The 115,343-nt window shown below is 70.5% G+C and carries 94 protein-coding genes and 1 pseudogene (2 of these 95 running past the window's edge); 48 read left to right on the top strand and 47 right to left on the bottom strand.

What is annotated here, in order from left to right:
* Positions 1-1,155 carry the 5' portion of a bifunctional polysaccharide deacetylase/glycosyltransferase family 2 protein gene (locus ABZ906_RS02085; protein WP_361376280.1) on the bottom strand. 942 nt of this gene lie to the left of the window's left edge, so 1,155 of the gene's 2,097 nt are visible here — the first part of the coding sequence; it begins with the start codon at positions 1,153-1,155; the stop codon falls past the left edge of the window.
* Positions 1,152-1,481, bottom strand: a complete 330-nt coding sequence (locus tag ABZ906_RS02080; RefSeq protein ID WP_361376277.1) for a hypothetical protein — start codon at positions 1,479-1,481, stop codon at positions 1,152-1,154. Before ABZ906_RS02080 ends, ABZ906_RS02085 begins: the two co-directional genes overlap by 4 nt.
* A 786-nt stretch (positions 1,482-2,267) precedes the next feature.
* Between ABZ906_RS02080 and ABZ906_RS02075 the strand changes: the two genes are divergently transcribed.
* The 9 genes from ABZ906_RS02075 to ABZ906_RS02035 all read left to right on the top strand — a co-directional run bounded on the left by ABZ906_RS02075 (position 2,268) and on the right by ABZ906_RS02035 (position 12,651).
* On the top strand, positions 2,268-3,515 hold the full coding sequence (locus ABZ906_RS02075; protein WP_361378004.1) for a phytase: 1,248 nt from the start codon (positions 2,268-2,270) through the stop codon (positions 3,513-3,515).
* 754 nt (positions 3,516-4,269) lie between these two features.
* Positions 4,270-5,796 carry an aminotransferase class V-fold PLP-dependent enzyme gene (locus ABZ906_RS02070; RefSeq protein WP_361376274.1) on the top strand — a complete coding sequence of 509 codons (1,527 nt, stop codon included), beginning with the start codon at positions 4,270-4,272 and terminating at the stop codon, positions 5,794-5,796.
* A gap of 210 nt (positions 5,797-6,006) precedes the next feature.
* On the top strand, positions 6,007-7,383 hold the full coding sequence (locus tag ABZ906_RS02065; RefSeq protein ID WP_361376271.1) for a hypothetical protein: 1,377 nt from the start codon (positions 6,007-6,009) through the stop codon (positions 7,381-7,383).
* A gap of 20 nt (positions 7,384-7,403) precedes the next feature.
* On the top strand, positions 7,404-7,910 hold the full coding sequence (locus ABZ906_RS02060; RefSeq protein WP_361376268.1) for a hypothetical protein: 507 nt from the start codon (positions 7,404-7,406) through the stop codon (positions 7,908-7,910).
* Between the two features lie 57 nt (positions 7,911-7,967).
* On the top strand, positions 7,968-8,783 hold the full coding sequence (locus ABZ906_RS02055; protein WP_361192935.1) for a hypothetical protein: 816 nt from the start codon (positions 7,968-7,970) through the stop codon (positions 8,781-8,783).
* A 33-nt stretch (positions 8,784-8,816) separates the two neighbouring features.
* On the top strand, positions 8,817-9,251 hold the full coding sequence (locus ABZ906_RS02050; protein WP_361192932.1) for a hypothetical protein: 435 nt from the start codon (positions 8,817-8,819) through the stop codon (positions 9,249-9,251).
* Positions 9,252-9,285: 34 nt separating this feature from the next.
* Positions 9,286-9,852, top strand: coding sequence for a hypothetical protein (locus ABZ906_RS02045; RefSeq protein ID WP_361192930.1), 567 nt, complete (start codon positions 9,286-9,288; stop codon positions 9,850-9,852).
* Between the two features lie 94 nt (positions 9,853-9,946).
* Entirely contained in the window at positions 9,947-11,689 is a 1,743-nt protein-coding gene (locus ABZ906_RS02040; RefSeq protein ID WP_361376265.1) for a CotH kinase family protein, read from the top strand.
* A complete protein-coding gene (locus ABZ906_RS02035; RefSeq protein WP_361376262.1) occupies positions 11,686-12,651 on the top strand; it encodes a hypothetical protein in 966 nt (321 codons plus the stop codon). Before ABZ906_RS02040 ends, ABZ906_RS02035 begins: the two co-directional genes overlap by 4 nt.
* A 1-nt stretch (position 12,652) precedes the next feature.
* On the opposite strand, the gene ABZ906_RS02030 is transcribed toward ABZ906_RS02035, so the two are convergent.
* From ABZ906_RS02030 to ABZ906_RS02005, 6 genes are all read right to left on the bottom strand, one after another.
* A complete protein-coding gene (locus tag ABZ906_RS02030) occupies positions 12,653-13,360 on the bottom strand; it encodes a GntR family transcriptional regulator (RefSeq protein WP_361192923.1) in 708 nt (235 codons plus the stop codon).
* 75 nt (positions 13,361-13,435) lie between these two features.
* A complete protein-coding gene (locus ABZ906_RS02025; protein WP_361376259.1) occupies positions 13,436-14,437 on the bottom strand; it encodes a proline racemase family protein in 1,002 nt (333 codons plus the stop codon).
* Positions 14,438-14,487: 50 nt separating this feature from the next.
* Positions 14,488-15,390: a dihydrodipicolinate synthase family protein gene (locus ABZ906_RS02020; RefSeq protein WP_361376256.1), complete on the bottom strand. Its 903-nt coding sequence runs from the start codon at positions 15,388-15,390 to the stop codon at positions 14,488-14,490.
* Between the two features lie 49 nt (positions 15,391-15,439).
* The gene (locus ABZ906_RS02015; RefSeq protein ID WP_361376253.1) at positions 15,440-16,909 is read right to left on the bottom strand and encodes an FAD-dependent oxidoreductase; all 1,470 of its coding nucleotides are present in this window, start codon (positions 16,907-16,909) and stop codon (positions 15,440-15,442) included.
* Positions 16,906-17,235 (bottom strand): (2Fe-2S)-binding protein, encoded by a 330-nt coding sequence (locus tag ABZ906_RS02010; protein ID WP_361376250.1) that lies wholly within the window; start codon positions 17,233-17,235, stop codon positions 16,906-16,908. Before ABZ906_RS02010 ends, ABZ906_RS02015 begins: the two co-directional genes overlap by 4 nt.
* On the bottom strand, positions 17,232-18,410 hold the full coding sequence (locus tag ABZ906_RS02005) for an FAD-binding oxidoreductase (protein WP_361376247.1): 1,179 nt from the start codon (positions 18,408-18,410) through the stop codon (positions 17,232-17,234). Before ABZ906_RS02005 ends, ABZ906_RS02010 begins: the two co-directional genes overlap by 4 nt.
* A gap of 110 nt (positions 18,411-18,520) precedes the next feature.
* Here ABZ906_RS02005 and ABZ906_RS02000 point away from each other — a divergent pair, with 110 nt between their 5' ends.
* The 3 genes from ABZ906_RS02000 (at position 18,521) to ABZ906_RS01990 (ending at position 21,352) form a co-directional block, all read left to right on the top strand.
* Complete coding sequence (locus ABZ906_RS02000; protein WP_361376244.1) at positions 18,521-19,963, top strand: aminopeptidase P family protein; 1,443 nt, start codon at positions 18,521-18,523, stop codon at positions 19,961-19,963.
* 111 nt (positions 19,964-20,074) lie between these two features.
* Entirely contained in the window at positions 20,075-20,857 is a 783-nt protein-coding gene (locus ABZ906_RS01995) for a polysaccharide deacetylase family protein (RefSeq protein ID WP_361378001.1), read from the top strand.
* A gap of 39 nt (positions 20,858-20,896) precedes the next feature.
* Complete coding sequence (locus ABZ906_RS01990) at positions 20,897-21,352, top strand: SRPBCC family protein (protein ID WP_361376241.1); 456 nt, start codon at positions 20,897-20,899, stop codon at positions 21,350-21,352.
* Here the strand turns inward: ABZ906_RS01990 and ABZ906_RS01985 are convergent.
* From ABZ906_RS01985 to ABZ906_RS01960, 6 genes are all read right to left on the bottom strand, one after another.
* Complete coding sequence (locus ABZ906_RS01985) at positions 21,343-22,569, bottom strand: FAD-dependent monooxygenase (RefSeq protein ID WP_361376238.1); 1,227 nt, start codon at positions 22,567-22,569, stop codon at positions 21,343-21,345. The genes ABZ906_RS01990 and ABZ906_RS01985 overlap by 10 nt on opposite strands.
* 49 nt (positions 22,570-22,618) lie before the next feature.
* The gene (locus tag ABZ906_RS01980) at positions 22,619-23,776 is read right to left on the bottom strand and encodes an XdhC/CoxI family protein (RefSeq protein WP_361376235.1); all 1,158 of its coding nucleotides are present in this window, start codon (positions 23,774-23,776) and stop codon (positions 22,619-22,621) included.
* 37 nt (positions 23,777-23,813) lie between these two features.
* Positions 23,814-25,292 carry an NCS2 family permease gene (locus ABZ906_RS01975; protein ID WP_361192900.1) on the bottom strand — a complete coding sequence of 493 codons (1,479 nt, stop codon included), beginning with the start codon at positions 25,290-25,292 and terminating at the stop codon, positions 23,814-23,816.
* A 289-nt stretch (positions 25,293-25,581) separates the two neighbouring features.
* Positions 25,582-27,972, bottom strand: a complete 2,391-nt coding sequence (locus ABZ906_RS01970) for a molybdopterin cofactor-binding domain-containing protein (RefSeq protein WP_361376232.1) — start codon at positions 27,970-27,972, stop codon at positions 25,582-25,584.
* 2 nt (positions 27,973-27,974) lie between these two features.
* Positions 27,975-28,568 carry a (2Fe-2S)-binding protein gene (locus ABZ906_RS01965; RefSeq protein ID WP_361376229.1) on the bottom strand — a complete coding sequence of 198 codons (594 nt, stop codon included), beginning with the start codon at positions 28,566-28,568 and terminating at the stop codon, positions 27,975-27,977.
* Positions 28,568-29,458, bottom strand: a complete 891-nt coding sequence (locus ABZ906_RS01960; RefSeq protein WP_361376226.1) for an FAD binding domain-containing protein — start codon at positions 29,456-29,458, stop codon at positions 28,568-28,570. The genes ABZ906_RS01965 and ABZ906_RS01960 overlap by 1 nt, the downstream gene beginning before the upstream one ends.
* 345 nt (positions 29,459-29,803) lie before the next feature.
* On the opposite strand from ABZ906_RS01960, the gene ABZ906_RS01955 reads away from it, so the two are divergent.
* Positions 29,804-31,504 carry a PucR family transcriptional regulator ligand-binding domain-containing protein gene (locus ABZ906_RS01955; RefSeq protein ID WP_361192891.1) on the top strand — a complete coding sequence of 567 codons (1,701 nt, stop codon included), beginning with the start codon at positions 29,804-29,806 and terminating at the stop codon, positions 31,502-31,504.
* A 154-nt stretch (positions 31,505-31,658) separates the two neighbouring features.
* Complete coding sequence (locus ABZ906_RS01950; RefSeq protein ID WP_361192888.1) at positions 31,659-32,429, top strand: hypothetical protein; 771 nt, start codon at positions 31,659-31,661, stop codon at positions 32,427-32,429.
* A 253-nt stretch (positions 32,430-32,682) separates the two neighbouring features.
* Here ABZ906_RS01950 and ABZ906_RS01945 read toward each other — a convergent pair whose 3' ends face one another.
* Positions 32,683-33,495: a GntR family transcriptional regulator gene (locus ABZ906_RS01945; RefSeq protein WP_361376223.1), complete on the bottom strand. Its 813-nt coding sequence runs from the start codon at positions 33,493-33,495 to the stop codon at positions 32,683-32,685.
* 135 nt (positions 33,496-33,630) lie between these two features.
* Between ABZ906_RS01945 and ABZ906_RS01940 the strand changes: the two genes are divergently transcribed.
* Positions 33,631-34,482 (top strand): (2Fe-2S)-binding protein, encoded by an 852-nt coding sequence (locus tag ABZ906_RS01940; RefSeq protein WP_361376220.1) that lies wholly within the window; start codon positions 33,631-33,633, stop codon positions 34,480-34,482.
* Positions 34,483-34,714: 232 nt separating this feature from the next.
* Positions 34,715-35,773: a DUF2637 domain-containing protein gene (locus tag ABZ906_RS01935; protein ID WP_361200805.1), complete on the top strand. Its 1,059-nt coding sequence runs from the start codon at positions 34,715-34,717 to the stop codon at positions 35,771-35,773.
* 39 nt (positions 35,774-35,812) lie between these two features.
* On the opposite strand, the gene ABZ906_RS01930 is transcribed toward ABZ906_RS01935, so the two are convergent.
* Positions 35,813-36,298: an ATP-binding protein gene (locus ABZ906_RS01930; RefSeq protein ID WP_361200803.1), complete on the bottom strand. Its 486-nt coding sequence runs from the start codon at positions 36,296-36,298 to the stop codon at positions 35,813-35,815.
* Positions 36,299-36,473: 175 nt separating this feature from the next.
* Between ABZ906_RS01930 and ABZ906_RS01925 the strand changes: the two genes are divergently transcribed.
* Entirely contained in the window at positions 36,474-39,530 is a 3,057-nt protein-coding gene (locus ABZ906_RS01925; protein WP_361376217.1) for a glycoside hydrolase family 38 C-terminal domain-containing protein, read from the top strand.
* A 16-nt stretch (positions 39,531-39,546) separates the two neighbouring features.
* Here ABZ906_RS01925 and ABZ906_RS01920 read toward each other — a convergent pair whose 3' ends face one another.
* The 3 genes from ABZ906_RS01920 to ABZ906_RS01910 all read right to left on the bottom strand — a co-directional run bounded on the left by ABZ906_RS01920 (position 39,547) and on the right by ABZ906_RS01910 (position 47,146).
* Positions 39,547-41,289 (bottom strand): pyruvate dehydrogenase, encoded by a 1,743-nt coding sequence (locus tag ABZ906_RS01920; protein WP_361200799.1) that lies wholly within the window; start codon positions 41,287-41,289, stop codon positions 39,547-39,549.
* A 62-nt stretch (positions 41,290-41,351) separates the two neighbouring features.
* A complete protein-coding gene (locus ABZ906_RS01915; protein ID WP_361376214.1) occupies positions 41,352-43,259 on the bottom strand; it encodes a protein phosphatase 2C domain-containing protein in 1,908 nt (635 codons plus the stop codon).
* Positions 43,260-43,390: 131 nt separating this feature from the next.
* Positions 43,391-47,146 (bottom strand): S8 family serine peptidase, encoded by a 3,756-nt coding sequence (locus ABZ906_RS01910; protein ID WP_361376211.1) that lies wholly within the window; start codon positions 47,144-47,146, stop codon positions 43,391-43,393.
* A 255-nt stretch (positions 47,147-47,401) separates the two neighbouring features.
* Here ABZ906_RS01910 and ABZ906_RS01905 point away from each other — a divergent pair, with 255 nt between their 5' ends.
* Complete coding sequence (locus tag ABZ906_RS01905; protein ID WP_361376208.1) at positions 47,402-48,385, top strand: helix-turn-helix transcriptional regulator; 984 nt, start codon at positions 47,402-47,404, stop codon at positions 48,383-48,385.
* A gap of 601 nt (positions 48,386-48,986) precedes the next feature.
* Here ABZ906_RS01905 and ABZ906_RS01900 read toward each other — a convergent pair.
* Entirely contained in the window at positions 48,987-49,469 is a 483-nt protein-coding gene (locus ABZ906_RS01900) for a DUF456 domain-containing protein (RefSeq protein WP_361376205.1), read from the bottom strand.
* A 143-nt stretch (positions 49,470-49,612) separates the two neighbouring features.
* On the opposite strand from ABZ906_RS01900, the gene ABZ906_RS01895 reads away from it, so the two are divergent.
* Positions 49,613-49,981, top strand: a complete 369-nt coding sequence (locus tag ABZ906_RS01895; protein WP_361200789.1) for a PPOX class F420-dependent oxidoreductase — start codon at positions 49,613-49,615, stop codon at positions 49,979-49,981.
* A gap of 152 nt (positions 49,982-50,133) precedes the next feature.
* On the opposite strand, the gene ABZ906_RS01890 is transcribed toward ABZ906_RS01895, so the two are convergent.
* From ABZ906_RS01890 to ABZ906_RS01860, 7 genes are all read right to left on the bottom strand, one after another.
* Complete coding sequence (locus ABZ906_RS01890; protein ID WP_361376202.1) at positions 50,134-51,489, bottom strand: AlkA N-terminal domain-containing protein; 1,356 nt, start codon at positions 51,487-51,489, stop codon at positions 50,134-50,136.
* A gap of 106 nt (positions 51,490-51,595) precedes the next feature.
* Positions 51,596-52,714, bottom strand: a complete 1,119-nt coding sequence (rsgA, locus tag ABZ906_RS01885) for a ribosome small subunit-dependent GTPase A (protein ID WP_361200787.1) — start codon at positions 52,712-52,714, stop codon at positions 51,596-51,598.
* A gap of 247 nt (positions 52,715-52,961) precedes the next feature.
* Positions 52,962-53,717, bottom strand: coding sequence for an NUDIX hydrolase (locus tag ABZ906_RS01880; protein WP_361200785.1), 756 nt, complete (start codon positions 53,715-53,717; stop codon positions 52,962-52,964).
* 61 nt (positions 53,718-53,778) lie between these two features.
* A complete protein-coding gene (locus tag ABZ906_RS01875) occupies positions 53,779-56,505 on the bottom strand; it encodes a CHAT domain-containing protein (RefSeq protein WP_361376199.1) in 2,727 nt (908 codons plus the stop codon).
* 24 nt (positions 56,506-56,529) lie between these two features.
* Positions 56,530-58,062: a CATRA conflict system CASPASE/TPR repeat-associated protein gene (locus ABZ906_RS01870; protein ID WP_361200781.1), complete on the bottom strand. Its 1,533-nt coding sequence runs from the start codon at positions 58,060-58,062 to the stop codon at positions 56,530-56,532.
* 43 nt (positions 58,063-58,105) lie between these two features.
* Entirely contained in the window at positions 58,106-58,444 is a 339-nt protein-coding gene (locus ABZ906_RS01865; RefSeq protein ID WP_361200779.1) for a CATRA system-associated protein, read from the bottom strand.
* Positions 58,445-58,529: 85 nt separating this feature from the next.
* The gene (locus ABZ906_RS01860) at positions 58,530-60,104 is read right to left on the bottom strand and encodes an NAD(P)/FAD-dependent oxidoreductase (RefSeq protein ID WP_361376197.1); all 1,575 of its coding nucleotides are present in this window, start codon (positions 60,102-60,104) and stop codon (positions 58,530-58,532) included.
* A gap of 69 nt (positions 60,105-60,173) precedes the next feature.
* Between ABZ906_RS01860 and ABZ906_RS01855 the strand changes: the two genes are divergently transcribed.
* The 3 genes from ABZ906_RS01855 to ABZ906_RS01845 all read left to right on the top strand — a co-directional run bounded on the left by ABZ906_RS01855 (position 60,174) and on the right by ABZ906_RS01845 (position 62,757).
* Positions 60,174-61,202: an AraC family transcriptional regulator gene (locus ABZ906_RS01855; RefSeq protein WP_361376196.1), complete on the top strand. Its 1,029-nt coding sequence runs from the start codon at positions 60,174-60,176 to the stop codon at positions 61,200-61,202.
* A 94-nt stretch (positions 61,203-61,296) separates the two neighbouring features.
* A complete protein-coding gene (locus ABZ906_RS01850) occupies positions 61,297-62,553 on the top strand; it encodes a cytochrome P450 (RefSeq protein WP_361376193.1) in 1,257 nt (418 codons plus the stop codon).
* A gap of 9 nt (positions 62,554-62,562) precedes the next feature.
* Positions 62,563-62,757: a ferredoxin gene (locus ABZ906_RS01845; RefSeq protein ID WP_361200771.1), complete on the top strand. Its 195-nt coding sequence runs from the start codon at positions 62,563-62,565 to the stop codon at positions 62,755-62,757.
* A 27-nt stretch (positions 62,758-62,784) separates the two neighbouring features.
* On the opposite strand, the gene ABZ906_RS01840 is transcribed toward ABZ906_RS01845, so the two are convergent.
* Positions 62,785-65,331, bottom strand: a complete 2,547-nt coding sequence (locus tag ABZ906_RS01840) for a polysaccharide lyase family 8 super-sandwich domain-containing protein (protein ID WP_361376190.1) — start codon at positions 65,329-65,331, stop codon at positions 62,785-62,787.
* A gap of 159 nt (positions 65,332-65,490) precedes the next feature.
* On the opposite strand from ABZ906_RS01840, the gene ABZ906_RS01835 reads away from it, so the two are divergent.
* The 4 genes from ABZ906_RS01835 (at position 65,491) to ABZ906_RS01820 (ending at position 72,038) form a co-directional block, all read left to right on the top strand.
* Positions 65,491-66,090, top strand: coding sequence for a chemotaxis protein CheB (locus ABZ906_RS01835; protein ID WP_361376187.1), 600 nt, complete (start codon positions 65,491-65,493; stop codon positions 66,088-66,090).
* A gap of 104 nt (positions 66,091-66,194) precedes the next feature.
* Positions 66,195-68,144, top strand: a complete 1,950-nt coding sequence (locus tag ABZ906_RS01830) for a CheR family methyltransferase (protein WP_361376184.1) — start codon at positions 66,195-66,197, stop codon at positions 68,142-68,144.
* Positions 68,145-68,153: 9 nt separating this feature from the next.
* Positions 68,154-69,017, top strand: coding sequence for a GAF and ANTAR domain-containing protein (locus ABZ906_RS01825; protein WP_361200763.1), 864 nt, complete (start codon positions 68,154-68,156; stop codon positions 69,015-69,017).
* A 138-nt stretch (positions 69,018-69,155) separates the two neighbouring features.
* On the top strand, positions 69,156-72,038 hold the full coding sequence (locus ABZ906_RS01820) for a glycoside hydrolase family 2 TIM barrel-domain containing protein (RefSeq protein WP_361376181.1): 2,883 nt from the start codon (positions 69,156-69,158) through the stop codon (positions 72,036-72,038).
* A gap of 12 nt (positions 72,039-72,050) precedes the next feature.
* On the opposite strand, the gene ABZ906_RS01815 is transcribed toward ABZ906_RS01820, so the two are convergent.
* Positions 72,051-72,728, bottom strand: a complete 678-nt coding sequence (locus ABZ906_RS01815; protein ID WP_361376178.1) for a DUF4389 domain-containing protein — start codon at positions 72,726-72,728, stop codon at positions 72,051-72,053.
* A 134-nt stretch (positions 72,729-72,862) separates the two neighbouring features.
* On the opposite strand from ABZ906_RS01815, the gene ABZ906_RS01810 reads away from it, so the two are divergent.
* Complete coding sequence (locus tag ABZ906_RS01810) at positions 72,863-73,282, top strand: VOC family protein (RefSeq protein ID WP_361200757.1); 420 nt, start codon at positions 72,863-72,865, stop codon at positions 73,280-73,282.
* On the opposite strand, the gene ABZ906_RS01805 is transcribed toward ABZ906_RS01810, so the two are convergent.
* Together ABZ906_RS01805 and ABZ906_RS01800 are read right to left on the bottom strand one after the other, a co-directional pair.
* Positions 73,263-73,982 carry a helix-turn-helix transcriptional regulator gene (locus ABZ906_RS01805; protein WP_361376175.1) on the bottom strand — a complete coding sequence of 240 codons (720 nt, stop codon included), beginning with the start codon at positions 73,980-73,982 and terminating at the stop codon, positions 73,263-73,265. The genes ABZ906_RS01810 and ABZ906_RS01805 overlap by 20 nt on opposite strands.
* Before the next feature lie 26 nt (positions 73,983-74,008).
* Complete coding sequence (locus ABZ906_RS01800) at positions 74,009-74,944, bottom strand: AraC family transcriptional regulator (RefSeq protein ID WP_361376172.1); 936 nt, start codon at positions 74,942-74,944, stop codon at positions 74,009-74,011.
* Positions 74,945-75,025: 81 nt separating this feature from the next.
* On the opposite strand from ABZ906_RS01800, the gene ABZ906_RS01795 reads away from it, so the two are divergent.
* Positions 75,026-75,874, top strand: coding sequence for an NAD(P)H-binding protein (locus ABZ906_RS01795; RefSeq protein WP_361376168.1), 849 nt, complete (start codon positions 75,026-75,028; stop codon positions 75,872-75,874).
* A 178-nt stretch (positions 75,875-76,052) separates the two neighbouring features.
* On the opposite strand, the gene ABZ906_RS01790 is transcribed toward ABZ906_RS01795, so the two are convergent.
* The gene (locus tag ABZ906_RS01790) at positions 76,053-77,207 is read right to left on the bottom strand and encodes a YihY/virulence factor BrkB family protein (RefSeq protein WP_361194714.1); all 1,155 of its coding nucleotides are present in this window, start codon (positions 77,205-77,207) and stop codon (positions 76,053-76,055) included.
* Between the two features lie 17 nt (positions 77,208-77,224).
* On the opposite strand from ABZ906_RS01790, the gene ABZ906_RS01785 reads away from it, so the two are divergent.
* The 16 genes from ABZ906_RS01785 (at position 77,225) to ABZ906_RS01710 (ending at position 92,135) form a co-directional block, all read left to right on the top strand.
* Positions 77,225-78,862, top strand: coding sequence for an acyl-CoA dehydrogenase family protein (locus ABZ906_RS01785; protein WP_361376166.1), 1,638 nt, complete (start codon positions 77,225-77,227; stop codon positions 78,860-78,862).
* 240 nt (positions 78,863-79,102) lie between these two features.
* Positions 79,103-80,395: a GAF domain-containing protein gene (locus ABZ906_RS01780; protein ID WP_361376163.1), complete on the top strand. Its 1,293-nt coding sequence runs from the start codon at positions 79,103-79,105 to the stop codon at positions 80,393-80,395.
* 86 nt (positions 80,396-80,481) lie between these two features.
* Positions 80,482-81,045: a GNAT family N-acetyltransferase gene (locus ABZ906_RS01775; protein ID WP_361194720.1), complete on the top strand. Its 564-nt coding sequence runs from the start codon at positions 80,482-80,484 to the stop codon at positions 81,043-81,045.
* Positions 81,046-81,155: 110 nt separating this feature from the next.
* A complete protein-coding gene (locus tag ABZ906_RS01770) occupies positions 81,156-81,239 on the top strand; it encodes a putative leader peptide (protein ID WP_323178717.1) in 84 nt (27 codons plus the stop codon).
* 116 nt (positions 81,240-81,355) lie between these two features.
* Positions 81,356-83,053 (top strand): nitrite/sulfite reductase, encoded by a 1,698-nt coding sequence (locus ABZ906_RS01765; RefSeq protein ID WP_361194721.1) that lies wholly within the window; start codon positions 81,356-81,358, stop codon positions 83,051-83,053.
* Positions 83,050-83,229: a hypothetical protein gene (locus ABZ906_RS01760; protein ID WP_361194723.1), complete on the top strand. Its 180-nt coding sequence runs from the start codon at positions 83,050-83,052 to the stop codon at positions 83,227-83,229. Before ABZ906_RS01765 ends, ABZ906_RS01760 begins: the two co-directional genes overlap by 4 nt.
* On the top strand, positions 83,226-83,939 hold the full coding sequence (locus ABZ906_RS01755; protein WP_361376160.1) for a phosphoadenylyl-sulfate reductase: 714 nt from the start codon (positions 83,226-83,228) through the stop codon (positions 83,937-83,939). The genes ABZ906_RS01760 and ABZ906_RS01755 overlap by 4 nt, the downstream gene beginning before the upstream one ends.
* Positions 83,939-84,526 carry an adenylyl-sulfate kinase gene (gene cysC / locus ABZ906_RS01750; protein ID WP_361194727.1) on the top strand — a complete coding sequence of 196 codons (588 nt, stop codon included), beginning with the start codon at positions 83,939-83,941 and terminating at the stop codon, positions 84,524-84,526. The genes ABZ906_RS01755 and cysC overlap by 1 nt, the downstream gene beginning before the upstream one ends.
* Positions 84,523-85,461, top strand: coding sequence for a sulfate adenylyltransferase subunit CysD (gene cysD, locus ABZ906_RS01745; protein WP_361376157.1), 939 nt, complete (start codon positions 84,523-84,525; stop codon positions 85,459-85,461). The genes cysC and cysD overlap by 4 nt, the downstream gene beginning before the upstream one ends.
* A gap of 2 nt (positions 85,462-85,463) precedes the next feature.
* The gene (locus ABZ906_RS01740; protein ID WP_361376154.1) at positions 85,464-86,837 is read left to right on the top strand and encodes a GTP-binding protein; all 1,374 of its coding nucleotides are present in this window, start codon (positions 85,464-85,466) and stop codon (positions 86,835-86,837) included.
* Positions 86,838-87,065: 228 nt separating this feature from the next.
* Positions 87,066-88,196 (top strand): aliphatic sulfonate ABC transporter substrate-binding protein, encoded by a 1,131-nt coding sequence (locus ABZ906_RS01735; RefSeq protein ID WP_361194732.1) that lies wholly within the window; start codon positions 87,066-87,068, stop codon positions 88,194-88,196.
* A gap of 36 nt (positions 88,197-88,232) precedes the next feature.
* Positions 88,233-89,024 (top strand): ABC transporter ATP-binding protein, encoded by a 792-nt coding sequence (locus ABZ906_RS01730; RefSeq protein WP_361194734.1) that lies wholly within the window; start codon positions 88,233-88,235, stop codon positions 89,022-89,024.
* Positions 89,011-89,943 carry an ABC transporter permease gene (locus ABZ906_RS01725; protein ID WP_361376151.1) on the top strand — a complete coding sequence of 311 codons (933 nt, stop codon included), beginning with the start codon at positions 89,011-89,013 and terminating at the stop codon, positions 89,941-89,943. The genes ABZ906_RS01730 and ABZ906_RS01725 overlap by 14 nt, the downstream gene beginning before the upstream one ends.
* Positions 89,944-89,948: 5 nt before the next feature.
* Entirely contained in the window at positions 89,949-90,710 is a 762-nt protein-coding gene (locus tag ABZ906_RS01720; RefSeq protein ID WP_361376148.1) for a sirohydrochlorin chelatase, read from the top strand.
* An 11-nt stretch (positions 90,711-90,721) separates the two neighbouring features.
* Positions 90,722-91,579 (top strand): hypothetical protein, encoded by an 858-nt coding sequence (locus ABZ906_RS01715; RefSeq protein ID WP_361194739.1) that lies wholly within the window; start codon positions 90,722-90,724, stop codon positions 91,577-91,579.
* Positions 91,580-91,625: 46 nt separating this feature from the next.
* Positions 91,626-92,135, top strand: coding sequence for a GNAT family N-acetyltransferase (locus ABZ906_RS01710; RefSeq protein ID WP_361194741.1), 510 nt, complete (start codon positions 91,626-91,628; stop codon positions 92,133-92,135).
* Here the strand turns inward: ABZ906_RS01710 and ABZ906_RS01705 are convergent.
* The 5 genes from ABZ906_RS01705 to ABZ906_RS01685 all read right to left on the bottom strand — a co-directional run bounded on the left by ABZ906_RS01705 (position 92,128) and on the right by ABZ906_RS01685 (position 96,161).
* The gene (locus ABZ906_RS01705; RefSeq protein WP_361376145.1) at positions 92,128-92,778 is read right to left on the bottom strand and encodes a DsbA family protein; all 651 of its coding nucleotides are present in this window, start codon (positions 92,776-92,778) and stop codon (positions 92,128-92,130) included. The two genes, ABZ906_RS01710 and ABZ906_RS01705, sit on opposite strands and share 8 nt — an antisense overlap.
* A gap of 96 nt (positions 92,779-92,874) precedes the next feature.
* Positions 92,875-93,897 (bottom strand): 2-dehydropantoate 2-reductase N-terminal domain-containing protein, encoded by a 1,023-nt coding sequence (locus ABZ906_RS01700; RefSeq protein WP_361376142.1) that lies wholly within the window; start codon positions 93,895-93,897, stop codon positions 92,875-92,877.
* Positions 93,898-93,930: 33 nt separating this feature from the next.
* On the bottom strand, positions 93,931-94,314 hold the full coding sequence (locus ABZ906_RS01695; protein WP_361194747.1) for a DUF4440 domain-containing protein: 384 nt from the start codon (positions 94,312-94,314) through the stop codon (positions 93,931-93,933).
* Complete coding sequence (locus tag ABZ906_RS01690; protein ID WP_361376139.1) at positions 94,307-94,870, bottom strand: DUF1697 domain-containing protein; 564 nt, start codon at positions 94,868-94,870, stop codon at positions 94,307-94,309. Before ABZ906_RS01690 ends, ABZ906_RS01695 begins: the two co-directional genes overlap by 8 nt.
* Before the next feature lie 82 nt (positions 94,871-94,952).
* Positions 94,953-96,161 carry a S8 family peptidase gene (locus ABZ906_RS01685; RefSeq protein WP_361194751.1) on the bottom strand — a complete coding sequence of 403 codons (1,209 nt, stop codon included), beginning with the start codon at positions 96,159-96,161 and terminating at the stop codon, positions 94,953-94,955.
* Between the two features lie 371 nt (positions 96,162-96,532).
* Here ABZ906_RS01685 and ABZ906_RS01680 point away from each other — a divergent pair, with 371 nt between their 5' ends.
* Positions 96,533-98,791: an MMPL family transporter gene (locus tag ABZ906_RS01680; RefSeq protein WP_361376136.1), complete on the top strand. Its 2,259-nt coding sequence runs from the start codon at positions 96,533-96,535 to the stop codon at positions 98,789-98,791.
* A 70-nt stretch (positions 98,792-98,861) separates the two neighbouring features.
* Here ABZ906_RS01680 and ABZ906_RS01675 read toward each other — a convergent pair whose 3' ends face one another.
* The 5 genes and pseudogenes from ABZ906_RS01675 to ABZ906_RS01655 form a co-directional block, all read right to left on the bottom strand.
* Positions 98,862-99,839 (bottom strand): CDP-alcohol phosphatidyltransferase family protein, encoded by a 978-nt coding sequence (locus ABZ906_RS01675; RefSeq protein ID WP_361194755.1) that lies wholly within the window; start codon positions 99,837-99,839, stop codon positions 98,862-98,864.
* A 284-nt stretch (positions 99,840-100,123) separates the two neighbouring features.
* Positions 100,124-101,408: pseudogene (gene mgt, locus ABZ906_RS01670) on the bottom strand (macrolide-inactivating glycosyltransferase).
* A gap of 51 nt (positions 101,409-101,459) precedes the next feature.
* The gene (locus ABZ906_RS01665; RefSeq protein WP_361376133.1) at positions 101,460-102,755 is read right to left on the bottom strand and encodes a sugar ABC transporter substrate-binding protein; all 1,296 of its coding nucleotides are present in this window, start codon (positions 102,753-102,755) and stop codon (positions 101,460-101,462) included.
* Positions 102,755-103,588, bottom strand: a complete 834-nt coding sequence (locus ABZ906_RS01660; protein ID WP_361195023.1) for a carbohydrate ABC transporter permease — start codon at positions 103,586-103,588, stop codon at positions 102,755-102,757. The genes ABZ906_RS01665 and ABZ906_RS01660 overlap by 1 nt, the downstream gene beginning before the upstream one ends.
* Complete coding sequence (locus ABZ906_RS01655; RefSeq protein ID WP_361194758.1) at positions 103,588-104,511, bottom strand: sugar ABC transporter permease; 924 nt, start codon at positions 104,509-104,511, stop codon at positions 103,588-103,590. The genes ABZ906_RS01660 and ABZ906_RS01655 overlap by 1 nt, the downstream gene beginning before the upstream one ends.
* A 172-nt stretch (positions 104,512-104,683) precedes the next feature.
* On the opposite strand from ABZ906_RS01655, the gene ABZ906_RS01650 reads away from it, so the two are divergent.
* Complete coding sequence (locus ABZ906_RS01650) at positions 104,684-105,538, top strand: aminoglycoside phosphotransferase family protein (protein ID WP_361376130.1); 855 nt, start codon at positions 104,684-104,686, stop codon at positions 105,536-105,538.
* A gap of 40 nt (positions 105,539-105,578) precedes the next feature.
* On the opposite strand, the gene ABZ906_RS01645 is transcribed toward ABZ906_RS01650, so the two are convergent.
* The 4 genes from ABZ906_RS01645 to ABZ906_RS01630 form a co-directional block, all read right to left on the bottom strand.
* On the bottom strand, positions 105,579-106,310 hold the full coding sequence (locus tag ABZ906_RS01645; RefSeq protein WP_361376127.1) for a 3'-5' exonuclease: 732 nt from the start codon (positions 106,308-106,310) through the stop codon (positions 105,579-105,581).
* 125 nt (positions 106,311-106,435) lie between these two features.
* Positions 106,436-107,677 (bottom strand): SAV2148 family HEPN domain-containing protein, encoded by a 1,242-nt coding sequence (locus ABZ906_RS01640; RefSeq protein WP_361194764.1) that lies wholly within the window; start codon positions 107,675-107,677, stop codon positions 106,436-106,438.
* Positions 107,678-107,784: 107 nt separating this feature from the next.
* On the bottom strand, positions 107,785-109,113 hold the full coding sequence (locus ABZ906_RS01635) for a copper amine oxidase (RefSeq protein WP_361376124.1): 1,329 nt from the start codon (positions 109,111-109,113) through the stop codon (positions 107,785-107,787).
* 54 nt (positions 109,114-109,167) lie between these two features.
* Positions 109,168-109,911, bottom strand: coding sequence for a Tat pathway signal sequence domain protein (locus tag ABZ906_RS01630; RefSeq protein ID WP_361194768.1), 744 nt, complete (start codon positions 109,909-109,911; stop codon positions 109,168-109,170).
* Between the two features lie 215 nt (positions 109,912-110,126).
* On the opposite strand from ABZ906_RS01630, the gene glgX reads away from it, so the two are divergent.
* A complete protein-coding gene (glgX, locus tag ABZ906_RS01625) occupies positions 110,127-112,235 on the top strand; it encodes a glycogen debranching protein GlgX (protein ID WP_361194769.1) in 2,109 nt (702 codons plus the stop codon).
* Here glgX and ABZ906_RS01620 read toward each other — a convergent pair.
* Complete coding sequence (locus ABZ906_RS01620) at positions 112,210-113,505, bottom strand: MFS transporter (protein WP_361376116.1); 1,296 nt, start codon at positions 113,503-113,505, stop codon at positions 112,210-112,212. The two genes, glgX and ABZ906_RS01620, sit on opposite strands and share 26 nt — an antisense overlap.
* Before the next feature lie 81 nt (positions 113,506-113,586).
* On the opposite strand from ABZ906_RS01620, the gene treY reads away from it, so the two are divergent.
* Positions 113,587-115,343, top strand: the 5' portion of a protein-coding gene (treY, locus tag ABZ906_RS01615; RefSeq protein WP_361376113.1) for a malto-oligosyltrehalose synthase. The gene runs 700 nt beyond the window's last position; 1,757 of the gene's 2,457 nt are visible here — the first part of the coding sequence; the start codon lies at positions 113,587-113,589; its stop codon lies off the right edge, out of view.

Here is a 115,343-nt window from a genome sequence, read left to right as displayed (position 1 = left end):
GATCACCGTCACCCGCGGGTCGTCGATGTCCTCGGCGATGTCGGCGGTGGTGTCGGTCGAGCCGTCGTCGATCACGATGATCTGGAAGTGCGGGTGGGTGGAGGCGAGCAGCGAGTGCACGGTGGAGGCGATGCCCGCCTCCTCGTTGTACGCGGGGACCAGGACCGTCACCGGGTCGCGCACTTCCCGCAGCCGTGGCGCGCCGGGCCGGTACCGGTGCAGCCTGCGCACGTGCAGCCGGGCGAACAGCATGAACAGGAGCATCCGCAGGACGCCGAGCACGCCCGCGAGCGTCAGCGTCCACACCATCACGGTGAGGAAGGCGCGCCCGAGCTTCTGCGACCAGATCAGCCCCTCGCCCTTGATCTCCTGCGCGACCGGGACCGCGTGGACGAAGGAGGGACGGCCGAGGCCGCCGCTGACCGTGGTGAACGACTTCACCCTGCGGTCCTTCAGGAGGTCCTCGGCCTCGCGGTAGCCGAGGTCGGTCTGGCTGTGCTGCGACACCAGGCCGCGCCACGGCTTGCGGTCCTTGTAGTCCGACGCGACCACGAGGTACCCCTGCGCCGCCGCTCGCCGCGCGGCCGTCCACTCGGGGCCGCAGAGCGTGTCGGCGGCCGTGGTGTGCGGCAGCCGCAGCAGGGTGGTGTTGACGCCGGCCGCGCCCGCGAAGGCGGACTGCGTGAGGGACAGTTCGAGGCGTGCCCGCAGCGGTGAGGCGACACCCAGGTCGCCGCCGCTGAAGGTGTACGAGCCGACCTCGTGGCCCTCGCGCACGATCCGCCGCATCAGCTTCGGATGCCGGGCCGCGTCCTTCCCGTAGACGAAGAAGGTCGCCCGTGCGTGGTGTCTGCGCAGCAGGTCGAGCACGCGCGGCGTCCACTCCGGGTCGGGCCCGCCGTCGAAGGTGATCGCGACGGTCCCCGGCGGCATGGCCGTGGTGTCGACCCCCTTCGGGCCGAACCTGAGGATGGGCTGCCCGTCGTCCGCCTCGCGCGGGATCGGGCGGGTGCACGGCGGCTTGGTGCGTGCCGAGTCGATCTGGTGGGTGGTCCAGCCCTCGAAGAGGAGGGCGACGGTGACGACCAGAAGGACAAGGAGGAGGACGAGCCAGTGTCCGCGCGGCGGGCGGTGGACAGCGGCCTGCCGGCTCACTGCCCCTGGCCCCCGGCCGGCGGGGCGCTTCTGCCGGCGGGCGGGCGGCGGTCGTGGCGGTCCGCGCGGTCCGCCGTGTTCGAGGACCCTTCGGTGCGGTCCGCCGTGTTCGAGGAACGGCCCGCCCGGGCCCCGGTCTGCGATCCGTCGGTGCCGGCTCTGGCCGGTGTTCCGGAACCGCGCCGCGCGTCGCCGGTGTCCTGGCCGGTGGGCGCCGGTGCGTTCGTGCTCGGCGGCTGCGTGCCGACGGGTTGCAGAAGTCCGCCGACCAGCGTGCCGACGAACAGCAGATATCCGAGGCAGGCGCCGCCGGTGATCAGGGCCATGCCTTGCAGCGTCCGCTTGCGCAGGCCCGACTGGTCGATGAATACGGGGTCTTGGGGCGCGACGGGCCGGGGACGCCGCCTCTCGGGCGCGCCCGGTGGCTCCGGCGCCCGGCCCGGTGGGCCCGGCGTACGGGGATGCGCGGACGACCATCGCCCGTCGTGCGGTGTGCTGGCTATGTGGGGGGTGCCCTGCACTGGTGCTCCTGATCTGTGGCCGCGCACGCGCGACTCTTTATGTGGGGGGACGGACCCGGAGGCCCGCTGTACCGCACGTGAGACGTCAGAGCCGCACCCGAAGCCCGGCCGCGCACGGGTGGGCTCCCGTACGCGCGCGCATGCCCCGCGTCCTCTCCGGGAGGGGCCGGAGAGCCGCGTACGCATGTGCCCCGACAAGGGCCGGGAGGCCGAGGTGCAGCCGTCAGCCGTCACGCAGCCCCCGACCCTACTCGGGCGAACCGGGTCGGGCACCCCCGAACGGACGGTGGCGGCGGTCACTCCGGGGTGCGGCAACACACCGTTTACCGGTCAGCAACGCGGCCCGCTCACCGCTGGGCGGACAGCTGGAGGCGACGACATCGCCCGTTCACCTCGCGGTTCGCTGTCCGACGCCCTATCTGCCGGGCCGACTTCACGACAAGATCACATAGTGCTCCTGTCATTAAATGCCCATGACAGACAGGATGCCCTTTCATGGCCAAGTCCCGTACAGAACAGCCTCGCAGGAACCAGTCCGGCAGACGTCGGTCCTCATACGGCCGCCTCGCTCTCGTCACCGCCGTCGCCGCCATGGCCGCGACCGTGCCGCTGAACTCCGGCGCCTTCGCCGCCACGGCCCTGCCCGCCGTCGAGCCGCGCGCCGAGACCCCCGCCCTGCACGACGACGAAGCGGGCGGCGACGCGGACGCCGACGACCCGGCGATCTGGCGCAACCCCGCCGACCCCGGCCGCAGTCTGGTCGTCGCGACCGCCAAGCAGGGCGGCCTTCGCGTGTACGACCTCGACGCGCGCGAGGTGCAGTCCGTCGCGGCGCCCGCCGCGCCGGGCCCCGACGACGCGCCCGGCCGCTTCAACAACGTCGACCTGGTGCACGGTCTGCGCCTGTCGTCGGGGAACGCGGACCTGGCGGTGACCAGCGACCGCGGCAGCGACCGGCTGCGCGTCTACCGCATCGACCGCGACCGCGCGGGCGGCCCGCTCACCGACGTCACCGACCCGGCCGCGGCGCCCGTCTTCTCCTCCTCGCAGGAGGAGATCAACGAGCAGCGCACCGCGTACGGCCTCGCGACATGGACGGACCCCTCCACCGGCCGGTCCTACGCTCTGGTCAGCCGCAGGGAGCGGACGAGCATCGCGCTTGTCGAACTGACGGCGAAGAGCGGCGGAAAGGTCGGCTACCGCAAGGTCCACACACTGGACCTGCCCGCCGGCTTCCGTCTGCCGAACGGGACTTCGTGGTCGCCGTGCGGTGAGCCCGGCGAGCTGCCCCAGGTCGAGGGCATGGTGGTGGATCCGGCCAACGGCACGCTGTACGCGGGCCAGGAGGATGTCGGCATCTGGCGGCTGCGCGCCGACCTGACCGGCAAGCCCCGACTGGTGGACAAGGTGCGCGAGTACGGGGTGCCGGGGACGTACGACCCCTCGACCGAGGAGTGCTCCGCGGGCGCCGACCCCGGCTATGGCGGCAAGCGCCTCACGGCCGACGTGGAGGGTCTGACGCTGCTGCGCCAGGGCCGCGGCGACGGCTATCTCCTGGCCTCCAGCCAGGGCGACGACACCTTCGCCGCGTACGACCGCGAACTGTCCGACGGCAACGAGTACGAGGGCGGCTTCCGCGTCGGTGCCGCGTCCCCGGCGCTCGACGGCTCCGAGGAGTGCGACGGCGCCGCGGTCCTCGGCGAACCGCTGGGCGACCGGTATCCGCACGGGCTGCTCGTCGTGCAGGACGGCCACGACGCGCCCGGCGACCCCGAAAGGCCTTCCACGAACTTCAAGTTCGTGGATCTGGGTGACGTGCTCGACGCGGTCGACGACTGACGCCGGGACACCTCGCACCTGGCGAGCGATGAAGGCGGCGGCCCCACGGGGGTCGCCGCCTTCTTTTGTTCCGGTGCGGATAACGCTTTCTTCAAGTTGAATTGGCTACCAATATACGCGGCTCCGACCATGGCCTGAATTCCGCCCGCACAGAATAAGACGCTCCTCCCGCAAGGACGATCGAGAGTTCGTCCGGCACATGACAATGGCACGAAACACCCGCTCTTGACTCGTTCTTTTCGGCGCGTCCCGCTTTCATTGCTGGCCCGGCCGGGAACCGGCACGTCAGACCCCTGTCCGAAAAGGGCGGACACCGGTCGGCAGATGAGATGCGTGTGAAAACAGTTGTGGCCAATCACAGTTGACGGCCCATCAGCTGCACGTCGCTATTTTTGGACATACCACGGGAAGGGTCACCTCCCCGAAACATTTGGCTCTACGGTTCTCCAGGTGGGGGGAATCACGAGGGGCACGAGGGGGGGATTCGCCGATCGTGGCGGCGCTGCGTGAATACCGGGGGGTGCACGCAAGCCCGTAGCGACGGCGGCTTTTCTTTCGAGGGAGCTCCGCGCGGCAACGACCGAACCTCTGCCGCCGGAGCACACGGCGCTGTCCGGACCGACCAGCCGGACGCGCCCTCGGCAATGAAGTCCTTCTGCCCATCGGCGTGCTCGAACAATCAGGACTCTGCGCAGGTTGTGCCCGCCCACACATAAACGTCGGGCAACACAGGGACTTCACGAAGGAGACCCCCGTGACGGAATCTCGACCTCACGACCCCGCTTCCGCGGGGAGTGGGCTGCTGTTAGAAGCGTTCGACCCCCAGCTGTTCCGGGAAACTTCCGAAACCGCCCTTGCGAAGCTGGAGAAGCACCTTTCGGATCTCTCCATCAGGGGTCTCGAACTGACCGATCCCGCGGAATTGTCACGGGCCGCGAAAGCCCTGATGACGACGGAACGGGAAAAGGTGGCGGCGTTCGACGAGGAGAAGCTGGCAGGGATCATCGACCTGTACGTAAGGACCGGTATCCAGGTGCACTCGCCCGGATACATGGGCCGGCAGTTCTCCGGCGTCGTGCCGCTCGCCGGCGTCATCGACTTCGTCAGCTCGGTGGTCAACCAGCCGGCCTCGTTCTACGAGGCGGCCCAGCTGCCCAACGCCGTGGAACGGATCATGGCCGATGAGCTCAACAAGTTCATCGGCTGGGATCCGGCCCGGTTCACCATGGTGACCACCTCGGGCGGTTCCCTGGCCAACCTCACCGCGCTGCTCGCGGCACGCAACCAGAAGCTGCCCGGCTACTGGTCGGAGGGCGGGTCCGCCCTGCGGGGCCAGCCGCGCCCCGCCATCGCGGTGGGCGCGGACGTGCACTACAGCGTCGCGCGGGCGGCCGGCGTGATGGGCATCGGCGAGGCCCAGCTCGTCCGGTTGCCGCTGAACAGCCGGGGGCAGATCTCCACGGCGGACGCACGGCCCGCCCTGGAGGCGGCCGAGCGGCAGAACCTGAAGGTGTTCTGCCTCGTCGCGTCGGCCGGCAGCACGTCGGTGGGCGCCTTCGACCCCATCGACGAACTCGCGGAACTCGCCCGCGAGAGGGATCTGTGGCTGCACGTCGACGGCGCCCACGGAGCGAGCCTCCTGGTGTCGGACACCCTTCGCGAGAAACTGCGGGGAATCGACAAGGCGGATTCCCTGACCTGGGACGCGCACAAAATGATGTTCGTGCCCGCGCCCTGCACGATGCTCTTCTACCGGGACAAGGAAGCCAGCCGCACCGCGTTCCGGCAGAAGGCCAGTTATGTGTTCGACGAAGAGCCGGACATATACACCGCGTACGACAGCGGCGGCAAGAACTTCGAGTGCACGAAACGGCCGATGATCATGACCCTGTGGTCGCTCTGGGCCATGTACGGGCCCGCCTTGTTCGCGGAGAAGATCGAATATCTCTGCCAATTGACGGAGGAGGCCCACGCCATCGTCAGGGTCGAGCCCGACTTCGAGGCCGTGCACCGCCCGGAAGCGAACATTCTGTGCTTCCGATATCACCCGGCCGGGATCAGGAAAGAAGAAGTACACCGTCTCCAGATCGCCATACGCAACAGCGTGAAGCTCCGGGGAAACTTCTTCATCTCCAAAGTGAACGTCGACGGAGTGGCCGCACTGCGCGTGGTCATGATGAACCACCAGATCACCGCCGAGCACTTCCGGATGCTGATCTCCGAAATCAGAAGGACAGGCCAGGAACTGCTCAGCGAAGAAGCGGGAGCAGAAACAGCTTAGAGGGGACGGATGTTGAGTACTTCGCATGTTCCACAGGCCACACACGTTCCGCCGATCACGTCATCGCCCGGCGGCGCCCGTGAACTGGCCAACTGGCTCATCCCCGACTGGGAGTTGTTGCCGGAATCAATTGAAGCCGTAACGGCCCTGCCCTCGTTCGCGAGCAAGTTACGTGAATGCGAACGGGTCTGCCAGGCACCGTACAGCGAGGTGCCGCACGAGGTTCAGGAAGCCGTCGTACTGCGTCGTCTGCAGCAGATGGTGAACACGGTGATGCTCAATCCGCTGTGGCGCGACCGGCTGCGCAACGCGGGGACCGTGCGCGCCCCCGAGACGTACGACGCATGGCAGCAGATCCCGCTCTCCGACAAGGACATCCAGCGCGACTTCTTCATGGAGTCACGCCCCGGCCTCGTGGTGCCCCTGACCCGCGGGGAGTTCGAGATCGTGGCCAGCGGCGGCACCAGTGGCGGACGTCCGCTCGAAGTCGTTTACTCCCTGCGGGAGTTGAAGGACACGTACGAGATCGCCGGCCGCTTCATGGGGACCTATCAGCTCGCCGGATACCTCGTGGGCACCGACCCCAAGTGGCTGTTCACCACACTGGCCGACTACCAGATGTGGAGCAGCGGCACGATGGTGGGCGGTGTCCTCCAGCATGTGCCCGGCGTGAACTATGTCGGCGCGGGTCCCGTCACGGCCCCGGTCCTCGAGCACATGTTCTCCTACAAGGGCCCCAAGGCCCTGATGGGGATCTCCGCGGGCATCGGGATTCTGAGCGAGCTCGGTGTGGGCATGCGCAAGGAGTCCAGGGAGAGCTTCCGCGTCGCCCTGTACGGCAGCGGGGTGCTCTCGCAGCGCAAGCGGGTGGAGTTGCAGGCGCTCTACCCGAACCTGTCGATCCTCAGTTACTTCGCCGCCACCCAGGCGGAGACCATCGGCCTTCAGCTGGATCCCGCGTCGCCCCATCTGTCCGCGGTGCCGGGGCTGCACTTCATCGAGATCGTCGACGAGAACGGGCGCTGGGTCCCCGAGGGCCAGGAGGGTGAACTGGTCGTCACCCGCCTGCACGCCCATGAGGCGCCGCTGCTCCGGCTCAAGCTCGGCGACCGCATGATCCGGCGGCCGCGGACCGAGGGCCCGGGTCTCAAGACCCAGCAGTTCGAGTTCGCGGGCCGCACGGGCGATGTGCTGCACATCAACGACAGCCAGTACTCCGCCGCCCGTGCCTACGACGCCGTGCGCGACGAGCTGAAGGCCGCCGAGGCGGTGGACCTGGACGCGGTGGCGCACGAGGTGCAGTTCGTCAACCACCGCGAGGGCAAGACGATCACGCTGTTCGCCTCGGTCGACGACGTGCTCGGCATCTCGTACCGGACGGACACGACCCTGGGTCCCTACGGCGTGCAGCAGCTGTTCGTGAACGCCCTGCCGCGCTCTCTCTCGCTGTTCAACCACGGGGAGGCGAACCCCGCGTCGATCGAGAAGACCGGTTACAGCTTCCAGCTCAAGTTCGTGCCCCGCCTCTCGGCCGAGATCGAGCGGACGGCCGTCGGCAAGGTCCCGCTCGTGCGGGACCGGGGTTAGCGCCTACAGGAGGAGTGAGGATGAAGCCGCAAGTCAACATCATCGCGGTCGTCGACGTCATCGGAGCGCTCTCGGGCAGCACCCTGCTCAATGGCAATCTCTGCATGATGGACGACGGCGAGCACAACAGCGCCCATCAGGGCACGCCGGACCTGTGCACCGTGGTCCAGCCCGGTCAGGTCGTCTCGTGGACCGCCCTGGCCGTGGACCTGCAGACCCCGGTCGAGATCAAGAACATCTCGTTCGTGCCGGCGGACGACAGCCACGCCCGAGGCCGGCAGCAGGGCCAGGGCCAGGGCCACGACCAGCCCCACGCACAGGGGCAGGCACAGAGCCAGTCCAACGGCCACGCTGCGGGCGAGCACTCCGAGGGCGACAAGCTCGACCTCGACGTGTGGACGGGCGTGGTCCCCAACTGGCTGCAGCCCGGCGTCGCCTACCAGTACCGCCTGGAACTCCAGATGTACGAGGGCGCGAACAGCGTCATGCACGTCGACACCCCCGCGTTGATGTGCCGGCAGCACTGACGGCCGGAGCGCGACGACAAGGGCCGGGAATCAAGTAGCGGCGACGAAGGCGGAAACATGCCCCAACAATTGGCGATCATCGTGCTCGTGGACGTCGGCAATGCGCTGGAGTCCGAGTCACTCGAAGGCAACACCTATCTGTTCGACAACATGAAGCTGCAGGGCTCCACGAACCAGGGAACCGGCGAGCTCGTGACCGCGATCAACGGCTCCTACTGGCGGGACGGTTCGCAGGCCAGCGAGCAGGTGCTCAACTGGCTTCCGTACAGCCTGGGTTCCATCCCGCCGACCGTGCCCCGCGGCTATGAGGCCGACCGGGCGCGGCAGAGCGACGAGCAGGCCCTGGCCGAGTTGCAGGACCTGGCCACCAAGTCGTCGGTCGCGGGCACCGACCAGGCCGAGCAGCTGGCCCATGTCCGCAAGACCGTCGGCGCCCGCGTCAAGACCACGCGGCGCACCCGCGGCAGGCTGTCGGGGCAGAAGATCCTGGACGTCACCGGCAAGGTGGTCACCGAGGACAACACGGCGGCGTACACCTACCCCGCCCCCGTGATCACCGACATCTACGGCGAGGCCGTCGACTCGAAGATCATGTATCCGGCGGAGTACGGCTCCCCCGACCTGGTCACCGACGGCTGGTACTGGTCCGCGACGGTCGACACCTCACGGCCCGGCACCTACTCGTACGTGATGCGCATCCAGCTGCACAAGCTGGTGGGGCTCAACGGCGAGCTGCGGTGGGAGGCGGTCAACCTGACCTGCCCCTCGGTCCTCAAGATCACCTCGGAGCCCCGGCGGAACGCCTTCACCAAGGCGGGCATGGGCATGCTGCCCATTCCGCCGGGTGCGGGGACGCGCCCGGGCACCCCCTGATCCCGCACGGACTTCAGCCAGAAGGAGGAGCAGATGACCACCACCACGCCCAGGCGGCGGGAGACCGGCGCCGCGAAGCGGCCCATCTCCATCACCGCCGTTGTGGACTGTGTGGGTGCCCTGGCAGCAGGAAACATGCAGGGTCACCTGTACATGTACGACACCAACAAGTCCGCGGGATCGACCGGCTTCGGCACCGAGGAACTGCAGACGCGTGCGAAGAAGGGCGACCAGCTTCTCTGGAACGCCCTCGCTCTCGAGTGTGAGGCGTACGTCGCCATCGAGGGCATCGAGATCGACAGCTCGATCTGTGTGCCGGAGCGCAAGGTCTACCCCGGCACCGACGTCGCCTACTGGATCGGCACGGTCAAGAAGGACGTCGCGAACGTCACCTACCAGATCAAGTTCAAGCTCGGCACGAGGGACGAACCGATCGCCACCACTCTGTCGTCGTCCCTCGTCGGCTAGGGCCTGGCATGACGGCGTACGCGAAGGAGGAGCGTTGACCAGCAGCGTGCAGGAGAAGTCGACCGGCAGCGAGCAGCAGAAGCAGAACCCCGGACAGCTGAACTCGGTCCAGCTGAACATCGTGACGCTCATCAACATGGAGCGCGCGGTGGAGACGGGCTCCCTGAGCGATTCGATGTACATGATGGACAACAGCATCGGCGGCAAGGGGCAGGGCACGTCGTCCCTCGAAACGGTCTGCAAGCAGGGCCAGGTCCTGAACTGGATCGTGCGCCCGCTCGACATGGAGAAGCGCCCGGACGGCACCTGGCCCCCCATGCCGAAGATCAACAACCTCACCTTCCTCGACACCGAACTGGGTGACGAGGAGGACGTGGCCGAGCGGAAGATCTTCACCGAGCTGAAGATCTACGGCATGCCGGACCGCATGCGCGACAAGTTCACGCCGGTCTACTACTACTGGGCCGGCACGGTCCTGAGCACTGCCAAGCCGGGCGTGCACAGGTACCGGATCGTGATGGAGCTCGAGCAGGACCGCAAGAAGGAGAAGCTCTATCTGAACACGGCGATTCACCCGTCGATCCGGATTCTCGGGGTCTGAGGACCGCGTGACCGCCGGGCCGGATATCGGCCTGGCGGTCATGTCGTGTCGGGCGTAGAGAGGAAAGTTCACCCCAGGGCCCAGGGAGGCCGTCGTGGACAGGACCATCGGCAAGGGCACGTTCCGGGACGCGTTCAAGAACCAGGTCATCGCTCTCTCCGGGCTGCCGTCGGGCACGGGTCGGCGGCTCGCCGAGCGGGCCAACGCGACGGCGGGTCCGGCCGATGCCGCGCTGCGGACGAAAGCCGAGTTCAGCGCGTTGTACGACCTGCTGCTCGCCGAGCAGGGGGACCTCTCCGGGGACGGCAGCCTGGTACTTCTCGACGCGGACGGGCAGCTCACCGTGATCGGCAAGATCGTGGACGACCTGCTCAACTCGGCGGAGAACAAAGCGGAGTTCTTCGCTCAGGACATGTATCAGGTCAAGGTCACCGGCTGGCCCCCCGGTGTCCTGACGGCCGACGAGGTGATCCAGGCGCCGCAGGGCGCGCGCCTGACCCTGGCCAGGAGCAGCACCCCGGACTCCCTGCTGCTGGCGACTCCGTCGTTCTCGATGGTCAACAGCGGCAATCTGACGGCGCATGCGCCCAAGCGCTCCTGGAAGATCGACTTCGAGGTCGGCGAGAGCGAGGACCGGCTCTACGGCATGGAGCGGGTCAACCTCAAGGCGATGTACAACGACCCCTCGCAGATGCGCGAGGCCGTCGCCTGGCGGCTCCTGGAGCGCGCGGGCATCCCGGCGGCGCAGCACACGTACGCGACGTTCTCGATCAACGACCGGTACATGGGGCTCTTCTCGGTCATCGAGCAGGTCGACAAGAAGTTCCTCAAGGACCACTTCGGCAAGAACGCGGAGGGCAACCTCTACAAGGCGTACTGCGGCGACGTCGGCTGCGCGACCCTGGAGCACCGGCCCGGCAAGGACGGCGCCGACGCAGGACGGCAGTACTTCACCGCGGGCAGCCCGCAGGACGACCGCACGTACCGGCTGAAGACGAACGAGGACGCGCCGGCCGCCGCCACGTACGACGACCTCGCGGCTCTCGTCCGCACCATCAATGGGACGCAACTCCCCGGCGGTGAAGCCAAGTTCACGTCCGACGCGTTCCGCGATTCGGTCGAGCAGATCCTGAACGTGCCCGCGTTCCTGCGCTGGGCGGGCGCCAATGTCCTCCTGGGCAGCTGGGACAACTACTTCGCCACGCCGTCGAACTACTACCTCTACAACTCCGGCCGGCTGGGCGACCCTTCGGGCTTCATGGCCCGCCCGTACTTCACGTTCATCCCCTGGGACTACGACAACAGCTCGGGCATCGACTTCTTCTCGACCCAGTGGCAGTACACGGACCTGCTCGACTGGCCCGCGATGAGCCGCAACTACTGCCGGATCACGCACGCGCCGCACGAGGTGTCGCGCCTGCCGCTGTTCACGAACCTGCTGCGGCACCACGACTTCTGCCAGTACTACCTCGATCACCTCGAATACCTCCTGGACGCCGAGTTCGGGCCCGAGCGGGTCGCCGCACTGCTCGGCGCGGAGGGCTCCGGGCGGACCGACGGCCTGTGGCAGCTCATCTCGTCCGCGGCGTACGGGGAGTCCACGAGCCCGCACGGACAGCCCTTCACCGGGCGGCAGTTCACCAACGACGAGGTGTACCGCGCCGCGTACCGCCAGTGGGAGCTGAGCCGGGGCTCGCAGTTCACGTACGGGATCTTCCACTACACGCGCATGCGCTACGACCACGCACGTCAGCAGCTCGCCGAGCTGCGCAAGACCTATCCCAACGGAGCCAGCGGGGCGACGTTCCCCGGCGCGATGGAGGTACTGCCCTCATGACCGCGACCAAGAAGCAGGCGAAGGCCAAGGCGAAGAGCGACCCCAAGGCCGAGAAGGCGCGCGAGCTGCGCCTGGTCAAGGAGTCGAAGATCAAGGACCTGATCGGCGACGGCGCGGGCACCCGCCTGGAGGCGAGCGGTGTCCTCTACCGGGACGGCGCCTTCCTGATCGTCTGCGACAACCTGCCCTCCCTCATCCGGGTCAGCAGCGAGCTGTCGCCCAAGGCGCCGGAGAACGGCGTCCTCAACGCCAACAGGGCCAAGAAGGCCGCCAAGAAGCGCGGTTCGGCGGCGAACCAGGGGTACGAGGACATCGCCCACGACGAGCGGCACGACCACTTCTACACGCTGAGCGAGGCCGAGCGGGTCAAGCCCAAGGGCTATCGCGCGAGCGTCCAGGAGTACGACACGAAGCTGCGCCCGGTCGGGTCCCCCACGCACCTCGACTTCGACCTGGCGGACGCCAACAAGGGCATGGAGGGCCTGGAGTGGGTCGAGCGCTCCGGCACGGGATATCTCCTCGCCCTGTGCGAGGGGAACCGGTGCGCGGGCGGCAAGAAGGGCAGGACGCCGGGCGGCGGCCGCATCCAGGTCTTCCGGCAGGGCGGCAAGCGCTGGATCAACACGGCCACGATCCGGCTGCCCGAGTCACTGCCCTTCGAGGATTACGCGAGTGTGTCCGTGCGCGGGGGACACATCGCCGTCCTGTCGCAGGCGTCGTCGGCGCTGTGGGTGGGCCGCATCGACACCAAGAAGTGGATCGTCGACGAGGGCACGGTGCACCGCCTGCCCACGGACAGCAAGGGCCGCAAGGTCTACGGCAACCCCGAGGGCGTGTCCTGGGTCTCGTCCGACCACGTGGTGATCGTGTCCGACCGGGCGAAGAAGGGCGCGGGGAACGCGCGGTTCAAGGGGAAGGACCAGTCGATCCATCTGTTCCTGATCCCGGGCAACAACCACTGAGCTAGTCGGCGTCGCGCCGGTCGGCCGCCCACAGGCCGCGCACATGGCCGAGGTGACGGGTCATCACCGCGCGCACGGCGTCCTCGTCGCGGGCGAGCAGCGCGTCGAGGATCTCCAGGTGCTCCTCGGCCGACGCCTCCAGACGGCCGGCGTCGACCAGTGCCTGCAGTCCGTACAGGCGGGAGCGCTTGCGCAGGTCGCCGACCACCTCGACCAGGTGGTCGTTGCCGCCGAGCGCGAGCAGACCGAGGTGGAAGCGGATGTCGGCCTCGACGTACGCGATGAGGTCGCCGTCCGCCGCCGCGGTCACGATCGCCTGTGCGGCGGGGCGCAGGGCTTCGAGCGCGGCGGGGTCCGCCGATGTGGCGAGCTCCGCCGTGGTGGGGATCTCGATCAGGGCGCGGATGTGCTTGTACTCGTCGAGTTGCTTCTCGGAGACCGCGGTGACCCGGAAGCCCTTGTTCGGCACCGTGTCGACGAGCCCTTCCTTGGCGAGGTCGAGCATGGCCTCGCGCACGGGAGTGGCGGAGACGCCGAAGCGCACCGCGAGGGTGGGCGCGGAGTAGACCTCGCCCGCGCGCAGCTCGCCCGCGATGAGGGCGGCCCGCAGCGCGTCCGCGACCCGTTCGCGGTAGCTGCTGCGGGTCCCGCCCAGGCTCGGCAGGGCTGACGGGGCGGCGGACGGAGCGCGGTTGCGCTGGGCGGCCATGGGGTCGGTCCTCCTAGGTGCAATGTCACGTGCCACGAGTATCCCGGGCCCGCGGGCTCCGCGGCCCCGCCCGCACTACAGCACGAAGCCCGCGGGGAACGGGTCGTCCGGGTCCAGGAGGTACTGCGCGGTGCCGGTCACCCAGGCGCGCCCGGTGAAGCTGGGCAGCACGGCGGGGGTGCCCGCGACGTCGGTGGTGCCGAGGAGGCGTCCGCTGAACTTCGTACCGATGAAGGACTCGTTGACGAACTCGGTGTCCAGGGGCAGTTCGCCGCGCGCGTGCAGCTGCGCCATGCGCGCGCTCGTTCCCGTCCCGCACGGCGAGCGGTCGAACCAGCCGGGGTGGATGGCCATCGCGTGCCGGGAGCGGCGGGCCGTGGCGCCGGGGGCGTAGAGGTGGACGTGGTGGCAGCCGTGGATGGACGGGTCCTGCGGATGCACGGGCTCGCCCTCGGCGTTGATCGCCTCCATCAGCGAGAGGCCCGCGGCGAGGATGTCGTCCTTGCGGTCGCGCTCGAAGGGGAGGCCGAACTGCTCCAGGGGCAGGATCGCGTAGAAGTTGCCGCCGTAGGCCAGGTCGTACGTCACCGTGCGCCCGCCGGGCAGGGTGATCTTGCGGTCGAGGGCGACGGAGAAGGACGGCACGTTCTGGAGGGTGACGGCCTTCGCGGCGCCGTTCTCGACGGCGACCTCGGCGACGACGAGGCCCGCCGGGGTGTCCAGGCGGATCGTGGTGACCGGCTCGACGACCTCGACCATGCCGGTCTCGACGAGGACGGTGGCGACGCCGATGGTGCCGTGCCCGCACATCGGCAGATAGCCCGAGACCTCGATGTAGATCACGCCGTAGTCGCAGTCGGCCCTGGTGGGCGGCTGGAGGATCGCACCGCTCATCGCCGCATGGCCGCGCGGTTCGTTCATCAGGAGCTGCTTGATGTCGTCACGGTGCTCGCGGAAGTGGAGCCTGCGCTCGTTCATCGTCGCGCCGGGGACGGTGCCGATGCCGCCGGTGATCACCCGCGTCGGCATGCCTTCGGTGTGCGAGTCGACCGCGTGCAGGACGAGTTTGCTGCGCATGTGCGGTGCCTTTCGTACGACGGCGGGGCGTTGGTCGCGCGACCCGGGCTTCAGGCGAGACCGGCGGCGATCGCACGTTCGGTGGCGGTGCGCACCGCCTTCTCCTGCTCGGGCAGCAGCGGCACCCGCGGCGGACGGCACGGGCCGCCGTGGCGTCCTGCGATGTCCATGGACAGCTTGATGGCCTGGACGAACTCGGGCTTGGAGTCCCAGCGCAGCAGCGGGTGCAGTTGCCGGTAGAGCTTGCCCGCCGTGCCGAGGTCTCCGGCGACGGCGGCGTGGTAGAGCTCGACGCACGCGGCGGGGAGCATGTTGGGGTAGCCGGCGACCCAGCCCTTGGCGCCCGCGACGGCGAGTTCGAGCAGGACGTCGTCGGCGCCGATCAACAGGTCCAGTTCCGAGGCCAGTTCGGCGATGCGGTAGGCGCGGCGGACGTCTCCGGAGAATTCCTTGACGGCGTGGATGTGTCCCTCGGAGTGCAGCTTCGCGAGGAGTTCCGGCACCAGGTCGACCTTGGTGTCGATGGGGTTGTTGTACGCCACGACCGGGAGGCCCGCCTCGGCGACCTCCGCGTAGTGGGCGAGGACGGAGCGTTCGTCGGCGCGGTAGGCGTTGGGAGGCAGCAGCATCACCGACGCGCAGCCCGCGTCCTTGGCCTGCTCGGCCCAGCGGCGGGCCTCGGCGGAGCCGTAGGCGGCGACGCCGGGCATCACCCGCTGACCGCCGACCGCCGCGACGGCGCTCTCCACGACCTTGGCGCGCTCCTCGGGGGTGAGCACCTGGTACTCGCCGAGCGATCCGTTGGGTACGACGCCGTCGCAGCCGTTCTCGACGAGCCAGGCGCAGTGCTCGGCGAACCGGCCGTAGTCGACGGAGAGGTCGTCGTTCAGCGGGAGCGCGGTGGCGACGAGGACGCCGTGCCAGGGGCGGGGGCGCTCTGCGGGCGTGTTCATGGGCGTGGTCCCTTCGTTGCGGTGCGGGGCTGGGAGGGGCTGGGACGGACTAGGAGGAGGTCTGTTCGTCGTCGTCGGGGGTCCGTGCGAGCTCCCCGAGCGGTACCGGCCGGGCGAACGGCCGCCGCGCTGACCGCTCCTCGCAGCCCGCGAGCCCGGCGACGGCCGCCGAGCACATCCGGCCCTGGCACCAGCCCATGCCGGCCCGGGTCAGGAGTTTCACGGACCGCGCGTCGGTGGCCCCGAGCTCTTCGACGGCCTCGCGGACCGCCGACGCGGGGACCTCTTCGCAGCGGCAGACGAGGGTGTCGTCACGGAGCTGCTCGGCCCAGTGCGCGGGCGGCACGTACAGGGCGGCGAGCGCTGCGGCGAACTTGCGTGCTCTCGTACGGGACTTGGCGGCGCGTTCCCATGTGCGCGGGTCGGGTGTGCTGCCCCGGAGCCTCGCCGCCGCCGAGCGTCCGGCGATGTGTCCCTCGGCGAGCGAGAGGGCGGCGCCGCCGATGCCGGTGGCCTCGCCTGCGGCCCAGACGCCGGGGACGTCGGTGCGCTGCTCGGCGTCGACGGCGACGTCCGTTCCCTCGATGCGGCAGCCGAGCCCTTCGGCGAGGTCGGTGTGCGGCAGCATTCCGTGACCGACGGCGAGGGTGTCGCAGGGGATGCGCCGCTCGGTACCGGGCCTGACACGCCCCGCCGCGTCGAGCGCGGCGATGGTCACGGCCTCCACGGAGTCCTTGCCGTGGGCCTCGACGACGGTGTGCCGCGCCATCAACGGGACTCGGTGGCGCAGTAGTTGGGTCAGGTACCCGGCTCCTTCGGCGAGCTTGTCCGGGTGGGCGGCGAGGCTGGACGCACGCCTCGCGAAGGCCCCGGGTCCTGCGGCTTCGACCAGGGCGGCCACCTCGGCGCCGGCGGCCGCGAGCCCGGCGCCGACGGGCATGAGCAGCGGTCCCGTCCCGGCCACGACGGCGGTGCGGCCGGGCAGCACGAGCCCTCCCTTGAGCATGGCCTGCGCACCACCGGCGGTGAGGACGCCGGGCAGGGTCCAGCCGGGGAACGGCAGGACCTTCTCGTACCCCCCGGTGGCGAGGACCACGGCGTCGGCGGACACGGCGACGGAGTCCTCCTGCCGGGGCCCGAGCAGCGCGTGCACGGTGAAGCCGTGACCGCCGGCGGGCCGAGCCAAGACGGAGGGCTCCGTCGAGGCCGCCTTCCCGGCCTGCCCCTGCCCGACGCGCTCCACGAACCAGACGTGATGCTCCGTCAAGTGCCTTACGCGGCCCGCCGATACCTGCTCCGCGAGGCCGTCCCGCAGTCGCTCCCACGTCCGCCACTGGTGATGCAGCGCCTTCGGGTGCCGCGCGCCGAGCGCTTCGCCCGGCTGCCGGTAGAACTGGCCGCCCGCCTGTCCTGCCGAGTCGAGCAGCACCACCCGTACACCGCGCAGGGCCGCGGCGAGTGCCGCGGCGAGGCCCGCGGGGCCCGCGCCGACCACGGCGAGCGTGCGCGCGGGGCTCACCGCTGCTCCCCCGCCCTGTCCGCGCCGTGCCCGTCGCCGTCCTGCGTCCGGATCTCGTCGCCGGGTGCCGCCGGTGTCAGGCAAGCCCGTTGGTTGGGGCGGCCGTTGACCTCCACGAGGCAGTCGAAGCAGACGCCGATGCCGCAGAAGACGCCCCGCGGCTCTCCCTGTCGCCGCGTGGTGCGCCAGGAGTTGACGCCCGCCGACCAGAGCGCGGCGGCCACCGTCTGTCCCGGCAGGGCCGGGATCTCGCGGCCGTCGAACGTGACGGTGTGCGCGGGGCCGGGGCGGGCGCGGGTCAGGTGCAGGGGGGTGCGCTTGCTCATGACGCCTCCTCGGTGGGGCTGTCCGCGAAACGGTCGGGGCGGAACGGGGCGAGGTCCATGTCCGGAGCCGCCCCGGACATGACTTGTGCGATCAAGTGCCCTGTCCCCGCGGCGAGTCCGATCCCCGCACCCTCATGGCCGCAGGCATGGAAGAGCCCCGGCGCCCGGGGGTCGGGGCCGATGGCGGGCAGGTGGTCCGGCATGTAGGGGCGGAAGCCCACGTAGGCGCGCATCGCGCGGACGTCCGCCAGAAACGGGAAGAGCCGTGTCGCCCCCGCCGCGAGGGCCCGCATGACCGGCAGGGAGAAGGAGCGGTCGAAGCCGACCCGTTCACGGCTGGCCCCGATCAGGATCGGCCCCGCGGCCGTGCCCTCGACCACCGGCGACGTCTGGAGCGCGGCGGACCTGCTCGCCACGTCGGCCACGTAGTCGGCGGCGTACACCTTGTGCCGGACCATCCGCGGCAGCGGCTCGGTGACGAGGACGAAGCCGCGCCTGGGCAGTACGGGCAGTCGCACTCCCGCGAGGGCGGCGAGATCACCGCCCCAGGTGCCCGCCGCGTTCACGACGTACGGGGCATGGATATCGCCCCGGTCGGTACGGACCCCGCGCACCGCACCGCCCGGCGTCCGCAGCACGGCGGTGACGGTTCTCCCCGTACGCAGCTCGGCCCCCAAGTCTCTGGCCATACGCACCAGTTGGGCCGCTGCCAGCGTCGGCATCACCTGGCGGTCCTGCGGATAGAAGACGCCGCCCGCCACGTCGGGAGCGAGCTGCGGCTCAAGCTCGAACAGGTCGGCGTGCGCGACGGCCCGCGCGTCGACCCCGGCCGCACGCTGCCCCGCGGCGAACTCCCCCAGCGCCGCGAGCCCTTCGCCGGAGGATGCCACGACCACGCCGCCCTTGGCCTCGAACTCGATGCTCGCGCCCACCCCCGGTTCCGCGGCAAGGTCGGACCACAAGCGGCCAGAGAGCAGGGCTAGTTCGAGCTCCGGGCCCGGCTCCTTGTCGGAGACCAGGAGGTTGCCCTCGCCGGATCCGGTCGTGCCGCCCGCCACCGGACCGCGGTCCACCAGGACCACACGGAGTCCGGCCCGCGCCGCGTACAGGGCGCATGCGGCGCCCACCATCCCGGCGCCGATCACTACAACATCGCAGGTCAGCTGCTTTGTCACGCCAGTACTATGTCACATGTTCCCTTACCGGCCAAGGGTCTCTACGCTGGCAGAACCGCCGGCACACACTCCGCCGCGAAGCCCCGGAACGGGGCAGGAAAGGTGAACCCATGGCCAAGTCCAAGGCGCGCAAGAACGCTCTGTACCCCGAGATCTCCGGCGAACTGTCCGCCCTGATGCGGACGGGCTGGGCCGACACCGAGCAGCGCGACCTGCGCCCCGCCGAACAGTCCCCGCACGCCGCCCGCCGCCGCGCCGCGCTGTCCGCACTGTTCCCGGGCGAGCGATTGGTGATCCCCTCGGGGAAGCTCAAGGTCCGCTCGAACGACGACCATTACCCCTTCCGCCCGTACTCCGCCTACGTCCACATGACCGGCGACCGGGCGAGGGACTGCGCCCTGGTCCTCGAACCGCGCGCCGGGGACGAGGGCGGTCACGACGCGCACCTCTACCAACTCCCCCGCGACAGCCGCGACAGCGACGAGTTCTGGACCGGCATGACGGCCGAGCTGTGGATGGGCCGCAGGCGCAGCCTCGCCGAGGCCGAACTGCTCTACGGCCTGCCCTGCCGCGACGTGCGCGACGCCCCGGCCGAGCTCGCCGCCGCGCCCGGCGTGCCGACCCGCATCGTGCGCGGCCACGACCCCGGGCTCGAGGCTGCCGTGACGACCGACGAGGAGCGCGACGAGGAACTGGAGGAGGCGCTCTCGGGCCTGCGCCTGGTCAAGGACGACTGGGAGATCGGCGAGCTGCGCAAGGCGGTGGACTCCACCGTGCGCGGATTCACCGATGTCGTACGGGAGTTGAGCACCGCCGTCGCCACGTCGGAGCGCTGGGTCGAGGGCACCTTCTTCCGCCGCGCCCGCCTGGAGGGCAACCACATCGGGTACGGCTCGATCTGCGCGGCGGGCGAGCACGCCACGATCATGCACTGGCAGGAGAACGACGGCCCGGTGCGCCCCGGCGAACTCCTGCTCCTGGACGCGGGCGTGGAGACCCACACCCTCTACACCGCCGACGTCACGCGCACGCTCCCCGTCGACGGCACCTTCTCCCCTCTGCAGCGCAAGATCTACGACGCGGTGTACGAGGCGCAGGAGGCCGGTATCGCCGCCGTGAAGCCGGGCGCCGCCTACCGCGACTTCCACGACGCCGCGCAGCGGTACCTCGCGCACAAGCTCGCCGAGTGGGGCCTGCTCGACGGAGACCCGGAGCGGGTCTTCGCACTCTCCCTTCAGCGGCGCTTCACCATGGCGGGCACCGGCCACATGCTCGGCCTCGACGTCCACGACTGCGCACGGGCGCGCACCGAGCAGTACGTGGGCGGCGTGCTCGAAGCCGGCATGGTGCTCACCGTCGAACCCGGCCTGTACTTCCAGCCGGACGACCTCACCGTGCCCGAGGAGTACCGGGGCATCGGGGTCCGTATCGAGGACGACATCCTCGTCACGGCCGACGGCAACGAGAACCTGTCGGCGGGCCTGCCGCGCGAGGCCTCGGCGGTCGAGGCCTGGATGAGCGGCCTGGTCGGCGGCCCTGCGGGCGAGCGCTAAACCCGGCACACCTTCGGCGGACGGGACCGGCAAACGTCCTATGCAAGGCGGGTATACACGTTGCGTATACTCGCTATGTATAGTGCTCGCATGTCCGCTGCACGAAGCAAGATGAACAGATCCGTCAAGAGGTTCCGTCGAGCCGCTTCCCTGACGGCCATGGCCTCCGCGGCCATGGCCGTCGCGCTGACGGGATGCACCAAGGTGGACACCACGGCGCCCAGTGCCGTCCGCAAGGACGCGGCATCCGTGAGCGTCAAGAACCAGGCGAAGCTCGGTACGGTCGACTGCCGCACGGCCAAGTGCGTGGCCCTGACGTTCGACGCGGGTCCGAGCGAGAACTCACCCCGGCTGCTCGACATCCTCAAGGAGGAGAAGGTGCCCGCCACCTTCTTCCTGCTCGGCAAGAACCACATCGTCAAGCACCCGGAGCTCGTCAAGCGCATGGACGCCGAGGGGCACGAGGTGGCGAGCCACACCTGGTCGCACAAGATCCTCACCGACATCACGCCGGACGAGGCGCGCGAGGAACTGCGCAGGACCGACGAGGCGATAGAGAAGCTGACCGGCCACAAGCCGACGCTGATGCGTCCGCCGCAGGGACGCACCAACCCCGACGTCAACAAGATCTCGCGCGAGGAGGGTCTCTCGGAGGTCCTGTGGAGCGTGACCGCCAAGGACTACACGACCAACGACTCCGCGCTGATCCAGAAGCGTGTCGTCGACCAGACGAAGCGGGACGGCATCATCCTGCTGCACGACATCTACAAGGGGACGGTGCCCGCCGTGCCGGGCATCATCGACGAGCTGAAGAAGCGCGGCTACGTCTTCGTGACGGTGCCGCAGCTGCTCGCGCCGGGCAAGGCGGAGCCCGGGCAGATCTACCGGCCGTAGCAGTCGGGTTCCGGTGCCGGGGCCTGGCAGGATCGCCGTGTGGCTCTCTTCCGGATCGACCGCACATCGCCCCTGCCCGCCGACGAGGCCTGGAGCCGGCTCACCACGTGGGAAAGGCATGCCGACGTGGTCCCGCTGACCCGGGTGCACGTACGGACGCCGCCACCCGGCGGCGAGGGCACGGTGTTCGTCGCCCGCAGCGGGATCGGCCCCGTCGGTTTCGACGACGTGATGGAGGTCGTGACATGGCGCCCGGCCGCGGAAGGCGGAGGCATGTGCCGGCTCGAGAAGCGGGGGTCGTTCGTGACGGGCTGGGCCGAGATCGAGGTGTCCCGCCGGGCGGAGTCCGGATCAGCGGTCGTCTGGCGGGAGGAGCTGAGCGTGCGGTTCCTGCCGCGCTTCCTGGACGGCGCACTGACCGCAGCGGGGCGCCTGATGTTCGGCCGCGCGGTGGACCGGCTCCTCGCCTCCGGCCCGCCCCGCCCTCACGCGTGACGCCCGTGCAGCGTCCGCGCCACCCTCGGGCCCAGCCAGCGCTTCATCTTGCGCAGCGGCTCCAGCTGCTCGGCCGCGCGGTCGATCCGGTAGTACAGCTGCGGCGGGATGTGCGGCAGGAGCGGTGAGTGGCGCTGGCCGAGCAGCGCGAACATCTGGGCCGGTTCGAGGCCGATGTAGCGCGGCAGGTTCTCGTACCACTGGGCGCTGTAGCGGGCCGCGCTCTGGACGGAGAGGAGCGCGGATCTGCGCTCCTTCTCGTACTTCGCCAGGGCGGGGCCGAGTTCCGGTTCCTCGTCCGGGCTTCCCCGCAGCGCGCCCGCGAGGGCGATCGCGTCCTCCAGGGCGAGGGTCGTGCCCGCGCCGATCGAGTAGTGCGTGGTGTGGGCGGCGTCGCCGAGCAGGACCACGTTGCCGCGCCGCCACGTGCGGTTGGTCAGCGTACGGAAGTTGAGCCACTGCGCGCTGCCGTCGCCCCGCGCGCGGCCGATGAGTCGGTGTCCGTCCAGCGGTCCGGCGAAGAGCCGCTCCAGGAGGGCGAGACCGCGGGCCTCGCTCGCCTCGTGCAGGCCGAGGCCCGTCCAGGTCTCCGGAGAGCACTCGATGACGCAGGTGCTCTGCTCGTCGCTGAAGCGGTAGCCGTAGCACCAGATCCAGCCGTGCTCGGTCTCCGTGAAGGCGAAGGTGAAGGAGTCGAAGACCTTGGTGGTGCCGAGCCAGATGTACTTGTTCCGGCCGACCGAGATCTCCGGGCCGAAGTGGCCCGCGTGGCGTTCGCGCAGCGCGCTCCTGACGCCGTCGCCCGCGACGACGAGGTCGGCGCCGGGCAGCTGGGCCGCGGCCGTGATCTCCGACTCGTACTCGATGCGTACGCCCAGGGACCGCGCCCGCCCGGCGAGGATGTCGAGCAGTCGGTGACGCCCGATGCCGTGGCCCTCGTCGCCGTGGTGGACGGCCGTGCGGTCGCCGACGTGCGCGATGCCGTCGCTCCAGCGGACCGAGTGCTCGCTGATGGCCTCCGCGGACTCGGGGTCGCCGGCGCGGAGCTTCTCCAGCAGCCCGCCCCAGTAGGTGACCCCCCAGCCGTACGTCGAACCGGCCGGGTTCCGTTCGTGGACGGTGATGTCGTGGGACGGGTCCTGCCGCTTGAGCAGGATCGAGAGGTACAGGGCGGCGGGACCGCCGCCGACGCAGGCGACCTTCACGGATGCTCCCATTGCGTCACAAAGTGGTCATTTTGTAACGCAACGTAGCAGGCCGATGCCGTCAGGCCACGGACCCTATGCGCCCCGCAGGACGCCCCGAGCCGTCGTGGTGGATCGGCGTGTGCGCGCCCGTCAGCGAGACCCCGCTGCCGCCGCGCCGGTTCGCGACGATCTCCGCGGCGATCGAGAGGGCCGTCTCCTCCGGGGTGCGCGCACCCAGGTCCAGGCCGATGGGCGAGCGGAGGCGGGTCAGCTCGAGTTCGCTCACGCCGACTTCACGCAGCCGGGCGTTGCGGTCCTCGTGCGTGCGGCGCGATCCCATCGCGCCCACATAGGCGACCGGGAGCCGCAGGGCCAGTTCGAGCAGGGGCACGTCGAACTTGGCGTCGTGGGTGAGGACGCACAGAACGGTGCGCCCGTCGACCTCCGTGCGCTTCAGGTATTTGTGCGGCCACTCGACGACGATCTCGTCGGCGTCGGGGAAACGCACCGCGGTGGCGAACACGGGCCGCGCGTCGCACACGGTGACGCGGTAGCCGAGGAACTTGCCGACCTTGACGAGCGCCGACGCGAAGTCGATCGCACCGAACACGATCATGCGGGGCGGCGGGACGCTGGACTCGACCAGAAGCGTGAGCGGCTGCCCGCAGCGCGAGCCGTCCTCACCGATCTCGACCGTGCCCGTGCGTCCCGCGTCCAGCATCGCGCGGGCCTCGCCCGCCGCCGTGCGGTCGAGCTCGGGATGGCCGCCGAGCCCGCCCTCATGAGGGGCATCGGCGTCCGCCCGTACGAGAAGTGCCCGGCCCACGAGTTCCGGGGGCCCGGCGGTGATCCGGGCGAGCGCCGCGGGCTCGCCCGACGCGGCCGCCGTGAGCGCGGCGGCGAACACCGGGCGCACCAAGGAGTCGGCGCGGACCGGGGTGACCAGGATGTCGATGATTCCGCCGCAGGTCAGGCCCACGGCGAAGGCGTCCTCGTCGCTGTATCCGAAGCGTTCGAGCACGCTCTGACCGTCTTCGAGCGCCTGTCGGCACAGGTCGTAGACGGCGCCTTCCACACACCCGCCGGAGACGGAGCCGATCGCGGTGCCGTCCGAGTCGACGGCCAGGGCCGCGCCCGGCTGCCGGGGCGCGCTGCCGCCGACCGCCACCACGGTGGCGACGGCGAAGTCGCGCCCCTGCTCGACCCACCGGTCCAACTCTTCGGCGATGTCCAGCATGTCCGTCTCCTAACGGGTGTGTGGTCAACAGGACGGGCTACTTGACGCCCATCCAGTTCTCGATCGGATGGAGTGCGAAGAAGGCGAGGAACACGAGCGCGAGCACCCACATGAGCCAGCCGATCTCCCGGACCTTGCCCTGTGCGGCCTTGATCAGGACGTGGGCGATGACACCGGCCGCGATACCCACCGTGATGGAGTAGGTGAACGGCATCAGGACCGTGGTCAGGAACACCGGGATGCTGGTGGCCTGGTCGGTCCAGTCGATGTGCCGGGCGTTGCTCAGCATCATCGCGCCGATGACGACGAGCGCCGCGGCGGCGACCTGGGTCGGGATGAGCTGGGCCAGCGGGGTGAAGAAGAGGCAGAGCGCGAAGCCGAGGCCGGTGACGACGCTGGCGAAGCCGGTGCGCGCGCCGTCGCCGACACCCGCGGTGGACTCGACGAAGACGGTCTGCCCGGATGCTCCGGCGAGGCCGCCGACGACACCGCCGGCACCGTCGATGGCCAGGGCCTTGTTCAGACCCGGCATCTTGCCGTCCTTGTCGGCGAGGTTGGCCTGCTGGCCGATGCCGATGATGGTGCCCATGGCGTCGAAGAAGCCGGCCAGGACCAGGGTGAAGACGATGACACCCACGGTGATGCCGCCGATGTCGCCGATGCCGCTGAAGGACACCTCGCCGAAGAGGCCGAAGTCGGGCGACGAGACGACGGAACCGTCGAGCTCCGGGGCGTTCAGGCCCCAGTCCGCCTTGCTCATGCCCGCGACCTGGTTGACGATCGCGGCGAACACGGTGCCGCCGACGATGCCGATGAGGATCGCGCCGGGGACCTTGCGGACCTGGAGCACGAAGATCAGCAGGACGGTGACGGCGAAGCAGACGACGGGCCAGCCGATGAGCTTGTCGTCGATGCCCATCTGGATCGGCTTCGCGCCCATGTCGCCGTGCTTGGACGGCATGGAGGTGACGAAGCCCGCCTGGACCAGGCCGATCAGCGTGACGAACATGCCGATGCCCATGGTGATGGCGTGCTTCAGCGCCAGGGGAATCGCGTCCATGATCAGGGTCCGCAGGCCGGTGAGGACCAGCAGGATGATGATGACGCCGTAGATGATGCACATCGCCATCGCGTTGCCCCAGGTCATCTCCGGGGCGACCTGGAAGGCCATGACGGCGGAGACACCGAGTCCCGCCGCGAGGGCGAGCGGCACGTTGCCGAGGATGCCCATGACGATGGTGGTGGCGGCCGCCGCGAACACAGTGGCGGTGGTCAGCTGGTCACCGTCGAGGCGGTGTCCCGTGGCGTCGGGCACCGAGAGGATCACGGGGTTCAGCAGGATGATGTAGGCCATCGCCATGAAGGTGGTGATGCCGCCGCGCACCTCCCGACCGATCGTCGATCCTCTGTGCGTTATGTGGAAATACCGGTCGAGCCAAGACCTGCCGGCCGGAACGCGCGAGCCGTTGCCCGCGTCCTCCGGCATGGTCTTCGGCTCCGTTGACTGCTGGGTCATGGTGCCTAACTCCCAAGGTTCATAGGGGCACCCGCAACAGGCCGGTCGAACAAGGGTTGGGCCTGTGGAGACTGCGGGATTTGGGATGGTGCGTTGGGCGCACGACCCGGGGGACGGCCCGAGACGAACTGGGGCTCCGTAGAGCGTGGGTGCTGCTGGGGTGCTGCTGGGTGCTGCTGGGGTACAGCGAGACCGCGAGCGGTGCGGTACTGGGTTTCTCCGGGCGGCACGGGCGAAGGGAAGTGTGACGTTCCGTGGGAGGCACGCGCCGCCCGGAGAGATCGTGGAATCAGGTGCCGGTGAGGTGTTCCGGACGTACCGGCGTCCTGTTCAGCTCCAGACCCGTCGCGTTCCGGATCGCCGCGAGGACGGCCGGGGTCGACGAGAGGGTCGGGGCCTCGCCCATGCCGCGCAGGCCGTAGGGCGCGTTCGGGTCGGCCAGTTCGAGGACGTCGACCGGGATGGTCGGCGTGTCGAGGATGGTCGGGATGAGGTAGTCCGTGAAGGAGGGGTTGCGCACCTTCGCGGTCTTCGGGTCGACGATGATCTCCTCCATCACCGCGACGCCCAGGCCCTGGGTGGTGCCACCCTGGATCTGGCCGACGACGGAGAGCGGGTTGAGCGCCTTGCCGACGTCCTGGGCGGTGGCGAGCTCGATGACCTTGACCAGGCCGAGCTCGGTGTCCACCTCGACGACCGCGCGGTGCGCGGCGAACGAGTACTGGACGTGCCCGTTGCCCTGACCGGTCTTCTTGTCGAAGGCCACGGTCGGCCGGTGGCGCCACTCGGCCTCGATCTCGACGCTCTCGCCTTCGAGCAGCTCGGCCAGGTCGGCGAGGGCCTCGCCGCCGTCGGTGACGACCTTGCCGCCCTCCAGGAGGAGTTCGGCGGTGGCCCACGCCGGGTGGTACGAGCCGAACTTGCGGCGGCCGATCTCCAGGACCTTCTCGCGGACGAGCTCACAGGAGTTCTTGACCGCGCCACCGGTGACGTACGTCTGACGGGACGCGGACGTCGACCCCGCGCTGCCCACCTGGGTGTCGGCGGGGTGGATGGTGACCTGCTGGACGCCGAGCTCCGTGCGGGCGATCTGCGCGTGGACGGTGATGCCGCCCTGGCCGACCTCCGCCATGGCGGTGTGCACGGTCGCGACGGGCTCGCCGTTGATGACCTCCATGCGCACCTTGGCGGTGGAGTAGTCGTCGAAGCCCTCGGAGAAGCCGACGTTCTTGATGCCGACCGCGTAGCCGACGCCGCGGACGACGCCTTCGCCGTGCGTGGTGTTGGAGAGTCCGCCGGGCAGCGCGCGGACGTCCGCGCCCTCGCTGGACTCCCACTGGCGCTCGGGCGGCATCGGGCGGGCCTTGACGCGGCGCAGGATCTCGGCGACCGGGGCCGGCGAGTCGACCGGCTGTCCGGTCGGCAGGAGCGTGCCCTGCTCCATGGCGTTGAGCTGGCGGAACTCGACCCGGTCCATGCCCACCTTGTCGGCGAGCTTGTCCATCTGGGCCTCGTAGGCGAAGCAGGCCTGGACGGCGCCGAAGCCGCGCATCGCGCCGCACGGGGGGTTGTTCGAGTAGAGGGCGATCGCCTCGATGTCGACGTCGTCGATCACGTACGGACCGACCGACAGGGACGAGGCGTTGCCCACGACCGCCGGGGAGGCCGACGCGTAGGCGCCGCCGTCCAGGACGATCTTGCACTTCATGTGCGTGAGCTTGCCGTCCTTGGTGGCGCCGTGCTCGTAGTAGAGCTTGGCCGGGTGGCGGTGCACATGGCCGAAGAAGGACTCGAAGCGGTTGTAGACGATCTTGACCGGCTTGCCGGTGCGCAGCGCCAGGAGGCAGGCGTGGATCTGCATCGAGATGTCCTCGCGGCCGCCGAACGCGCCGCCGACGCCGGAGAGCGTCATGCGCACCTTCTCCTCGGGCAGGCCGAGGACGGGGGCGATCTGTTCGAGGTCCGAGTGCAGCCACTGGGTGGCGACGTACAGGTCGACGCCGCCGTCCTCGGCCGGTACGGCGAGGCCGGACTCCGGGCCGAGGAAGGCCTGGTCCTGCATGCCGAAGGTGTACTCGCCCTTGACGACGAAGTCGGCCTTCTTGGCGGCCTCTTCGGCGTTGCCCCGGACGATCGGCTGGTTGTGCACGATGTTCGGGTGCGGAACGTGCTTGATGTACTCGTCGGTGCGGCCCTCGTGCACGAGGACGGCGTCCGGAGCGGTCGCCGACGCCTCGTCGGTGATGAGGGGCAGTTCCTTGTACTCGACCACGATCTTTGCGGCGGCACGGCGTGCGGTCTCCGGGTGGTCGGCGGCCACGAGGGCGACCGGCTCACCGTGGTGGCGGACCTTGCCGTGGGCGAGGACGGGGGTGTCCTGGAGCTCCAGGCCGTAGTGCTTCATCTCGGCCGGCAGGTCGTCGTACGTCAGGACGGCGTACACGCCCGGCGTCTTGAGCGCCTCGACGGTGTCGATCGACACGATCTCGGCGTGCGCGACGGTGCTGCGCAGGGTCTGGCCCCAGAGCATGTCCTCGTGCCACATGTCCGAGGAGTAGGCGAACTCGCCGGTGACCTTCAGGGTGCCGTCCGGGCGGAGCGTGGACTCGCCGATGCCGCCCTTGTTGTGCTTCTGGGTGACTTCGGTGGGCGCGCCCGTGGTGGTCTTGGTTCCAGCCATGATCAGACCGTCTCTTCCTGACGGGCGGCCGCCAGGCGGACCGCGTCCAGGATCTTCTCGTAACCGGTGCAGCGGCAGAGGTTGCCGGAGAGCGCCTCGCGGATGTCGGCGTCCGACGGGGAGGTGTTGCGCTCCAGGAGCTCGTCGGCCGCGACGAGGAGACCGGGGGTGCAGAAGCCACACTGGACGGCGCCGGCGTCGATGAACGCCTGCTGGATGGAGGAGAGTTCGCCGCCCTCGCCGGTCTGGCCGTCGGTTCCCTTGGCCTGCCACTGGCGGGCTTCCTGCAGAGTGGTGCCGCCGCAGACGGAACCGCAGGCGCCGCCCGGGTGGGCCTCGTCGCGGTGCTTGGCGTAGTCCGCGAGGCCCTCGACGGTGACGACCTCCCGGCCCTCGACCTGTCCGGCGGCGACCAGACACGAACACACCGGCACGCCGTCGAGACGGACGGTGCAGGAACCGCACTCGCCCTGCTCGCAGGCGTTCTTCGAACCGGGAAGCCCCATGCGCTCGCGCAGGACGTAGAGGAGGGACTCGCCCTCCCAGACGTCGTCGGCTTCCTGCTGACGGCCGTTGACCGTGAAGTTCACGCGCATTATGCGACTCCCTCAGTGCTGCGGTCGTTGCCGCGGTACGACTCCCAGGTCCAGCCGAGCGTGCGGCGGGCCATGATTCCGACGGCGTGGCGGCGGTAGTTCGCCGTGCCGCGGACGTCGTCGATCGGGTTGGCGGCACCGGAGGCGAGCTCCGCGAACTGCTTGGCGATCGAGGGGGTGATGATCTTCTTGCTGTCCCAGAAGCCGCCCTCTTCGAGCGCGGCGTTCAGGAATTCCTCGGCCGCCTTCGCCCGGATGGGCGTCGGGGCCGCGGAGCCGATGCCGGTCCGTACGGTCCGGGTCTCGGGGTGCAGGGCGATGCCGAAGGCGCACACCGCGATGACCATCGCGTTGCGGGTGCCGACCTTCGAGTACTGCTGGGGGCCGTCCGCCTTCTTGATGTGGACGGACTTGATCAGCTCGTCCTCGGCGAGCGCGTTGCGCTTCACGCCGGTGTAGAACTCATCGATCGGGATGAGGCGCGAGCCGCGTACGGACTCCACCTCGACCTCGCAGTCGGCGGCGAGGAGCGCGGGGTGGGCGTCACCGGCCGGGGACGCCGTGCCGAGGTTGCCGCCGACGCCGCCGCGGTTGCGGATCTGCGGGGAGGCGACCGTGTGCGAAGCGAGCGCGAGGCCGGGGAGCTCCGTGCGCAGGTCCTCCATGATCGTGGTGTACGGAACCGAGGCACCCAGCTGGACCGTCTTCTCGCCCACCGTCCACTCGCGCAGGTCGGCGACGCGGTTGAGGTCGAGCAGGTACTCGGGACGGCGGTGGTCGAAGTTGATCTCGACCATCACGTCGGTGCCACCCGCAATCGGCACAGCTGTGGGGTGCTCGGCCTTGGCGGCGAGCGCCTCCTCCCAGCTGGCGGGGCGAAGGAAGTCCATGAGGCTCTCTTCTTCGTATCGAGGGTCGTTCATTCGAGAAGATCCAGCCAAGTCGGACCGGAGGCCTCTCGACTGCTCGTTCATGTGCTGTTAACGCGGAGTGGGGTAAGTACACCGCCCCGTCGTCCGATGGGGTCAGTCACCGAAACCATGAAGGAGTTCGCTGGCCAAGGCGCGCGTCTTGTAGATTCGTATGAAGAACGGGCCCCAGTAACCTCGCGGATTCCCCCCGGAAACCGGAAGGCTCCCTGGGCACCGGGGTCCGGGACGGCGTTCGGCGACTCAGCGTCGGCACATCCGGACTGTCTGTACATCCCATTCGAGACAAGATCGGCGGCGACGACCATGCGGCTGCGCGCACTCCTTGACACCGACGCGCTGGGCCTGCGGCTGCTCGGCGGTGAGGAAGAGCTCGACCGCACCGTGCGCGGTGTGATGACCACGGACCTGCGCGACCCCAGCCGGTACCTCGCGGGCGGCGAGCTGGTCCTGACGGGCCTGGCCTGGCGCCACGACGCCTCGGACACGGAGCCCTTCGTACGCATCCTGGCGAGCGCGGGCGTGGCGGCGCTCGCCGCGGGCGAGGCCGAGCTGGGAGACATCCCGGACGACATCGTCGACGCCTGCGCGCGGCACCGCCTGCCGCTGTTCGCCGTCAACGAGTCGGTGGCCTTCGCGACGATCACCGAGCATGTGGTCCGGCAGGTCTCCGGCGAGCGGGCCGGTGACCTGGCGGCCGTCGTGGACCGGCACCGCAGGCTGATGACCTCGGGCCCCACGGGCGGCGGCCCCGACGTCGTCCTCGACCTGCTCGGCTCCGACCTGGACCTGCGGGCCTGGGTCCTGTCCCCCGCGGGCCGCGCCATCGCGGGGTCGAGCGCGGCGGGTCCCGCCCTGGCCACCGCGGTCTGCGGGCGCCTGGCGGCCGAGCACCTGGCCGCCGTCCGCACGGGGCGGCGGGGTCCGCACCGGGTCCAGATGGACGGCACGACGTACTCCCTGTTCCCCATTCGGAGCAGTGGCCGCGGTTCGGCTTCCGCGGCCACGGCGGCGAGCACGGCGGCCCTGCGCGACGTGCGCGAGACGGTCCTCTCGGACTGGTTCCTCGCGGTCGAGGCCGACGCGGGCGACTGGCCCGAGGAGCGGCTCGACCTGCTGCAGGGCGTCACCCAGCTGATCGCGGTGGAGCGCGACCGGCGCGACGCCGCCCGCACGGTGCGCCGCAGGCTCGCCCAGGAGGTCCTCGAACTGGTCCAGACGGGCGCGGCACCGGCGGAGATCGCGGCGCGCCTGCGGGTCGCCGCCCCCGTGCTCCTGCCCGGCCTGGGCGCGGCGCCGCACTGGCAGGTGGTGGTGGCCCGCGTCGAGTGGGAGGGCGGCGAGATCGAGGGCGGCCCGGTGGCCCAGTCCCTCCTGGAGGAGATCCTCGTCGACCCCCTGTCGGCGGGCCCCGAGCCGTCCGACCGCATCGCGGTAGCCCATACGGGTGACGAGGCGATCGCGCTCGTCCCGCTGCCCGCGGTCTCCTCCGAGCACGACGGCTCCGAGACGGGCCTGCTCGCCGATTCGCTCCTGGAGTCCGTCCGCGACCCGCTCTCGGCGGGCCTCGACGGCGACGGCCGCCTCACGCTCGGCGTCAGCGCGTCCGTGCACTCGGCGGAGGGTCTGCGCGGCGCCCTGGAGGAGGCCCGGCACGCCCGCCGGGTCGCGGCGGCGCGCCCCGGACGAGTCTGCGCGGCGGGCCACCAGGAACTGGCCTCGCACGTCCTGCTCCTCCCCTTCGTCCCCGACGACGTGCGCCGGGCGTTCACGGCCCGCCTCCTCGACCCGCTGCGGGACTACGACCGGCGCCACCGGGCGGAGCTCATTCCGACCCTGGAGGCGTTCCTCGACTGCGACGGTTCCTGGACGCGCTGCGCCGCACGTCTTCACCTGCACGTCAACACGTTGCGCTACCGGGTCGGCCGTATAGAGCAGTTGACGGGTCGTGACCTCTCGCGCCTCGAGGACAAGCTCGATTTCTTTCTGGCGCTGCGGATGAGCTGACGCGGGCGACCTGCGGCAAACACCTTTCATGGTCCGCCCTTTGTGAAATCTTTCACCCAGCCCCTTGGCCCGATGCGCCGATCCATGCTGAGATGCGCCCACGACTCAACAGCTCAATGGCGTGCTCGGGGAGGGCAACGTGGCGCATCCCGCCATGTCTGGTACCGGAACGACTGCAGGGGACGATCCACTCCAGACCGCGGTATGGCGGCTGCGCTCGCGCGGCTGTTGGACCGACGCGGCCGCGCTGCTCGCCTCGCGCGAGGGTCCGGGTCCCGCGCTGCAGAGAACCTCGCTCCTGGTGGAGCGGTGCCTGTTCACGGGCGAGGGATGGGCCGAGGCCGAGGACGGCCTTCGTACGGCGGAGGCGCTCGCCGTGGCGGACGAGGACCGCGGGGCGGCGGCGTGCGAGCGCGGCCAGCTGGCGTATGCCTCTACGGTGCTTGCCGTACGGGACCGGGCCGACGAGGCGCGTACGGCTCTCGGGCGGGCGGCGGCGCTGCTCGCCCCGAATACTCCGGGGCGCCCTCTCCTCGACTTCCGCCGGGGTCTGATCGCCGAGCACATCGCGGACTCGCCCCAGGCGGCGCGGGCCGCGTACCGGCGGGCGCATGCGGGCGCCACGGCGCACGGCGACACCCTGCTCCTGTCCTTCACCTGGCGGCACCTGGCCGGGATCGCCCTGCGGGAGGGCGAGTTGGCGGAGGCGCGGCACGGCTTCGCGGAGTCGCTGCGCATCCGGGAGGAGCTGGGGTACTTGGTGGGTACGGCGCCGGCGCTGGCGGCTCTCGCCGACGCGGAGCCGGAGCCGGAGGCGGGTCGCCTCCGCGCCGAGGCGGGCCGCCTCTTCCGCCTGATGGGCGGGGTGCCGTCGTGGCTGGCACAGCATCTGACTCCGCCGGCACCGCCGGCGCCTGCGGCGTGAGGCAGCAGCGGTACTTGTAGGCACCGTCATCACCGGCTCCGCCGAGTTCGTCCTCAAACGCCGGACGGGCTGAGATTCCTCCCGGGCCCGGCTGAATGACTTCGGCCGGGCTGGAGATATCCAGCCCGGCCGGCGATTGAGGCCATCTTGTCGGGGGTCTGGGGGCGAAGCCCCCAGTTTCGGGAAGGGGTGCCCGCGCGCGGAGCGCGCTAATAGGCGCAGTGGGGAAAGCCCCGCAGGGACCGCCCTGGCCTCAGCCGCCCGCCCCCGCAAAGTGCTCCCGCACCAGCGTCTGGACGACCCCCAGGTCTTGCGCAACCAGCGCCTCCAGCAGAGCCATATGCTCCGCCGCGTCAGCGACAAGATCCGCGCGCCGCCCGTGGACGGGCCCGCTCACCAGGGGCCACTGGGACCGGCGATGGAGATCATCCGCGACCTGCACCAACTGCTGGTTCCCCGAAAGGGCGAGGACCGCCCCGTGAAAGGCCCGGTCCGCCTCCGCGTACCGGGCAAGGTCACCCCCCGCGGCAGCCACCGCACTCGCCTCCGCAAGAGGACGAAGCTCACACCACCGCGCCGCGGGCACGGTACGGGCGAGCCGCAGCATCACCGGCACCTCGATCAGCGCCCGCACCTCCGCCAGCTCCCCCAGCTCGCGCGCGCTCCGCTCGGTGACCCGGAAGCCGCGGTTGGGCACGACCTCCACGGCCCCCTCGGTCGCCAGCTGCTGCATCGCCTCGCGCACGGGAGTCGCCGAGACCCCGAACCGCTCGCCGAGCGCGGGCGCCGAGTACACCTCGCCCGGCGCGAGATCGCCCCCGACGAGCGCGGCCCGCAGGGCGTCCAGGATCTGACCGCGCACCGAACTGCGCTGCACGACCTTGCGGGGCGAGGGCAGCGACACCTGCCCGTGCGTGTGCTCACCGCGAGCCGGAGCCGGAGCCGGGATCGGAGCCGGAGCAGCCGGAGGCGGCGCAGGCGCGGAAACCGGCGCCTGTGAGCCCCGCGGCTGCTCCGGCACCCGGACGGCGAGGCGGTACGCGTCACGCGCTCTGGCCTGCTCCACGAGGTCCACCCCAAAGTCCGCTCGGTCCGAAAGGTACGAGAGGCACCATAGGCGGACAGCCCCGCAGTTGAAACCTCGATCATTCCGGGTAAGGTTAGGCTTACCTGTAATCGATCGTGATTCGGTGGTTCCCTCATGTCCGTCCCCACCTTGGCCAAGCGCGCCCCGAGCGCCCTCGCGGACGCCTATGCCCGCCTCGCCGAGGTGTTCCCCGGACTGCGCGTGAGCGAGCTCGGCGACGACGAGCAGGCCCCACAGGGCGGCGGCTGGGTCACCGCCTCCCGGCTCGCGGAGGGCGGGGCCGACCTCGACGCGTTTCTCGCGTGGGACGAAGCACAGGTGCAGAAGGACTACGGCCAGGCGGGACGGCCGGACGTCATCGCCAGCTTCGCCCTGCACCGCTACGCCTGGCCGGCCACGCTCCTGTTCACCGTGCCGTGGTTCCTGCTGCGCAGGGTCCCCCGTTTCCCCGTGGAGAACGTCTCCTACGAGCGCACCCTCGGCCGCCTGGCCGTCCGCAGCACGGGCTTCGCCTGCCTGCCCGACGATCCGGCCGCCGCACTGCCCGGCGCACACGTCGTACCGGACGAGGAGGCACTGCGCGCGGAGGTCCGGGGCGCCGTGGCCGAGCACCTGGGACCACTCCTGGACACCTTCGGGCCCCGGATGCGGCGCCGCTCGCGCGCCCTGTGGAGCCTGGCCACGGACGAGATCGTCGAGGGCCTCTGGTACATCGCGCACCTCCTGGGCGAGGAGGAGCGCGCCACGGCCGACCTGGAGCGGCTGCTGCCCGGCGCCACCAAGCCGTACGTGGGCACGGCGGGGTTCCGTGAGCTGACGGGTCCGAGCGGCGAGTCGCTGCCGACGCGGGACCGCGCGAGCTGCTGCATGTTCTACACGCTGCGCCCCGAGGACACCTGCGTGACGTGCCCGCGCACCTGTGACGCGGACCGTATCGAGCGGCTGAGCGCCGCCGCCGCGGCCTGACCGGAGCCCCGCACCGGACCAAAACCGCAACCCCTCCCCCTTGAACCACCCTTTCGTGTCCCTTTAATCGAACTCAACTCCCATTGCCATGGGCTGAGTTCGAGCAAAACGGCGCGCGCCACACCCCTTTGCACCCCCCTTGGCGTTCTCTTGCCCCGAAACCCCTCTGGGGGCCATCGGGATTGGGTCAATATGGCGCCCGAACGCCCTACCGCGACGCAAGGGACCCCAGATGAGACTGACCGATATATCGCTGGACTGGCTGCTTCCGGGCTGCGTCCTGCTCCTGGGCATGCTGGTGGCGGTGGCGGTACTCGCACGCGGCAAGCGCGCCGGCCAGAAAGCGGCCGCCAGTGCCACCGGCGACGACTCATGGGAACGCAGCGAGGAGCGCCGCAGGCGCAAGGAAGCCATCTACGGATCGGCCTCGTACGTTCTGTTGTTCTGCTGTGCGGCGGTCGCCGCCGCACTCTCCTTCCACGGTCTGGTCGGCTTCGGCCGGCAGAACCTCAACCTCACCGGCGGCTGGGAGTACCTGGTCCCGTTCGGGCTCGACGGCGCGGCGATGTTCTGCTCCGTGCTCGCCGTGCGCGAGGCCAGTCACGGCGACGCGGCCCTCGGCTCGCGGCTCCTGGTGTGGACGTTCGCGGGAGCGGCCGCCTGGTTCAACTGGGTGCACGCGCCCAGGGGCCTGGGCCACGCGGGCGCCCCGCAGTTCTTCGCCGGGATGTCCCTGTCGGCCGCGGTGCTCTTCGACCGCGCGCTGAAGCAGACGCGCCGTGCGGCGCTGCGCGAACAGGGTCTGGTGCCGCGGCCGTTGCCGCAGATCCGGATCGTGCGGTGGCTGCGCGCGCCCCGGGAGACCTTCGGCGCCTGGTCGCTGATGCTCCTCGAAGGCGTCCGCAGCCTGGACGAGGCGGTCGAGGAGGTCCGCGAGGACCGGCGCGAGAAGGAGCAGAACCGCACCCGCAGGCGGGACCGCGAGAAGCTGGAGCGTGCGCAGCTCAAGGCGATCAGCAGGGGCCATCGCGGCCTTCCGACTCGCGGCGGTGCCCGGCAGGTCGACCTGCCGGCCGTCGCCCCGGCCGGGGGGTCCGCGCAAGTCACCGCGGACCCTGCGATAGCAACGCAAGAACAGCTGCCGCTGCGCTCCCGTCCCTCCCTCCAGGCCGTGAAGAACGGCTCTGAACCCGTCACCGTCGACCTCACCGCCGAGGACGACACCCAGACGCTGCCACGGCTCGACTCCCTGGAGCAGAAGCTCAAGGATCTGGAGCAGCAGTTCGGCTGATGTCAGCAGCGCGGGACGGGATGATGTCGGCGGTCCGGTTCAGGCCGGGCCGCCGCCGTCCAGTTCGAACCACACCACCTTCCCGACCCCGTGCGCCCGCACGCCCCACGCGTCGGAGAGGGACTGCACGAGCATGAGTCCCCTGCCGTGCGTACTGTCGTCGGCGTTCGACACGGTCAGTTTCGGGCGGCGCCCGACGAAGTCCCTGACCTCGACCCGCAGCCTGCCCGGCCGCAGGGTGGCCGTCAGGATGGCGTCACGGTCGGTGTGCACCAGTGCGTTCGTGACCAGTTCGCTGGTCAGCAGCTCGGCTATCTCGGATTCTCCGGGCTTCCCCCAGGACCGGAGAAGTTCGCGCAGTTCTCCCCTGACCTCGGGAACCGCGCGCAGGTCGGATCGCCCCAATCTGCGCCGGAGCTGAGCCCGGCCGGGCTCTGCCGGCTTGTAGTCGGTCGGCTCATCCCTTGCGTTCGGCGAGGAGGTCCCGAGATGAAGGGGACCTCCTCCTCTTACTTGCCTTGTCATGATCCCCGCCCACGGAAGAGTCAATTCCTCCCTGCTCGAACACGTTCACGGAATGCATGCCCCACCCGGTTGGCGGCACTCATGTCCATTCCTCAACCATTGGGGTGGGTGCGCCCCGGCCAGTCGGGGAAGTGAAGCCGGTGGACCGTTTCTGCTTCACCCCGAGGGAGCCGCCGTGCACGACGACCGACTGCTGGTGGAGGGACGCCTGGAGCGCGCCCTGCGGCAGTTCATCCGCCCCGCCCAGTACGCGGACCGCGTGCCGCTGGCCCTCTCCGTCTGGCACGCGCCGGGCGAACCCGTCCCCGTCGCGGAGGCCCTCGACGCCTCGTACGCGCCCTTCGAGACAGGCACCGCCTGGGGAAAACCCTGGTCAACGAGTTGGTTCCGGCTGCAGGGTGAGGTGCCCGACGCCTGGCGCGGGCGCCATGTCGAGGTGGTCATCGACCCCGGCTTCAGCGGTGAGGGGCCCGGCTTCCAGGCGGAGGGTCTGGTGTACGACGCGTCGGGCGTCCCCATCAAGGGCATTCACCCCCGCAACCGGCACATTCCCGTGGCAGCTGCCGCGCGGGGCGGCGAGCAGGTGCACCTCCTCCTTGAGGCGGCAGCCAACCCCACCGTGCTGCACGACTTCGAACCGACACCCCTGGGCGACGTACTGACCGCGGGTGATGGCCCCATCTACCGATTCGCGTCTGCCGACGTCGCCGTACTGGACGAGGACGTTTGGCAGTTGACCCTGGACATCGAGGTCCTTTCGGAGCTCATGTACGAACTGGACGCCGCCCGTCCGCGGCGCCACGAGATCCTGCGCGCACTGGAGAGGGCGCTCGACGCGCTCGATTTGCACGACGTGTCGGGCACGGCGGCCGCGGCCCGCGCCGAGCTCGCGGAGGTCCTCGCGAGCCCCGCACACGCCAGCGCGCACCGGGTATCGGCCACCGGGCACGCCCATATCGACTCGGCGTGGCTGTGGCCACTGCGCGAGACGGTGCGCAAGGCGTCACGCACCTTTGCCAATGTGACGGCTCTCGCGAAGGACTATCCCGAGCTGATCTTCGCCTGTTCGCAGGCTCAGCAGTACGCCTGGGTCAAGGAGCATCAGCCGCACATCTGGGAGCGCATCAAGAAGGCCGTCGCCGACGGCACGTGGGCGCCGGTGGGCTCCATGTGGGTCGAGTCGGACGCCAACATGCCGGGCGGCGAGGCCCTTGCCCGGCAGATCACGCACGGGATGCGGTTCTTCCGCGAGGAGCTGGGGGTGGAGACGGAGGAGATCTGGCTGCCGGACTCCTTCGGCTACACGGCGGCGTTCCCGCAGCTGGCCAAGCTCGCGGGCGTGCGCTGGTTCCTCACGCAGAAGCTGAGCTGGAACCAGTCCAACAAGATGCCGCACCACACCTTCTGGTGGGAGGGCATCGACGGCACCCGCGTCTTCACGCATTTCCCGCCCGTGGACACCTACAACTCCCAGTTCCACGGCGCCGAACTCGCCCACGCGGAGAAGAACTTCACCGAGAAGGGCCGCGCGTCCCACTCCCTCGTCCCGTTCGGCTGGGGCGACGGCGGTGGCGGCCCGACCCGCGAGATGCTGGAGAAGGCGCGTCGGCTGCGTTCCCTGGAGGGTTCGCCGCGGGTCGAGATCGTGAAGCCGTCGACGTTCTTCGCCGCCGCCGAGGAGGAGTACGGGGCGCAGGCACCCGTTTGGTCCGGCGAGCTGTATCTGGAGCTGCACCGCGCCACGTACACCTCGCAGGCGGCCACCAAGCGCGGCAACCGACGCACCGAACACGCCCTGCGCGAGGCCGAGTTGTGGTGCACGGCCGCCGCGGTGCGCGACCCCGCGTACGTCTACCCCTACGCGACCCTGGACCGGCTCTGGAAGACCGTGCTCCTGCACCAGTTCCACGACATCCTGCCGGGCTCGTCGATCGCCTGGGTGCACCGCGAGGCCCGCGACACGTACGCGCGCGTGCTCGCCGAGCTCGACGAGATCACCGCGGCGGCGGTCCGTTCCCTCGGCCCCGGCGGGCCCACCGCGCTCAACGCGTCGCCGTACGCGCGCAGCGAGGTCGTCACGGCCGACGACGGCACCCTGGTGCACGTCCATGTCCCGGCCCTGGGGAGCAAGAGCCTGGACGAGGCCGCCTCGTACACGCGGGAGACCGGGGCGACCGCGCTGCTCGCCGACGGCGAGATCCAGTTGCTGAACGAGCATCTGCGCGTGGCCATCGACGCGGACGGCCTGCTGACCTCCGTGCACGACATCGACGCGCACCGCGAGGTCCTCTCCCCCGGCTCGCGCGGCAACCTCCTCCAGCTGCATCCCGACCACCCCACGCACTACGACGCGTGGGACCTCGACAAGCACTACCGCAACACGCACACCGACCTCACGGACGCCGAGTCCGTGGAGCTGGTCGAGGACGGGCCGCTGCGCGTCGCCGTCCGTGTGGTGCGGGCCTTCGGGAACTCGCGGATCACCCAGGAGATCCGGCTCGCGGCGGGCAGCCGCCGTATCGACGTCGTCACGGAGGTCGACTGGCGCGAGTCGGAGAAGGTGCTCAAGGCCGCCTTCCCGCTGGACGTGCACGCCGAACGGTCCGCGGCCGAGATCCAGTTCGGGCACGTGCACCGCTCCACGCACGCCAACACCGGTTGGGACGCGGCCCGTTTCGAGATCTGCGCGCATCGCTGGCTGCGGGTCGCCGAGGAGGCGTACGGCGTGGCGGTGCTCAACGACTCGACGTACGGCCATGACGTGACGCGCGCGCCGCACGGCGAAGGGCTCGGCACGACCGTGCGGCTGACGCTGCTCCGCGCCCCGCACAGCCCGGACCCGGAGACGGATCTGGGCGTGCACCGGTTCACGTACGCGCTGTTTCCCGGTGCGACCACGGGTGACGCGGTCGCGGAAGGGCTCGCGCTCAATCTGCCGCTGCGGGTGGCCGACGCACCTGTGGTGCCCTCGCTGGTGAGCGTCGACAATCCGGCGGTGACCGTGGAGTCGGTGAAGCTCGCGGACGACGGCAGCGGCGATGTCGTGGTGCGGCTCTACGAGTCGCGGGGCGGGCGCGCGGCGGCCGTGCTCACCACGTCGTTCGCGGTGAGCACGGCCGAGGTGACCGACCTTCTGGAGCGTCCGCTGGAGGCGGCCCACACCGACGACGGGGGCCTCGTGCTCGCGCTGCGTCCGTTCCAGATCCTGACGCTCAGGCTGCGACCGGCCTGAGAGCTCTGAGCAGCCGTCAGGGGCGTGGCACGTTCCGCAGGTTGGAGCGTGCCATCTGGAGCATGCGGCCGACCCCGCCGTCCAGGACGATCTTGCTGGCGGAGAGCGCGAAGCCGGTCACCATCTCGGAGCTGATCTTGGGCGGGATGGAGAGGGCGTTCGGGTCCGTGACGATGTCGACGAGAGCGGGGCCCTTGTGCGCGAAGGCGTCCTTCAGGGCACCCGCGAGCTGCTTGGGCTTCTCGACGCGCACTCCGTAGGCTCCGGCGGCGCGGGCGACGGCGGCGAAGTCGGGGTTGTGGTTGGCCGTGCCGAACGAGGGGAGCCCGGCCACCAGCATCTCCAACTCGACCATTCCCAGGGCGGAGTTGTTGAAGAGGACGACCTTCACCGGCAGGTCGTACTGGACGAGGGTGAGGAAGTCGCCCATCAACATGGAGAATCCGCCGTCGCCCGACATCGAGACGACCTGGCGTTTGCGGTCGGTGAACTGGGCGCCGATCGCCTGCGGCAGGGCGTTGGCCATCGAGCCGTGGCTGAAGGAGCCGATGATGCGGCGCTTGCCGTTCGGGGAGATGTAGCGGGCCGCCCAGACGTTGCACATGCCCGTGTCGACGGTGAACACCGCGTCGTCGGCGGCGAGATCGTCGAGTACGGACGCCACGTACTCGGGGTGGATCGGGATGTGCTTCTCGACCTTGCGCGTGTAGGCCTTGACGACGCCTTCGAGCGCGTCCGCGTGCTTCTTGAGCATCTTGTCGAGGAACTTGCGGCTGGTCTTGGGCGTGACGCGCGGGGTGAGACAGCGCAGGGTCTCGCGTACGTCGCCCCAGACGGCCAGGTCCAGCTTGGAGCGGCGGCCGAGGTGTTCGGGGCGCACGTCGACCTGGGCGATCTTCACGTCGTCGGGCAGGAAGGCGTTGTACGGGAAATCGGTGCCGAGCAGGATGAGCAGGTCGCACTCGTGGGTGGCCTCGTACGCGGCGCCGTAGCCGAGCAGTCCGCTCATGCCGACGTCGTACGGATTGTCGTACTGGATCCATTCCTTGCCGCGCAGGGCGTGGCCCACCGGCGACTTGATCTTCTCGGCGAACTCCATGACCTCGGCGTGCGCTCCCGCCGTGCCGCTGCCGCAGAAGAGGGTGACCCGGTCGGCCTCGTCGATCATCGCGGCGAGCTTGTCGATCTCGGCGTCGCCGGGGCGTACGGAGGGGCGCGAGGTGACGAGGGCGGTCTCGGCGGCCTTGGTCGGCGCCGGCTCGTCGGCGATGTCGCCGGGCAGGGTGACGACGCTGACGCCGGACTGCCCGATCGCGTGCTGGATGGCGCTCTGGAGCAGGCGCGGCATCTGCTTCGGGCTGGAGATCATCTCGCTGTAGTGGCTGCACTCCTGGAAGAGCCGGTCGGGGTGGGTCTCCTGGAAAAAGGAGAGGCCGATCTCGCTCGACGGGATGTGCGACGCGAGGGCGAGGACGGGCGCCATGGAGCGGTGTGCGTCGTAGAGGCCGTTGATCAGGTGGAGGTTGCCGGGGCCGCAGGAACCGGCGCAGACGGCGAGGCTGCCGGTGATCTGCGCCTCGGCACCGGCCGCGAAGGCGGCGGTCTCCTCGTGCCTGACCTGCACCCAGTCGATGCCCTTGGTGCGCCTGATCGCGTCCACGACCGGGTTGAGGCTGTCGCCCACGACTCCGTACATGCGGCGCACACCGGCGCGGACGAGGATGTCGACGAACTGTTCGGCGACGTTCTGCTTGGCCATGGCTTCACGAACCCTTCAGTCCCCTTGATTCTCTTGGGTCCATGAAGTCACAGTGACGGCGCTCACGCCTCCCAAACGGCGGCTGCCGTTCGGTCGTCGGCGTACCCCTTGACCCTGACCTGGATGTCCGCGAGGAAGCCGACGAGGCCCGGCGGACCGCTCTTGGCCCACCGCTGCGTGAGGTGGGCGGCGAACTCGGGCTCGCCGCTCAGGGGCTCGGCGAGGCCTCCGCTGCAGAGCAGCAGGGCATCACCCGGGCGGGCTACGGAGGCCCGGAAACGGAAGGGCTCGCGCGGCGGGGGCTCGGGGGCGGGCTCGTACGGACTCGGGGGCGTGATGATCCCCATGTCCATGGTGAGCCGGTCGCCCTCCGGGGTCTGCGGCGGCACGGAGCCGAAGCCCACGACGGGCGGCCCGGTGTCCCCGGCGGTGTCGCTGACGCGCGGTTCGATGTCCTGCCAGGCGCCGTCCCGCAGCCGGAAGAGTCCGCCGCTCCCGACGCCGAAGAAGACGCGGGTGCGGCATTCGGGGTCGGCGGGCAGGAGCAGGCAGCGCAGGGACGCGGCGTACTCCTCGGGCTCGATGCCCAGGTCGGCGGCGTGCGCGCGGAGCTTGCCGAGGCTGCGGTCGGTGAGCCGGTGCAGGCCGCTCTTGAGGTCGCCGCGCCGGGCGGCCCGGATGTCCTCGGACAGCCGCTGATGGCTGCGGCCCACGGCGCGCCCGATCCAGGCGCAGGCCTCGGCGGCGGCGCGGTGGGCTCCCGGGGTGGCCCGCGCGCCGGTGGCCATCGCCACCAGGACGAGAGCGCTCTCGCCCGTCCCGAACCGCGCGGTGAGCAGCGAGTCCCGGCGCGGCTCGCCCCGGTAGCGCGCGGAGTCCCCGCGCACGGAGACGGCTCGCAGCGTGGAGGTGCCGTACCGGGCGCCGTCGAGCACGGTGTCGGCGACGAGATCGCCGAGGTCGTCGGGGTCGGCGGCGGGCAGGACGGTGGGCTCGGCGTCGTAGGTGGGCGGGCCGTCACCCACGTACGGGACGGCGTCCACGGGTGCCGCCGTCACGGACGGCTCCCGTTCCGCCGGTGCGGGTGACTGGGGGTCGGGGACCGCGGATTCCTCGGGCGAGCGGGGCGCGGGGACGGCGGTGGTGCGGCTCGGATCGCCGAGCGCCTTCGACGGCGGCCCCGCCGGGAAGGTGACGGGCCCCGAGGGTGCGGAGGACGCCTCCCAGGGGGCGGTTTCCTGGCGGACACGGGCGGCGGTCGGGGGTTCGTACGGCGGCGGCGGTGGCTCGCCGGGCGCGGCGGGATCCGGCGTCCGCGGGGTGAGGTCCCTGGTGGCGTCCGGTGTGCCCCGCCCGTCCCGGAGGTCCGGGGGCGGTGGCTCGCCCTGCGTGAAGGGTTCGCCGTGCGCGGCGCCCGCGTCGCGACCCGGCGACTCCCCCGGAGCGACGGGGCCCGGCGTCCGCGGGGTGAGGCCCCCGGTGGCGTCCGGTGTGCCCCGCCGGTCCCGGAGGTCCGGGGGCGGCGGTGGCTCGCCCGGCGTGGACGGTCCGCTGCGCGCGGCACCGGCGTCGCGACCCGGCGACTCCCCCGGAGCGGCGGGGCCCGGCGTCCGCGGGGTGCGGTCCCTGGGGGCGTCCGGCACGCCCCGCCTGTCCCGCAGGTCCGGCGGCGGGGGCTCCGGGGCGGGGAAGCGGCCGGGGCGCGGGAAGGTTCCTTCCGCGTCCTCGTCCGCGGGGGCAGGAGCATCCGCGTCCTCGCCCGCGAGGGAGGGATCAGCCGCGTCCCCGCCCGCGAGGGAGGGATCAGCCGCGCTTCCGCCCGCCGCCGCGGCCGCCGAGGCGAACCTGTCGTCGAGGCTGTCGGCCACCTCGGCGGGACCCGTGTCATGAGCGGAGTCGTCGTACAGCTGACCCCACCAGTCGTCTTCCTGGCCGGAGGCCCCGTCGTGCCTCTCCCCCTGCTGGCTCATGCCCCTATTGTCCACCGCAGACGGCATACGAAAACGGTGCATCCGGAAATTCCGGCCGCCGGAAGAGTGATGAAGGGCCGCCGGGCGGGCCCACCCCCCACGGGAGGACCGCCCGGCGGTGTCTGTTGTGTTTATCGCACGTCGTAGGCGCGGGCCACGGTCTGAGTGACGGAACTTCCGTTCGCATCCGTCAGTCGTGTCCTGAGCCAGACCTGCTTCCCCGAGGCGCCCGCGTGGTCGACGGTGGCCGTCCACTTCCCCTTGACGGCGGACGTCTTGGCTTCGGTCCAGGTCTTGCCCTCGTCGTACGAGTAGGACAGGGCCGCCGACTTGAGCGCGCCGGGCTTGTAGCCGGCGTGACCCGTCGCCGTAAGACCGATCCGCCCGCCATCCTTCGCGGCCAGGGTCTTCATGCCGTCCTCGGGCAGGTCGTAGCGCGGGAACAGCATCGGGATGCCCTGCGAGTACGCCTCCTCGTCGAGGTGCGAGCGGAACGACCAGGTGGTCTGCGTCTCCGTGGACCGGTGCCAGACCTTCGAGCCGATCTTCCGGGTGCTCAGGGTGAGTTCGTACGCGGAGTCCTCCGCAGGCACGGAGAACACGCCGGACGGCCAGCCGGACTCGCCGACGACCTCGCCGTTCCGCTCCAGCCGGACGCTGCCGATGTCGCCGAACCCGCCCTGGATTCCCGCGTGTTCGCCGTCGCCCCAGAATCCGGGCGCGACACCGATCAGATTGCCCTGCCGCTCCCCGGCGAGAGCGAGCCCGCCGTCGGCGTCACGCGGCGCGGCGGGGGTCAGCACTCCCTCGTACCACTTCTCGGCGCGCCGCTCCCCCTTCTCGTACGTCCGCACCGGGTCGATCATGAACTCCCCGAACGGGAAGCTGCTGGACACCTGGTGGCCCCAGCCGGTCGTGCCCGCGGAGTAGTACTCGGTGCGCTTGCCGGGGGCCGGGACCGACTCGATGTCGGCGAAGTACACCTCGAGACCCGAGGGACGGACGGCGGACGGCAGGTCCACGTAGTCCGTGGCGGTGCCCATCGCGCGGTACGTGGCCTCGTTCGCGGCGAGGTCCTTGTCGCGTACCCGGTAGGTGCGGTCGTCGCGGATCTGGCCGGTCTCGGGGAAGGCGAGGTTGTAGACGTAGGGGCTCTTCGCCGTTCCCTTCCACTTCAACTCGACTTTTCCGGCGTCGAGTTGCGCGAGGAGCGAGGCCGCTTCGGCCTTCTGGATGCCGAGGACGGGCAGCGGGGAGCCGCTGAGGCCGACCGAGGGGTACCAGCGGCCCGGCGCCGTGCGGTGGGCGATGACGGCCACCGCGCCCGCGTCCTTCGCGGCCCTCGCGACGGCGGAGGCGCCACCGCCGTCCGCCACCTCGACCAGGGCGATCCTGCCCTTGACCCCGGCGGCCGCCAGCTCGTCCGGGGTGCCGGACCCGGCGTCCACGAGAGCCGCCCTGCCCGCGCCGTCGAGGTTCGCCGAGCCGGTGGACGCGGTCATGGGGTGCAGGGACTTACCGCCCACCACGGCCAGTTCGGAGAGGAGGGGTGCTGCCGCACGCCAGTAGCTGCCGGACTCGAAGGTGCCGTCGGTGGCCTTCCCCTCAACGGACTGGTAGAAGCCGCGGATGCTGCGCGGGCCCGCCGCGGTGCCCGCGTGCAGCCAGTTGTCGGTGCCCCAGGTGCGGGCGAAGCCGAGGGTGGCGCCGCGTACTTCGGACTCCTTGCCCGTCCTGACGGTGAGGCGGTGTGCCGTGCGGGCGTCGAGCGTGACCGTCATGTCCTTCTTCACCTCGACCTGGGGCCGGGCGATGTGCGTGAGCGAGTCGGTCAGCCTGCCGCCGTCCGCGTCCGGGGTCGCGATGAAACCGGTCAGGAAGTAGGCGCCGGGGCGCACTTGGTACGTCTGGTCGTTCGCGCCCTCGTTGAAGCGCCGCTCGCCGGTGGCGTCGTCGGTGCCGATGAGGTCGACGGACGAGGCACCGCCGGCGGGCTTTCCGCTCCGGTCGACCAGCTTCACGCGCAGGTTCACGGTCTCCGGCTGCACGTAGAGGGAGAACGGCGTGGAGACCGCGATACCCCCGTCGGCCGTGGCCAGGACGCGGCCGGTCACGTCTCCGTACTGGGCGCGCTGGAGGCCGGCGTGGGGGTCCAGCTTCAGCGGGACCTCGACCGTGGCCCCGGCGGGGACCTTCACGGAGCGTTCGCCGAGTCCGGCGATGTCCGACCGTACGGCCGAGCCGTCGTTGCCGGTGACGCCCTGGAGGGACAGCTTCAACCGGACCGTCTTGTCGGTGGTGTTGGTGTACGGGACGCCGACCGTCGTACGGTCCGTGTCGTCCTGGGGCCAGCCGAAGCTGCCGCCCTGCACGGCCGGGGAGCCGAGCACCTTCTGGTCGACGGCCGCCTTCACGTCGAGCCGCCCGCCGCCGGTCTCGGTCACGTCACCGGGGATACCACTGTCCGCCGACGACACGAGGGCCGCCTTGATCTGCTGGGCGTTCCACTCCGGGTGGCGCTGCTTGACCAGGGCGGCGGCTCCCGCGACATGCGGGGTCGCCATCGACGTACCGCTCATGGACTGGTAGGCGTAGACGCCCCTGCCGCCCGCCGCGGCGGCGGAGATGCCGACTCCGGGCGCGGCGATCTCCGGCTTGAGGGTGTGCGAGCCGTACGCGGGCCCCCGGCTGGAGAAGGAGGCCGTCGAGTCGTCGCGGTCGACGGCGCCGACGGTCAGGACGCCGGGCACGCAGCCGGGCGAGGAGACGGAGTTGAGGCTCGGGCCGGTGTTGCCCGCGGCCAGGACGAAGAGGGTGTTCTCTGCGGACCGCGCGAGTTCCTCCGTCGCCGTGCTCATCGGGTCCGTGCAGTCGGTCCGTGCCGGGTTGCCCAGGCTCATGGAGACGACGTCGGCCTTCTCGTCGACGGCCCACTGCATGCCCGCGATGATCCACGAGGTGGCGCCGGAGCCGCTGTCGTTGAGCACCTTGCCGTGCAGCAGTTCGGTGCCGGGCGCCAAGCCCTTCTTCTTGCCGTCGCTCGCCGCGCCGGAGCCGCCGACGGTGGAGGTGGTGTGGGTGCCGTGGCCCTGGCGGTCCTCCTTGTCCGGGGAGTCCGTGAAGTTCTTCGTCGCGCCGATGCGGCCCTTGAGGTCGGGGTGCTCGGCGTCGGCGCCGGTGTCGAGGACGGCGACCTTGGTGCCCTTGCCGTCGTAGCCCGCGGCCCAGGCCTCGGGGGCGTGCACCTGCTTCGTCGACCGTTCCAGGGTGGCATCGACCTTGGCGTCCAGCCACAGCTTCGAGAGGTCGGAAGCGGCACGGGATTTGCGCGCGGTGACGGCTGCCCAGAAGTCGGCGGCCTTCTTCTTGTCGGCCTTCAGGGCGACGCCGTCGACGGGTTCCAGTACGGGTCCGCGTTCGGCGCCGCGCGGAGCGGCGGGCACCGTACGCGCGACGTCGACGGACTTGTCGTACACGGCGATCAGCGGAAGCTGCCCGGTGTGCGCGTCGTCGTAGCCCTGGCGCACGAGCCCGGTGACATTGAAGAGTTCCTCGTCGACCTTGCCCGCGGCGATCGCGTGGACGGCGCCCTCGGGGTAGACGTACAGGTCCTTGCCGGACTGCCTGGTCTGGACGAGCGGCACCGTGCCGTCGGCGCCGGGCAGCGCGGTCGCGCCCGCGCGGTCCTTGCCGTCGCTCGTCACGAGGACGCGGTCGCCGGTGACGAGGGTGACGACGGAGCTCCCCTCGCCCCGCGGGGCACCTCCCACCAGCGGACTCGTGTCCGCGGCCGGCGTGCGCGGCTCGGCCGTGGACGGGACGGCCGCGGTGACGGCCAGGACGGCGGCGGACGCCGCCACCAAGGCCGTACGCGATATCGGGCGCATCGCTCTCCCCAGGGTTGTCGGGCAAGCAGGGCTTTCGGGCGTACGTGACTTTCGGGCATACAGGTCTGTCGGGCATGCGGAACCACAGCCGAAATCCGACCAAAGGGCGTATTCGCGGCTGCCGTTGGTGCTGCGGTGGCGTCACCTTGGCAGAGAGCCGGGGGGTGCGGGGATGATGTCCGGGGGCGGGTTTACGCCGTGGCTGTTTTCCGCCAGGGCGCCGTCGGAACGCATCCTGGGGAGGGACGTCGCCGCATGCTGGCTGCGATAGGTCTGGACGAGACGCACGAATCGGCGTACCGCGCCCTTGTGGCGGTGGGCGCCGCCGACGTGCCCGATCTCGCGCGGCGGCTCTCGCTGGGCGAGCCCGAGACGGTACGCGCGCTGCGCCGCCTGGAGCTGGCGGGACTCGCGGCCCAGGCGTCCGGCAAGGCGGGCCGGTGGGTGGCGGCCCCGCCGGGTGTCGCGCTCGGCGCGCTCCTGACCCAGCAGCGGCACGAACTGGAGAAGGCGGAGCTCGCGGCGAAGCTGCTCGCCGAGGAGTACCGCGCGCAGGCCGCCGAGCCCGCGGTGCACGATCTGGTCGAGGTGGTCACCGGCGCGGGCGCGGTCTCCCAGCGCTTCCTCCAGCTCCAGCTGGGCGCGAGCACCGAGGTGTGCGCCCTGGTCACCGGCAATCCCGTGGCCGTCACCGGCATGGAGAACAACGCGGAGGAGCAGGCCGCGGGCCGGGGCGTCAGCTACCGCGTGGTGGTCGAGCGCTCCGTGCTCGCGCTCCCCACCGGCCTCCTGGAACTGTCGACGGCGATCGGCCGCGACGAACAGGTGCGGGTCGTGGACCGCGTCCCGACGAAGCTGGTGATCGCCGACGGGTCGCTCGCGATGGTCCCGCTGACCTCGCGCAGGGCGGAGCCCGCCGCGCTCGTGGTGCACGCGAGCGGCCTGCTCGAATCCCTGTCCGGGCTCTTCGAGGCGGTGTGGCGCGACGCGCTGCCGCTACGGCTCGGCGAGAGCGGCCGCTCGGTCACCGAGGACGCCCCCGACGGTCCCGACGCCGCCGACCTGGAGATCCTTTCGCTGCTCCTCGCGGGCCTGACGGACGCAAGCGTGGCCAAACAGCTCGACCTGGGCCTGCGGACGGTACAACGCCGGGTCAAGCGCCTGATGGAACTGACGGGCGTGACGACACGGCTGCAACTGGGGTGGCATGCGTACGAACGGGGCTGGGTGGCGCGGTAGCCCTGGCGGGGTGGGGGCTGCGGGGGCGCAGAGCTGCGGGGTCCGCGGGGGCGCGGGGCCGCGGGGTCCGCGGGGCTACGGGGCTACGGGGCTACGGGGCTACGGGGCTACGGGGCTACGGGGCTACGGGGCTACGGGGCTACGGGGCTACGGGGCTACGGGGCTACGAAAACGGTAGTGGGGGCGCGGGGTCCGCAGGTCCGCAGGCCCGCAAAGCTGCGGGGGCTGCAGGACCGCGAGACCACAGGTCCCAGGCCCGCAGGACCACGGGACCCAGGCCCACAGGACCACAAGTCCCAGGCCCGCAGGACCGCAGGGCTACGGGGTCCACAGGGACGCGGGGCAGGAGGGGCGCGGGGCCGCGAGTCCGCAGGACCACAGGGGCGCGGGGCCGCGAGTCCGCAGGACCACAGGTTCCAGGCCCGCAGGACCACAGGCCCTCAGGCCACAGGACCACAGGACCACAGAGTTGCGGGGTCCACAGGGACGCAGGGCAGCAGGGGCGCGGGGCCGCGAGTCCGCGAGTCCGCAGAGCTGCGGGGTCCGCACGGGCGCAGGACCGCACGGGCGCAGGACCGCATAAGCCCCGCGCCGTCGGCCCTCAGCCCCAGATCACGGCCCCCAGCCACGCCCCCGCGATCAGCAGGCACGCGAACAGTTCCGTCAGGACGCTCCAGCCGCCCGCCCGCATGGCCGTTCGTGTCGCCGTCACCGCCTCCCCGTGGCCGCCGAGCCGCAGTCGCTCCGCCAGGTAGATCCCTCCGATGAAACCCGGCAGCGACCCGATGACCGGCAGCACGCAGAACCCGACCAGGGCGCCGGCCCCGGCGTACACGGCTGTCCGTCGCGTGGCGCCGCTCTGCCGGAAGCGCCGCGGAGGCAGCAGCCAGCGCACGCCCTGTGCCACGAGGAGCACGACGGACGCGCCGACCAGGATCCACCAGGCCACCGGCTCCGGGTCCTGCAGCGCCCACCACAGCACGGCGGCCCACACCAGCCACGGCCCCGGCACACCGGGCACAAGCACTCCGCCGATGCCGAGCAGTAGCACCACTCCGACCAGCAGGAGTTCCCACGCTCCCATCTGACAAGGGTGCCGGAAACGGGACAAAAGCGCAGGTCGCGGGTCAGCCTCGCGGGGTCCCGGGCGGGTCCAGGGCCGGTCCAGGGCAGGTCGTAGGACCAGGATCCGATGTGTGGACGCGGGACGCGTGCGAGGCTCGCGCCATGACCGAATTCAGCGAGGCCGAGCGGGCGTACCTCAAGTCCCAGCGGCTGGGGCGGATGGCCAGCGTGGACGCGGCGGGGCAGCCTCAGGCGAACCCCGTCGGGTTCTTCCCGCAGGACGACGGGACGATCCTGATCGGGGGGTACGCGCTGGGGACCACCAAGAAGTGGCGGAATCTCCAGAAGAACCCGAAGGTGTCACTGGTCGTGGACGACATCGTGAGCGAGCGGCCGTGGAAGGTGCGGGGCGTCGACATCCGCGGGGACGCGGAACTCCTCACGGGGCCGCATGACTTGGGCCCTCACTTCAGCGAGGAGCTGATCCGGATTCACCCTCGGCGGATCCATAGCTGGGGGCTTGAGCAGTAATTCGTCGCCAACCCCGCCCCTTCCCGAAAACCCGCCTGGCGCGGGGGCCTCGCGTGCCGTCATCACCGGCTTCGCCGAGTCCGTCCTCAAGCGCCGGACGGGCTGAGTCTTTCAGCCCTCCGGCGCTTGAGGAGCGGGAGGGCTGAAAGCCCCTACCCCGCCGTCAGCAGATGCCGCACCCCGTACGACCGCCAAGGCCGCCACCCCTCAGGCACATCCATCCCCGGCAACCCCACGTCCGGATCCCCCAGCGCCCGCATCCGGATCAGCGCCGCGACCCCCGCGTCAACGCCCGCCAGACCCGACAACCCCTCCCCCGCATCCTCCCGATCCGCCCCCGCGTCAAGCCGGACCCGCCCGTCGGCGAGGGCGGTCGCCAGTTCGCCCAAGGGGCCGGGCTCCCCGGCGAGCGCGCCGGGCTCGGGGAAGACATGGGTCAGCGTCCCGCACGGCGCGTCCAGCGCCTTCCCATACCGCGCCACCAGCACAGAAGCTTCCTCCCGCCCCACCAGCGCCCGCACCGCGAACTCATCGGGATCGGCCGCCCCCGGCGACCGCAGCCCGGGCCGCGCCGCGACCAGCGGGGCGAGCCGGGGGTCGGCGCCGAGCCGCTCGTCCACGGCGTGCGGATCCGCGTCGAGATCGAAGAGCCGCCGCAGCCGCTGCACGGCGGTCGTGAGGTCACGGAGGTCGGTCAGATGGAGCCGGGCGTCCAGCCACCCGCCGACCCCGTGGTCACGCTCCTCCACGGCCACGATCCCGGTGCCGTACGGCAGCCGCAGCGTACGCCGGTACGTCCGCCCGCCCCGCTCCCCGCTCACCTGCTCGACCCCGTCCACGGCCTCCGCGGAGAGCAGGTCGAAGACGGCGCCCGCCTGGTAGGCCCCCCGGTAGGCGAGCCGCAGCGGCACCCCCGCCGACGGAGTGGCCCGCCCCGCACCCCCGCCGCGCGGCGCGGCGCCCCGCAGCGCGGTGGGCGTCAGGGCGTACACCGCCCGGATCGTGTCGTTGAACTGCCGCACGCTGGCGAACCCGGCGGCGAACGCGATCTCCGTGATCGGCAGACCCGTGGTCTGGAGCAGCACCCGCGCGGTGTGGGCACGCTGGGCCCGCGCGAGAGCGACGGGCCCGGCGCCCAGCTCGGCGGTGAGCTGCCGCTGCACCTGCCGGGAGCTGTAGCCGAGCCGCACGGCGAGACCGGGAACGCCCTCGCGGTCGACGACACCGTCACCGATCATGCGCATGGCGCGGCCCACGACGTCCGCGCGGACGTTCCACTCCGCGGACCCCGGCACGGCGTCCGGGCGGCAGCGTCGGCAGGCCCGGAATCCGGAGCCCTGGGCGGCTGCCGCCGTCGTGTAGTAGCGGACGTTCTGGCGCTTGGGGGTGACGGCGGGGCAGCTGGGCCGGCAGTAGATGCCGGTGGTCTCCACGGCGAAGAAGAACTCTCCGTCGAAGCGCGCGTCGCGGCTGCGAACCGCCTCGTACCTGGTCTCTTCATCGATCACATGTCCCAGTGTGCGACGTCGCCGCCCCGGTGGCTGGCGGAATTCGGACACCGCGCTGCGGGGGCGCCGAAGCACCCCCGCAGTGGCAGAAACCTGACGGGACCGGCTAGCGGATCCGCCCCCGCTTGGCCTCCATGGCGGCCCGCCCCTCCGCGCCCCGCAGCTTCCACTCGCGTCGCATGTCCGCGCGGAGCCTGGCGTCCGTCTTGGCGACGATGCGCTGGTTCTCGCGGATCAGCTTGCGGTAGCTCTCCAGGCGGCGGTCCGGGAGTGTGCCGTCCTCCACGGCCGCGAGGACCGCACAGCCGGGTTCGGCGGTGTGGGCGCAGTCGTGGAAGCGGCAGTCGGCCGCCAGGTCCTCGATCTCGGAGAAGACCTGGCCGACGCCCGCCTCCGCGTCGAAGAGGCCGACTCCGCGCAGCCCCGGCGTATCGATGAGGACGCCGCCCGCGGGGAGCACGAGGAGGTTGCGGGTCGTGGTGGTGTGGCGGCCCTTGCCGTCCACGTCACGGGCGGCGTTGACGTGCTGGACGTCCTCGCCGACCAGGGCGTTGGCGAGCGTCGACTTGCCCGCTCCGGACTGGCCGAGCAGTACCGAGGTACCGCCGGAGACGACGGCGCACAGGACGTCGACGCCTTCACCGGTGGTGGCGCTGACCGGGAGCACCTGGACGCCGGGGGACGACGTCTCCACGTCCTCGACCAGGTAGGACAGGCCCGTGGCGTCCGGGACCAGGTCGGCCTTGGTGAGGACGACGAGCGGCTGGGCCCCGGACTCCCAGGCCAGGGCCAAGAAGCGTTCGATCCGCCCAAGGTCGAGCTCGACGGCGAGCGAGACCGCGATGATCGCGTGGTCGACGTTGGCCGCGAGGATCTGCCCCTCGGACCGCTTGGAGGAGGTGGAGCGCACGAAGGCGGTACGGCGCGGCAGGAGCGTACGCACGTAGCGCGGATCGCCGCCCGCGGGGTCGACGGCGGCCCAGTCCCCCGTGCACACGACCTTCATGGGGTCGCGCGGGACGACGAACTCGGTGTCGGCGCGGATGACGCCCTCGGGAGTGACGATGTCGCACTGCCCGCGGTCGACGCGCAGCACACGGCCGGGCAGCAGGCCCTGAGCCGCGTATGGGGTGAACTCGGTTTCCCGGTCCGCGTCCCAGCCGTAGGGCGCGAGGGGGTGCGAGGACGGGGAGGAGAAGGCCTGCGGGAATGCAGAGGAAGACAAGGGGGACCCTTCACAGGGGTGGCCCCGGCATCCACGCACACTGCTGGTGCGCGAGAAGAGGTAGGTGTCAGCCGGCGGCCACGGAGGTGGAATGAACGGACTTCTGGATGCGGGCAGCGCCCATCTCGACGACAGCCATCAGTCACACCTCCCGAACCGAGCCAGATCAAGTCACCTGCGGCCGCCCCATGGGCTGCCGCTCGAACAACGCCAACCTTAGGGACACTCCGGCCGTGACGCCATCCAATTATTGACCGACTTCCAGCAAGCCCTGAGCAGTGGCAAGCGCATATGCGGACAGGGTGAATGCGTCGGAGATCCGTCGGTCAGCGACCATGGCGCGGAATTCCTCCTGCGGCACGGCCTGGTACGCGTCGATGCCCTCCGCTCTGGCACCAGGGGCGGGGCTGTCCGTCACCCGCGCCGCCCCGATACGGGCGAGGTACAGGTGATCCACGCCGGCACGCAGACCGGTGTCGGGAGAGACAGCGCCGAGATACGTGAAGTCCACGACACGGACGCCCAGTTCTTCCTGGAGTTCCCGGGCGGCCGTGCCGGCACCGTCCTCCCCCGGATCGCCGAAGCCACGGGGGATCTCCCAGTGCCAGGACCGATCGGCGTGGCGGAAGTGGTGCAGCAGGACGACGCGTCCGTCGTCGAGCACCGGAAGCACTGCGGCTCCCCCCGACGCGGACACGGGCACGATGCGGATGTACGTTCCCAGCCTGCCGTCCGCGCGGTTGGCGAACCGCACGGCGTCACGCACCAGACAGAAGTAGGGGTCGCGGTAGACGACGCCGATGTCTCCGATGCTCTCGGGCAGTCCGGCCGCGACGGCCGCCCGTGACGCTTCGCCGGATGCCCGTTCCTGGTCGGCGTGGTCGAGGAGGATTTCGAAGGCAGCACCGGACGGGTTCTCGAAGAGTTCCGGGCGACGTTCACGCAGCGCGGCGTAGTCCGTGAGTGCGGTCTGCTTTCTGGCGGCTCGGTCGTGCGCGCTCATGGCTCCCCCTTGTCTGCGCGCCACGTCGGGGCCGCTGTGGCGGAGGACGAACGCACGTCGGTCACAGGTACAGAGCGATGGGGAGACGGTCGACCCGGGCCTCCACCGACGTGTACGTCTCCATGCTCTCCCGATAATGGTCGTGCAATGCCTGAACCACATCGAAGACGCCGGTGGACGACGATCCCAGCGCCGCTCTGCTCTCGCGGAGCAAGGCACTCACCGTCGCCGCCAACGCCGTGTCGCGCACGGACCACAGCGGCACACCGATGGCACCGGCCCCGCTGATGATCAGGGAACGCATGAACCCGAGGACGTCACCGCCGTCGGACCCCATGCCCTGCCCGGCCAGACAGGCCCCGAGCACGGTGAGCTTGTTCCTCGGCAGGCTGACGCGCAGGGCGATGTCGAACTGCGACAGCATGTCCGACTCTCCCAGGTGGATCAACGGGCCGGAGACCTCGGGCTCGTTCACGTACACCCCGTGTCCGGCGTACAGGAAGAACTCCGGCTTCACCGCGACCAGTTGCTCGAGTCCGTCCCAGTCGGCGGCGAAGGCGCTCTCGACCTGGCCCACAAGCGCGTCGGGGACCGCGCCCGCCACATGGACATGCGTTGCGGGCCAGCCGGCGTCGACGACCTCGCGGCCCGTCGCCCGCGCGTCGGTGGACAACAGCGCGGCAAGGTCGTCGTCGTCCTCCATCAACTGCTTCTTGAGCAGATGGCGGCCGCGGGTGACGAAGGCGGCCACGCTCACCGAGTGCGACAACGGGACCCGGGCTGCGAGCGGCAGGTCGTCCTCCGGTGCGGTGGCGACGTGCAGCGGGATCGCGAAGATGTCGTCGGTCGGGATCAGAGTGAGATGGGTCGGCGGGCCGCCCCGGTTGACGCTCTCCCACACCGGCTTGATCAACAGGTTCCAGATGCGGCGGCAGGTCTCTTCCCTGGGCACCGGGAACTGCCGGTCTCCGAGATCCTCGAAGACCCGGCGTGCGAGATCGGCCACGTCCGTGTAGGGAACGGAAGGCAGCAGCGTCAGCACCCCGTCGCGGCAGACCATGATGCCCAGGGAGTCGGGTTCGGGCGTCTCCTCGCCGTCCAGGGGCACGTCCGATGTGCCGAAGCGGAAGTACCGCACTACACAGGAGCCCTGATGGTTGAGGGTGTACTGCACCAGCTGATGGGCGATGTCCTCGTCGTGTGTCGCCGATGTCAGCGGGTGGTGGAGGAAGTGGTCCTCGTACTGCTGCTCCCGCTCGACGAGCAGTTCACGCCGCTCCCTCGCCTTCGAAGCCTCGGCAGGAGGCTGTGCCCGCAGAGGCATTCGACGGTCGTCGGGAAAAGCTCCCTCTGCCGGCGATGCGTCCGATGCCATGGGCAGCGGGTGGGCGGGGCGGCCGAGCACCGGGGGGCGGGAGGACGCGAGCAGGTCCAGCAGTTCCCGGCCCGAGGACTCCTCCACCAGAGACACGATTTTCTCCAGGTCCTCCTGCCGGTGGCCGCCCCGTGCCATCTGCGCGCCGATGGCCCGCAGATACGCAGGCCGAACGTGGTTGGCATAGGCGCGTTTGTACACGGGGAGGGCAATCGCTTCCCGCACCGACTCCGCCATCTTCAACCGGCGGTCAAGGACGTCTCGCGGACGCTCGGCCGGGGGAAGGGCGGCAGCCGTCTCGCGGTAGTAGCGCACGGTGTAGGCGTAGAAGTCGACGTCGAGGCCGGCCCGACGCCCCGCACCGGCCGCGTCGTCCTCCAGTTCGTCCAGAAGCCGCCCCAGGTCGGCCAGACCGTCGCGGCCTCCGCCCAGCCGCGCAAGATTCTGGCGGGCGATCCGCCGACCTCGTTCCCACCCCGGCTCCACGAAATTCGTCCGGCCGTGCACCAACTCACGCAGCGCCTCGAAGCGCTCTTCGGGGCGGTCACGGCAGAACGCCTCGTTCAACAGCGACTGCGCGGTGCGGTACGTGTCGTTCAACGCCTCGGACAGGGCCTTGGAGCGCGCGGTGACACGCAGCGACCGCTCGCGGTCCCCGGCCTGCCGCAGGGCGATGGCGAGGTTGTGCAGACTGTTGGAGTAGCCGCGCAGAAACTCCCGGTGCCTCAGGGGCATTGCCTCGTCCGGAACAGCCTCGACGTCGACACCCCGCTCGCGCGCCTGCACCAGGATCTTGTCGTGCATCTGCTGCAGGGAGCGGACGAACACGTCGACGTCCCGTGTGCCCTCTTCGGCGTCCTTCTCCCGCGCAGCCTGGCCGCGTTCCTCGAACTCGGCGCGGGTGTAGTTGCTCAGCAGGTCGGGCAGTGCCCACCACAGCCGGCCCCTCTCGGCCACCTGCACCGCGGTTCCGAAGGCACGGCGGGAGGCGGTGTAACTGCCCAGGCGGTAACGGATCCGGCCGGCTCCGTCGTACCAGCGGGCGAGGGCGTAGGCGGGGAAGACGTCATCCGGATCGGCGGCGGTGTCGGCCAGCAGCGCCAACAGCCTTTCGGCGTCCGGCTGTGATGCCTCGATGAGTCGCAGGGCCGAGAGTAACTCGTAGGCGACGTCCGCCTGGACGATCTCGCACCAGTGGGCGCCGACCCTGCGGGCGATGCCTCGAAGGCCCGCCGCCGGGTCCTTCGTGTGTGCCCGGGCCAGGCGCAGCATTCCGGTGGCATCCGCCTGCCGCATCGGAGCATCGAAGTCGATCTCGAACCGCATGATCAGGTCCTCGACGTCCAGTGCCTCGACGAAGGTCCTGATCATGGAGCTCGGGTCCTGCGGGTGATGTCCATCGGCCTGGGGCATGGGAGTGAACTCCTCGCAAGAGAGCTAGCGTGGTCGAGTCAGGCGGTGTGTGGCGAGGAACGTGCTCAGGCCCGCCACGAAAGCACCCGAGAGCGTCCAAGCGGCGGCAGGCGGCGCCCCTCCTCCACTGGTTCCCCAGGCGGTGACGACCAGCCACCCCAGAGCGGCGCCGAGCAATCCCGCGGCGCCCGAGTCGAGCCATCTGTACCGGGGCGTTGCCGGCGCGACGCCCGCCCAGCGCAGCATGGCAAGGGGAAGCGCAAGGGCGAGAGCCGCCACCGCGGCGATGACCGGGGACTGGAGGGCCGTCCGTATCGGCACCTCGTAACTCATCGCCTGCACTGCCGCGAGCGCGGTGAGGACCGACCCCAGAATCGATGTCTGAACGAGCGTCAGCCACCCTCGGTGTGCCGAAAGTTCGCGCTCGACGAGCACCGAGACGGCCGCACGCACCCCGTCGGCCCGCTCGCGCACCGCTTCCAGATGAAGCCGGTCTTCCTCGACCTGCTTGATGGTCCATTCAGCCTCGGCGAGATCGGTGACGGTCCAGGAGACTCCGGCGCCGCGCCTGCGGACTCCCGGAGTATGGAGGCGCATGTTGGCGACGGCGGTCGACAGGCTGCCGCTCAGCTGGCGCTGCCGGGTGATCGTCCACAGCAGTCCCTGCGGGCCGAACTGTGCCTCGTCGACCAGCGTCGATGCTTTCAGGACTCGCTCCAGGCGCACGGGACGCCGCGTTGCGGACTTCAGCTCCCGCAGGAGCGCCGCGGTCCGCTCGTCGCTCTCCTCGATCTGCGCGTACGACGCCCCCGAGGCCTCGTAGTGCCGCGCCTGGTGACGGATCTTCGAGAGCTGGAGCAGATAGCGTGCGAGGGGCATCAGTCCGTGCCGGCCCTCGACAGCCCACGCCCACTCGTCGAGGGCGACCTCTTGACGAGCCGGTGCGAGGACGTAGAGGTCGGTGGGTCCTTCCTCCGGCCCATCGGTGTCAACGGATCGCCATACGTCGAAGCCCTGTTCCGTGCGGTCGAATCCGGTCCACCAGGATTCGCTCCCTGCCCGGGGCGCGTGTCTGTGTACGAGATCGCACAACGCGCGCTCTCTCCGTCCGAACCCACGTCCGTAAAGGGCCTCGAACACACGGAACTCGCCGAGCATCCCCCAGGGCCGCGGCGGGAGGCCCACGGCCTGTACCGCTCCGCTCCACTCGGCGTCGAGGTCGCTCCACTGGGTGAGGCCCGTCGTCGTGTCATTGGGGGCGAGGAGCGCGACGACTCCGACGACGTCGTGTTCGGCGAAGGCGAAGGCGGAATAGAGGGAGGCGTCTCCCGTCCGCCGCGCGGCTGCCAGCAGCTTGAAGTCGAAGGCGGTCGAGTGCGCTGCGCCGAAGTCGATGTGGTCCGCAGGCGCCGGGGCCCCCGGAATCGGCTCGATCATGCCCAGCGAACGGCAGGCTCGCCAGAGGGAATCGAGATAGCTTCGCGAGTGATTGCCGATCTCTGAATCAGCCGGTGCGAAGGCCATGACGAGTAGAGCAGGCTTGGTGATTCCGCTCATTCCGCTGGCCCGCCTCGCAGACCTCCGGCTCGGCAGGCGCCGGTCATTCCGACGCGCCCCGGCTCTCGCGGCCGCCCGGGGCTCGGTCTCCCGGACCGCGTAGATCCGCGGTGAGCCGTTCGATCAAGTGGTTGCGCTTCTCCCGCTGCTGCGGCGGAATGGCTATGCCCTTCGCGCCCAACTCGGACCGTGCGCGTCGGGCTTCTTTCCTCTCCAAGGGCTCCAGCGGTGCGAGCGCGCTCCTGATCTTGCTGTCGTCCCCTTCGGGGAGCACAACGCCGAGCCGGTCCAGCACGTCATCGACGCTGCGCCACTCTTCTGCGGTGAGCTGCTGCCAGCCCTCGATCTCTCTGAGACGCTCGATGATCTTCTGTGGATTCACGAAGCCCTCCCCCGCCTAGCGGCGCACCGCTCGGGGGCACTGCCCGGCACCGCCTTGGGCGAGAACTCTATCGGCTGATGGGGCGTCAAACCCGCTGTACGGCGCTTTCAGTCGTGGCCTCCCGGGCCCCCCGCACCGCCGCCACCGGAGTGGCCGCCAGTGTCTTGCGCAAGTTGGTGCGCATCGTCGATGCCGCGTCGAGGACGTAGTTCTGGCGGACCTTCCAGGGGCCGCGGTCGCCCTGGCGGGGGAAGGCGTCGATGGAGCGCTGGACGTAGCCCGAGGCGAGGTCGAGGAGCGGGCGTTCGTTCAGGAGGGTCGTCGGGCGCGGTTCCACCGCCGCGTAGTCGTGGTCGCGCATGTGGTTGAGGACCTTGCACACGAGGCGGGACGTGAGGTCGGCGCGCAGCGTCCAGGACGCGTTGGTGTAGCCGATGCAGACGGCGAAGTTCGGGACGCCCGTCATCATCGCGCCGCGCCACACGAACTGTTCGTTCAGCGCGACCGTCTGGCCGTCGACGCTCGGGGCGATGCCGCCGAAGGCGAGCAGTCGCAGCCCGGTGGCGGTCACGATCACGTCGGCCTCGATGACGCGCCCCGACTTCAGCCGGATGCCCTCGGGGACGAAGCGGTCGATGTGGTCGGTGACGATCTCGGCCTCGCCCCGCTTGAGGACCTGGAACAGGTCGGCGTCGGGCATCGCGCACAGCCGCTGGTCCCACGGGTCGTACGAGGGGGTGAAGTGGTCGGCGACCAGCTGGTCGTCCTTGACGATGCGCTTGTTGAGTCCGGTGAGCAGCCGCCGGGCGGCCTTGGGGCTGCGCCGGCAGAACTGGTAGAGGCCGATGGCGAAGAGGATGTTCTTCGTCCGCACGATCCGGTGGGCCGCGTTCGCGGGCAGTACGGCGCGGATGCCGTCGGCGAGGCGGTCGCGCGAGGGCAGCGAGCCGATCCAGGTGGGGCTGCGCTGGAGCATGGTGACGTGCGCGGCGCTCTTCGCCATCGCGGGCACCAGGGTGACGGCGGTGGCGCCGCTGCCGATGACGACCACGCGCTTGCCCGTGTGGTCCAGGTCCGCGGGCCAGAACTGCGGGTGCACGACCGTGCCGGTGAAGGAGTCGGCGCCTTCGAACTCGGGGGCGTGGCCGCCGTCGTAGTCGTAGTAGCCGGCGCAGGAGTAGAGGAAGTCGCAGGTGACGGTGGACAAGGTGCGGTTGCCGTCCTCGTCGGTGCGTTCGAGGGTCAGCGTCCAGCGTGCCGTCGCGGTGGACCAGTCGGCGCCGATGACCTTGGTGCCGTACCGGATGCGGCGGTCGATGCCGAACTCCGCGGCCGTGTCCTTGATGTAGCTGAGGATGGACCGGCCGTCGGCGAGCACCTTCGAGCCGCGCCAGGGCTTGAAGGGATAGCCGAGGGTGAACATGTCGGAGTCCGAGCGCACACCCGGGTAGCGGAAGAGGTCCCAGGTCCCGCCCATGGACTGCCGCGCCTCGACGATCGCGTACGAGCGCTCCGGGCACTCGGTCTGCAGCCGGTAGGCGGCACCGACGCCGGAGAGCCCCGCGCCCACGATCACGACGTCGATGTGCTCGGCCGGGGCGTCCGTACCTGCGGCACCTGCGGTCCTTGGGTCTGCGGAGGAGTCTGCGGAGTGCGTCATTCCTCCAGTGTCCGGAAGCACACCCGGCAGGAATTGACCCGGGACGACAGATCTTTGACCCTGGACGACATGTCCGTGATCAGATCGGCGGGGCTGCGCGGTTTCCGCGCCACGGTGGCGGAGCTCGGCGGTGACGCCGAGACGTACGCCCGGCAGGCGGGCTGCCCCACGGCCGCCCTGGACGGGGACGACCTCCTGGTGCCCGAGGAGGCGATGGCCACGGTACTGGAGCTCGCCGCGGACGATCTCGGCTGCCCGGATCTCGGCCTTCGTATCGCGGCCCGGCAGGATCTGGGCATGCTCGGCGCCCTCGCGCTTGCCATCCAGAACTCCGAGACGCTCGGGGACGCCATGGAGTGCACCACGCGCTATCTGTTCGTGCACGCGCGCTCGCTGAGCCTGAGCCTGGAGCCCGATCCGTACGGCACTCCGGGGGTCGCCGCCCTGCGCTACGGCGTGCGCGAGGGCGTCGAGGCGCCGCCCCAGGGCATCGACCTCTCCCTGGGGTTCATGCACCGGGCGATCGTCTATCTGGTCGGGCCCTACGGCCTGGGGTCCGTCGAGCTGCCGCATCCGCTGCTCGCCCCGCTGAGCGTGTACGAGGACTTCTTCGGCGTACCCGTGAAGGCGGACCGCCCCGCGGCCCTGCTCCGGGTCCCGCTCAGCCTGGCCGACCGGCCGCTCGGCGGCGGCAACGCGCATCTGCGGCGGCTCGCGCTCGCGTACCTGGACGAGCAACTGCCCGCGGAGCGTACGGACATCGTCAGCGGTGTCCGCGCCGTCGTCGGGCGGTCGCTCGGCACATCGCCGCCCGAGATCGGCACGGTCGCCCGCCTCCTGAACCTCCATCCGCGGACCCTCCAGCGGCGGCTGCGCGCCGCGGACACGACGTTCGCCGAGGTCGTCGACGAGGAGCGGCGCGATGCCGCCCGCCGCTACCTCACCGGCACCGATCTGCCCCTGGGCCAGGTCGCGCTGCTCCTCGGCCTCTCCGAGCAGTCGACCCTCAACCGCTGCTGCCGCCGCTGGTGGGGGGCGACGCCGCGTGCGGTGCGGAGTGGAGCAGTTGATTCCGGCCAGATTCGGTCGTCCGAATAGCCTCCATCTGGCTCATTGTGGAGTGGACCAAGTAGATGCCCCAGGCATCCAATGGAACAGGTAAAGGGAGCCCCTCCGCTTGTGAGGTAAGTCCATGACGGAATCAGTCGCGTCCGACCCGATCTCGGCAGCCGCCTCCGAACCAGTCGCCTCCGAACCTGTCGCCTCCGAACCAGTCGCCTTCCCGCAGGACCGCACCTGCCCCTACCACCCGCCCAAGGCGTACGAACCACTCCGCGAGGCACGGCCGCTCTCCCGGGTCCGGCTCTTCGACGGACGTTCCGTCTGGGTGGTCACCGGCCGGGGCACGGCCCGTGACCTGCTCATCGACCCGCGCCTGTCCACCGACCGGGAGAACGAGGCGTTCCCCGCGCCGACCGAGCGCTTCGCGAAGGTGCGCAACCGCCGGGTCGCCCTGCTCGGCGTCGACGACCCCGTGCACAACGCCCAGCGCCGCATGCTGATCCCCAGCTTCTCGGTCAAGCGGATCGCCGCTCTGCGCCCGCGGATCCAGGAGACGGTGGACCGGCTCCTGGACGCCATGGAGGCGAAGGGTTCGCCGGCCGAGCTGGTCGAGTCGTTCGCGCTGCCGGTTCCGTCCATGGTGATCTGCGCGCTCCTGGGCGTGCCCTACGCCGACCACGAGTTCTTCGAGGAGCAGTCGCGCCGGCTGCTGCGCGGCCCGCGCGCGGAGGACACCGAGCGGGCGCGGGACGAACTGGACGCGTACTTCTACGCGTTGATCGACCGCAAGCGCCGGGAGCCGGGCGACGGGCTCCTGGACGAGCTCATCCACCGGCAGCTCTCCGAGGGTGCGCTCGACCGCGAGGAACTGGTCAGCCTGGCGACGATCCTGCTTGTCGCGGGCCACGAGACCACGGCGAACATGATCTCCCTCGGTACGTTCACGCTCCTCCAGCACCCGGAGCAGCTGGCCGAACTCCGCGCCGAGCAGGAGCTGATGCCCGCCGCGGTCGAGGAGCTGCTGCGCTTCCTGTCCATCGCGGACGGACTGCTGCGGGTGGCGAAGGAGGACATCGATGTCGCGGGCAGCACCATTCGCGCGGACGACGGGGTCGTGTTCTCCACCTCCCTCATCAACCGCGACGCCACGGCCTACGAGACGCCGGAGGGGCTGGACTTCCACCGCGCCGACCGCCATCACCTGGCCTTCGGGTTCGGCATCCATCAGTGCCTGGGCCAGAACCTCGCCCGCGCCGAGATCGACATCGCCCTGCGGACGCTTTTCGAGCGGATGCCGGGGCTGCGTCTGGCCGTGCCCGCGCGGGAGATCCCGTTCAAACCGGGCGACACGATCCAGGGGATGCTCGAACTCCCCGTCATCTGGTAGGAGTTGCGCGTGCTTATTCATGTGGAACAGGAGCGGTGCGTGGGCGCGGGCATGTGCGCGCTCACCGCTCCCAGCGTCTTCACCCAGGACGACGACGGCTTCAGCGAGGTGCTCCCCGGCCGCGAGGACGGCGGCGGCGACCCCCTGGTGCACGAGGCCGCGCGGGCCTGCCCGGTGCAGGCCGTCACCGTCGAGGAGACCTGACCGGGCGGGATATCCGCGAAGGATGTCCTAGCCGCGCAACGTCACCGTGAAGCTCCGTCCGTACGCGTGGCGGGTGTCGACGTCGATCCGGGTCCCGCCGTGGGCCCGGCTCACGCGCACCCGCTCGTCGGCCTCGACCTGCCGCAGGGAGCGGCCGCGGAGCAGCACGGTGACCCGGTCGCGGTCCATCGTCGGATCGGACACCGCCACGGTGACCGGGCCGCGCCGCTCGCGCCGCACGAGTACCGACGCGGGGCCGTCGATCCGTATCCCCGCGGCCTCGTGGCGTCCCGCAGTGAAGCTGTTCGCGGCGGTCAGGCCCAGTCCTTCGTGGCCGACGGCCTGCAACCGCACGGTGTTCGCGAGGACCTTCAGCGGCCGCCCGGCGCGGTACGCCCGCAGGCCCGCCTCGCCCGCGTTCGGCACCACCGCGTAGGCCAGCGAGACGGGCCGTGCCCCGGCCGCCCGGTCCACGCTCACCCCGAGAACCCTGCGCGTCACCGCGGTGTCCGGGTTCGCGGTGCGCACGACCCGGCGGCTGCGCGTGACCTCGTCCAGGGCGACGCGCACCTTCGGGGTGTCCAGGAAGACGTAGCCGACGGACGCCTGCCGCGTGGCGTTGGCCCAGCGCAGCCACCGCAGGTCGCCCGTGCCCGCCCCGGTCCACGGGCGGCCGTCACGCGACTCCCCCGTCACGGAGACCTGGTCGTCCGGCGCCGCGGTGCGCGCGTCGACCGTGGTGGTCACGGCACGCCCCGCCCCGTCGCCCACCCCCGCGGCGAGCACCACGATCTCCTCGTCGAGCAGGAACCACGACTTCGTGGCCGTCGCGCCCCGGTAGACCACGAAGTCCTCCGGCAGGAGGTCCCGGTCGCGGTAGGCGGCATCGCTGGACTGCACCGCGCCGACCGCGCCGTACGCGCCGAGGACCGCGCCGCCGGAGTGCCGGTTGGTGCCGCGCGGGAAGTAGACGTACTTGTTCTGCGACTCGGACGACGAGGTGAAGTGCAGCGGGTGGCCGGGATTGTCGTAGTACGGCTTCCCGTACAGCTCGGGGATCGTCCGGCGCTGCTCGACGGGCGCGGTGACGCCCGCGAGGCCGTACGGCGAGACGGTGGTGAAGTAGTCGACGCCGAACGCCTGCGTCTGGTCCTGGCCCGAGAGGTAGAGGTAGTAGGCGCCGTCGCCCTGGAACCACGGCATGAGGTTCTCGCCGCTCATGTACTCGTACTTGCTGATCCGGTCGGAGCTGCGTGCGAGCGCGAAGGCGTAGCCCGGTCTGCGGTGGACGTGCTTGTCCATGGCGTTGAAGGCGACGCTGCGCGAGGCGGGGTTGAGGTCGGCGGGCGGGACGGAGGCGTCGCCGATGATGTCGGTGTAGCGCACGATGCTGACGGGCGAGACGAAGCCGGCCGGGTTGAGCGCGGCGCGCGAGGTCGCCCGGATGTGCTTCACATAGCTCTTGAGGGCGGTGGCGTCGGCGCCCGCGGAGAGCGAGGAGAGGTCCACGACGGCCTCGACGACGACCCCGACGTCGGTGTAGCCGCTGTCGGGCCGCGACACCGCGCGTCCCTTGACGATCTCCATCATCCAGCCCTCGAAGATGAGCGGCGCGAAGCCGTCGCGCACCCACCTGCGCACCGTCGGCACCAGCTCCTCGCCGTGCGCGAAGCCCGTCCCGTCGAGGATCTTGAGTGTCTGGACGACCCTGGTGAGCAGGCCTTTTCCGTACGAGCCCGTGTACGCGACGGAGGCGTGCTGTATGAACGAGCCGTCCGCGTAATAGCCGTCCGTCACGCCGTGCCGCAGGCGGTAGGGGTCGATGGTGACGAAGACCGTCAGCTGGTCGGTGAGGGCCTTGCGGATGCGGGCCTCGCCGTCCGCGCCGATGAGCGCGCCCTGGAGGATGCGGTTGGTGGTGATGTCGGCGAGGTTGGCGCCGGTGTGGAAGCGCGAGTCGAGGTTCACGTCCCCGTCGGTGCCGTTGCGCAGGTAGGCGTCCATCGAGGTGATGTAGGTGGCGACGAGGCCGGGCTCGTACGTCCGCACCTCGTCGGCCAGGAGCACGAGGGTCTTGCTGACGTGCTGGGAGATGCCGATCTCCCAGTTGAACCAGTTGCCGTAGTAGCCCTTGGACTGGTCGCCGTAGTGGTGCTCGTGCAGCCATCCGAGGCCGTCGATCACGCGGCGCTGCACGGCGGTGTCGCCGTAGAGGTCCGAGGGGGCCGGTCCCGGGGTGCGGGTCGCGAGGGCGATCTCGTAGAGACGTTTGAAGGCCGTGTTGAGGTTGGCGTCGTCCGTGCCGAGCGCCAGGCCCGCGAACAGCTCGCCCTCGCCCGCGTCGTCCATCGACTTCAGGTTCGTCCGTGCGGTCTTCTCGATCGCGGCGAGCTTGACGGCCGTCTCGGGGCGCGCGTTGGACTCGGTGGTCCCGGCGAAGATCCCCACGGTGTTGGCCAGGAGGCGGGAACTGTCCGCCGCGGCACCGGCGGCGCTCGCGGGCAGCGCGGGGATCACCGCCAGGAGACCGGCGGCCGACAGGGCCGACAACAGACGTCTGCGGGTGATGTCCATGGCGACCTCCACCGGTGAGTTGGCGCTTCGGGCGTTCGTTCCGGGGTGCTGGCGTTGTGGCGGGCGGAGTCAAGCAGACGCCCCCGAGCCGCGACAAGGGACCGTGCGCTCCCCTTGCGCCGAGGACCGATCGGACCCGCAGCGACTAGGCTCGACGGTGTGAGGTCGGAAGAGCACGTACCGGGGCCGTTCGCCATCGTGGCGGTCGCCTCGTCCGCCGGGGGCATTCAGGGTCTCGGCTCGATCCTGGGCGCTCTCAGCCCCGAGCTGCCCGTGCCCGTGCTCGTCGTCCAGCATCTCGATCCACGGCACCGCACGCTCCTCGCGGAGGTCCTCACCCGGCGCACGGCACTGACCGTGAAGCTGGCCGAGGACCAGGAGAGCGTCGAGCCGGGGACCGTGTATCTGGCGCCGCCCGACCGGCACCTCCTCGTGGGGCCGGAGGGCATACTCACCTTGTCGAACAGTAAACTCGTGCACTTCGTGCGCCCCTCCGCCGACCTGCTCTTCGAGTCGGTGGCAGGAGCGTACGGACCGCGGGCCATCGCCTGCGTGATCACGGGCACCGGCATGGACGGCGCCATGGGCGTGGAGGCGGTCAAGTCGCGCGGCGGCACCGTGATCGCCGAAGATCCGCAGAGCGCGCAGTTCGCGGGAATGCCCACGGCTGCGGTGGATACCGGAGCAGTGGACTTCGTACTCCGTATTGACGAAATCGCCGCGGCCATCCGCGGCCTTGTCGAGGACAAGAGGCAGTGATGGGTGAGTCGTCCGGCGCCGGGGCAGAGCAGGGCGCGCAGCCGGGGGCGCAGGGGCATCCGGAACCGGCGAGTGAGACGGACCAGGTGCGTGAAGCGGAAAGGGTGAGTGAAGTAGAGCAGGAGCGTCAGACGGAGCGGGGACAGGAACCGGAGCAGGGGCGCGAGAAGCAGTCCGGCCCGCTTCTCGACCAGGGCCTCGAGGATCTCCTCGGGTTCATCCGCGATGCCCGCGGATTCGATTTCACCGGCTACAAGCGCTCCACGCTCGGCCGTCGCATCCGCAAACGGATGGGGGACGTCGGCATGGAGGACTACGCGGACTACCGCGACCTCCTGGAGACCGACGCCGACGAGTTCCGTGCCCTGTTCAACACGATCCTGATCAACGTCACCTCCGTGTTCCGCGATCCCGACGCCTGGGGCCTGCTCAGGCGCGAGGTGGTGCCCGAGCTGATCGAGACCGTGGGCCCGACGTCGGAGATCCGGGTCTGGAGCGCGGGCTGCTCCAGCGGCGAGGAGGCGTACTCGCTGGCCATGATGCTCGCCGAGGCGCTCGGCATCGAAGAATGCCTGAACCGCGTCAAGATCTACGCCACCGACGTCGACGAGGAAGCGCTGCGCGACGCGCGCTCGGGGCAGTACCCCGCGAAGGCCCTGGAACCGCTGTCCAGGGAGATGCGCGACAAGTACTTCGAGCGCAACGGCACGCAGTACGCCTTCCGGACGGATCTGCGCCGCCGCGTCATCTTCGGCCGTCATGACATCACCCGTGACGCCCCGATCTCCCGCCTCGACCTGCTGGTCTGCCGCAACACGCTGATGTACTTCAACGTCGAGGCGCAGACGCAGATCCTCGACCGCTTCCACTTCGCCCTGCGCGAGGGCGGTTATCTCTTCCTCGGCAAGGCCGAGATGCTCCTGAACGACACCGAGCGCTTCGAGGCGATCAGTATCCGCCAGCGGGTCTTCCGCCGCCGTCCCGGCGGCAGCGCGCCGCCGTATCCCGCGACGACCCCGCTGAAGACCAGGACCGGCACTGCCTCCGAGAGGCATCACGCCTCGCAGGCGGGGCAGCTGCGTGATCTGATCCTGGACTCGATGCCGGGTGCGAGCATCGCCCTGGACGGCAACGGAGTCGTCATTCTGGTCAACCAGGGCGCGCGGACCCAGTTCGGTCTGACGCCCAACGACGTGGGGCGGCCCTTCCAGGACCTGGAGATCTCCTACCGGCCCACCGAGCTCCGCTCCCTCATCGACCAGGCCATCTACGAACGCCGGCCGATGCACGTCCGCGGTGCGGAGCGCCGGATGGGCAACGACCTGCAGTACTTCGACATCGACATCCAGCCGATTCTGGGCGGTCCCGGCGGCCCGGGCCTGCCGGTCGCCATCAACGTCACGTTCTCGGACGTCACGCAGGCCACACGCCTCAAGGCCGAGGTCAAGCGGGTCCGTGAGGACCTGGAGACGGCATACGAGGAACTCCAGTCGACCAACGAGGAGCTGGAGACCACCAACGAAGAGCTCCAGTCGAGCATCGAGGAGCTGGAGACGACGAACGAGGAACTCCAGTCCACGAACGAGGAACTGGAGACCACCAACGAAGAGCTCCAGTCCGGCAACGAAGAGCTCGAGACGATGAACGACGAGATGCGTCTTCGCACCACGGACCTGGACGAGGCGCACGCCTTCCTCGAAGGTGTGGTGAGCAGCATCGCGGCGGGCGTGGTGGTGCTCTCCGCGGACATGCGCGCCAAGAACTGGAACAAGGGCGCCGTCGACCTGTGGGGCCTGCGGCCGGACGAGGTGCTCGACGAGCACTTCTTCGCCCTCGACTTCGGGCTGCCCACGGACCGCCTGCGCGACGTCATCCAGCAGTGCGTCGCGTCGGGCAAGCGGTCGGGCCCGGTGGTCATCCCCGCGGTGAACCGCATCGGGCGCAACATCGACTGCTCGGTGATCTGCTCGCCGTTCGACGGACACAACGGAGGAGTCGTCCTCCTGATGGAAGATGTCGCCGACACCGGCGGCAGCGGACCCGACAAGTCGTAGGCTGGTGGGATGAGCTCCTTGGAGGGCGGCGCGCCGGCGGCGGGCGGCCGGTCCGACAGCGCGTGGGCGCGTGCGGTCCGGGCGGGCGAGCGCGCCGCTCACGAGACGGCGATGGCCGAGCGCCATGAGCGGCTCTTCGCCGAGACCGGCCGCGAGTTCCACTCGGCGATCGCGACGCGGCACCGCGCGGTCGCGGAGCGCCATCTCACCACGGCCCGCCTCCAGCACGCGTACGCCCTGCGGCTGACGGAGGCGGAGCGGGCGGGCGGTGGCGTCCCCCCTCTCTTCATGGCAGGGGTCGCCGAGGCCTGCGGGACGCGCAGTGCCGCGCTCACGCTCGTCGGGGCGGACCTGAGCCAGCTCGCGGTCGCCGCTTCGGACCTGCCCTCGCGCGGCGCCCAGGATCTGGAGTACGTCCTGACGGCGGGCCCCGGCCGCGACGCCGTCCGCCAACGCCGGGCGGTGTACGCATCGGGCGCCTCGCTGGAGAGGCGCTGGCCCGGTTACGGCTCGGGGCTCGCCGCGCTCGGCCTGCGTTCGGTCGCGGCCCTGCCGCTGAACGTGGCGTCGGACTGCATCGGGGTGCTGACCGTCTTCGACCCTCCGTCGGCCCTGGCGAGGGCGGGGAGGTTCCGTGAGGTCGCCGCCGCCCTCGCGGACGGGGTCCTGATAGGGCCCGACGCGGACCCCGATCTCTACGGCGGCACGGACCTGCGTGCCGTCGTCCACCAGGCGTCCGGCATGCTGTCCGAGCAGTCGGGCAGGTCGGTCGGTGACGCCCTGGCACTCATCAAGGCGCGCGCCTTCGCCCTGGGCGAGAGCCTCGAAACGGTCGCCCGGCGCATCATCTCCGGGGACCTGAAACTCAAGTAGCCCTGTTCACCGTCGAGCCGCCCGGGTCCGGCTCCCCCACCGCCGTGCGGCATTCGTCCAACCAAGCCGCCGAGAATCCAACAACCCCCGCCGCGCCAGTGTTGTGACGTCACGCCGCCGCGCTGTCTGATGGAGGTCATGGAGCTCCCCTACCTCGAGGACGTATCCCCCGGCACCGGCAGCCTCCCGCCCCGCGCGTGGTACGCGCAGTCGGACGCCATCACCCTCTCCCTGAACGGCAGTTGGCGCTTTCGGCTCTCCCCGGCCGCCGACACCGCCGACGACTCCTTCGCCTCGGACGGGCATGACGCCGGGGCCTGGGACACGGTGGCGGTGCCCGGCCACTGGGTGCTTCAGGGGCACGGCGCGCCCCTCTACACCAACATGCTCTACCCCTTCCCGGTCGACCCGCCCCGCGTGCCGACCGAGAACCCGACCGGCGACCATCTGCGCACCTTCGACCTGCCGGACGACTGGCCCGCGAGCGGCGGCGGCACCCTGCGCTTCGACGGCGTCGAGTCCTGTGCCCGCGTCTGGCTGAACGGCACGGAGCTCGGCGAGTTCAAGGGCTCCCGGCTGCCGCACGAGTTCGCGGTCGGCCACCTCCTGAGGCAGTCGGGCAACGTCCTCGCGGTCCGCGTCCACCAGTGGTCGTCCGGTTCGTACCTGGAGGACCAGGACCAGTGGTGGCTGCCGGGCATCTTCCGTGACGTGACCCTGCTGCACCGCCCCGAGGGCTGCGCGCTCGACTTCTTCACGCACGCCTCGTACGACCACCGGGCGGGGACGGGGACACTGCGGGTCGAATCGGACGCGGCCGGGCGGGTCACCGTGCCCGGACTGGGCATCGATGTGGCCACGGGCGAGTCCGTGACGGTGCCCGTCGAGCCGTGGACCGCCGAGACGCCCCGCCTCTACGACGGGGTCCTGGCCACGGCGGGCGAGCGCGTCCCGCTGCGCATCGGTTTCCGCACGGTCGCCGTCGAGGACGGCGTCATCAAGGTCAACGGCCGCCGCATCCTGTTCCGCGGCGTCAACCGGCACGAGTTCCACCCGGAGACGGGCCGCGCGCTCGACCTCACCACCATGCGCTCCGACGTCCTCCTGATGAAGCAGCACAACATCAACGCGGTCCGCACCAGCCACTATCCGCCGCACCCCGCCTTCCTCGACCTCTGTGACGAGCTGGGCCTGTGGGTCATCGACGAGTGCGACCTGGAGACCCACGGCTTCACCGAACAGGAGTGGCGCGACAACCCCGTCGACGACGACCGCTGGACGCCCGCGCTCCTGGACCGCGCGGCCCGCATGGTCGAGCGCGACAAGAACCACGCCTCGGTGATCGTCTGGTCCCTCGGCAACGAGTGCGGGACGGGCCGCGGCCTGGCCGCCATGGCCGACTGGATCCGCGCACGGGACACCGGCCGCCTCATCCACTACGAGGGCGACCGGTCCTGCGCGTACACCGACATGTACTCGCGTATGTACGCCGACCACGCCGAGGTGGAACGCATCGGCCGGCGCGAGGACACGGGCGGACCGCAGGCGCGTCGCGAACTGCCCTTCATCCTCTGCGAGTACGGGCACGCGATGGGCAACGGACCCGGCGGCCTGAGCGAGTACCAGGAGCTGTTCGAGGCGCACGAACGCAATCAGGGCGGCTTCATCTGGGAGTGGATCGACCACGGCCTGAAGCATCCGGAGCTCGGCCATGCCTACGGCGGCGACTTCGGCGAGGAGCTGCACGATGGGAACTTCGTCTGCGACGGTCTCCTCTTCCCCGACCGGTCGGCGTCACCCGGGCTCGACGCGTACAAGCGGGTCATCCAGCCGGTGCGTTTCGCGTACGACAGGGCCGCGGGGACGGTCCGGGTCACCAATCTGCACGACTTCGCGGACCTGTCCCATCTGTCCTTCGAGTGGTCGTACACCAGCGATAACGACGCGGTGCACGAGGCGGGAGAGCTGGCCGTGCCGCCGGAGCTCGGGGCCGGTGAGTCCGTCGAACTGAAACTGCCCGAACCGCCTCCGGGCAGCCGCGGCGCCGAGACCTTCCTGCACCTGACGGCCATGGTGGGCGTCAAGACGGACTGGGCGAAGCTGGATCACGTCGTGGCTCGAGGAGAGTTCGCGCTCACGCCGCGTCCCGCCGTCCCCGTTGCCACCGGTGAACGGCCGGTGCGCGAGGGCGACTTCATCACCCTCGGCCCCGGCACCTTCGACGCCCGCACCGGCGAACTGCACGCGCTGAGTGGTATCCCCCTGTCCAGCGCCCCGCGCCTGGACATCTGGCGCGCCCCCACCGACAACGACAACGGGGCGTCCTGGCAGGACGGGCGGCGCCATGGCCTGCTGTGGCGCGAGCTCGGCCTGCACCGGATGCAGCACCGTCTCGACGCGGTCGAGTTGGCCGACGACGCCCTGACCGTCCGCACCCGTGTCGCGCCCGCCTCGCGCAACATCGGGCTGCGCGCCGTCTACCGCTGGACGTCCGACGCCGCCCGACTGCGCCTCACGGTCTCCGTGCGGCCCGAGGGCGAATGGACGGTGCCGCTGCCCCGGCTCGGCATCCGGCTCGGGCTTCCGGCCGCGTACGGGCACGCGTTCTGGTTCGGCGGCGGGCCCGGCGAGGCGTATCCGGACACGGCGGCGGCCTCCCTCGTCGGCACCTGGTTCGAGCACGTCGACCGGATGCAGACCCCGTACGTGCGCCCCCAGGAGAACGGCGCCCGCGCGGACGTCCGCTGGGCCGAGCTGCGGACGGGGTTCGACGGCGAGGGGCTGCGGGTGGTCGGTGACCCCGTCTTCTGGTTCACGGCGCGGCGCTGGACCACCGAGCAGCTGGACGCGGCCACGCACCGCACGGACCTGGTCCCCGGCGAGACGGTGTGGGTCCATCTCGACCACGGGCAGCAGGGCATCGGCTCGCAGTCCTGCGGCCCGGGGGTCCTGCCGCAGTACGAACTCCACGCCGCTCCGGCGGAGTTCTCCTTCACCTTCTCGCGCCGGGAGGCCGACTGACGGGCCGGGAGGTCAGACGACGGGTTCGCGCTCGCCCTGGTCGAGCCTGTACGGCGGATAGACGTCGGTGAGCAGCAGGCCATAGGCCAGGACGCGCGCGACCCAGCGGTGCAGGCCCATGTTGAGGTCGTACATGCCGCGGGGGTAGCGGCCGGTGAAGAGCAGGGCCACGCCCGCGTAGAAGGCGAGGAGCCCGGTGAGGCCGCCGTTGAAGCGGTAGCCGCCCGCCATCAGCGCGGCCACGATGAGCTGCGGCACGACCAGGAGCCAGCTCTTGACGAGGACGAGGCCCCTGGAGAGGTGCTCGGGGTAGGCGATGTCCAGGTGGGCCGGGTAGTCGGCGACGTCGGCCAGGGCGAAGGGCGGATAGCGGTCGGTGGCGAGCGATCCGTACGCGTAGTACTCGACGCGCCAGCTCCAGCGCAGCACACCGACGTTGTAGTCGAAGAGCAGCCGCGGATAGCGGCCGGTGAACAGGACCGCGAAGAAGGCGACGAAGGTGATGAGCACGAAGCCGATCCACAGGAAGAGCAGGACGACGTAGTGCGGGATCGCGAGCACCCATTTCACCAGCCAGAGCCAGCGGGAAAGCCCGGTGTCGTACCGCCCCTCGAGGCTGACCGGACTGACCGGACTGACCGGGTGTTTGCCGAGCCAGGTCGGCGTGGTCGGCGTGGGCGTGGCGGACATGGCGGCCAACTCCCCTCGTCCCCGTGCTTGCCCTTTATGCCCACATGTACGACTGTGCGCGGGCGGCGGCAAGGAGTGGCGCGGCGTCCGTTTTCTTCAAGTCGGGCCGGGGGCGGCTGCCTACGCTCGGGAGCATGAACACGAACATCACACCCCGCTTCGATCTCATCGGCATGGTCGTCGCCGACATGGCCGCGACCCTTGCCTTCTACCGCCGCCTCGGCCTGGAATTCCCCGAGGGCTCCGAGGACCAGCCGCACGTCGAGGCGGCGCTCCCCGGCGGTCTGCGCATCGCCTTCGACACGGAGGCGACCATCAGCTCCTTCGTCGAGAACTGGGAGCCGCCGCAGAGCTCCGGCCGGATCGGGATCGCGTTCCACTGCGAGACCCCCGCGGGCGTGGACGCGGTGTACGAGGAGCTGGTCGCCGCCGGATATCACGGTGAGCTCAAGCCGTGGGACGCCTTCTGGGGCCAGCGGTACGCCTCCGTCGCCGACCCGGACGGCAACGGCGTCGACCTGTTCGCGCCGCTGTCTACGCCTGCCGGGGGCTGAGCAGCTCGCCCAGCGGCATCCCCGTCAGCTCCTTGACGTCACGTGCCAGATGGGCCTGGTCGGCGAAGCCCGCGACGACCGCCGTCTCCGCGTACGCAAGGCCTCCCCTGGCCAGGGCCAGCGCGCGCTGGAGTCGCAGGACACGGGCCAGCGTCTTGGGGCCGTAGCCGAACGCGGCCAGTGAACGCCGGTGCAGGAGGCGGGCGTTGACGCCTGCCTCAGCGGCGGTCGCCGCGATCGACCGTCCCGCGTCCAGGGCCTCGACGACGTGCGCGAGCAGCGGGTCGGGGGGCTCCGCCGCGCCCGCGCGCGCGAGGGCGACGGACTCCAGGACGGCCGCCGGGTCGCGGGCCGCGTCCAAGCGCTCGGTCAGGCGGCGGGCCTCGGCGGACGGCCACAGGTCGGCGAGGTCCACGCGCCGGTCGCGGAGTTCGTGCGCGGGCACGCCGAGGAAGGCGGGGGCGGTGCCGGGGTAGAAACGGATTCCCACATACCGGGCGGCGGCCCGCGGATCGGGACGGTACGCGCGCGTGTCGGGTCCCGCGACCATGAGCGTGCCTCCGGTCCACAGGAGGTCCATGCAGCCGTCGGGCAGGACGGGGTAGACGGGTCCCGCCGCACCGCCGCCGGCGCGGGTCCACAGCACCGCGCCCGCGACACGGGAGGGCCGCTCCGCGTACTCGACGGTCTCGTACGGCACGCCTTCCACGTTACGCCGCCCGGCGTTCACGCGGCCCGTGTGCGGTGCTCCTGCGGGCTGATCCCGTACACCCGCTTGAAGGCGCTGGACAGGGCGAACGCGCTGCCGTACCCGACGCGGCGGGCGATCGCGGCGATCGTCTGCTCGCTGTCCCGCAGCAGGTCGGCGGCGAGCGCGAGCCGCCAGCCCGTCAGATACGCCATCGGCGGCTCGCCCACGAGTTCGGTGAAGCGCCGGGCGAGCGCGGCCCGCGATACCCCCGCCTTCGCGGCGAGCGCCGCGATCGTCCAGGGGTGCGCGGGGTCGTCCTGGAGCAGCCGGATCGCCTGTCCGACGACCGGGTCGCCCATCGCCCGGTACCAGGCGGGAGCCTCCGCCTCAGGGCGGGAGAACCAGGCACGCAGCGTGGCGATCATCAGCAGGTCGAGCAGCCGGTCGAGCACGACGTCCTGCCCCGGCTCGTCCTTGGCGATCTCGTCGGCGAGCAGCGGGGTGAGCGGGCAGTCCCACACCTCGGTGGGCAGCACGAGGAGCGGGGGAAGCGCGTCCAGGAGCCGCCCGGTGATCTCGCCGTGCGCCTGATAGGTGCCGATCAGCATCTCGGCGCCGCCGTCGAGCGATTCGCCCCAGGTGCGCAGGCCCAGGTCGCGGTACTGCCCGATCGGGGTGCCGTCGAGGGGCACGCAGCGCTCACCGGGCTGGATCATGGCCCGGGGCGGCGTGTCCTGCTCGTCGGCGACGGTGTAGTGGTCGGGGCCGCGCGCGACGGCGACGTCTCCGGGGCGGATCAGCTGGGGTTCGCCGCTGTCGGGCACGATCCAGGCGGTGCCGCGCACCATGATCATGACCGAGAGGGGCGCTTCGTCCGCGATACGGACGGACCAGGGCGGGTCGAAGCACGCACGGATCATGAAGGCTCCGCGCGCGCGGGGGCCCTCCAGCAAGCCTGCGAGTACGTCCATGCCGGAAGCGTAGACGCACGCGTATGGGGGTGAGCCCCTGGCGGATGGTTCCTTGTGGCGGGCGGCAGTTGACTGGGACGCATGACAGAGAACGCGTCGCGGACGCAGAAGATGACAGTGCTCGTCACAGGTGCTTCCGGCAAGACCGGACGCCGGGTCGCGGAGGCCGCCGAGGCGGCGGGACACACGGTACGGGCCGCTTCGCGGTCGGGGGCGGTGACGTTCGACTGGTACGCCCCCTCGACGTGGGACGACGCGCTGCGGGGCGCGGATGCCGCGTACCTCGCCTACCAGCCGGACGTCGGCGCGCCCGGCGCGGGCGAGGCGGTGGGCGCGCTGGCCCGCCGGGCGGTGGAGCTCGGGGTGCGGCGACTCGTGCTCCTGTCCGCGCGGGGCGAGGACCAGGCGGAGCCCGCCGAGCGGGCGGTGCGGGAGTCCGGGGCGCAGTGGACGGTCGTACGGGCGAGCTGGTTCGCCCAGAACCTCAGCGAGGGGCCGCTGCTCGACGGCATGCGGGCCGGGGAGCTGGTGTTCCCCGCCGGGGAGGTGCTCGAACCGTTCATCGACTCGCGGGACATCGCGGACGTGGTGGTGGCGGTCATGCGCCCCGGGTCGGAGTACGCGGGGCGGGTCGTGGAGGTGTCGGGGCCTCGGCTGCTTTCGTTCCGCGACGCGGTGGGGGAGATCTCGGCGGCCGCGGGGCGCGAAATCCGGTATGTCCCGGTCTCCGCGCGGGAGTACGGGGACGCGCTGGCGGAGTTCGGGGTTCCGGCGGAGGAGAGGGAGTTCCTGATCGAGCTCTTCGAGACGAATCTGGACGGGCGCAACGCGTATCTCTCCGAGGGGGTGCGGGAGGTTCTGGGGCGGGAGGCGAGGGACTTCGGGGAGTTCGCTCGGGAGCATGCGGAGGCGGGCGTCTGGAAGGCGTGATCTATCCCCAACCCCGCCCCTTCCCGGCTGCATCGATTGGCGGCTGCGCCGCGCAGGGGGCTCCGCCCCCAGACCCCCGGTCCTCAAGCGCCGGACGGCTGAAAGAATTCAGCCCGTCCGGCGTTTGAGGACGAACTCGGCGGAGCCGGTGATGGCGGTACGTACCCGCAGGGAGCCTCTACTCCGGCGGAGGCTGCTCCCCGTTGCTGCCCCCGCCGGAGGGCTTCTTGACATGCGTCCGCAGCCGCGAGGAGACGTCGTCCGGGGGGAGGAAGCGGGACCAGCGTTCGGGGAACTCGGAGGGCATGTCCTGGTCGTCGGGGTCCGCGGAGGCCTCCCGCGCCGCGGCCGCACGGGCCACCACCTCCACCGCCCGCGCCTCCCGTATCCGGTCGTTGGCCGCGCGCGCCGCCGCCGTGGCGACGGAGGGCCACACCCGGTCGATGGCGGCGTTCACCGCGGCCCCCACGAGAACCGCGAACGCCGACACGCCGATCCACAGGAGCACGGCCACCGGCGCCGCCAACGAGCCGTAGATCGTGGGCCCTTCGACCGTACTGGTCAGGTAGATGCGCAGCAGGAAGCTGCCGAGCACCCACATGCCCAGAGCGATCAGCGCACCCGGCATGTCCTCCACCCAGGGCGACCGCACCGGCACGGACACGTGGTACAGCGTCGTCAGGAACACCACCGACAGGAGTGTCACCACCGGCCAGTACAGGACCTGGACCACCGTCGTGGAGCCCGGCACCAGGTTCACCACCGCGTCAGGCCCCGCCACCATCAGCGGCAGCGCCACCGAACCGATGAGCAGCGCCACGATGAACAGGCCGAACGCGAGCAGCCGGGTCTTGACGATGCCGCGGGCGCCGTCCAGGCCGTACATGACCGTGATCGTGTCGATGAAGACGTTCACGGCGCGCGAGCCCGACCACAGGGCGAAGAGGAAGCCGATGGAGATGACGTCGGGGCGGCCGACCCGCATGACGTCCTCCAGTATCGGCTGCGCGATCTGGCTGACGCCCTTGTCGGAGAGGACCGTGCGGGACGCCTCCAGGATGTTGTTCTCCACGCTGGCGATCGTGTTCGCGCCGGTCCACCGGTCCACGTACGCAAGAAGACCGATCAGGCTGAGGAGCAGCGGCGGCACGGAGAGCAGCGTGAAGAACGCCGCCTCGGCCGCGAGACCCAGGATCCGGTATTCGACGCACGAGTTGACCGTGTCCTTGAGCAGCAGCCAGGCAGTCCTGCGCTTGGATACGTTGCTGTAGAGAGCGCGGGCCCGGTTCCAGCGGCCGCTCGGCCTCCCGGGTGTTTCTTTTGCCTGGTGCACCTCCTTACCGTAGCGGCATGGCAGCCACCACCCACACAGTGACCAACCAGGCTCCGCCCCTGGTGGGATATGACGTCTTTACGTCTGACCGGGCCCTCGCAGAGGGAGTCGAACGGCATCTCGATCCCGCACTTCTCAGTGACGCGCGCGAGCAACTCTCCGAACTCGGGCGTACCGCTGGATCGGTGCAGGCGCGGGAATGGGGGTTTTTGGCCAATGAGAATCCGCCCGTTCTGCACACCCATGACCGCTATGGGAATCGGATCGACGAAGTCGCCTTCCATCCCTCGTGGCACCGGCTGCTCGGCAAGGCGGTGTCGGCGGGCCTGACCGCGGCCTGGTCGCGGCCGGGGGGCCATCTGCGGCGCGCGGCCGGATTCCTGGTGTGGACGCAGGTCGAGGCGGGGCACGGCTGCCCGGTTTCGATGACGCACGCGGCGGTGCCCGCACTGCGGGCCGATCCGGCGCTGGCCGCCGAATGGGAGCCCCGGCTGACTTCTGAGATCTACGACGAAGGTCTGCGGCCCGCGTCCCGGAAGGCCGGAGTGCTCTTCGGGATGGGCATGACGGAGAAACAGGGCGGCAGTGATGTGCGGGCGAATACGACACGCGCGCGTGCTCTCGCGGAAGAAGGTGCCTATGAACTCACGGGGCACAAGTGGTTCTGTTCCGCACCCATGTCCGACGGCTTTCTCGTTCTCGGACAGGCCGACGCGGGACTCACGTGTTTTCTCGTGCCGCGTGTGCTCGATGACGGCACCCGTAACGCCTTCGCCATTCAACGGTTGAAGGACAAACTGGGAAATAAGTCGAATGCGTCCAGCGAAGTCGAGTTCGACGGGACGTGGGCGCGCCGGGTCGGTGAGGAGGGGCGCGGGGTGCGCACCATCATCGACATGGTGGCGGCCACGCGGCTCGACTGTGTCGTGGGCTCGGCGGCGCTGATGCGCCAGGCCGTCGCGCAGGCCGTGCACCACGCCACGTACCGCGAGGCGTTCGGCGGCAAGCTCGTCGACAAGCCGCTGATGCGCAACGTACTGGCGGATCTGGCGCTCGAGTCGGAGGCGGCCACGACGCTCGCGCTGCGGCTCGCGGCGGCGTACGACGACGGGAGCGAGCAGGAGCGGGCGTTCCTGCGGATCGCCGTGCCGGCCGCGAAGTACTGGGTGACCAAGCGCTGCACGCCGCTCGTGGTGGAGGCCCTGGAGGTGCTCGGCGGCAACGGCTACGTCGAGGAGTCGGGGATGCCTCGGCTCCTTCGCGAGTCGCCGCTCAACTCGATCTGGGAGGGCTCGGGCAACGTACAGGCCCTTGACGTGCTGCGTGCGCTGCAGCGGGAGCCGCAGGCCCTGAACGCCTTCCTCCAAGAGGTCGGCCTCGCGCGCGGCGCCGATCACCGTCTGGACGGCGCGATCAAGGCTCTCCTGACCGAACTGGCCGATCTGGACGGCATCGAGGCACGGGCCCGCCGGCTCACCGAGCGGATGGCGCTCGTGCTCCAGGGTTCGCTGCTCGTGCGGTACGCGCCCCCGGAGGTGGCCGACGCGTTCTGTGCCTCGCGGCTCGGCGGGGACTGGGGTTCGGCGTTCGGGACGCTGCCGCACAGTCTCGATCTGGCGTCGGTGGTGGAGCGGGCGGCGCCCGGCGGCAACTAGCGGGATACGCGGGGGTGGTGCTGCGCCGACACGGCACCACCCCCGCTCCCGAGCCCCGTTGAGGAGCATCGACGCCGCGCGAACGGCGTCGGACATCAGCTTCGGCCGCCGGGCGCTTCTCGGCGAGAGTTGCAGACCGTTGCAGTCATCGGCTCTTTGCCGAAGTACGTCGGTTCATTGCTGAACCAACACCCGCGCGGCCGCCGAAGGGGCACGATGAGGTGCGGGAAGGAGCCGGTGATGAACCCGACTTCGACGATCGACCTCGCGAGGATCTCCTCCATGGACTGCACACAGGCCGCGCGACTGCTCGCGAGCGTCCGCCATGCGAGGCTCACCGGGCAACGGCCGCGGGTGCTGCCCCGCCCGGTCATCGAGGAGTCCTGGGGGCGCATGCTGCTCGACGGGGTCGACCCGGACCGCGACTTCCGCTCGCGGCTGCTCGGCGTCGAGGAGCTGGAGACGCGCCGACGCGCATCGCCCCTTGCCGAGGTCATGCCGTTGCTGCGGGACGCGCTCGTCTCGGTGGCGGACGCGGCGCACCACATCATGGTCGTCTGTGACGCCGACGGCCGGGTCCTGTGGCGCGAGGGCAATTCCACGGTGCTGCGCAAGGCGGACTCGCTCGGCTTTGAACCGGGCGCGGACTGGAGCGAGGGCGTCGTCGGCACGAACGGCGTGGGGACTCCGCTCGTCGTGCGCCGGCCCGTCCATGTGTTCTCCGCCGAGCATTTCGTGGAGACGCATCACCAGTGGACGTGCGCGGGCGCGCCCATCACCGATCCCCGTGACGGGCGCCTTCTCGGCGTGGTCGACATCAGCGGCCCGCTGAACACCATGCATCCCACGATGCTCGCCCTGGTCGACTCGGTGGCCAAGCTCGCCGAGGCCCGGCTGCGGGAGAACCACCTGTCGGCGCTCGACCGGCTGCGCTCGGTGGCGGCTCCGGTCGTCGCCCGCCTGGAGGGGCGCGCCGTCGCGGTGGACTCCCACGGGTGGACGGCCGCGGTCACGGGGATGCCGCCGACGGATCGTTTCGCCCTGCCCGGATCCCTGGCCGCGGGCCACACCTGGCTGCCCTCGCTGGGCCCCTGCGCGGTGGAGCCGCTGCCCGGCGGCTGGCTGCTGCGTGTCGAGGAGGAGCCGCAGCCGCTGGCCGCGACGCGGGTCGTCCTGGACGTGCGGGGGCCGCGGCGCTGGTCGGTCACCGTGAAGGGCGGCAGCGCGGGCGGCTGGACGCATGAGCTGAGCCCTCGGCACGCCGAGTTGCTGTTCTTGCTGTGCACGCACCGCAAGGGGCGCAGCGCCTCGGGCCTGGCCGAGGACATGTTCGGCGACCCGGCCCGCACGGTGACGGTCCGCGCCGAGCTCTCCCGGGTCCGCCGCTATCTGGGCAGCCTCCTGGCCCACCGCCCCTATCGCTTCACCGAGGACGTGGACGTGGAGGTCATCCTCCCCGACCACCCCGCGAACCTGCTCCCGCATTCGACGGCCCCGGCGGTGCGCGCGGCACGCAGGGTGCCGGAGCCTTGAGTACCGGAGCCCCGAGTGCCGGAGCCCCGAGTACCGGGGCGGCCCCGCGTTGGCCGGTGCTCACGCCCCGTGATTCGCTGACCGGCATGAGCCTCACTGTCACCACATGGTCCCTGGAGCAGACCGCTCCCGGCGATCTGCTTCCCGCCGCCGCGCCCGAGGGCGACGACGTGCGGATCGTCCGGGCCGAGATCCCCTCCCCGGAGTTCAGCCGCTTCCTCTATGCCTCGGTCGGCGGCGACATCCGCTGGACGGACCGGCTCTCCCTTTCTTACGCACAGTGGCAGGAGCAGCTCGGGAAGCCGGGCGTCGAGACCTGGGTCGCGTACGAGAAGGGGACGCCCGCCGGGTACGTGGAGCTGGCGGCGCAGGACGGCGGCGTCGTGGAGATCGTGTACTTCGGGCTCATCCCGGCCTTCCGGGGGCGGCGGATCGGCGGTCATCTGCTCTCGTACGGGGTGCGGCGGGCGTGGGATCTGGCCGAGCGCTGGCCGGAGCTGCCCCCGACCAAGCGGGTGTGGCTGCACACCTGCTCCAAGGACGGCGAACACGCCATGGACAATTACCTGCGGCGGGGCTTCAAGCTGTTCGACACGGTGGTCGAGCAGGAGCCGGATGTCGCCACGCCGGGACCTTGGCCCGGCGCGTAACGCTCCGCGCAAAGGTGATCGACACCACAGTGTCTCGCATTCCGAGACCCCCACGTCCACATTTTGGATAATGGTGGACTGGGCCGAAAGTCCCGTGACACGCTTCCGTCATGGATCGCACTGGAATTGCCTTGGTGAGTCGGCGTCACGTCGATCTCTGCCGCATGTCCAGCGCCATGTGTCCGGCGAGCTGACAGCACCAGCGCCGACGACTTTCCCCGCTTCACCACTCCCCTGCGCACCGCCGCGCCCTCTTCGCGAAGTGTGCAGGTGAGAGCCGCCCTCAGCCCGCCTTGAAGGACGTATAGCCATGGCTGCCACCCCCGAAAAGCCCACGACTGCCGCGCCCCGGCGCAAGGCGAGCCGTCACCGTGGTGAGGGCCAGTGGGCCGTTGGCCACTTCACGCCGCTCAACGGCAACGAACAGTTCAAGAAGGACGACGACGGTCTCAATGTGCGGACACGCATTGAGACGATCTACTCGAAGCGCGGCTTCGACTCCATCGACCCGAACGATCTCCGCGGCCGTATGCGCTGGTGGGGGCTCTACACCCAGCGCCGCCAGGGGATCGACGGCGGCAAGACGGCCATCCTGGAGCCCGAAGAGCTGGACGACGAGTACTTCATGCTGCGCGTCCGCATCGACGGCGGCCGCCTGACCACCGAGCAGCTGCGCGTCATCGGCGAGATCTCGCAGGAGTTCGCGCGCGGCACCGCCGACCTCACCGACCGGCAGAACGTCCAGTACCACTGGATCCGCATCGAGGACGTCCCCGAGATCTGGGAGCGCCTCGAAGCCGTCGGGCTCTCCACGACCGAGGCCTGCGGTGACACGCCCCGCGTCATCCTCGGCTCGCCCGTCGCCGGTGTCGCCGAGAACGAGATCATCGACGGCACCCCCGCCATCGACGAGATCAGCCGCCGCTTCATCGGCAGCCCGGAGTTCTCGAACCTGCCGCGCAAGTTCAAGACGGCGATCTCCGGCTCGCCGCAGCTCGACGTCGCGCACGAGATCAACGACATCGCCTTCGTCGGCGTCAACCACCCCGAGCACGGCCCCGGCTTCGACCTGTGGGTCGGCGGCGGCCTCTCCACCAACCCGAAGCTGGGCGTACGGCTCGGCGCCTGGGTGCCGCTCGACGAGGTGCCGGACGTGTGGTCCGGTGTCATCGGCATCTTCCGTGACTACGGCTACCGCCGCCTGCGCACCCGCGCCCGCCTGAAGTTCCTCGTCGCCGACTGGGGCCCGGAGAAGTTCCGGCAGATCCTCCAGGACGAGTACCTCAAGCGCGCGCTCGTCGACGGGCCCGCGCCCGAGCAGCCGGCCGGCACCTGGCGCGACCACCTCGGCGTGCACAAGCAGCAGGACGGCCGCTTCTACGTCGGCTTCGCGCCCCGCGTCGGCCGCGTGGACGGCGCGACGCTCACGAAGATCGCCGATGTCGCCGCGGCCCACGGCTCGGGCCGCCTGCGCACCACCGCCGAGCAGAAGATGATCGTGCTCGACGTCGAAGAGGCGCAGGTCGAGTCGCTCGTGGCGGGGCTCGAAGCCCTCGACCTGCGGGTGAATCCCTCCCCCTTCCGGCGCGGCACGATGGCCTGCACCGGCATCGAGTTCTGCAAGCTGGCGATCGTCGAGACCAAGGTGCGCGGCGCCACGCTCATCGACGAACTGGAGCGCCGCATCCCGCAGTTCGACCAGCCGATCACCATCAACATCAACGGCTGCCCGAACGCCTGCGCCCGCATCCAGGTCGCCGACATCGGCCTCAAGGGCCAGCTCGTCCTGGACGACGAGGGCAATCAGGTCGAGGGCTTCCAGGTGCACTTGGGCGGCGCGCTCGGCCTGGAGGCCGGGTTCGGCCGCAAGGTCCGCGGTCTGAAGGTCACCTCGGCCGAGCTGCCCGACTACGTCGAGCGGGTCCTCACACGCTTCCAGGAGGAGCGCGCGGACGACGAGCGCTTCGCCACCTGGGTCGCCCGGGCCAGCGAGGAGGCCCTGAAGTGAGCGAGCGTGCCGCCCCCTTCCACTGCCCCTACTGCGGCGACGAGGACCTGCGCCCCCACGAGTCCGGTCACGGCGCCTGGGAATGCGCCGCGTGCAATCGAGCCTTCCAGTTGAAGTTCCTCGGGCTGCTCGCCCGCGGAGTTCAGCGCGACAACGGTGGAGGGGAAGAGATATGACGACCGTTCAGGTTCAAGAGCAGCGTACGAACGACGAGTTGAAGGCTCTCGCCGAGCAGGCGGGGCGTGATCTGGAGGACGCGTCCGCCCTGGAGATCCTGCGGTGGGCCGTCGACACCTTCGGCGAGCGCTTCTGCGTGACCTCCTCCATGGAGGACGCCGTCGTCGCCCACCTCGCCTCCCGGGCCCGCCCCGGCGTGGACGTCGTGTTCCTCGACACCGGCTACCACTTCCCGGAGACCATCGGCACCCGGGACGCCGTCGCCGCCGTGATGGACGTCAACGTCATCACCCTCACGCCGAAGCAGACGGTCGCCGAGCAGGACGCCGAGTTCGGCGCGAAGCTGCATGACCGCGACCCCGACCTGTGCTGCGCCATGCGGAAGGTCAAGCCCCTCGAGGAGGGCCTGACGTCGTACGCCGCGTGGGCGACCGGGCTGCGCCGCGACGAGTCCCCGACCCGGGCGAACACCCCGGTCGTCGGCTGGGACGAGAAGCGCCGGAAGGTCAAGGTCTCCCCGATCGCCCGCTGGACGCAGGACGACGTCGACGCCTACATCGACGAGCACGGCGTCCTGACCAACCCCCTCCTGATGGACGGCTACGGCTCCGTGGGCTGCGCGCCCTGCACCCGCCGTCTCCTGGAGGGCGAGGACGCCCGCGCCGGACGCTGGTCGGGCAACGCCAAGACCGAGTGCGGGATCCATTGATGACAGAGCCGCGTGAAGCGACAGAGCCTCGATACGTATCGGAGACGCACGTGACCACCGGAGCCACCATCTGGCTCACCGGCCTGCCCAGCGCGGGCAAGACCACCATCGCGTACGAACTCGCGGAGAAACTGCGCGGCGAGGGCCACCGGGTGGAGGTGCTCGACGGCGACGAGATCCGCGAGTTCCTCTCGGCGGGCCTCGGCTTCAGCCGCGCGGACCGGCACACGAACGTGCAGCGCATCGGCTTCGTCGCCGAACTGCTCGCCCGTAACGGCGTGAAGGTCCTGGTGCCGGTGATCGCACCGTTCGCCGACAGCCGCGAGGCGGTGCGGACACGCCACCAGAAGGGCGGCACGCCCTACCTGGAGGTCCACGTGGCCACGCCGGTGGAGGTCTGCTCCGTACGCGACGTGAAGGGTCTGTACGCCAAGCAGGCGGCCGGTGAGATCTCCGGTCTCACCGGGGTCGACGACCCCTACGAGGCACCCGAGTCACCCGATCTGCGCATCGAGTCCCAGGACCAGACCGTGCAGGAGTCCGCGGCGGCCTTGCGCGCGCTGCTCATCGAAAGGGGTCTGGCATGACCACGACCGTGGCCACCGTGAGCGAGGGCACCGACAGCCCGTACGCGCTCAGCCACTTGGACGCCCTGGAGTCCGAGGCGGTGCACATCTTCCGCGAGGTGGCGGGCGAGTTCGAGCGGCCGGTGATCCTCTTCTCCGGCGGCAAGGACTCGATCCTCATGCTGCACCTGGCGCTGAAGGCGTTCGCCCCCGCGGCGATCCCCTTCTCGCTCCTCCACGTGGACACCGGGCACAACTTCCCCGAGGTCCTCGAGTACCGCGACCGCGTGGTCGCCGAGCACGGACTGCGCCTGCACGTCGCCTCCGTGCAGGACTACATCGACGCGGGCAAGCTGCGCGAGCGCCCCGACGGCACCCGCAACCCGCTGCAGACCCTGCCGCTCACCGAGAAGATCCAGAGCGAGAAGTTCGACGCGGTCTTCGGCGGCGGGCGCCGCGACGAGGAGAAGGCCCGCGCCAAGGAGCGCGTGTTCTCCCTGCGCGACGAGTTCTCGCAGTGGGACCCGCGCCGCCAGCGCCCCGAGCTGTGGCAGCTCTACAACGGCCGCCACGCCCCCGGCGAGCACGTCCGCGTCTTCCCGATCTCCAACTGGACCGAGCTGGACGTGTGGCAGTACATCGCCCGCGAGGGCATCGAGCTCCCCGGGATCTATTTCGCGCACGAGCGTGACGTGTTCCGGCGCTCCGGGATGTGGCTGACCGCCGGAGAGTGGGGCGGGCCCAAGGACGACGAGACGGTCGAGAAGCGCCAGGTGCGCTACCGCACGGTCGGCGACATGTCCTGCACCGGCGCTGTCGACTCCGACGCCACCACGCTGGACGCCGTCATCGCCGAGATCGCCGCGTCCCGTCTCACCGAGCGCGGCGCCACCCGCGCCGACGACAAGATGTCCGAGGCCGCGATGGAAGACCGCAAGCGCGAGGGGTACTTCTAACCATGACCAGCACCACCGAACCCGACAAGGCGCAGCCGCTCTCCAACGAGCAGCTGTCGGCCACCACCCTGCTGCGGTTCGCCACGGCCGGTTCCGTCGACGACGGCAAGTCCACCCTCGTGGGACGCCTGTTGCACGACTCCAAGTCGGTCCTCACCGACCAGCTGGAGGCCGTGGAGCGTGCCTCCGCCAGCCGCGGCGCCGAGGCGCCCGACCTGGCGCTGCTCACCGACGGCCTGAGGGCCGAGCGCGAGCAGGGCATCACCATCGACGTCGCCTACCGCTACTTCGCGACGCCCGCGCGCCGGTTCATCCTCGCCGACACCCCGGGCCACGTGCAGTACACGCGGAACATGGTCACCGGTGCCTCCACCGCCGACCTCGCCGTGGTCCTGGTCGACGCCCGCAACGGCGTCATCGAGCAGACCCGCAGGCACGCCGCCGTCGCCGCGCTGCTGCGCGTCCCGCACGTGGTGCTCGCCGTCAACAAGATGGACCTCGTCGCGTACGAGGAGACCGTCTTCGCGAAGATCGCCGAGGAGTTCACCGCGTACGCCAGCGAGCTGGGCGTCCCGGAGATCACCGCGATCCCGATCTCCGCGCTGGCCGGCGACAACGTGGTGGAGCCCTCCTCCAACATGGACTGGTACGGCGGCCCCACCGTCCTTGAACACCTGGAGACGGTCCCGGTCAGCCACGACCTGACCTCCTGCCACGCGCGCCTGCCCGTCCAGTACGTGATCCGCCCGCAGACCGCCGAGCACCCCGACTACCGCGGTTACGCGGGACAGATCGCGGCGGGCACCTTCCGGGTCGGCGAGTCCGTGACGGTGCTTCCCTCGGGCAAGACGTCGAAGATCGCCGGGATCGACCTGCTCGGCGAGCCGGTGGACGTCGCCTGGACGCCGCAGTCCGTGACGCTGCTCCTGGAGAGCGACATCGACATCGCGCGCGGCGACCTGATCGTGCCGAGCGGCGACCAGCCTAAGACCTCGCAGGACCTCACGGCGACGGTCTGCCATGTCGCGGACACCGCGCTGAGCGTCGGCCAGCGGGTGCTGCTCAAGCACACCACCCGCACGGTCAAGGCGATCGTCAAGGACATCCCCTCGCGGCTCACCCTGGACGACCTCTCCCAGCACCCGGCCCCCGGAGAGCTGGTCGCCAACGACATCGGCCGCGTCGTCATCCGCACCGCCGAGCCGATCGCCGTCGACTCGTACGCCGCCTCGCGCCGCACCGGATCGTTCCTCCTGATCGACCCGGCCGACGGCACGACCCTTGCGGCGGGCATGGCGGGCGACGCCTTCGCCGAAACCGTTGAGACGGTCGAAGAGGCCAAGAAGGCGGCGGACGACGAGGGCTGGGACTTCTGACCATGGCCTCCATCGACTACTTCTCGACCTTCGCGAAGGAGGGCGGCCGCATCGGCAGCGGCGCCCTCGGCAGCGGGCAGGGCGGGGTCGGGCGATGTGCGCGATGACGTACGCGCACTGCCTGCGCGCCCACACCCCCCGCGAGTTCGACCTGCGAAGACGAAAACCTGCCGATCTCCCGGCCACGCCCTGACGGCGTAGGCCGGGCCAACGAGAGGACCACCTCCCGTGCCTGCCAGCTTCCGCACTCCACGCACCACCGGCGGCCGCCGTGCCCTTGCCGCCGTGGCCGCCCTGCCCCTGCTCGCCGTAGTGCTCACCTCCTGCGGCTACGGATCCAACGAGGACGACGACAACGAAAAGGCCAAGGTGGCCGCGGGTGCGAAGAAGATCGAGGGCCTGGACGAGGTGAAGATCGGGTACTTCCCGAACCTCACCCACGCCACCGCCCTGGTCGGCGACCAGGAGGGCCTGTTCCAGAAGGAACTGGGCGCGACGAAGGCGAAGTACACGCAGTTCAACGCCGGTCCGTCCGAGATCGAGGCGCTGAACTCGAAGTCCATCGACATCGGCTGGATCGGCCCGTCGCCCTCGATCAACGGCTACACCAAGTCCCAGGGCAAGAACCTGCGCATCATCGGCGGTTCGGCATCCGGCGGCGTGAAGCTGGTGGTCAACCCCGACAAGATCAAGTCCCTGGACGACGTCAAGGGCAAGAAGATCGCGACCCCGCAGCTGGGCAACACCCAGGACGTCGCCTTCCTGAACTGGATCAAGGAAAAGGGCTGGAAGGTCGACGCGGAGAGCGGCAAGGGCGACGTCTCGGTGGTCCGCACCGACAACAAGATCACGCCTGACGCCTACAAGTCCGGCTCGATCGACGGCGCCTGGGTGCCGGAGCCGACCGCGTCGAAGCTGGTCGCCGAGGGCGGCAAGGCCATCCTCGACGAGTCCGACCTGTGGCCGGACAAGAAGTTCGTGATCACGAACATCATCGTGTCGCAGCAGTTCCTCAAGGAGCACCCGAAGGTCGTCGAGGCCGTCCTGCGCGGTTCGGTCAAGACCAACCAGTGGATCAAGGACAACCCTCAGAAGGCGAAGGCGTCCGCCAACGCCGCCCTCAAGGAGGCGTCCGGCAAGGAGCTGCCCGCCGACGTCATCGACCCGGCGTGGAAGTCCATCCAGACCACGGACGACCCGCTGGCCGCCACGCTCGACACCGAGGCGGACCACGCGGTCAAGGCAGGGCTCCTGGACAAGCCGAACCTCAAGGGCATCTACGACCTGCGGCCGCTGAACAAGGTCCTGAAGGCCGAGGGCAGGCCCGCCGTCGACGACGCCGGTCTCGGCGTCAAGTAACCCCGGAATCAGACCAGTTCCCAGGAGGTGACGACCATGGCGACAAGCACCCTCGCCAAGGCGGCGGAGGACATCACGGCCGCCCCGCACGCAGCCCGGATCGAGCATGTCTCGAAGTCCTTCGCCACGCCCGCCGGGCAGCAGCTCGTCCTGGACGACATCACCCTCGATGTCGCTCCGGGCGAGTTCGTCACCCTCCTGGGGGCCTCGGGCTGCGGCAAGTCGACGCTGCTCAATCTGGTGGCGGGGCTCGACAAGCCGTCGGCGGGCGACATCGCCACCGACGGCCGCCCCGCCCTGATGTTCCAGGAGCACGCGCTGTTCCCGTGGCTGACCGCGGGCAAGAACATCGAGCTCGCCCTGAAGCTGCGCGGCGTCACGAAGGCCGAGCGGCGCGAGCGCGCCGAGGAGCTCCTCGGTCTCGTACGGCTGCAAGGGGCGTACGGCAAGCGGGTGCACGAGCTGTCCGGCGGCATGCGCCAGCGGGTGGCCCTGGCCCGCGCCCTCGCGCAGGACAGCAAGATCCTGCTGATGGACGAGCCGTTCGCGGCGCTCGACGCGATCACGCGTGACGTCCTGCACGACGAACTGACCCGCATCTGGCGCGAGACGAACGTCTCCGTCCTCTTCGTCACGCACAACGTGCGCGAGGCCGTCCGCCTCGCCGAGCGCGTCGTGCTCCTCTCGTCGCGTCCGGGCCGGGTGGCGCACGAGTGGCAGGTGGACATCCCCCACCCGCGCCGCATCGAGGACCCCGCCGTGGCGGAACTGTCCGTCGAGATCACCGAACAACTGCGTGGGGAGATCCGCCGACATGGACAGCACTGACACTCAGGTCGGCCACAGCGAGGCCGGCCGGGCCGACGCCGTAAGGACCGAGAAGGACAGCAGCCAGGACCTGGCCGGTCTGGAGGCGGGCCTGGACGCGCTCGACGCGGTCCAGACCCGGCGTACGCCCTTCCGGCAGACCTTCGTCAAGAAGATCCTGCCGCCCGTGACCGCCGTCGTGCTCGTCCTCGTGGTGTGGCAGATCCTGGTGTGGGCGAAGGTCACCGACTCCTACAAGCTGCCCGCGCCCTCAGCCGTCTGGGACGAGGTGCAGACAGCCTGGCTGGAGGGGACGCTCCTGGAGTACATCTGGACGTCCGTCTCGCGCGGTCTGCTCGGCTTCCTGATGGCGCTGGCGATCGGTACGCCGCTGGGCCTGATCGTGGCCCGGGTGCGGTTCGTCAGGGCGGCGATCGGCCCGATCCTGTCCGGTCTGCAGTCGCTGCCGTCGGTGGCGTGGGTGCCGCCGGCCGTGATCTGGCTCGGCCTCAACGACCAGATGATGTTCGCGGTGATCCTGCTCGGCGCCGTCCCCTCGATCGCCAACGGCCTGGTCGCCGGCGTCGACCAGGTGCCGCCGCTGTTCCTGCGGGCGGGCCGCACCCTGGGTGCGACGGGCCTGCGCCACACCTGGCACATCGTCATGCCGGCGGCGCTGCCCGGCTATCTGGCCGGTCTGAAGCAGGGCTGGGCGTTCTCCTGGCGCTCGCTGATGGCCGCGGAGATCATCGCCCAGTCCCCCGACCTGGGCATGGGCCTTGGCCAGCTCCTGGAGGCGGGCCGCACGAACAGCAGCATGTCGCAGGTGTTCTTCGCGATCCTCCTCATCCTCATCGTCGGCATCGCCATCGACCTGCTGATCTTCAGTCCCCTTGAGCGGCGCGTCCTGCGCAGCCGCGGACTCCTCGTGAGGAGCTGACCCCCATGTACGGCCGTCCCGTCCTGCTCGTCGTCGCCCACGGCAGCCGCGATCCGCGGCATGCCGCGACGGTGCGCGCCCTGGTGCGACGGGTGCGGGAGCAGCGGCCGGGGCTGCGGGTGGAGACGGGCTTCCTGGACTTCGACTCGCCCTCGGTCCCCGAGGTGCTCGCCTCCCTGGACGCCGAGGGCGTACGGGACGTGATCGCGCTGCCCCTGCTCCTGACCCGGGCGTTCCACGCGAAGTCGGACATCCCCGCGGTCCTGCGCCAGGCGCCGCCCCGGCTGCGCATCCGGCAGGCGGCGGTGCTCGGCCCGTCGCCGCTGCTCCTGACCGCTCTGGAGCAGCGTCTCTACGAGGCGGGCCTCACGCCCGCCGACAAGTCCTCGACCGGGGTAGTGCTTGCCGCGGCGGGGTCATCGGACCCGGAGGCGATCGCAGTGATCGCTGAAATCGCGCGGGAGTGGCGGCACACCGGTTGGTGCGCCGTGCGGCCTGCGTTCGCCTCCGCATCTCTGCCCCGCACGGAGGACGCCGTGCGGGAGCTGCGGGAGCTGGGGGTGCGCCGGGTGGCGGTGGCGCCCTATGTCATCGCGCCCGGTTTTCTGCCGGACCGCATCGTGCGGGGTGCGGCCGACGCGGACGTCACCGCTCAAGTCCTCGGCGCGTCGGACGGGTTGGCGCGGCTTCTCGTGCAGCGCTACGACGAGGCACGCGCCGGTTCCGGTGTGGTCGGGCGGGTGGCGCGGGTTCCCGTGCTGGCCTAGCTTGTGGGTTCATGACCCTCACCAGATCCCGGACGCTCTGGCTGCGGACCGAGCCGCTGCACGCAGTGATCTACTTCGACGAGCGCTGCCGCGATCTGGGCAGGGCACTGGGCCTCAAAGGCTTCTGGATGGGCTACTTCGCGGCCCGTACGGCTCCCATGGGCCCGATCGAGGCGGGCCCCGCGACGGCCTCGCTGGGTGTCTTCGCCCCGGCCATGGTGGCCAGGGCCCTGCCCTCCGCCTGGCAGTACGTGTCGCCGGGCCGGATCGTGGAGGAGCGCGCGGCCTGCACGGCGCGTGCCCTTCGCGCGCTCGTGCCGGGCATCGACGACCAGGCCATCGCGCTCTGCCCGCCCCTGGCGGCGATGGTCGAGGACGCCCCTTCGCCGGCCCGCCCGCTGTTCGCGGCGAACCGGGACGTGAGCGACCGGGCCGATCCGGTGCAGCGGCTGTGGCAACTGGTGACCTGCGTCCGCGAGTTCAGGGGCGACGCGCATGTCGCCGCGCTCGCCGACCACGGCCTGGACGCCTGCGAGGCGGTGGTGCTCGCCGCCGCCACGGGCCGCGTGGACCCGGACACCATCCGCAACGACAGGGGGTGGACCGAGCAGGAGTGGGCGCACGCGGTGGACCGGCTGCGCGGGCGCGGCCTGCTCGACGGGGACGGGCACATCACCGAGCACGGCCGCACGGAGCGGGAGTTGATCGAGGACGCGACGGACCGGCTTGCGGCCCGGCTGCTGCGCCCGCTCGCCGCCAGGGACGCGGACACGCTCCTGGCCGCGCTCGACCGCCCGGTACGGCAGATCATCGCGGCGGGCCTCGTCCCGTTCCCCAATCCGATCGGGCTGCCGCGACCCACGACTTAGTCAATCCGGTTGCCGAAGGCCCGCCCGTGCCCCTACCGTCACGCCGATGACCCCCGTACTTCGTTCCGAACGCCTGAGCCTGTCCCCCTATGTCGCCGCCGACGAGGAGCAGTTCGTCTCGCTGCTCCAGGACGAGGCCGTGGGCAACTGGTTCGGGGACGGGACGCAGAGCGTGGAGCAGACCCATGCGCTGTTCCGCCGGATCTTCGGGCTCGTGTACGCCGAGAACCAGTTCCCGGTGTGGGCGGTGCGGCACGAGGGGCGCTATATCGGCCACGCGGAGATAAAGCCGTCGCCCGAGAGCTGGCTCGACGGTCACGAGATCGTCTACGGCCTCTTCCGGGGCAGCTGGGGCATGGGCCTGGGCACGGAGCTGGCCCGTCTGCTCACCGCGTACGGCCATGAGACGCTCGCCCTGTCCGAGGTGCACGCGACCGTGGACGCCCAGAACACCGCGTCGCTCACGGTCCTCAAGCGCCTCGGCTACACGCAGGGCCGGTCGGTCCCGGAGGACAACGGCCGCACGACGCTCCTGATGACCTCGGCACTCAGCTGAAGTCCAGGCCTCCGGTGCGGGTGCGCTTGAGCTCGAAGAGATCGGGGCAGCCCGCCAGCACCCGGAAACTGTCGAAGAGCCGCACCGCGTCGTCGCCGCGCGGAATCGCCCGCAGCACGGGCCCGAACCAGACGGTGCCGTCGACGTGGATCGTGGGCGTGCCGACGTAGGCGCCCTCTTCGGGGTCCTTGCCCGCGTCATGGCTGCGGCGCACCGCGTCGTCGTACGCCGGGTCGTACGCGGCCTCCGCGAGGGCGGCGGGCAGACCGGTCTCGGCCAGGGCCTCGGCGATGACCTGGTCGAAGTCCTCGTTCTTGTCCCGGTGGATGCGGGTACCGAAGGCAGTGTAGAGATCCCGGAGCACGTCCTCGCCGTGCTGCTCGGCCGCGGCGGCGGCGACCCGCACCGGACGGATCGACTTGTCGACAAGCTCGCGGTACCAGTCGGGCAGTTCGTTGCCGGTGTTGTGGAAGTACAGGCTCATCACGTGGAACCGGAGGTCGAGGTCGCGGGCGCGCTCGACCTCCAGGATCCAGCGGGAGGTGATCCAGGCGAAGGGGCAGGCCGGATCGAACCAGAAGTCGATGCGGGTCCGGGGAGCGGTCTTCTCAGCAGCCTTCGGGGTGCCTTCTGTCGTCGTCATGAGCCGACCCTACTGAGCAAATGGCACACGCCTCTGGGCCATTCAGCGTGACTTCCGGCGGGCCATTCACCGGCACGTCCGGTGGGCCGTTCACCGTCATTTCCGGCGGGCCGTTTCCTCCGCCCCCGCCACCACGCCCAGCAGTTCGGCCACCGTCATCGACCCCGCCGCGCGCCGTTCGCGCGCGAAGGCGTTCGCCACGGCCTGAAGGGCGTCGTTCACCGGCGTCGGCACCGCGTGCAGGCGGCCGAGCAGGGCGATCTCGCCGTTGAGGTAGTCCGCCTCGATGGTGCCCGTGCCCCGGCTCAGGCTCTGCCAGGACGAACCGCCGCCGCGTTCCGAGCCGTCGAAGGGCTCGAAGCTGACGCGGTCGCCGCGCGTCTCCTTCTGCTCCTGCTCGCCCACCGCCTCGATGCCCGCGGCGGCGAGCACCGCCTCGCCCTCCGCGCGTGCCCGCCGGTAGAGGGCGATGGCCTCCTGGTCCGCGAGCACGCCCGTGACCGCCTCGATGGAGTTGGCCAGATTGGCGAGCAGCTTCCCGTACTTCCAGCGCATCACGTCCGGCACGACGGGCGCGAGCAGCTTCGACTTCTCCAGGTCGGCGGAGACGAGACGGGCGGTGTCGTCCGTGCCCCCGGGGTAGCGGCCGAGGTGCAGGATGCCCGTGTAAGGGGCACCCGCCGCGGAGACGGAGCCCGGCTCTACGTGGGTCGCGGGGAGCCAGACGCACATCCCGTACACCCGCCGGAAGCGGCGCAGCGCGATGCGCTCGCTCTCCACGCCGTTCTGCGCGCAGATCAGCGGAAGGACCTCGGCGGCCGTGCCGCCGCCGGCCACCGGGCGCCCGCTCCAGGCGTCGAGGGCGGCCGCGCAGTCCTGCGTCTTCACGGCGAGGAAGAGCACGTCGTCCGCTCTCAACTCGCCCAGTTCCTCCGGGGTCCGCACGACGGGCAGCCGGTGGACCACCGTCCCGTCGGCCGTCCTGACCCGCAGGCCGTTCTCCCGTACCGCCTCGTAGTGCGCGCCCCGCGCGACGAGGACCACGTCATGGCCGCTCCCGGCGAGGCGTCCGCCCACCGTGCCGCCGATCGCCCCTGCTCCGATGATGATGTAGCGCATGGGGCCGAGCCTCGCACATCCGGCCGGGGAAGATCAGGCTTCCCGCGGGCTGTCCGCGCCGAACGGGGTTCCCTGGTGGAACCAGAGCAGCCACCGGCCTTCGTGCCGCCGCCACAGCGAACTGCGGTGCGCCCTGCGGCCGTTGCTCTCGGTGTCGAAGGTGAGGTGTACGACGTCGTCGGCGAGCTCGACGCCCCGCATCCGGGAGGTCATGATCGGGCGGCCGGTACGGTGCGTGTTCTCGCCGAGGGCCTTGACGATCGACGCGCGGTCCCAGGGGGTGCCGGAGGCGCCGAACTCGGTGAACTCCGGGTGCAGCAGCTCCGCGAGCAGTTCGGGTTGCGTGCGTACCTCGGGGGCGAGCAGCCGCAGTTCGGCCTCGATGGCCGCGTCGACGGCGGGGGTCCGGTCAGCCATGGTCCGGCTCCCGGGTCAGTTCCACCAGCTTGGCAACGGTGTTCCAGTTGCGGGACGTGGCGATGACGCCCTTGAACAGGGCGGGGCGCGAGAGGACCTCGCCCAGCTTGGAGCGGCCGAGCCCGTCCGGCGCGTAGAGGTAGAGGGCGCGGTCGCCGAGCCGGAACTCCTCGGGAAGGAACGCCGCCGGGTCGATCCCCTCGAGCCGGGACGCGTCGACCGGCTCGGAGAAGTACGTGACGTGCAGCTGCTTTCCTTCGAGGGTGGCCGCCGGGAAGGGGCAGGCGTCGGCGACCGCCTTCAGATAGGCGCCATCGCGCACCAGGACGTCCACGGCGAAGCCGAAGTGGCCCTCGATGGCCTCGCTCACCCGCGCGGCCAGGGCGTCCTCGTCCCGCACCTCACTGGTGAAGACCGCGTTGCCGCTCTGCAGATGGGTGCGTACGTCGCCGAGTCCGAGCCCGGAGAGCAGCGGACGCAACTCCCCCATCGGCACCTTCTTTTTGCCGCCCACGTTGATGCCGCGCAGAAGCGCCGCGTATGCCTTGACCGTCATCCGCACACCATAAGACGGCCGCCGTGCCCCGTGGGGGTGGGCACGACGACCGCCTGTCCTGTGGGTGTTGCCCGGTCAGGTGTTACTCGACGACCTTGAGCAGCTTGTTGGGCGTGCCCTCGCTCGGGTTCGAGATCTTGTCCGCGGTCGCGCCGTCGGTCAGCGCCTTGGAGACGGCGTCCGGCTTGGCGTCGGGGTGGGCGCCGAGGTAGACGGCGGCGGCGCCCACGACGTGCGGGGTCGCCATCGACGTGCCGGAGATGGTGTTGGTGGCGTCGTCGCCCGTGTTCCAGTCGGAGGTGATGTCCGAGCCCGGGGCGTAGATGTCCACGACCTTGCCGAAGTTGGAGAAGTCCGACTGCTCGTCGTCCTTGGTGGAGGAGGCGACCGTGATGGCCTCCTTCACGCGGGACGGGGAGCCCTGACCGGCGTCGGAGGACTCGTTGCCGGCCGCGACCGCGAAGGTGACACCGGAGGCGATGGCCTTCTGGACCGCCGCGTCGAGCGCCTCGTCGGCGCCGCCGCCCAGGCTCATGTTGGCGACCGAGGGGCCCTCGTGGTTCTTGGTGACCCAGTCGATGCCCGCGACGACCTGCTCGGTGGTGCCGGAGCCCTGGTCGTCCAGGACGCGGACCGCGACGATCTTCGCCTTCTTGGCGACGCCGTGCGCGTCACCGGCGATGGTGCCCGCGACGTGCGTGCCGTGGCCGTTGCCGTCGTCGGCGTTGTCGTCGTTGTCGACGGCGTCGAAGCCGGAGGTGGCGCGGCCGCCGAAGTCCTTGTGGCTGACGCGGACACCGGTGTCGATGACGTACGCCGTGGCGCCCTCACCGGCCGCGTCCGGGTACGTGTACTTCTTGTCGCCCGCGGTGTCGTCCTGGTCGATGCGGTCCAGGCCCCACGACGGCGGGTTGTCCTGGGTGGCGTTGATGCTGAACTTCTTGGACTGGACGACCTTGCCGACGGCCGGGTCGGCGGCCAGGCGCTTGGCGTCGGTCTCGCTCAGGCCCTTGGCCGAGAAGCCGTTGATGGCGGAGGAGTAGTTGTGCTTCAGCTTGCCGCCGTACTCCTCGGCGAGGTCGGACTTGTCGCCCTTGTCGGCCTTCTCGTCGAGCATGACGATGTAGCTGCCCGCGACGGCGCCCTTGGCGTTGGCTCCATAGACCTTGCCCTCGGCGGGGGTTGCCGCACCGGCGAACGAGGTCGCGAAGACGGTGACTCCGACCGCGGTGGCGGCGGTGGCTATCGCCGCGACGAGCTTCACCGAGCGGACACGCTTGTGAGTTGCCATGAAGAGGGGTCTCCTCGTGGTGTCTGTGGGGGGATGTGGGGGGTTTTCAAAACTTCACTGCGACGGCCCTCGAGATCCGGAAGATCTCCGGGCGTTGGGACGAAACCATGTCTGATTGACGCGCGCAGATCAATACCTACATACACCTGTGACTTGTTCAACAAGGTTCTGTAATAACAAATCGGGCCCCCGTCGGCAGATCGGACACCACGGGGCTGAAACTCGTAAGTCCGCATAGATGTAAGGGGCTTGCGGTGTCCCGGCTCCTTCTTGACGAGGAGGACGCCCGGTCCGGAGGGAGGAGAGCGCGCCCGCCCGGTTCACCGTCCGGCACGACGAGCGCCTCCCCGGCCTCGCCCTAGCTTCGAGCCATGGGGAATCAAGGCATACGAGTACGGGGGATAGCCGCCCGGGCCGGCGGATGGAGCGCCGGGCACCGATGGGCGGCCGTGGGCATCTGGGTGCTCTTCGTGGTGGTGTCGATGGCGCTCGGCTCCGCCGTGGGCCGCACGGACGTCGACCAGAACGATCTCAAGGGCGAGATCAATCAGGCGACACGGATCGTGGACGACGCGGGCATCAGGGAGCCGGTCGGCGAGAGCGTCCTGATCCAGGCGAAGGAGACAGGGCCCGGCGCCCTCAAGGCGACCGATCCGCGTTTCCGCCAGGCCGTGGACGACGTCATGAAGGCGGTCGGGGCCACCGGTGAAGTGACGGCGGTGACATCGCCGTACAAGAGCGAATCGGTCTCCAAGGACGGCCGCAGCGCCCTGGTGCGGTTCGACATGCGCGGCGACGACGAGACGGCGGGGGATCGTGTCGGGCCGGTCCTGGAGGCCGTCGGCAAGGTGGCGGACGCGCACGAGCGCGACGGGCTGCGGGTCGAGGAGATCGGCGGCGCCAGCATGCAGAAGACGTTCGACGACGCCTTCGGCGAGGACTTCAAGCAGGCCGAGTACTCCGCGGTCCCCGTCGCCTTCGGCATCCTGCTCATCGCGTTCGGCGCGCTGGTCGCCGCGCTGCTTCCGGTGGCCCTGGCCGTCACCGCGATCATGGCGACGATGGGCCTGATGGCCTTGGTCAGCCAGGTCCAGCCGATGAGCGAGACGGCGAACTCCGTGATGCTCCTGGTGGGCCTCGCGGTCGGCGTCGACTACTGCCTCTTCTATCTGCGGCGCGAACGCGAGGAGCGCGCCAAGGGCCGTGACGCGCAGACCGCGCTGAACATCGCGGCGGCCACCAGCGGCCGGGCGGTGGTCGTCTCGGGCATCACGGTGTGCGTGGCGATGGCGGGCATGCTGTTCACCGGCATCGGCGAGTTCGAGGCGATGGGCGTCGCCTCGCTGATGGTGGTCGCGGTCGCCATGGTGGGTTCGGTGACGGTCCTGCCCGCGCTGCTCTCGCTGCTCGGCGAGCGCGTCGAGAAGGGCCGGGTGCCGTTCCTGCGGCGCCGGGAGCGGGCGGGCGGCGTGCCGAGCGAGAGCCGGCTGTGGCGCGCGGTCGTGGGCCGGGTCCTCAAGCGCCCGGTCGTCTCGGTGGTGATCGCGGCGGGTGTCCTCGCGGCGATCGCGCTGCCCGCGCTCGGCATGAAGACCCAGCAGCTCACCCTCGACCAGGAGTTCGGCGACTCACTGCCGATCGTGGCGACGTACGACCGGGTGAACGAGGCGTTCCCCGGCGGTTCGGAGCCCGCCGAGGTCGTGGTGAAGGCCGATGACATCAACGCGCCCGACGTACGGGCGGCGATCGCCGACTTCCGGAAGCAGGCGGTGAGCTCGGGGGCGTCCGGCGGGCCTGTCGACGTGACGGTGCACAGGAACCAGAACGTCGCGTTCCTGACCGTGCCGCTGGTGGGCGGATCCGATCAGGAGAAGGCGGAGAAGAGTCTCGGCGTGCTGCGGGACGAGGTGCGGCCCGCGACGCTCGGCGAGGTCGACGGGGTCGAGGCGCCGGTGACGGGTCAGGTGGCGGGCTCGAAGGACTTCAACGACCAGCTCTCCTCGTCGGTCCCGCCGGTGTTCGCGTTCGTGGTGGTCTTCGCGTTCGTGCTGATGCTGCTCTCGTTCCGCTCCCTGACGATCGCGATCACGTCGATCGTCCTCAACCTGCTCTCGGTGGGGGCGGCCTACGGAATCCTGGTGATCGTCTTCCAGCACGGCTGGGGCGCGTCACTGGTGGGCGCGGAGGGAGTGGGCGCGATCATCGCGTGGCTGCCGCTGTTCCTGTTCGTGATCCTCTTCGGCCTCTCGATGGACTACCACGTGTTCGTCGTGTCCCGGATCAGGGAGGCGCGGCTCCAGGGACGTACGACGAAGGAGGCGATCAGCCACGGCGTGGTGACCACGGCGGGCGTCGTGACGAGCGCCGCCGTGATCATGGTCGCCGTCTTCGCCATCTTCGGGACGCTCTCCATGCAGTCCATGAAGCAGATGGGCGTCGGCCTCGCGGCGGCGGTCCTCATCGACGCGACGGTGATCCGCGGGGTGCTGCTCCCGGCGGTGATGGCGCTGCTCGGGGAGCGGAACTGGTACCTGCCGCGGTGGCTGCGGTGGCTGCCGGACATGACGCACGACGAGCCCTCCGCCGGAGAGGCGCCGGTGCCTGTGCGAGGGGAGCGGGTACGGGCGTAAAAGAACGCCGGACGGGCTGGAGACAGCCCGTCCGGCGTTTGAGGACGAACTCGGCGAAGCCGGTGATTGCCTACGCCGAGGCCCCTGCCATGACCTTGCGCTCCTCGAAGGAGTCGATGGTCCGCGTGAAGTCCCGCGTCGAGAGCAGCAGCTTGTAGATGATGGCCAGCTCGAAGACGAGGAGCAGCGCGCCGGAGACGATCGTCGCCGGGAGCACCACGTCGAACAGCGGGCCGATCATGAAGACGCCCATCTGGAACTCGATGCCGCTCACCAGGTGCGTACGGATGCGGTGCCGCAGCAGGAAGGAGCGTGCCCGCAGATACGCGGGGAACTTGCCCCGGAACTCCTGGTGCAGGTCGATGACCTGTCGCTTGGGCGCGGGCTCCGCAGCCGCGGCCGGGGTCTGCGGAACTCCCTGCTCCGCCCGCGTCTTCTGCAGGTCCTGCTCGATGTCCGCCTCGGGGTTGTCCCGCAGCAGGTCCTCCATGAAGGCCAGCTCGGCCTCGTTCTCGGCCCGGCGGGCCGCCCTCATGCGGCTCTTGATCTGCTTGCGCATGGTGTGCCGGATCTTGAAGATCTCGAGGCCGTTGATGTAGCGCAGGGTGTCGAGGGCGACCACGGCGACCGCGGCCCAGATGTAGAAGGCATCTCCGGTGCGGTGGAACTGGCCGCCCATCAGGGCCACCGCACACGCCATCACGCGAATCCGGTCGAAGACGAAGTCGAGCCAGGCGCCGAAGACCGAACCGGTGCCGGTGAGACGGGCGACCTTTCCGTCCATGCAGTCGAGAATGAAGCTGCAGTGATAAACGACGGCACCGACGGCCAGCCACTGCCAGTCGCCCATCGCGAAGAACCCCGCGGAGACGAGCCCCAGCAAGAACGCGCCCCAGGTGATCTGGTTGGGCGTGATCCTGGTCCGCATCGCCGTCCACCGCACCAGCGGCGTGGCGACCGGATCGACCAGAATCACGGTCCACCAGGCGTCACGCTTCTTCTGGGTGATGCGGCGCACCTCGTCGAGGGGCGGTATGTCTCGTCGCATGTGGGGTCAACTTCCTGGCGTTCGCGGAACGTTCACCTCACGCTAAGAAGCCATTGGTTCAACTAACAAGTAGCCGAGCGTGCAACCTTTCGGCCGGGGTAATGGTCAAACGGGCAGGACGAGTCAATACCTATGCCAGAACCACCCTGCGTTACCTGAGCGTTATCGAACGACAGGTACGTAACAGAATTCCCCGGCGTGTAACCAAAAGCCTTCCCGGAGCATCACACCCGGGCGGCATCAGGCCCCGACCAGCCGAATCCACAGCCAGACCGCCGTCGGCGTCATCCCCCGGCCCGCCCCGCCGCCTTCGCCTTCGCCGCCTTCGCGAGCTCCTCCTCGATGAGGTCGGCCGCCATCTTCGTGCCGCCCTCCCCCGCCATCCCGTCCCGCACCTCGGCGAGGCGCCGCGCCACCTCCGGGTCGCCCGTCAGTCCGAGCACCGCGTCCCGCAGGGTCTGCGCGGTGGCCTCCTCCATCGGTACGTGCCGGGCCACCCCGAGCGCCTGGAGCATGTCCGCGTTGCCGAACTGGTCGACGGCCTGCGGCACCGCGACCATCGGCGTCGCGGTGGCGAGCCCTTCCTGGCTGCCGCCCGCGCCTGCGTGCGTGATGAAGGCGTCGGCCTGCTTGAGGACCGCGAGCTGCGGCACCCACTGGCAGACCTCCACGTTCCGCGGAACGTCGCCCAGTTCACTCGCCGTGACATGCCTGCCGACCTGGAGCACCACGTGCCAGCCGGGCAGATCCCCGAACGCCTTGACGCATTCGCGGTAGAAGCCGGGCTGCTTGGTGAAGGACGAACCGAGCGAGACGAGCAGCACCTTTTCGGCGTCGGCGGGACGCTGCCAGTCACCCTGCGCCGAGCGGTCGCCCTGGCAGGCGCCGACGAAGGTGTGCACGGTCTCGTCGACGCGGTCGGCGTTCGGCTGGAGCGGCTTGGGGATCAGGACGAGCGAGCGGGGCGGGCGCCCGACGAAGGGGTCGGGGTGCTGGGTGATCCCGTTCTCCTCCAGCCAGGCGTGGAAGCGCGCGTAGTACGCCTGGCCCCGCTCGGTCTCCTTCAGTTCGGCGTACATCGGCTCCGACACCTCTTCCTCGTAGCCGTCCCAGGCCACGAGGTTCGGCGAGAGGGAGATCTCGGGGACGCCCCAGCGACGGGCGAGCACGCGCGCCGCGTACGAGGTGATGTCGTGCAGGACCAGGTCCGGTTCGTCGCCCTCGTACGCCGCGGCCAGCTGGGGCAGCGTCTCGATGCCCTCGGTGAGGAACGGCTCGATGTTGTCGATCAGCTCGGTTCCCCAGGCCTCGGGGTCGTCGTCCGGGCCCGGCAGCGTCGTCTCGAACGGCACGGGCTCGGCGCCGGTCGCGGCGACCTTCTCCGCGAAGAGGTGCGGAATGGCGTACGTGACGCGGTGGCCGCGGGCGACGAGCTCACGGATCACTTCGAGGCTCGGGTTCACGTGCCCGTGCGCGGCGATGGAGAACATGGCGATATGGGCACGCCGGCGTGTGGTCATGCCCGGAACCCTAAACGAGACGATACGTATCGTGCAACTGGGTGGGCAGGAGCCGGTCGCGGTGTCACCGACTCCCCCGTCTCCCCCGACTCCCCCGGCCTCACCGCTGATAGCGCGCCAGCACCAGATTCCCGTCCTCCACCAGCCGTTTGCGCAGTTCGTCCAGGCCGATCGCCCCGCTGTAGTACTCCTGGAGCGCCGGGGTGGCGACCTTGTCCTTCCACTCCGGGTAACCCCGCACGGACTGCGCGGGCGCCGGGCGCAGGTCCTCGGCGAGGGCGGTGCCCGCGGCCCAGTCGTCCTTCTTCGTGCGCAGGGCGGGGTCCTTCAGCGCCTCCTTGCCCGTCGGCAGCATCCAGTCGCCGCGCGCGAGTTTCACCATGTTGTCCGGCTGGAGGAAGAAGTCGATGAACTCGGCCGCCTCCTTCTTGTGCGGGCTGTCCTCGGAGACGGAGAGGGTCTGCGGGCTGACGCCCTGGGCGAGGCCCTCGGACCCGGCCGGTGCGGGAAGCACCTGCCAGTCGAAGCCCTTCGGCGCCTGCTGGACGATCTGCTGGCGGTAGGAGAAGCCGAGCGGGACCATCGCGTACTTGCCGCCGAAGAAGCCCGGCAGCGTGTCGGAGCCGCCCATGCCCAGGGTGCTGCCGGACGCGCTCTTGTCGACGTTGACCTGGTCGTGGACCGTGCGCGGCATGATCTCGTCGGCCGCGTCGAAACGGACGTCGACCTTGCCGTCCTCGCCCCGGTGGAACATCTTTCCGCCGGTCGACAGCGAGAGGTTGAGCGTCGCGGACACCGGCTCCTTGAGCGGCCAGGCCACGCCGTACTTCCCGTCCTTGCCGTCGCCGAGATCCTTGCTGACCGACCGGAACTCCTCCCAGCTCCACGGCTTCTCGGGCGTCGGAATCCGTACGCCCGACTTCTTCAGCCACTTCGCGTTGGCGATCAGTACGCGCGGCTCCTGGAGGAAGGGGACTCCGTAGACCTTGCCCCCGAAGGTGGCCGTCTCCCAGCTGCGCCGCGGGATGTCGGACTTGAGGCGTTCGGGCAGCAGATCGCCGATGTCGGCGAGATATCCGCCGTACGCGAAGTCGGCGAGGTCGTCCGAGGCGTCGTGGATGATGTCCGGCGCCTCGCCGCCCTCGAAGGAGGTGAGCAGCTGGTCGTGGACGCTGTCCCAACTACCCTGGATGTATTCGACCTTGACGTCCGGGTGGGTGGCGTTCCACTCCTTGACGAGCGCCTTGTTGGCGTCGACGGACTCCTTCTGCCAGGCCAGGGACTGGAACTGGAGGGTGATCTTCCCGTCGTCGTCGGCCGAGTCGCCGCTGCAGCCGCCGAGCAGCAGCGCGAGGACCGCGGTGGCGGCGGTCACGAGGCGTGGTGCTGCGCGCATCAGGCCTTCACCGCCCCGGCCAGCATGCCGCCCGTGATCCGCTTCTGGATGATCGCGAAGATGACGAGCGAGGGGATGGTCGCGAGGAACGCCGCCGCGGCGAGCGGCCCGAGGTCCGCGACGCCCTCGGTGCCGATGAAGCGGTTGAGGATGACCGGCAAGGTCTGCTTCTCCGGGGTCTTGAGCAGGACGAGCGCGAAGAAGAACTCGTTCCATGCGGTGATGAAGGCGAACATCGCGGTGGCGACGATGCCGGGGGCGAGCAGGGGCGCGACGACCGAGACGAACGTACGCACCTTGCTCGCGCCGTCGACCGCGGCCGCTTCCTCCAGTTCGGCGGGCACGGCGCGGACGTACCCCACGAGCATCCACAGCGCGAAGGGCAGCGACCACACCACATAGACCATGATCAGGCCGAGCAGCGAGTTGATCAGGTGCAGGTTCTTCAGGATCAGGAACAGCGGGATGATGATCAGGACGAAGGGGAACGCCTGGCTGATCACCACCCAGCCCGTCGCCGCCTTGGAGACGCGATTGCGGTGCCGCGCCATGACGTAGGCCATGGGGGTCGCGATGACGACCGCGATCAGCGAGGCGCTGAGCGCCGCGATCAGGGAGTTTCCGGCGGCCTGGAGCAGCGGCTGCTCGTCGAAGGCCTGCCGGAAGTTCTCCAGGGTCGGATTCTTCGGGATCCAGGTGGGATGCAGGCTGCCCAGTTCCCGTGCGGGCTTGAAGGCCGTGGAGATCAGCCAGAGGAACGGGAAGGCGAGGAAGACGAGATAGGCGGCGAGCGCCGCGTACTGCGCGGTGCGTGTGGACTTCTTCGTACGCATCATGACTCGTCGGCTCCCTTCAGACGGCCGACGAGGTAGAAGGCGAGGATCACGGAGATCACCGCGACCATCACACAGCCCATGGCCGCCGCATAGCCGAACTGGCCGTAGCGGAAGGCCTCTTCGTAGGCGAAGAGCATGGGCAGGCGGGTGCGGCCGCCGGGGCCGCCCTGGGTGAGGACGTAGACCAGGGCGAAGGAATTGAAGTTCCAGATGAAGTTGAGCGCCGTGATGGCCAGGGCGATCGGCTTGATCGCGGGCCAGGTGACGGTACGGAAGCGCCGCCAGGCGCCCGCTCCGTCCATCGCCGCCGCCTCGTGCAGTTCGCGCGGGGTGTTCTGCAGTCCGGCGAGCAGCGCGACGGTGGTCTGCGGCATGCCCGCCCAGACGCCGACGACGATCACGGCAAGGAGCGCGGTGGAGGTGCCGGTCAGCCAGTCCTTGCCCTCGCCGAGGCCGAGGGTGGACATCGTCTCGTTCAGGACGCCCGCGTCCGGGTGGTAGACGAGCCGCCACATGATGCCGACGACCACCTCGGGCATCGCCCAGGGGATGATCGCCAGCGCCCGCGCGAGCCAGCGCATCCGCAGCGGCTGGTTGAGCAGCAGGGCGAGGCCGAGCGCGAGGAAGAACTGCGGCACGGTGACACCGAACGCCCACAGCAGGCCGATGCGGAACGAGTCCCAGAAGAGGGTGTCGTGCAGCAGGTCCTGGAAGTTGAGGGCGCCGACCCACTGGGTCGGCTCGGTGCGCCCCGACTGGGAGTCGGTGAACGCGAGCGTGATGCCGTAGAGCAGCGGGACCACGCTGAGGATCAGGATCGGGATCAGTGCGGGAAGGACCAGGAACCAGGCGCCGTGGTCCGCGCCTCTGCGCGCGGACGGGCCTTTCGCTGACCGCTTCGTTGCGGTCGCCAATGTCACGGAATCGGCTCCTTTGGGCGGCTCATCGGGGTTTGGCCGCCCAGGCGGCCCCCGTCATCGTGCTGATGGGATCTTGATACGTCAAGCAGCTGCGCAGGCCCGGCAGCCCCTTGGCCTGTGCAAATGGGAGGATGTGTCGCGCGGACAGAGCAAGCGGTGCGGGAGGAAGCGGATGGACGAGGCGCGGGCAAGGGACGTATTGAGCGCTGCGGGACTCGATCGGGACGCGGCGCTGCTCGCACTCGGCGAGAACGCGGTGTTCGCCGGCGGCGACTCGGTGGTCAAGGTCGGGCGGGCCGCGCCGGAGCTTCTCGACCGTGCGCGGCGGGAGTTGCGGGTCGCGCGGTGGCTCGAGGAGTCGGGCGTGCCTGCCGTACGGGCGGCCGAGGCCGAGCCCGGTCTGGTGGACGGGCACCCGGTGACGGTGTGGCACCGGCTGCCGGACTCCGTGCGTCCTGCCGAGCCGCGCGACCTCGCAGCCCTCCTCCGCCTCGTGCACGCGCTTCCCGCGCCCGGCTTCGAGCTGCCCCGGCGTGAACTCCTCGGCGGGGTCGAGCGGTGGCTGCGACTCGCCGGTGAGGCGATCGACGCCAAGGACGCGGACTATCTGCGCGAGCGCAGGGACGGATTCGAGGCGGCGGCAGCGGCGCTCACCCCCCGTCTTGCTCCTGGTCCCATTCATGGCGACGCTCTCCCCCGCAATGTCCTGGTGGGCGCGGACGGTCCGGTCCTGGTGGATCTGGAGACCTTCTCCACCGACCTGCGGGAGCACGATCTCGTCGTGATGGCGCTCTCGCGCGACCGCTACGGACTGCCCGCCGAGGCGTACGACGGGTTCGTCGCTCGCTACGGCTGGGACGTGCGGGAGTGGGAGGGGTGTGCGGTGCTCCGGGGCGCGCGGGAGACGGCGAGCTGTGCGTGGGTCGCGCAGCACGCTCCCGGCAACCCGAAGGCACTGGCCGAGTTCCGCCGCCGGGTCGCCTCGCTGCGTGACGGCGACCCGGGTGTGCGGTGGTACCCCTTCTGAGGTGCTCCTACTGAGGTGCCTCAGACGCCGGCGACGGGCCTCAGACTCCGGACGCGGACTCGCTGAACTGCTCCCGCAGCGGCCATGTGCCGTCCACCACCGCGTCCTCCTGCCCCTTCTTCCGCAGGAACTTCTGAAAGTCCGCCGCCCACTCCGCATACCAGTCGATCTGGCGGCGGTGCAGCTCCGCGGGGCCGAAGGCCGCCAGCTTGGGGTGGCGTTCGGCTATCGCGGCCGCCAGACAGGCCGCGGCCAGGGCGTCCGACGTGGCGTCGTGGGCGGACTCGAGCAGCACCCCGTACTCCGTGCAGACCGCTTCCAGGTTCCGCTTGCCCTTGCGGTAGCGCTCGACGGAGCGGTCGATCGCGTACGGGTCGATGACCGGGGCCGGTTCCGCGCCGCCGAGGCGCTCGCGCAGGGACGGCAGGCCGTGCCGGTGCAACTCGGCGGAGAGCAGGGTGAGGTCGAAGGTGGCGTTGTACGCGACGACGGGGACGCCCGTCTGCCAGTACGCCACGAGGACGGCCGCTATCGCGTCGGCGACCTCCGCGGCCGGTCTGCCGTCCGCCGTGGCCCGTTCGTTCGAGATGCCGTGCACCGCGACGGCCTCCGCCGGGATCTCGACTCCCGGGTCGGCGAGCCATTCCCTGCGGCCCAGCGTCTCGCCGGCCCTGACCTCGATCACCGCCGCCGTGACGATGCGCGCCTCGTGCGGATCCGTCCCGGTCGTCTCCAGGTCGAACCCGATCAGCAGCTCCCGGTGCCAGCCCATGGCCGCCCCCTTCTCTGTGGTGCTTTCCCCCATTGACCACCAGGTTCCCACGCGCCACTGACAATCCGAGGCGCGCGTTCCGCTTACCGCCCTCCGCTCGGGGCGAGGCTTATGGCCCCGGCGGGTCAGGAGACCGGCCGTGAGTCCGTCCAGGCCACTTCGAACTCCTCCCGGTACGTCTCGAAGAGTCCGTTGTCGTCCGGCTCGTCCGCCTTGACCACCCGGCGGCCGCCGCGCAGCACGAGCACCGGCGCCTCCATCCCCCGCGTCCTGCGCAGGTACGACTGGACGACCGCGATGCCGTCCGCGCCGTCCCCGTCGACCAGATACGCGGTGAAGCGCGGCGTCTCGTCGAAGACCTGGATCTCGAAGGCGCCCGGATCGCGCAAGCGGGCCCGCACCCGGCGCATGTGCAGGATGTTCATCTCGACGCTGCGGCTCAGCTCGCCCCGCTTCAGGCCCAGTTCACGCTCCCGGCGCTTGACCGCACTGCTGGCCGGGTTGAGGAAGAGCAGCCGCACCCGGCAGCCGGACTCCGCGAGACGGACGAGGCGCCGCCCGGAGAAGTTCTGGACCAGGAGGTTCAGGCCTATGCCGATCGCGTCGAGGCGGCGGGCCCCGCCGAAGATGTCCTCGGCGGGGAACTGCCGCAGCAGCCGCACCCGGTCCGAGTGGACGCCCACCACGTCGGCGTACCGGTCGCCGACCAGGGACTCGACGGCGTCGACGGGCAGCCGGCGCGCGGACGGCGTGTCGGTGCCCGCGCCGAGTATGTCCAGGAGCTTGGCCGAAGCACGCTCGGCCTGGGCGAGGACGGCGGTGGACAGGGCGCGGTTGCGCGAGACCACGTTCCGCGTCACTTCCAGCTCGTCCAGAGCGAGTTCGACGTCCCTGCGGTCGTCGAAGTACGGCTCGAAGCACGGCCAGTGCTGCACCATCAGCTCGCGGAGCTGGGGCAGCGTCAGGAAGCTGAGGACGTTGTCGTCGGCCGGGTCGAGCAAGTAGCCCTTGCGGCGGCTGACTTCGCGTACGGCGACGGCCCGCTGGACCCACTCCTGCCCGGCGGGTCCGGCGGCGGCGACCACCCAGTCGTCGGCGTGCACCGGTTCATAGATGGGGCGCAGAACGGCGGCCACGACGGCGCGCAGCCGCTGTTCCACGAGATTCAGCCAGATGTAGGCCCGCCCGGCGCGCTGGGCGCGGGTGCGCACCTCGCGCCAGGCGTCGGCGCCCCAGTCCAGTTCGGGTCCGATCTGAGATCCCATCTCCATCGGCCGCGCCAGGGACACCGCTCCGGGCGGGCCGTCCGCGGAACTCCCCTCGTGACCCTCGTCACCAGGGGGCAGTTCCCGCCCTCCCGAGCTCACCCAGCGCACCCCTTCCGCTCCCCCGAGCACTCCCCCGTTCAACGATCAAGGAAGGGTACTCCGGGAGCGGCGGCCGGTGCAGCCGGATGGGGAGGGTGTTTTCTCAACTACCGCCCGCCTGTATGGCCGTTCTGGTCGGCGAGGTCGGCGGGAGTGAGCGGATTCATAGCGGTCACGTCACGCGGGGCCAGGGAGAAGCCCTGCCAGTGGACCGGCATGGGCTGCTGGTCCTCGTCCCGGGCGATGTGGTGGAACCCGATGTTGACCCAGGTGATCGGGTGCTTGAGCGTCTGGCCGTTGACCCATTTGTCCACGCTCTTGCCGCCGCAGTTCGAGGACAGATTGTCGCTGGAGTACTTCTCGCACTTCTTGTACTCGGTGAAGTACACGTCGTGGTTGCTGTAGTTGCGCCCGGGGTGCTTGACGGTGTGGCCCGGCACGATCTCGTAGGACCGCTTGTGGCCGTCCGCGTTCTTGCCGGCCGTGCTCACCACGCGCCACCAGCGCATGCCCTTGACGTCACCGACGAGTTCCTTGGTGACGGGGGTGCGGGTCGTCTTCGTCTTCGGATTGCCGTTCCCCGTAGGCGGCGTCACCTTGGAGTCGTACTGCTCGACCTTGGCCTTCGGGGAGCCGTCGAGGCCGAAGTTGAGGCGCCAGGAGATGTTGTGGCTGTGGCTCTCCGCGTAGTCACGGGCGCCCTTGCCGATGGGCCAGCCGCGGCCGTCGGTCCCGTTGTAGTCCTCCGGCGCGAGGCTGCCCGTCGCGCCGACGTTCGAGGTGATCGTGCCGTCCGAGGAGAAGCGCCACTCGGTGATGTACTCGTACCAGGACGCCTGGTTGACGGTGTAGACGAGCAGGTCCTTGCCCTGCGCCTGGTAGACCTTCTCCGGGTTGGAGTAGATGTCCGGCGTCATGCGGTAGGCGTGGCCACGCGCGCGCGTGGTGGTGCACAGGCCCTTGACCTTGCCGCCGGGGATGGGCGAGGAGCTGCCGACCTTGACGGTCTTGATGGTGCCGCCGGGACACTCGGCGGGCTTCAGCGGCAGGAGGTCCGTGCCGAAGGTGGCGCCGGTGATGTCCTGGTACTCGTTCTCGCCGTCGTCGTAGGGCACGTGGACCTGGGCGAGCCGCGCGCTGGTGAGGACGGGGATGGGCTTGGATTCGCTCTTCGGCTGGTACGAGATGTTGTCGAGGACGAGCCCGGCGTTGGTGTTGTAGTGCCAGCACATGCGCCAGGTGGTACCGCCGTCGACGGTCTGCTCGATGCGGTAGTCGTCGCTGCACGCCGGGGCGTCGGCGGCGGGGGCGTCCTTGGCGGCGTTCTGTGTGGCGCCCGCCGGTCCTGCGACGGCGACGGCGGTGCCCAGGAGCGCGGTGACCGCAAGGCCGATGGACAAGCGCTTGCGGGCGCGCGTAAGTCTGTTCACGAGCATGCGAAATGACTCCCTTGTACGGAAGTGAAGAAGTGCGGGCGGGTGTCCGGCCGCTCAGCGGAGGCGGGTGACGGTGCGGGCGCTCAGATCGACGATCAGGTCACGGGTGTCGATCCAGGGGCCGTTGACGACCTTGCTGACGACGCTGAGGCAGCGGTGTTCGCCGCACTTGGCGAGCGGGGCCGGCAGCTTCTCGACGGTTTCCTTGTGGAAGACGAAGGCGCTGAGCGTCAGCTGGTCCGGCGAGGTCAGCTCCTTGTCCATCGCGTGCTTGTAGTCGCTCTTGAGATCCTTGCCGAGCGGATCGGCGATCAGCAGCTGCGCCGCCTCGCGCAGTTCGTCCTTGGCCGCCGGGGGCTGGACGCCGTGCGAGGTGTCGGTGTTCTCGACCTTGCCCGTGTCGAGGTTGACCGTCTTGGTCACCAGCTCGTCGGACTTGTAGTCGTAGTAGACGATCTCCGCGCGGCGCGGCCTGTCGGGGTCGACGGCCTCGGTCGGGTCCGCCTCGCTCAGATTGCTCGCCAGGAGCTGCGGGCCGCGGTCGCCCTCCACGTCACGGGCGGACCTGCGCAGATTGCCGGTCATGGCTATCTGCTCGGCCCGCTTCGTCTCGTCGTCGGTCAGCGGGTCGCTGCCGATGCCCTTCTTGCCCTCTTCGGGTGCGGCCTCCACGACCCCGTCCTTCGGGATCGCGTTCTGCTGCGCCGCTCCAGCGGCCGCGCTGCGGTCGTTCCGGGACTCCCCCGCCCCGGCCGTGCCCTGCAGCGTGAGTCCTGCCATCACGGCGGTGGCTGCCACGGCGACCGCCGTCCCCGCCACTACCTTCCCCAGATGGCGTCTGACTAGTTCGCGCACATCCCCCCCTATTTCCCCTCATGTCCCACTCATGGGCACATCGAGTATGTGGTCGGTCCGTTAGACGACCTCAACTCCTGGGTGGTTGCCCCACTTTCGGGGAGACTCTGACCAATGTGACCCCGGGCCGAGGGGGCGGTAGTGGAAGAGTCGGATGCATGCAGGTGTGGCCAGGGCAGGCGTATCCACTCGGTGCGACGTACGACGGCGCCGGCACGAACTTCGCGGTCTTCTCCGAGACCGCCGACCGCATGGAGCTGTGTTTGCTGCACGACGACGGCTCGGAGACAGCCGTCGAGCTGCGGGAGTCCGACGCGTTCGTGCGCCACGCGTACCTGCCCGGCGTGATGCCGGGCCAGCGGTACGGCTTCCGTGTGCACGGTCCCTACGAACCGGAGCAGGGGCATCGCTGCAATTCGGCGAAGCTGCTGCTCGATCCTTACGCCCGGGCGGTCAGCGGCCGGGTCGACTGGGGAGAGGAGGTGTACGGCTACCGCTTCGGCGCCCCCGAGAAACGCAACGACATGGACTCCGCGCCGCACATGATGACCTCCGTGGTGGTCAATCCGTACTTCGACTGGGGCGACGACCGCCCGCCGCGCACCCCGTACAACGAAACCGTGCTCTACGAGGCCCATGTGAAGGGCCTGACCATGCGGCACCCGGATCTTCCGGACGAGCTGCGGGGCTCGTACGCGGCGCTCGCGCATCCGGCGGTCATCGATCACCTGACGCAGCTGGGCGTGACGGCCCTCGAACTGATGCCGGTGCACCAGTTCGTGAACGACCACCGGCTCGTCGACATGGGCCTGAACAACTACTGGGGCTACAACACGATCGGCTTCTTCGCGCCCCACAACGCGTACGCCTCCTGGGGCGACCGGGGCGAGCAGGTCCTGGAGTTCAAGCAGGCGGTCAAGGCGCTGCACGAGGCGGACATCGAGGTGATCCTCGACGTCGTCTACAACCACACGGCCGAGGGCAACCACCTGGGCCCGACGCTCTCCTTCAAGGGCCTGGACAACGCCTCGTACTACCGCCTCATGGACGATTCCCGCTACTACATGGACACCACGGGGACCGGCAACTCGCTTCTGATGCGGTCGCCGCACGTACTCCAGATGATCATGGACTCGCTGCGGCACTGGGTCACGGACATGCACGTGGACGGCTTCCGCTTCGATCTCGCGGCGACGCTGGCCCGGCAGTTCCACGAGGTGGACCGCCTGTCCTCGTTCTTCGACCTTGTGCAGCAGGACCCCGTGGTGAGCCAGGTGAAGCTGATCGCCGAGCCGTGGGACGTCGGCGAGGGCGGCTACCAGGTGGGCAACTTCCCGCCGCTGTGGACCGAGTGGAACGGCATGTACCGCGACACGGTGCGTGACATGTGGCGGGGCGAACCGCGCACCCTCGCGGAGTTCGCGTCGCGGCTCACCGGCTCGTCCGACCTCTACCAGGACGACGGGCGGCGCCCCCTGGCGTCGATCAACTTCACCACCTGCCACGACGGTTTCACGCTGCACGACCTCGTCTCGTACAACGAGAAGCACAACGAGGCCAACGGCGAGGACAACCAGGACGGCGAGAGCCACAACCGCTCCTGGAACTGCGGCGCCGAGGGCGAGACGGACGACCCGGGCATCCTGGAGCTGCGCGAACGGCAGATGCGCAACTTCATCGCGACGCTGATGCTCTCCCAGGGCGTCCCCATGCTCAGCCACGGCGACGAGTTCGCCCGGACGCAAGGGGGCAACAACAACGCCTACTGCCAGGACAACGAGATCGCGTGGGTGCGCTGGCCCGAGGGCGAGAGCGCCCAGCTGGAGTTCACGCGCGCGATGGCGTGGCTGCGGCGCGATCACCCCGTCTTCCGCAGGAGGCGGTTCTTCCACGGGCGTCCGGTCGAGGGCACGCACGACGAGCTCTCGGACATCGCGTGGTTCACGCCGGAGGGCGAGGAGATGACGCAGGAGGACTGGGACGCGTCGCAGGCACGGGCGCTGACGGTGTTCCTGAACGGCAACGCCATCTCCGAGCCCGGCTCGCGCGGCGAGCGGATCTCCGACGACTCGTTCCTGATGATGTTCAACGCTTCGGCGGAGCCCTTGGAGTTCGTGGTTCCGGTCAATCACGGCCGTCAGTGGCAGGTGGTCGTGGACACCGCGCGGGCGGAGGGCGTGCCGCCGGACACCGGGGCGAAGGCAAGGGCCGGGGAGCGCCTGACGCTCGCCGACCGCAGCCTCACCGTCCTGCAGCGCCCTGCGTGACCAAAGAGGCGTCGTTCGCGTGGCCGTCCGCCGTGGGGCGGGCGGCCAGCGCGATCAGGAACGCGACGGCGGCGGCCGCGCTGCCGAGCGCGAACGCCGCACCCGGGCCGTACGACTCGGCCAGGCGTCCCGCCACGGCCAGCGTGACCGCCTGGCCGCCGACGAAGGCGCTCGCGGCGAACGTCATCCCCTCGGCGAGCCGCCGCGGCGGGCAGGAACGCTCGGTGAGCGCGAAGCCGGTGATCAGGTTCGGGGCGTAGATCGCGCCGAACACGGTCACCACGAGGTACAGGCCCGTCATGCTGTCCGTCCACACCAGCGGCAGCGAGAGCAGCGCCGCCGCGGCCGTCGCCGCGCGCCAGCGCGCGTGCAGCCCGAAGCGCTCGGGCAGCGCGGCCATGGAGAGCCCCACGACGGCGCTCATGACGCCCATGGCGGCGTAGACGAGGCCCGCCTGGCCCGGCTGCCCCAGCTCCCCGGTGAGCGCCGTGATGCCCGCTCCGCAGGCGCCGAGCAGGACGCCCACGAAGACGAGCCCGACGCGTACGACGATCACCTCGCGCGGGAGCCGCTGCCGGGCGCCACGCGCGCGTGCCCCCTGTCCCGGCTCCCGGACCGCCCGCGCGGTCCGGCCGGTGGGGTGCAGCGCGAAGCCGGAGCCGCAGACGGCGACCAGGAGCGCCGCCGCCCCGAAGGCGTACGCCGGATGGCCCGCGACGGCCGCGAGGCCCACCAGGGCGGGGCCGAGCACGAAGGACAGCTCGTCCATGGTGCTCTCCAGGGAAAGGACGGTATGGACCAGACGATCCTCCCCGCCCGCCGCGCGGACCAGCGGGACAGAGCGGGCGCGGGCCAGCGGGCCGATCCCCGGGATGCTCGCACCGGCGAGGACGGCGAGGAGGACGAGCGCGGGCGTGGGCAGTTCCAGCAGGGCGCCGAGCGTGTAGAGCGCGATCGCCGCGGCGTTGAGCAGCGAGAAGCCGAGGACCACGGCGCGCTGGCCGTGCCGGTCGGCGAGGCGGCCGACGAACGGGCCCATGGTCACCTGGCCGAGCGCGAGCGCGCAGGCGACCACGCCGCCCGTGGCGAGCGATCCGCTGGTCTCGGTGACCAGGAGGACGCTGCCGAACTGGATCATGGCCACGGGGAGCCTGCCGAGGAACGAGATCACCGGAAGGAGCGCTCCGGTGTGCCCGATCACTTCCCGGTAGGTGTCCAGCAATCCCCGTGCGCCGGACGCGTCCCGTCCGGTCTGTTCCTCTTCGGCCATCGTCCGACGCTAACGACGCACGCGCCGCCACACGCATGAGTCGATGGCACGAAAGCCCTTCGGGCGGGTACGTAGGTTCGCATGACGCCTGAGCGCTCGGAGCCCGCGGTGCCGCCACCGCCCACCGCCACGTACCGGCTGCAGCTGCAGCCGGAGTTTCCGTTCGCGGCCGCCGAAGCGGCCGTCCCGTACCTGGCCTCTCTCGGAGTCTCGCACCTGCATCTGTCGCCGGTCCTCGAAGCCGTTCCGGGGTCCACGCACGGCTATGACGTCGTGGACCACGCGTGCGTGCGGGACGAGCTGGGCGGCGAGGAGGGGCTGCGGGCCCTTTCGCGCACCGCGCGGGCGCACGGGCTCGGCCTTGTCGTGGACATCGTGCCGAACCACATGGCGGCGGTGCCCCGCCACAACCACGCCCTCTGGGAGGTCCTGCGCGAGGGCCCCGCGTCGCCCTTCGCCCGGTGGTTCGACGTCGACTGGGAGGCGGGCGGCGGCCAGGTGCTGATCCCGGTGCTCGGACGCGGGGTCGGCGACGAGCTGGAGCGCCTGCGGGTCGACGGGGACGTGCTGCGCTACCACGAGCACGCCTTCCCCCTCCGGGACGGCACCGCGGAGCTGCCGCTGCCGCAGCTCCTGGACGCCCAGTGGTACCGCCTCGCGTGGTGGCGCCTTGCCCGTACGGAGCTCAACTACCGGCGCTTCTTCACCATTTCGGACCTCATCGGGGTGCGGGTCGAGGACCCGGAGGTGTTCGACGCGACCCACGCGAAGATCCTCGCACTGCTGCGGGACGGGGTCGTGGAGGGGCTGCGGATCGACCACCCCGACGGGCTCGCGGACCCGGGGGCCTACCTCCAGCGGCTCCACGAGGCCACCCGGGGGCGCTGGACGGTCGTGGAGAAGATCCTCTCCGACGGGGAGCAGCTGCCCGCCGCGTGGCCCGTCGCGGGCACCACCGGCTACGACGCCCTGCGCCACCTGGACGGCCTCTTCACGGACCCGGCGGGGGCCGGTGAACTCCTCGGGCAGTACCGCAGGTTCACGGCCCCTCCGGTGGACCGGGGCGGCGACTGGGGGGCGACGGTGCGGCGCGCCGCGTACAAGGTGCTCACCCATGAGCTCGCCGCCGAGACCGACCGCCTCACGCGCGAGGCGACCGCCCTGTGCGCGGGGGACCCGGCGCTGCGCGACCACGCGCCGTGGGCGCTGCGCACCGCCCTCCTGGAGCTGCTCGTCCGGCTTCCCGTCTACCGGCCGTACGTCTCCGGGGGCGTCGAACCGGCCTCGGTGCTCACGGTGGGGGCCGCCGAAGAGGCCAAGGCCGCCTTCGCGGTGCGGGAGGAGGCCGAGGCGGTCGACGTCGTACGGGACCTGGTCCTCGGGCGCCTGGGGTCCGGGCCCGCGCTCGACGGCTTCCGCGCGCGGTTCGCGCAGACCTCGTCGGCGCTGCGGGCCAAGGCGGTCGAGGACACGGCGTTCTACCGGCACGCGCCGCTCCTCTCGGCGGCCGAGGTGGGCGGCTCACCCGAGCGCCCCGCGGTGTCCCCGGAGGCGTTCCACGCCTACTGCGCGCGCGTGCAGCGCGACTGGCCGTACGCGGGGACGGTGCTCAGCACCCACGACACGAAGCGCAGCGCCGACGTACGGGCGGGCATCTCCGTCCTCACGCAGTGCCCGGAGCAGTGGGCCGACCTCCTGGTCGACCTGACCGAGCAGACCGCGCGCGCGGGCGGCACGAGCGCGCCTGACCCCCAACTCGCCTGGGCGGCCTGGCAGACGGCCGTCGGCTTCGGCTTCCCCTACGACGAGCGGCTGCAGAAGGCGCTGCTCAAGCACGT

Origin of the sequence: Streptomyces sp. NPDC046925 (assembly GCF_040644915.1) — a bacterium.
Classification (GTDB): Bacteria; Actinomycetota; Actinomycetes; order Streptomycetales; family Streptomycetaceae; genus Streptomyces.
Note: the sequence above shows the minus strand (reverse complement) of the source record. Positions and strands in the feature narration are given on the sequence as shown.

Coding starts and splice junctions, on each gene's coding strand:
- ABZ906_RS02080 (WP_361376277.1), bottom strand. CDS start 1,481: ATGGCCCTGATCACCGGCGGCGCCTGCCTCGGATATCTGCTGTTCGTC.
- ABZ906_RS02075 (WP_361378004.1), top strand. CDS start 2,268: ATGGCCGCGACCGTGCCGCTGAACTCCGGCGCCTTCGCCGCCACGGCC.
- ABZ906_RS02060 (WP_361376268.1), top strand. CDS start 7,404: ATGAAGCCGCAAGTCAACATCATCGCGGTCGTCGACGTCATCGGAGCG.
- ABZ906_RS02055 (WP_361192935.1), top strand. CDS start 7,968: ATGCCCCAACAATTGGCGATCATCGTGCTCGTGGACGTCGGCAATGCG.
- ABZ906_RS02050 (WP_361192932.1), top strand. CDS start 8,817: ATGACCACCACCACGCCCAGGCGGCGGGAGACCGGCGCCGCGAAGCGG.
- ABZ906_RS02035 (WP_361376262.1), top strand. CDS start 11,686: ATGACCGCGACCAAGAAGCAGGCGAAGGCCAAGGCGAAGAGCGACCCC.
- ABZ906_RS02030 (WP_361192923.1), bottom strand. CDS start 13,360: ATGGCCGCCCAGCGCAACCGCGCTCCGTCCGCCGCCCCGTCAGCCCTG.
- ABZ906_RS02025 (WP_361376259.1), bottom strand. CDS start 14,437: ATGCGCAGCAAACTCGTCCTGCACGCGGTCGACTCGCACACCGAAGGC.
- ABZ906_RS02020 (WP_361376256.1), bottom strand. CDS start 15,390: ATGAACACGCCCGCAGAGCGCCCCCGCCCCTGGCACGGCGTCCTCGTC.
- ABZ906_RS02010 (WP_361376250.1), bottom strand. CDS start 17,235: ATGAGCAAGCGCACCCCCCTGCACCTGACCCGCGCCCGCCCCGGCCCC.
- ABZ906_RS02000 (WP_361376244.1), top strand. CDS start 18,521: ATGGCCAAGTCCAAGGCGCGCAAGAACGCTCTGTACCCCGAGATCTCC.
- ABZ906_RS01995 (WP_361378001.1), top strand. CDS start 20,075: ATGAACAGATCCGTCAAGAGGTTCCGTCGAGCCGCTTCCCTGACGGCC.
- ABZ906_RS01985 (WP_361376238.1), bottom strand. CDS start 22,569: ATGGGAGCATCCGTGAAGGTCGCCTGCGTCGGCGGCGGTCCCGCCGCC.
- ABZ906_RS01980 (WP_361376235.1), bottom strand. CDS start 23,776: ATGCTGGACATCGCCGAAGAGTTGGACCGGTGGGTCGAGCAGGGGCGC.
- ABZ906_RS01975 (WP_361192900.1), bottom strand. CDS start 25,292: ATGACCCAGCAGTCAACGGAGCCGAAGACCATGCCGGAGGACGCGGGC.
- ABZ906_RS01970 (WP_361376232.1), bottom strand. CDS start 27,972: ATGGCTGGAACCAAGACCACCACGGGCGCGCCCACCGAAGTCACCCAG.
- ABZ906_RS01965 (WP_361376229.1), bottom strand. CDS start 28,568: ATGCGCGTGAACTTCACGGTCAACGGCCGTCAGCAGGAAGCCGACGAC.
- ABZ906_RS01960 (WP_361376226.1), bottom strand. CDS start 29,458: ATGGACTTCCTTCGCCCCGCCAGCTGGGAGGAGGCGCTCGCCGCCAAG.
- ABZ906_RS01955 (WP_361192891.1), top strand. CDS start 29,804: ATGCGGCTGCGCGCACTCCTTGACACCGACGCGCTGGGCCTGCGGCTG.
- ABZ906_RS01950 (WP_361192888.1), top strand. CDS start 31,659: ATGTCTGGTACCGGAACGACTGCAGGGGACGATCCACTCCAGACCGCG.
- ABZ906_RS01940 (WP_361376220.1), top strand. CDS start 33,631: ATGTCCGTCCCCACCTTGGCCAAGCGCGCCCCGAGCGCCCTCGCGGAC.
- ABZ906_RS01935 (WP_361200805.1), top strand. CDS start 34,715: ATGAGACTGACCGATATATCGCTGGACTGGCTGCTTCCGGGCTGCGTC.
- ABZ906_RS01930 (WP_361200803.1), bottom strand. CDS start 36,298: ATGACAAGGCAAGTAAGAGGAGGAGGTCCCCTTCATCTCGGGACCTCC.
- ABZ906_RS01920 (WP_361200799.1), bottom strand. CDS start 41,289: ATGGCCAAGCAGAACGTCGCCGAACAGTTCGTCGACATCCTCGTCCGC.
- ABZ906_RS01915 (WP_361376214.1), bottom strand. CDS start 43,259: ATGAGCCAGCAGGGGGAGAGGCACGACGGGGCCTCCGGCCAGGAAGAC.
- ABZ906_RS01910 (WP_361376211.1), bottom strand. CDS start 47,146: ATGCGCCCGATATCGCGTACGGCCTTGGTGGCGGCGTCCGCCGCCGTC.
- ABZ906_RS01905 (WP_361376208.1), top strand. CDS start 47,402: ATGCTGGCTGCGATAGGTCTGGACGAGACGCACGAATCGGCGTACCGC.
- ABZ906_RS01900 (WP_361376205.1), bottom strand. CDS start 49,469: ATGGGAGCGTGGGAACTCCTGCTGGTCGGAGTGGTGCTACTGCTCGGC.
- ABZ906_RS01895 (WP_361200789.1), top strand. CDS start 49,613: ATGACCGAATTCAGCGAGGCCGAGCGGGCGTACCTCAAGTCCCAGCGG.
- ABZ906_RS01880 (WP_361200785.1), bottom strand. CDS start 53,717: ATGAGCGCGCACGACCGAGCCGCCAGAAAGCAGACCGCACTCACGGAC.
- ABZ906_RS01875 (WP_361376199.1), bottom strand. CDS start 56,505: ATGCCCCAGGCCGATGGACATCACCCGCAGGACCCGAGCTCCATGATC.
- ABZ906_RS01870 (WP_361200781.1), bottom strand. CDS start 58,062: ATGAGCGGAATCACCAAGCCTGCTCTACTCGTCATGGCCTTCGCACCG.
- ABZ906_RS01860 (WP_361376197.1), bottom strand. CDS start 60,104: ATGACGCACTCCGCAGACTCCTCCGCAGACCCAAGGACCGCAGGTGCC.
- ABZ906_RS01855 (WP_361376196.1), top strand. CDS start 60,174: ATGTCCGTGATCAGATCGGCGGGGCTGCGCGGTTTCCGCGCCACGGTG.
- ABZ906_RS01850 (WP_361376193.1), top strand. CDS start 61,297: ATGACGGAATCAGTCGCGTCCGACCCGATCTCGGCAGCCGCCTCCGAA.
- ABZ906_RS01840 (WP_361376190.1), bottom strand. CDS start 65,331: ATGGACATCACCCGCAGACGTCTGTTGTCGGCCCTGTCGGCCGCCGGT.
- ABZ906_RS01825 (WP_361200763.1), top strand. CDS start 68,154: ATGAGCTCCTTGGAGGGCGGCGCGCCGGCGGCGGGCGGCCGGTCCGAC.
- ABZ906_RS01820 (WP_361376181.1), top strand. CDS start 69,156: ATGGAGCTCCCCTACCTCGAGGACGTATCCCCCGGCACCGGCAGCCTC.
- ABZ906_RS01815 (WP_361376178.1), bottom strand. CDS start 72,728: ATGTCCGCCACGCCCACGCCGACCACGCCGACCTGGCTCGGCAAACAC.
- ABZ906_RS01810 (WP_361200757.1), top strand. CDS start 72,863: ATGAACACGAACATCACACCCCGCTTCGATCTCATCGGCATGGTCGTC.
- ABZ906_RS01800 (WP_361376172.1), bottom strand. CDS start 74,944: ATGGACGTACTCGCAGGCTTGCTGGAGGGCCCCCGCGCGCGCGGAGCC.
- ABZ906_RS01795 (WP_361376168.1), top strand. CDS start 75,026: ATGACAGAGAACGCGTCGCGGACGCAGAAGATGACAGTGCTCGTCACA.
- ABZ906_RS01785 (WP_361376166.1), top strand. CDS start 77,225: ATGGCAGCCACCACCCACACAGTGACCAACCAGGCTCCGCCCCTGGTG.
- ABZ906_RS01780 (WP_361376163.1), top strand. CDS start 79,103: ATGAACCCGACTTCGACGATCGACCTCGCGAGGATCTCCTCCATGGAC.
- ABZ906_RS01775 (WP_361194720.1), top strand. CDS start 80,482: ATGAGCCTCACTGTCACCACATGGTCCCTGGAGCAGACCGCTCCCGGC.
- ABZ906_RS01770 (WP_323178717.1), top strand. CDS start 81,156: ATGGATCGCACTGGAATTGCCTTGGTGAGTCGGCGTCACGTCGATCTC.
- ABZ906_RS01765 (WP_361194721.1), top strand. CDS start 81,356: ATGGCTGCCACCCCCGAAAAGCCCACGACTGCCGCGCCCCGGCGCAAG.
- ABZ906_RS01755 (WP_361376160.1), top strand. CDS start 83,226: ATGACGACCGTTCAGGTTCAAGAGCAGCGTACGAACGACGAGTTGAAG.
- cysC (WP_361194727.1), top strand. CDS start 83,939: ATGACAGAGCCGCGTGAAGCGACAGAGCCTCGATACGTATCGGAGACG.
- cysD (WP_361376157.1), top strand. CDS start 84,523: ATGACCACGACCGTGGCCACCGTGAGCGAGGGCACCGACAGCCCGTAC.
- ABZ906_RS01740 (WP_361376154.1), top strand. CDS start 85,464: ATGACCAGCACCACCGAACCCGACAAGGCGCAGCCGCTCTCCAACGAG.
- ABZ906_RS01730 (WP_361194734.1), top strand. CDS start 88,233: ATGGCGACAAGCACCCTCGCCAAGGCGGCGGAGGACATCACGGCCGCC.
- ABZ906_RS01725 (WP_361376151.1), top strand. CDS start 89,011: ATGGACAGCACTGACACTCAGGTCGGCCACAGCGAGGCCGGCCGGGCC.
- ABZ906_RS01720 (WP_361376148.1), top strand. CDS start 89,949: ATGTACGGCCGTCCCGTCCTGCTCGTCGTCGCCCACGGCAGCCGCGAT.
- ABZ906_RS01715 (WP_361194739.1), top strand. CDS start 90,722: ATGACCCTCACCAGATCCCGGACGCTCTGGCTGCGGACCGAGCCGCTG.
- ABZ906_RS01710 (WP_361194741.1), top strand. CDS start 91,626: ATGACCCCCGTACTTCGTTCCGAACGCCTGAGCCTGTCCCCCTATGTC.
- ABZ906_RS01705 (WP_361376145.1), bottom strand. CDS start 92,778: ATGACGACGACAGAAGGCACCCCGAAGGCTGCTGAGAAGACCGCTCCC.
- ABZ906_RS01700 (WP_361376142.1), bottom strand. CDS start 93,897: ATGCGCTACATCATCATCGGAGCAGGGGCGATCGGCGGCACGGTGGGC.
- ABZ906_RS01695 (WP_361194747.1), bottom strand. CDS start 94,314: ATGGCTGACCGGACCCCCGCCGTCGACGCGGCCATCGAGGCCGAACTG.
- ABZ906_RS01690 (WP_361376139.1), bottom strand. CDS start 94,870: ATGACGGTCAAGGCATACGCGGCGCTTCTGCGCGGCATCAACGTGGGC.
- ABZ906_RS01685 (WP_361194751.1), bottom strand. CDS start 96,161: ATGGCAACTCACAAGCGTGTCCGCTCGGTGAAGCTCGTCGCGGCGATA.
- ABZ906_RS01680 (WP_361376136.1), top strand. CDS start 96,533: ATGGGGAATCAAGGCATACGAGTACGGGGGATAGCCGCCCGGGCCGGC.
- ABZ906_RS01675 (WP_361194755.1), bottom strand. CDS start 99,839: ATGCGACGAGACATACCGCCCCTCGACGAGGTGCGCCGCATCACCCAG.
- ABZ906_RS01665 (WP_361376133.1), bottom strand. CDS start 102,755: ATGCGCGCAGCACCACGCCTCGTGACCGCCGCCACCGCGGTCCTCGCG.
- ABZ906_RS01660 (WP_361195023.1), bottom strand. CDS start 103,588: ATGCGTACGAAGAAGTCCACACGCACCGCGCAGTACGCGGCGCTCGCC.
- ABZ906_RS01650 (WP_361376130.1), top strand. CDS start 104,684: ATGGACGAGGCGCGGGCAAGGGACGTATTGAGCGCTGCGGGACTCGAT.
- ABZ906_RS01645 (WP_361376127.1), bottom strand. CDS start 106,310: ATGGGCTGGCACCGGGAGCTGCTGATCGGGTTCGACCTGGAGACGACC.
- ABZ906_RS01635 (WP_361376124.1), bottom strand. CDS start 109,113: ATGCTCGTGAACAGACTTACGCGCGCCCGCAAGCGCTTGTCCATCGGC.
- glgX (WP_361194769.1), top strand. CDS start 110,127: ATGCAGGTGTGGCCAGGGCAGGCGTATCCACTCGGTGCGACGTACGAC.
- ABZ906_RS01620 (WP_361376116.1), bottom strand. CDS start 113,505: ATGGCCGAAGAGGAACAGACCGGACGGGACGCGTCCGGCGCACGGGGA.